Annotated in this window: 123 protein-coding genes and 1 other RNA gene (1 of these 124 running past the window's edge); 55 read left to right on the top strand and 69 right to left on the bottom strand. The window is 69.7% G+C overall.

Translation table 11 applies throughout. The features are described from left to right. Together ASH02_RS23760 and ASH02_RS23755 are read right to left on the bottom strand one after the other, a co-directional pair. On the bottom strand, positions 1-957 hold the 5' portion of the coding sequence (locus ASH02_RS23760) for an ADP-ribosylglycohydrolase family protein (protein ID WP_057295569.1). Its footprint begins 18 nt before the window's first position; the window shows 957 of its 975 coding nt (coding positions 1-957); its start codon is at positions 955-957; its stop codon lies beyond the left edge, outside the window. Between the two features lie 170 nt (positions 958-1,127). Next, complete coding sequence (locus ASH02_RS23755) at positions 1,128-1,529, bottom strand: YjbQ family protein (RefSeq protein WP_057295568.1); 402 nt, start codon at positions 1,527-1,529, stop codon at positions 1,128-1,130. A 203-nt stretch (positions 1,530-1,732) separates the two neighbouring features. Here ASH02_RS23755 and ASH02_RS23750 point away from each other — a divergent pair, with 203 nt between their 5' ends. The 4 genes from ASH02_RS23750 to egtD all read left to right on the top strand — a co-directional run bounded on the left by ASH02_RS23750 (position 1,733) and on the right by egtD (position 5,173). After that, complete coding sequence (locus ASH02_RS23750; protein ID WP_057295567.1) at positions 1,733-2,293, top strand: dihydrofolate reductase family protein; 561 nt, start codon at positions 1,733-1,735, stop codon at positions 2,291-2,293. 142 nt (positions 2,294-2,435) lie between these two features. Next, complete coding sequence (egtB, locus tag ASH02_RS23745; RefSeq protein ID WP_057295566.1) at positions 2,436-3,746, top strand: ergothioneine biosynthesis protein EgtB; 1,311 nt, start codon at positions 2,436-2,438, stop codon at positions 3,744-3,746. Continuing rightward, complete coding sequence (locus ASH02_RS23740; RefSeq protein ID WP_057295565.1) at positions 3,743-4,204, top strand: hypothetical protein; 462 nt, start codon at positions 3,743-3,745, stop codon at positions 4,202-4,204. Before egtB ends, ASH02_RS23740 begins: the two co-directional genes overlap by 4 nt. Positions 4,205-4,213: 9 nt before the next feature. Further along, positions 4,214-5,173, top strand: coding sequence for an L-histidine N(alpha)-methyltransferase (egtD, locus tag ASH02_RS23735; RefSeq protein WP_057295564.1), 960 nt, complete (start codon positions 4,214-4,216; stop codon positions 5,171-5,173). A gap of 48 nt (positions 5,174-5,221) precedes the next feature. Here the strand turns inward: egtD and ASH02_RS23730 are convergent, their stop codons facing one another. Then, complete coding sequence (locus ASH02_RS23730) at positions 5,222-5,902, bottom strand: hypothetical protein (protein ID WP_057295563.1); 681 nt, start codon at positions 5,900-5,902, stop codon at positions 5,222-5,224. A gap of 417 nt (positions 5,903-6,319) precedes the next feature. Here ASH02_RS23730 and ASH02_RS23725 point away from each other — a divergent pair, with 417 nt between their 5' ends. After that, positions 6,320-7,579, top strand: a complete 1,260-nt coding sequence (locus ASH02_RS23725) for an HNH endonuclease (RefSeq protein ID WP_057295562.1) — start codon at positions 6,320-6,322, stop codon at positions 7,577-7,579. Positions 7,580-7,591: 12 nt separating this feature from the next. Here the strand turns inward: ASH02_RS23725 and ASH02_RS23720 are convergent, their stop codons facing one another. Continuing rightward, complete coding sequence (locus tag ASH02_RS23720) at positions 7,592-8,503, bottom strand: excalibur calcium-binding domain-containing protein (RefSeq protein ID WP_235539110.1); 912 nt, start codon at positions 8,501-8,503, stop codon at positions 7,592-7,594. Between the two features lie 162 nt (positions 8,504-8,665). Here ASH02_RS23720 and ASH02_RS23715 point away from each other — a divergent pair, with 162 nt between their 5' ends. From ASH02_RS23715 to ASH02_RS23690, 6 genes are all read left to right on the top strand, one after another. After that, positions 8,666-9,355 carry a hypothetical protein gene (locus tag ASH02_RS23715; RefSeq protein WP_057295560.1) on the top strand — a complete coding sequence of 230 codons (690 nt, stop codon included), beginning with the start codon at positions 8,666-8,668 and terminating at the stop codon, positions 9,353-9,355. 25 nt (positions 9,356-9,380) lie between these two features. Continuing rightward, positions 9,381-9,998, top strand: a complete 618-nt coding sequence (locus ASH02_RS23710) for a TetR/AcrR family transcriptional regulator (RefSeq protein ID WP_057295559.1) — start codon at positions 9,381-9,383, stop codon at positions 9,996-9,998. Between the two features lie 84 nt (positions 9,999-10,082). Then, positions 10,083-11,024 (top strand): alpha/beta hydrolase, encoded by a 942-nt coding sequence (locus ASH02_RS23705; protein WP_057295558.1) that lies wholly within the window; start codon positions 10,083-10,085, stop codon positions 11,022-11,024. Next, positions 11,021-12,628: a flavin-containing monooxygenase gene (locus ASH02_RS23700; protein WP_057295557.1), complete on the top strand. Its 1,608-nt coding sequence runs from the start codon at positions 11,021-11,023 to the stop codon at positions 12,626-12,628. The genes ASH02_RS23705 and ASH02_RS23700 overlap by 4 nt, the downstream gene beginning before the upstream one ends. Before the next feature lie 87 nt (positions 12,629-12,715). Beyond that, positions 12,716-13,738: a PucR family transcriptional regulator gene (locus tag ASH02_RS23695; protein ID WP_156409853.1), complete on the top strand. Its 1,023-nt coding sequence runs from the start codon at positions 12,716-12,718 to the stop codon at positions 13,736-13,738. A 95-nt stretch (positions 13,739-13,833) separates the two neighbouring features. Beyond that, on the top strand, positions 13,834-14,535 hold the full coding sequence (locus tag ASH02_RS23690) for a septum formation family protein (RefSeq protein WP_162262620.1): 702 nt from the start codon (positions 13,834-13,836) through the stop codon (positions 14,533-14,535). 9 nt (positions 14,536-14,544) lie between these two features. Here ASH02_RS23690 and ASH02_RS23685 read toward each other — a convergent pair whose 3' ends face one another. Genes ASH02_RS23685 through ASH02_RS23675 form a run of 3 tightly spaced genes read right to left on the bottom strand, consistent with a single transcriptional unit; the run spans position 14,545 to position 16,637 of the window. Beyond that, complete coding sequence (locus ASH02_RS23685) at positions 14,545-15,681, bottom strand: DUF429 domain-containing protein (protein ID WP_057295554.1); 1,137 nt, start codon at positions 15,679-15,681, stop codon at positions 14,545-14,547. A 10-nt stretch (positions 15,682-15,691) separates the two neighbouring features. Further along, positions 15,692-16,192 carry a PaaI family thioesterase gene (locus ASH02_RS23680; RefSeq protein ID WP_057295553.1) on the bottom strand — a complete coding sequence of 167 codons (501 nt, stop codon included), beginning with the start codon at positions 16,190-16,192 and terminating at the stop codon, positions 15,692-15,694. Between the two features lies 1 nt (position 16,193). Beyond that, positions 16,194-16,637 carry a PaaI family thioesterase gene (locus tag ASH02_RS23675; protein WP_057295552.1) on the bottom strand — a complete coding sequence of 148 codons (444 nt, stop codon included), beginning with the start codon at positions 16,635-16,637 and terminating at the stop codon, positions 16,194-16,196. An 84-nt stretch (positions 16,638-16,721) separates the two neighbouring features. Between ASH02_RS23675 and ASH02_RS23670 the strand changes: the two genes are divergently transcribed. Beyond that, a complete protein-coding gene (locus ASH02_RS23670; RefSeq protein ID WP_057295551.1) occupies positions 16,722-17,198 on the top strand; it encodes a winged helix-turn-helix transcriptional regulator in 477 nt (158 codons plus the stop codon). Here ASH02_RS23670 and ASH02_RS23665 read toward each other — a convergent pair. From ASH02_RS23665 to ASH02_RS23655, 4 genes are all read right to left on the bottom strand, one after another. Continuing rightward, a complete protein-coding gene (locus tag ASH02_RS23665; protein WP_057295550.1) occupies positions 17,182-17,832 on the bottom strand; it encodes a glycerophosphodiester phosphodiesterase in 651 nt (216 codons plus the stop codon). The two genes, ASH02_RS23670 and ASH02_RS23665, sit on opposite strands and share 17 nt — an antisense overlap. Then, positions 17,829-18,554 carry a phosphatase PAP2 family protein gene (locus ASH02_RS23660; protein ID WP_162251040.1) on the bottom strand — a complete coding sequence of 242 codons (726 nt, stop codon included), beginning with the start codon at positions 18,552-18,554 and terminating at the stop codon, positions 17,829-17,831. Before ASH02_RS23660 ends, ASH02_RS23665 begins: the two co-directional genes overlap by 4 nt. A 71-nt stretch (positions 18,555-18,625) precedes the next feature. Further along, on the bottom strand, positions 18,626-19,489 hold the full coding sequence (locus tag ASH02_RS25800) for a lysylphosphatidylglycerol synthase domain-containing protein (protein WP_162262619.1): 864 nt from the start codon (positions 19,487-19,489) through the stop codon (positions 18,626-18,628). A gap of 130 nt (positions 19,490-19,619) precedes the next feature. Next, complete coding sequence (locus ASH02_RS23655) at positions 19,620-20,498, bottom strand: LysR family transcriptional regulator ArgP (RefSeq protein WP_056687745.1); 879 nt, start codon at positions 20,496-20,498, stop codon at positions 19,620-19,622. A 79-nt stretch (positions 20,499-20,577) separates the two neighbouring features. On the opposite strand from ASH02_RS23655, the gene ASH02_RS23650 reads away from it, so the two are divergent. Genes ASH02_RS23650 through ASH02_RS23635 form a run of 4 tightly spaced genes read left to right on the top strand, consistent with a single transcriptional unit; the run spans position 20,578 to position 23,840 of the window. Next, positions 20,578-21,207 (top strand): LysE/ArgO family amino acid transporter, encoded by a 630-nt coding sequence (locus ASH02_RS23650; protein ID WP_056891294.1) that lies wholly within the window; start codon positions 20,578-20,580, stop codon positions 21,205-21,207. A gap of 21 nt (positions 21,208-21,228) precedes the next feature. Next, positions 21,229-21,615 (top strand): DUF1801 domain-containing protein, encoded by a 387-nt coding sequence (locus tag ASH02_RS23645; protein ID WP_056687498.1) that lies wholly within the window; start codon positions 21,229-21,231, stop codon positions 21,613-21,615. A gap of 54 nt (positions 21,616-21,669) precedes the next feature. Then, positions 21,670-22,767, top strand: a complete 1,098-nt coding sequence (locus ASH02_RS23640; RefSeq protein WP_057295549.1) for a hypothetical protein — start codon at positions 21,670-21,672, stop codon at positions 22,765-22,767. After that, positions 22,764-23,840 carry a hypothetical protein gene (locus ASH02_RS23635; RefSeq protein ID WP_056687501.1) on the top strand — a complete coding sequence of 359 codons (1,077 nt, stop codon included), beginning with the start codon at positions 22,764-22,766 and terminating at the stop codon, positions 23,838-23,840. The genes ASH02_RS23640 and ASH02_RS23635 overlap by 4 nt, the downstream gene beginning before the upstream one ends. Before the next feature lie 4 nt (positions 23,841-23,844). On the opposite strand, the gene ASH02_RS23630 is transcribed toward ASH02_RS23635, so the two are convergent. Together ASH02_RS23630 and ASH02_RS23625 are read right to left on the bottom strand one after the other, a co-directional pair. Then, positions 23,845-24,243, bottom strand: a complete 399-nt coding sequence (locus tag ASH02_RS23630; RefSeq protein ID WP_056687503.1) for a type II toxin-antitoxin system VapC family toxin — start codon at positions 24,241-24,243, stop codon at positions 23,845-23,847. Continuing rightward, a complete protein-coding gene (locus tag ASH02_RS23625; RefSeq protein ID WP_056687505.1) occupies positions 24,240-24,473 on the bottom strand; it encodes a FitA-like ribbon-helix-helix domain-containing protein in 234 nt (77 codons plus the stop codon). The genes ASH02_RS23630 and ASH02_RS23625 overlap by 4 nt, the downstream gene beginning before the upstream one ends. A gap of 284 nt (positions 24,474-24,757) precedes the next feature. Here ASH02_RS23625 and ASH02_RS23620 point away from each other — a divergent pair, with 284 nt between their 5' ends. Further along, positions 24,758-26,005, top strand: a complete 1,248-nt coding sequence (locus ASH02_RS23620; protein ID WP_056687507.1) for an HNH endonuclease signature motif containing protein — start codon at positions 24,758-24,760, stop codon at positions 26,003-26,005. A gap of 72 nt (positions 26,006-26,077) precedes the next feature. Here the strand turns inward: ASH02_RS23620 and ASH02_RS23615 are convergent, their stop codons facing one another. Both ASH02_RS23615 and ASH02_RS23610 read right to left on the bottom strand, forming a co-directional pair. Then, a complete protein-coding gene (locus tag ASH02_RS23615; protein WP_056687509.1) occupies positions 26,078-26,821 on the bottom strand; it encodes a dienelactone hydrolase family protein in 744 nt (247 codons plus the stop codon). Next, entirely contained in the window at positions 26,814-27,431 is a 618-nt protein-coding gene (locus tag ASH02_RS23610; RefSeq protein WP_056687511.1) for a TetR/AcrR family transcriptional regulator, read from the bottom strand. Before ASH02_RS23610 ends, ASH02_RS23615 begins: the two co-directional genes overlap by 8 nt. 63 nt (positions 27,432-27,494) lie before the next feature. Here ASH02_RS23610 and ASH02_RS23605 point away from each other — a divergent pair, with 63 nt between their 5' ends. Beyond that, a complete protein-coding gene (locus tag ASH02_RS23605; RefSeq protein WP_056687513.1) occupies positions 27,495-27,974 on the top strand; it encodes a quercetin 2,3-dioxygenase in 480 nt (159 codons plus the stop codon). 10 nt (positions 27,975-27,984) lie between these two features. Here ASH02_RS23605 and ASH02_RS23600 read toward each other — a convergent pair whose 3' ends face one another. The 9 genes from ASH02_RS23600 to ASH02_RS23560 all read right to left on the bottom strand — a co-directional run bounded on the left by ASH02_RS23600 (position 27,985) and on the right by ASH02_RS23560 (position 39,101). Beyond that, positions 27,985-28,827: an aldo/keto reductase gene (locus ASH02_RS23600; protein ID WP_056687515.1), complete on the bottom strand. Its 843-nt coding sequence runs from the start codon at positions 28,825-28,827 to the stop codon at positions 27,985-27,987. A gap of 57 nt (positions 28,828-28,884) precedes the next feature. Continuing rightward, positions 28,885-29,946, bottom strand: a complete 1,062-nt coding sequence (locus ASH02_RS23595; protein ID WP_056687518.1) for a lipase family alpha/beta hydrolase — start codon at positions 29,944-29,946, stop codon at positions 28,885-28,887. A 45-nt stretch (positions 29,947-29,991) separates the two neighbouring features. Continuing rightward, positions 29,992-31,170, bottom strand: coding sequence for an acyl-CoA dehydrogenase family protein (locus ASH02_RS23590; RefSeq protein WP_056687520.1), 1,179 nt, complete (start codon positions 31,168-31,170; stop codon positions 29,992-29,994). A gap of 138 nt (positions 31,171-31,308) precedes the next feature. Further along, entirely contained in the window at positions 31,309-32,502 is a 1,194-nt protein-coding gene (locus tag ASH02_RS23585; RefSeq protein ID WP_056687522.1) for a CaiB/BaiF CoA transferase family protein, read from the bottom strand. After that, positions 32,495-34,219 (bottom strand): acyl-CoA dehydrogenase family protein, encoded by a 1,725-nt coding sequence (locus ASH02_RS23580; RefSeq protein ID WP_056687524.1) that lies wholly within the window; start codon positions 34,217-34,219, stop codon positions 32,495-32,497. The genes ASH02_RS23585 and ASH02_RS23580 overlap by 8 nt, the downstream gene beginning before the upstream one ends. Positions 34,220-34,254: 35 nt before the next feature. Continuing rightward, complete coding sequence (locus ASH02_RS23575) at positions 34,255-35,598, bottom strand: MFS transporter (RefSeq protein ID WP_056687526.1); 1,344 nt, start codon at positions 35,596-35,598, stop codon at positions 34,255-34,257. Between the two features lie 106 nt (positions 35,599-35,704). After that, positions 35,705-36,595 carry a LysR family transcriptional regulator gene (locus ASH02_RS23570; RefSeq protein WP_056687528.1) on the bottom strand — a complete coding sequence of 297 codons (891 nt, stop codon included), beginning with the start codon at positions 36,593-36,595 and terminating at the stop codon, positions 35,705-35,707. Between the two features lie 41 nt (positions 36,596-36,636). Further along, positions 36,637-38,439: a sensor histidine kinase gene (locus tag ASH02_RS23565; protein ID WP_056687530.1), complete on the bottom strand. Its 1,803-nt coding sequence runs from the start codon at positions 38,437-38,439 to the stop codon at positions 36,637-36,639. Next, a complete protein-coding gene (locus ASH02_RS23560) occupies positions 38,436-39,101 on the bottom strand; it encodes a response regulator transcription factor (RefSeq protein ID WP_156393761.1) in 666 nt (221 codons plus the stop codon). Before ASH02_RS23560 ends, ASH02_RS23565 begins: the two co-directional genes overlap by 4 nt. A gap of 182 nt (positions 39,102-39,283) precedes the next feature. On the opposite strand from ASH02_RS23560, the gene ASH02_RS23555 reads away from it, so the two are divergent. Together ASH02_RS23555 and ASH02_RS23550 are read left to right on the top strand one after the other, a co-directional pair. Further along, on the top strand, positions 39,284-39,673 hold the full coding sequence (locus ASH02_RS23555; protein ID WP_056687534.1) for a hypothetical protein: 390 nt from the start codon (positions 39,284-39,286) through the stop codon (positions 39,671-39,673). Further along, entirely contained in the window at positions 39,670-39,966 is a 297-nt protein-coding gene (locus tag ASH02_RS23550; RefSeq protein ID WP_056687536.1) for a hypothetical protein, read from the top strand. The genes ASH02_RS23555 and ASH02_RS23550 overlap by 4 nt, the downstream gene beginning before the upstream one ends. Here ASH02_RS23550 and ASH02_RS23545 read toward each other — a convergent pair. Together ASH02_RS23545 and ASH02_RS23540 are read right to left on the bottom strand one after the other, a co-directional pair. Then, entirely contained in the window at positions 39,963-40,355 is a 393-nt protein-coding gene (locus tag ASH02_RS23545) for a hypothetical protein (protein ID WP_156388686.1), read from the bottom strand. The two genes, ASH02_RS23550 and ASH02_RS23545, sit on opposite strands and share 4 nt — an antisense overlap. A 99-nt stretch (positions 40,356-40,454) precedes the next feature. Then, positions 40,455-40,892: a GNAT family N-acetyltransferase gene (locus tag ASH02_RS23540; protein WP_056687540.1), complete on the bottom strand. Its 438-nt coding sequence runs from the start codon at positions 40,890-40,892 to the stop codon at positions 40,455-40,457. 59 nt (positions 40,893-40,951) lie between these two features. Here ASH02_RS23540 and ASH02_RS23535 point away from each other — a divergent pair, with 59 nt between their 5' ends. The 5 genes from ASH02_RS23535 to ASH02_RS23515 all read left to right on the top strand — a co-directional run bounded on the left by ASH02_RS23535 (position 40,952) and on the right by ASH02_RS23515 (position 46,150). Next, positions 40,952-42,067 carry a hypothetical protein gene (locus tag ASH02_RS23535; RefSeq protein WP_056687542.1) on the top strand — a complete coding sequence of 372 codons (1,116 nt, stop codon included), beginning with the start codon at positions 40,952-40,954 and terminating at the stop codon, positions 42,065-42,067. Further along, a complete protein-coding gene (locus tag ASH02_RS23530) occupies positions 42,064-43,155 on the top strand; it encodes a hypothetical protein (RefSeq protein WP_056687545.1) in 1,092 nt (363 codons plus the stop codon). The genes ASH02_RS23535 and ASH02_RS23530 overlap by 4 nt, the downstream gene beginning before the upstream one ends. Before the next feature lie 221 nt (positions 43,156-43,376). Beyond that, positions 43,377-43,985, top strand: a complete 609-nt coding sequence (locus tag ASH02_RS23525) for a winged helix-turn-helix domain-containing protein (protein WP_056687547.1) — start codon at positions 43,377-43,379, stop codon at positions 43,983-43,985. Positions 43,986-43,987: 2 nt separating this feature from the next. Beyond that, positions 43,988-45,187: an MFS transporter gene (locus ASH02_RS23520; RefSeq protein ID WP_056687549.1), complete on the top strand. Its 1,200-nt coding sequence runs from the start codon at positions 43,988-43,990 to the stop codon at positions 45,185-45,187. Positions 45,188-45,229: 42 nt separating this feature from the next. After that, positions 45,230-46,150, top strand: coding sequence for a 2-hydroxyacid dehydrogenase (locus tag ASH02_RS23515; protein WP_056687551.1), 921 nt, complete (start codon positions 45,230-45,232; stop codon positions 46,148-46,150). 10 nt (positions 46,151-46,160) lie between these two features. Here the strand turns inward: ASH02_RS23515 and ASH02_RS23510 are convergent, their stop codons facing one another. Beyond that, positions 46,161-46,631: a hypothetical protein gene (locus ASH02_RS23510; protein WP_056687553.1), complete on the bottom strand. Its 471-nt coding sequence runs from the start codon at positions 46,629-46,631 to the stop codon at positions 46,161-46,163. Positions 46,632-46,773: 142 nt separating this feature from the next. On the opposite strand from ASH02_RS23510, the gene ASH02_RS23505 reads away from it, so the two are divergent. After that, on the top strand, positions 46,774-47,538 hold the full coding sequence (locus ASH02_RS23505) for a phosphatase PAP2 family protein (protein WP_162251042.1): 765 nt from the start codon (positions 46,774-46,776) through the stop codon (positions 47,536-47,538). A 28-nt stretch (positions 47,539-47,566) separates the two neighbouring features. Here the strand turns inward: ASH02_RS23505 and ASH02_RS23500 are convergent, their stop codons facing one another. From ASH02_RS23500 to ASH02_RS23490, 3 genes are all read right to left on the bottom strand, one after another. Then, complete coding sequence (locus ASH02_RS23500; RefSeq protein WP_056687556.1) at positions 47,567-47,938, bottom strand: VOC family protein; 372 nt, start codon at positions 47,936-47,938, stop codon at positions 47,567-47,569. Positions 47,939-48,030: 92 nt separating this feature from the next. After that, positions 48,031-48,525, bottom strand: a complete 495-nt coding sequence (locus tag ASH02_RS23495) for a pyridoxamine 5'-phosphate oxidase family protein (RefSeq protein ID WP_056687558.1) — start codon at positions 48,523-48,525, stop codon at positions 48,031-48,033. 79 nt (positions 48,526-48,604) lie between these two features. Next, positions 48,605-49,744 carry a carboxylate-amine ligase gene (locus tag ASH02_RS23490; protein ID WP_056687748.1) on the bottom strand — a complete coding sequence of 380 codons (1,140 nt, stop codon included), beginning with the start codon at positions 49,742-49,744 and terminating at the stop codon, positions 48,605-48,607. Between the two features lie 46 nt (positions 49,745-49,790). On the opposite strand from ASH02_RS23490, the gene ASH02_RS23485 reads away from it, so the two are divergent. Next, entirely contained in the window at positions 49,791-50,621 is an 831-nt protein-coding gene (locus ASH02_RS23485) for a class II glutamine amidotransferase (protein ID WP_056687560.1), read from the top strand. A gap of 42 nt (positions 50,622-50,663) precedes the next feature. Here ASH02_RS23485 and ASH02_RS23480 read toward each other — a convergent pair whose 3' ends face one another. From ASH02_RS23480 to ASH02_RS23470, 4 genes are all read right to left on the bottom strand, one after another. Then, positions 50,664-51,275 carry a flavodoxin family protein gene (locus ASH02_RS23480; RefSeq protein ID WP_056687562.1) on the bottom strand — a complete coding sequence of 204 codons (612 nt, stop codon included), beginning with the start codon at positions 51,273-51,275 and terminating at the stop codon, positions 50,664-50,666. 5 nt (positions 51,276-51,280) lie between these two features. Next, on the bottom strand, positions 51,281-51,577 hold the full coding sequence (locus tag ASH02_RS23475) for a DUF4235 domain-containing protein (protein ID WP_056687564.1): 297 nt from the start codon (positions 51,575-51,577) through the stop codon (positions 51,281-51,283). Positions 51,578-51,579: 2 nt separating this feature from the next. Continuing rightward, a complete protein-coding gene (locus ASH02_RS26755) occupies positions 51,580-51,723 on the bottom strand; it encodes a GPGG-motif small membrane protein (protein ID WP_200950045.1) in 144 nt (47 codons plus the stop codon). 98 nt (positions 51,724-51,821) lie between these two features. Next, a complete protein-coding gene (locus ASH02_RS23470) occupies positions 51,822-52,322 on the bottom strand; it encodes a hypothetical protein (protein WP_056687566.1) in 501 nt (166 codons plus the stop codon). 82 nt (positions 52,323-52,404) lie between these two features. Here ASH02_RS23470 and ASH02_RS23465 point away from each other — a divergent pair, with 82 nt between their 5' ends. The 6 genes from ASH02_RS23465 (at position 52,405) to ASH02_RS23440 (ending at position 56,206) form a co-directional block, all read left to right on the top strand. Continuing rightward, a complete protein-coding gene (locus ASH02_RS23465; RefSeq protein ID WP_056687569.1) occupies positions 52,405-52,986 on the top strand; it encodes a cysteine hydrolase family protein in 582 nt (193 codons plus the stop codon). 48 nt (positions 52,987-53,034) lie between these two features. Next, complete coding sequence (locus tag ASH02_RS23460; RefSeq protein WP_056687571.1) at positions 53,035-53,709, top strand: RsmD family RNA methyltransferase; 675 nt, start codon at positions 53,035-53,037, stop codon at positions 53,707-53,709. Positions 53,710-53,761: 52 nt separating this feature from the next. Then, a complete protein-coding gene (locus ASH02_RS23455; protein ID WP_056687573.1) occupies positions 53,762-54,772 on the top strand; it encodes an iron-containing redox enzyme family protein in 1,011 nt (336 codons plus the stop codon). Beyond that, positions 54,769-54,993, top strand: a complete 225-nt coding sequence (locus tag ASH02_RS23450) for a CDGSH iron-sulfur domain-containing protein (RefSeq protein WP_056687575.1) — start codon at positions 54,769-54,771, stop codon at positions 54,991-54,993. Before ASH02_RS23455 ends, ASH02_RS23450 begins: the two co-directional genes overlap by 4 nt. Before the next feature lie 48 nt (positions 54,994-55,041). Then, entirely contained in the window at positions 55,042-55,434 is a 393-nt protein-coding gene (locus ASH02_RS23445; protein WP_056687577.1) for a hypothetical protein, read from the top strand. 97 nt (positions 55,435-55,531) lie between these two features. Next, complete coding sequence (locus tag ASH02_RS23440; protein WP_056687752.1) at positions 55,532-56,206, top strand: DUF6766 family protein; 675 nt, start codon at positions 55,532-55,534, stop codon at positions 56,204-56,206. Positions 56,207-56,215: 9 nt separating this feature from the next. Here ASH02_RS23440 and ASH02_RS23435 read toward each other — a convergent pair whose 3' ends face one another. The 5 genes from ASH02_RS23435 to ctlX form a co-directional block, all read right to left on the bottom strand. Continuing rightward, complete coding sequence (locus tag ASH02_RS23435; protein WP_056687579.1) at positions 56,216-57,208, bottom strand: TIGR03557 family F420-dependent LLM class oxidoreductase; 993 nt, start codon at positions 57,206-57,208, stop codon at positions 56,216-56,218. 10 nt (positions 57,209-57,218) lie between these two features. Then, positions 57,219-57,431: a DUF3618 domain-containing protein gene (locus ASH02_RS23430; protein ID WP_056687581.1), complete on the bottom strand. Its 213-nt coding sequence runs from the start codon at positions 57,429-57,431 to the stop codon at positions 57,219-57,221. Then, the gene (locus tag ASH02_RS23425) at positions 57,421-57,828 is read right to left on the bottom strand and encodes a phage holin family protein (RefSeq protein WP_056687583.1); all 408 of its coding nucleotides are present in this window, start codon (positions 57,826-57,828) and stop codon (positions 57,421-57,423) included. The genes ASH02_RS23430 and ASH02_RS23425 overlap by 11 nt, the downstream gene beginning before the upstream one ends. Before the next feature lie 82 nt (positions 57,829-57,910). After that, complete coding sequence (locus ASH02_RS23420; RefSeq protein WP_056687585.1) at positions 57,911-58,297, bottom strand: DUF5709 domain-containing protein; 387 nt, start codon at positions 58,295-58,297, stop codon at positions 57,911-57,913. Positions 58,298-58,359: 62 nt separating this feature from the next. Beyond that, complete coding sequence (gene ctlX, locus ASH02_RS23415) at positions 58,360-59,391, bottom strand: citrulline utilization hydrolase CtlX (protein WP_056687587.1); 1,032 nt, start codon at positions 59,389-59,391, stop codon at positions 58,360-58,362. A gap of 127 nt (positions 59,392-59,518) precedes the next feature. Here ctlX and ASH02_RS23410 point away from each other — a divergent pair, with 127 nt between their 5' ends. Continuing rightward, positions 59,519-60,592, top strand: coding sequence for a class I SAM-dependent methyltransferase (locus ASH02_RS23410; RefSeq protein WP_056687588.1), 1,074 nt, complete (start codon positions 59,519-59,521; stop codon positions 60,590-60,592). Between the two features lie 41 nt (positions 60,593-60,633). After that, complete coding sequence (locus ASH02_RS23405; RefSeq protein ID WP_056687590.1) at positions 60,634-61,224, top strand: hypothetical protein; 591 nt, start codon at positions 60,634-60,636, stop codon at positions 61,222-61,224. An 80-nt stretch (positions 61,225-61,304) separates the two neighbouring features. Here the strand turns inward: ASH02_RS23405 and ASH02_RS23400 are convergent, their stop codons facing one another. After that, on the bottom strand, positions 61,305-62,336 hold the full coding sequence (locus tag ASH02_RS23400; protein WP_056687592.1) for a hypothetical protein: 1,032 nt from the start codon (positions 62,334-62,336) through the stop codon (positions 61,305-61,307). A gap of 101 nt (positions 62,337-62,437) precedes the next feature. Between ASH02_RS23400 and ASH02_RS23395 the strand changes: the two genes are divergently transcribed. After that, on the top strand, positions 62,438-62,950 hold the full coding sequence (locus tag ASH02_RS23395; protein WP_056687755.1) for an O-acetyl-ADP-ribose deacetylase: 513 nt from the start codon (positions 62,438-62,440) through the stop codon (positions 62,948-62,950). Here the strand turns inward: ASH02_RS23395 and ASH02_RS23390 are convergent. Further along, the gene (locus ASH02_RS23390; RefSeq protein WP_056687594.1) at positions 62,940-63,392 is read right to left on the bottom strand and encodes a hypothetical protein; all 453 of its coding nucleotides are present in this window, start codon (positions 63,390-63,392) and stop codon (positions 62,940-62,942) included. The two genes, ASH02_RS23395 and ASH02_RS23390, sit on opposite strands and share 11 nt — an antisense overlap. A gap of 107 nt (positions 63,393-63,499) precedes the next feature. Between ASH02_RS23390 and ASH02_RS23385 the strand changes: the two genes are divergently transcribed. The 4 genes from ASH02_RS23385 (at position 63,500) to ASH02_RS23370 (ending at position 67,098) form a co-directional block, all read left to right on the top strand. Further along, positions 63,500-64,522 (top strand): 5'-3' exonuclease, encoded by a 1,023-nt coding sequence (locus ASH02_RS23385; RefSeq protein ID WP_082564113.1) that lies wholly within the window; start codon positions 63,500-63,502, stop codon positions 64,520-64,522. Between the two features lie 245 nt (positions 64,523-64,767). Then, positions 64,768-65,388: a DUF6318 family protein gene (locus ASH02_RS23380; RefSeq protein ID WP_056687596.1), complete on the top strand. Its 621-nt coding sequence runs from the start codon at positions 64,768-64,770 to the stop codon at positions 65,386-65,388. A 407-nt stretch (positions 65,389-65,795) separates the two neighbouring features. After that, a complete protein-coding gene (locus ASH02_RS23375; protein ID WP_056687598.1) occupies positions 65,796-66,224 on the top strand; it encodes a hypothetical protein in 429 nt (142 codons plus the stop codon). Between the two features lie 220 nt (positions 66,225-66,444). Next, complete coding sequence (locus ASH02_RS23370; RefSeq protein WP_056687600.1) at positions 66,445-67,098, top strand: hypothetical protein; 654 nt, start codon at positions 66,445-66,447, stop codon at positions 67,096-67,098. A 39-nt stretch (positions 67,099-67,137) separates the two neighbouring features. On the opposite strand, the gene ASH02_RS26500 is transcribed toward ASH02_RS23370, so the two are convergent. The 8 genes from ASH02_RS26500 to ASH02_RS23330 form a co-directional block, all read right to left on the bottom strand. Further along, positions 67,138-67,458: a DUF202 domain-containing protein gene (locus ASH02_RS26500; protein WP_056687602.1), complete on the bottom strand. Its 321-nt coding sequence runs from the start codon at positions 67,456-67,458 to the stop codon at positions 67,138-67,140. After that, positions 67,455-67,823 carry a YidH family protein gene (locus ASH02_RS23360; RefSeq protein WP_056687604.1) on the bottom strand — a complete coding sequence of 123 codons (369 nt, stop codon included), beginning with the start codon at positions 67,821-67,823 and terminating at the stop codon, positions 67,455-67,457. Before ASH02_RS23360 ends, ASH02_RS26500 begins: the two co-directional genes overlap by 4 nt. Then, positions 67,823-69,055: a homogentisate 1,2-dioxygenase gene (locus tag ASH02_RS23355; protein WP_056687606.1), complete on the bottom strand. Its 1,233-nt coding sequence runs from the start codon at positions 69,053-69,055 to the stop codon at positions 67,823-67,825. The genes ASH02_RS23360 and ASH02_RS23355 overlap by 1 nt, the downstream gene beginning before the upstream one ends. A gap of 119 nt (positions 69,056-69,174) precedes the next feature. Next, on the bottom strand, positions 69,175-69,942 hold the full coding sequence (locus ASH02_RS23350; protein WP_056687607.1) for an ABC transporter permease subunit: 768 nt from the start codon (positions 69,940-69,942) through the stop codon (positions 69,175-69,177). Next, positions 69,939-70,865 carry an ABC transporter ATP-binding protein gene (locus ASH02_RS23345; RefSeq protein ID WP_056687609.1) on the bottom strand — a complete coding sequence of 309 codons (927 nt, stop codon included), beginning with the start codon at positions 70,863-70,865 and terminating at the stop codon, positions 69,939-69,941. Before ASH02_RS23345 ends, ASH02_RS23350 begins: the two co-directional genes overlap by 4 nt. A gap of 13 nt (positions 70,866-70,878) precedes the next feature. After that, entirely contained in the window at positions 70,879-71,769 is an 891-nt protein-coding gene (locus tag ASH02_RS23340) for a hypothetical protein (protein WP_056687612.1), read from the bottom strand. After that, the gene (locus ASH02_RS23335) at positions 71,762-72,670 is read right to left on the bottom strand and encodes an ABC transporter ATP-binding protein (RefSeq protein WP_082564114.1); all 909 of its coding nucleotides are present in this window, start codon (positions 72,668-72,670) and stop codon (positions 71,762-71,764) included. Before ASH02_RS23335 ends, ASH02_RS23340 begins: the two co-directional genes overlap by 8 nt. 109 nt (positions 72,671-72,779) lie before the next feature. After that, entirely contained in the window at positions 72,780-74,234 is a 1,455-nt protein-coding gene (locus ASH02_RS23330) for an MFS transporter (RefSeq protein ID WP_056687616.1), read from the bottom strand. Between the two features lie 124 nt (positions 74,235-74,358). Here ASH02_RS23330 and ASH02_RS23325 point away from each other — a divergent pair, with 124 nt between their 5' ends. The 3 genes from ASH02_RS23325 to ASH02_RS23315 all read left to right on the top strand — a co-directional run bounded on the left by ASH02_RS23325 (position 74,359) and on the right by ASH02_RS23315 (position 76,190). Beyond that, entirely contained in the window at positions 74,359-74,811 is a 453-nt protein-coding gene (locus ASH02_RS23325; protein WP_056687618.1) for a MarR family winged helix-turn-helix transcriptional regulator, read from the top strand. 25 nt (positions 74,812-74,836) lie between these two features. After that, positions 74,837-75,652: a pentapeptide repeat-containing protein gene (locus ASH02_RS23320; RefSeq protein ID WP_235532663.1), complete on the top strand. Its 816-nt coding sequence runs from the start codon at positions 74,837-74,839 to the stop codon at positions 75,650-75,652. 76 nt (positions 75,653-75,728) lie between these two features. After that, positions 75,729-76,190 carry a DoxX family protein gene (locus tag ASH02_RS23315; RefSeq protein ID WP_056687622.1) on the top strand — a complete coding sequence of 154 codons (462 nt, stop codon included), beginning with the start codon at positions 75,729-75,731 and terminating at the stop codon, positions 76,188-76,190. 26 nt (positions 76,191-76,216) lie between these two features. On the opposite strand, the gene ASH02_RS23310 is transcribed toward ASH02_RS23315, so the two are convergent. The 13 genes from ASH02_RS23310 to ASH02_RS23250 all read right to left on the bottom strand — a co-directional run bounded on the left by ASH02_RS23310 (position 76,217) and on the right by ASH02_RS23250 (position 92,340). Beyond that, positions 76,217-76,951: a hypothetical protein gene (locus ASH02_RS23310; RefSeq protein ID WP_056687624.1), complete on the bottom strand. Its 735-nt coding sequence runs from the start codon at positions 76,949-76,951 to the stop codon at positions 76,217-76,219. Beyond that, positions 76,948-77,598, bottom strand: a complete 651-nt coding sequence (locus tag ASH02_RS23305) for a SatD family protein (RefSeq protein ID WP_235532664.1) — start codon at positions 77,596-77,598, stop codon at positions 76,948-76,950. The genes ASH02_RS23310 and ASH02_RS23305 overlap by 4 nt, the downstream gene beginning before the upstream one ends. 70 nt (positions 77,599-77,668) lie before the next feature. Next, complete coding sequence (locus ASH02_RS23300; protein WP_056687628.1) at positions 77,669-78,451, bottom strand: isocitrate lyase/PEP mutase family protein; 783 nt, start codon at positions 78,449-78,451, stop codon at positions 77,669-77,671. Positions 78,452-78,493: 42 nt separating this feature from the next. After that, positions 78,494-79,696 (bottom strand): copper resistance CopC family protein, encoded by a 1,203-nt coding sequence (locus ASH02_RS23295; protein ID WP_056687630.1) that lies wholly within the window; start codon positions 79,694-79,696, stop codon positions 78,494-78,496. Then, positions 79,693-80,370 carry a YcnI family copper-binding membrane protein gene (locus tag ASH02_RS23290; protein WP_056687632.1) on the bottom strand — a complete coding sequence of 226 codons (678 nt, stop codon included), beginning with the start codon at positions 80,368-80,370 and terminating at the stop codon, positions 79,693-79,695. The genes ASH02_RS23295 and ASH02_RS23290 overlap by 4 nt, the downstream gene beginning before the upstream one ends. 7 nt (positions 80,371-80,377) lie before the next feature. Further along, positions 80,378-81,817, bottom strand: coding sequence for a PepSY-associated TM helix domain-containing protein (locus ASH02_RS23285; protein ID WP_056687634.1), 1,440 nt, complete (start codon positions 81,815-81,817; stop codon positions 80,378-80,380). A 121-nt stretch (positions 81,818-81,938) separates the two neighbouring features. Beyond that, a complete protein-coding gene (locus tag ASH02_RS23280) occupies positions 81,939-82,637 on the bottom strand; it encodes a hypothetical protein (RefSeq protein ID WP_056687636.1) in 699 nt (232 codons plus the stop codon). A 48-nt stretch (positions 82,638-82,685) separates the two neighbouring features. Next, positions 82,686-84,176: a hypothetical protein gene (locus tag ASH02_RS23275; protein WP_156393763.1), complete on the bottom strand. Its 1,491-nt coding sequence runs from the start codon at positions 84,174-84,176 to the stop codon at positions 82,686-82,688. A gap of 45 nt (positions 84,177-84,221) precedes the next feature. After that, a complete protein-coding gene (locus ASH02_RS23270) occupies positions 84,222-87,212 on the bottom strand; it encodes a bifunctional [glutamine synthetase] adenylyltransferase/[glutamine synthetase]-adenylyl-L-tyrosine phosphorylase (protein ID WP_056687640.1) in 2,991 nt (996 codons plus the stop codon). After that, positions 87,209-87,979: a type 1 glutamine amidotransferase gene (locus tag ASH02_RS23265; RefSeq protein WP_056687642.1), complete on the bottom strand. Its 771-nt coding sequence runs from the start codon at positions 87,977-87,979 to the stop codon at positions 87,209-87,211. The genes ASH02_RS23270 and ASH02_RS23265 overlap by 4 nt, the downstream gene beginning before the upstream one ends. Before the next feature lie 4 nt (positions 87,980-87,983). After that, on the bottom strand, positions 87,984-89,324 hold the full coding sequence (locus tag ASH02_RS23260) for a glutamine synthetase family protein (RefSeq protein ID WP_056687643.1): 1,341 nt from the start codon (positions 89,322-89,324) through the stop codon (positions 87,984-87,986). Between the two features lie 124 nt (positions 89,325-89,448). After that, entirely contained in the window at positions 89,449-90,231 is a 783-nt protein-coding gene (locus ASH02_RS23255) for a MerR family transcriptional regulator (protein ID WP_056687645.1), read from the bottom strand. 36 nt (positions 90,232-90,267) lie between these two features. After that, the gene (locus tag ASH02_RS23250; RefSeq protein WP_056687648.1) at positions 90,268-92,340 is read right to left on the bottom strand and encodes an NAD(+) synthase; all 2,073 of its coding nucleotides are present in this window, start codon (positions 92,338-92,340) and stop codon (positions 90,268-90,270) included. A 109-nt stretch (positions 92,341-92,449) separates the two neighbouring features. On the opposite strand from ASH02_RS23250, the gene ASH02_RS23245 reads away from it, so the two are divergent. Next, complete coding sequence (locus tag ASH02_RS23245; RefSeq protein WP_056687650.1) at positions 92,450-93,892, top strand: FAD-dependent oxidoreductase; 1,443 nt, start codon at positions 92,450-92,452, stop codon at positions 93,890-93,892. An 11-nt stretch (positions 93,893-93,903) separates the two neighbouring features. Here ASH02_RS23245 and ASH02_RS23240 read toward each other — a convergent pair whose 3' ends face one another. Then, positions 93,904-94,542, bottom strand: a complete 639-nt coding sequence (locus tag ASH02_RS23240) for a helix-turn-helix domain-containing protein (protein WP_082564115.1) — start codon at positions 94,540-94,542, stop codon at positions 93,904-93,906. Positions 94,543-94,935: 393 nt separating this feature from the next. Between ASH02_RS23240 and ASH02_RS23235 the strand changes: the two genes are divergently transcribed. After that, positions 94,936-99,255, top strand: a complete 4,320-nt coding sequence (locus tag ASH02_RS23235; RefSeq protein WP_235539109.1) for a S8 family serine peptidase — start codon at positions 94,936-94,938, stop codon at positions 99,253-99,255. A gap of 154 nt (positions 99,256-99,409) precedes the next feature. Here the strand turns inward: ASH02_RS23235 and ASH02_RS23230 are convergent, their stop codons facing one another. Next, on the bottom strand, positions 99,410-99,760 hold the full coding sequence (locus ASH02_RS23230; RefSeq protein WP_200951227.1) for a DUF4345 family protein: 351 nt from the start codon (positions 99,758-99,760) through the stop codon (positions 99,410-99,412). 169 nt (positions 99,761-99,929) lie between these two features. Between ASH02_RS23230 and panB the strand changes: the two genes are divergently transcribed. Further along, the gene (gene panB / locus ASH02_RS23225; protein ID WP_056687656.1) at positions 99,930-100,796 is read left to right on the top strand and encodes a 3-methyl-2-oxobutanoate hydroxymethyltransferase; all 867 of its coding nucleotides are present in this window, start codon (positions 99,930-99,932) and stop codon (positions 100,794-100,796) included. Positions 100,797-101,028: 232 nt separating this feature from the next. After that, a complete protein-coding gene (locus ASH02_RS23220) occupies positions 101,029-101,601 on the top strand; it encodes an AMIN-like domain-containing (lipo)protein (protein WP_056687658.1) in 573 nt (190 codons plus the stop codon). A gap of 4 nt (positions 101,602-101,605) precedes the next feature. On the opposite strand, the gene ASH02_RS23215 is transcribed toward ASH02_RS23220, so the two are convergent. Continuing rightward, positions 101,606-101,869, bottom strand: coding sequence for a hypothetical protein (locus ASH02_RS23215; protein WP_156393764.1), 264 nt, complete (start codon positions 101,867-101,869; stop codon positions 101,606-101,608). A 105-nt stretch (positions 101,870-101,974) separates the two neighbouring features. After that, positions 101,975-102,163, bottom strand: coding sequence for a hypothetical protein (locus ASH02_RS23210; protein ID WP_056687663.1), 189 nt, complete (start codon positions 102,161-102,163; stop codon positions 101,975-101,977). Between the two features lie 24 nt (positions 102,164-102,187). Here ASH02_RS23210 and map point away from each other — a divergent pair, with 24 nt between their 5' ends. Then, positions 102,188-103,036 (top strand): type I methionyl aminopeptidase, encoded by an 849-nt coding sequence (map, locus tag ASH02_RS23205; protein ID WP_082564117.1) that lies wholly within the window; start codon positions 102,188-102,190, stop codon positions 103,034-103,036. A gap of 3 nt (positions 103,037-103,039) precedes the next feature. Here map and ASH02_RS23200 read toward each other — a convergent pair whose 3' ends face one another. Beyond that, positions 103,040-103,510: a tetratricopeptide repeat protein gene (locus tag ASH02_RS23200; protein WP_235530103.1), complete on the bottom strand. Its 471-nt coding sequence runs from the start codon at positions 103,508-103,510 to the stop codon at positions 103,040-103,042. 51 nt (positions 103,511-103,561) lie between these two features. On the opposite strand from ASH02_RS23200, the gene rnpB reads away from it, so the two are divergent. Next, positions 103,562-103,967, top strand: an RNA gene (gene rnpB, locus ASH02_RS23810) — RNase P RNA component class A. A 30-nt stretch (positions 103,968-103,997) separates the two neighbouring features. Here rnpB and ASH02_RS23195 read toward each other — a convergent pair. Both ASH02_RS23195 and ASH02_RS23190 read right to left on the bottom strand, forming a co-directional pair. Further along, positions 103,998-105,140, bottom strand: coding sequence for a tyrosine-type recombinase/integrase (locus tag ASH02_RS23195; RefSeq protein WP_057295546.1), 1,143 nt, complete (start codon positions 105,138-105,140; stop codon positions 103,998-104,000). A gap of 5 nt (positions 105,141-105,145) precedes the next feature. After that, positions 105,146-105,691, bottom strand: a complete 546-nt coding sequence (locus ASH02_RS23190; protein WP_156409849.1) for a hypothetical protein — start codon at positions 105,689-105,691, stop codon at positions 105,146-105,148. A 99-nt stretch (positions 105,692-105,790) separates the two neighbouring features. Between ASH02_RS23190 and ASH02_RS23185 the strand changes: the two genes are divergently transcribed. From ASH02_RS23185 to ASH02_RS23165, 6 genes are all read left to right on the top strand, one after another. Further along, a complete protein-coding gene (locus ASH02_RS23185) occupies positions 105,791-105,973 on the top strand; it encodes a helix-turn-helix domain-containing protein (protein ID WP_057295544.1) in 183 nt (60 codons plus the stop codon). Beyond that, positions 105,973-106,638, top strand: coding sequence for a hypothetical protein (locus tag ASH02_RS23180; RefSeq protein ID WP_057295543.1), 666 nt, complete (start codon positions 105,973-105,975; stop codon positions 106,636-106,638). Before ASH02_RS23185 ends, ASH02_RS23180 begins: the two co-directional genes overlap by 1 nt. Then, positions 106,635-108,404, top strand: a complete 1,770-nt coding sequence (locus ASH02_RS23175) for a DNA primase family protein (protein WP_057295542.1) — start codon at positions 106,635-106,637, stop codon at positions 108,402-108,404. The genes ASH02_RS23180 and ASH02_RS23175 overlap by 4 nt, the downstream gene beginning before the upstream one ends. 70 nt (positions 108,405-108,474) lie before the next feature. After that, a complete protein-coding gene (locus tag ASH02_RS23170) occupies positions 108,475-108,744 on the top strand; it encodes a hypothetical protein (RefSeq protein WP_057295541.1) in 270 nt (89 codons plus the stop codon). Continuing rightward, positions 108,741-108,905 (top strand): hypothetical protein, encoded by a 165-nt coding sequence (locus ASH02_RS26290; RefSeq protein WP_156409848.1) that lies wholly within the window; start codon positions 108,741-108,743, stop codon positions 108,903-108,905. The genes ASH02_RS23170 and ASH02_RS26290 overlap by 4 nt, the downstream gene beginning before the upstream one ends. 31 nt (positions 108,906-108,936) lie before the next feature. Then, positions 108,937-109,944 carry a hypothetical protein gene (locus tag ASH02_RS23165; protein ID WP_057295540.1) on the top strand — a complete coding sequence of 336 codons (1,008 nt, stop codon included), beginning with the start codon at positions 108,937-108,939 and terminating at the stop codon, positions 109,942-109,944. Positions 109,945-109,973 lie beyond the last annotated feature (29 nt).

Raw genomic sequence — 109,973 nt, 5'->3', positions numbered from 1 at the left:
CTCAACGATGCTCGTAGCCAGCCGAATCAGCTCGGGAGCACCCGCGCCGTAGACGCCCCAGCCGTGCAGGAGCGCGGTCCACTCCTGAGGGATGGCACTCGATCCCCAGCGCGCTCCCAACAGCCCGCCGGCGATGGCGGCGACCGTGTCGGTGTCGTTCCCGATGCCGATCGCCGTGGCCAGTGCGTCCTGCAGATGCCGGTTGGGCATCTCGTCAGCCACGGGCGTCCGTGTGATGGAAGACCACGCCGCCTGCATCGCACCGACCACCCAGCCGTTGGTCACAAACGTGCCGGGCTCGGAGGTCTCAGCCACGGCGAGCACGTCGGCCCAGTAGGCAGCGTTCGGCAGGTGCGGCAGCACGTCGTCGGCCTTGGGGAACTCACCCGTCAGGACCGAGTGCCGGATCATCAGGCACCACAAAGCTGCACCCTCACCGGCAAGCGGGTCGTGATGGGTCAGGGCCGAGACCTTCATCGCAGCATCGACCAGCTCGGCCGCCGGCTTGTCCAAGTAGGCCAACGCCACCGGCGCGGTTCGCATCAGCGAACCGTTGCCGGCCGACTTGCCCGTCTGATCGTGGACCGCATGGGCTGCTGCGGTCATCTGCTCCGCGGTCGCGTCGCGTCCGGCCTGGCGCAGGACCGCCGAGGTCTGAATGCCGACGTCGGGCGGCCCCTCGGCGTACCACCGCGCGAAGCCGGAGGCGACGAGGCCGAGGCCTTCGGTCGAGGTCAAGTCGACGCCGGTTGCCGCCGCAAGTGCGATCGCCATTGCCTGCGCCGTGTCGTCGGTCCACTCCCCCGGCGCGAAGTTGCCCAGCCCACCGCCGATCATCGCCGGCCACCCGTCGTACGGCGCGCTGCCGAACTCGTAACCGGCACCCAGGGCGTCACCGGTCGCTGTCCCCAGCAGCACGCCGCACGCGCGGTCCAACTGCTCATTCGTCAGGTTCATGCGGTCAGCCTGCCATCACGGGTGTGGTCTCGACGGACGCCCTCGTTCCCTTCGATACACCCGCTCCTCCCTCGCGGGCACTCAGGACATCGCCTCGGGCTGCTCGACCACCGGGTTACTCATGCCTCGGGGTGCTCGACCACCAGGTGGGTCGCACGTCGCCAGCGTGGTCACGCGAGGAAACTGAACCGCACGTCTCGCTCGGTGTTGTCGACGTTGAGGTCGACCAGACAGATGCTCTGCCACGTCCCGAGCGCCAGCTGCCCGCCCAGCACCGGCACCGTCGCGTATGGCGGGATCAGCGCCGGCATCACGTGCGAGCGGCCGTGGCCGCGGCTGCCGTGCCGGTGCTTCCACCGGTCGTCGGCAGGGAGCAGGTCGGCCAGTGCGGCCAGCAGGTCCTCGTCACTGCCGGCACCGGTCTCGAGGATCGCCAACCCTGCTGTGGCATGAGGCACGAACAGGTTCAGCAGCCCGTCACCGCGCCCAGCGACGAAGTCGGCGCAGTCGCCGGTCAGGTCGAGCACGACCTCACGGTCGCCGGTGACGTAGGTCCGGGTCTGGGTATGCATGTCTTGATGGTTGCAGGTGGTCTCGACGGANGATACACCCGCTCGTCCCTCGCGGGCACTCAGGACATCGCCTCGGGCTGCTCGACCACCGAAGAAGGTCTGCTCGACCACCAAAGAAAGCCCGCTGCTCGAGTACCCGGGCCGATGACTTCCGCGCCTACGGCTGGTCTGTACGGGTGTCATCAGACACTCAAGGAGGAGTGATGGGCAAGGTTGCATGGGGATTCACCTGCTCGATCGACGGGTTCATCGCGGGGCCGGGCCACGACATGTCTTGGCTGTCCGCCTCTGAGCCCCATGCGGAGGGAACCACCCAGGCGATGGCCTCGAAGGTGGCCGTCATCATCGCCGGCCGTGAGGGGTACGACGCGGCGAAGGCACAGGCCGACGAACGTGACGAGATGACCGCCGAGGCGTACGGCGGTGCGTGGTCCGGGACCGAGTTCATCCTCACCCACCGACCGGAAGAACTCGCGGACGACCCGTCCGTCATCGCACTGAACTGCTCCATCACCGAGGCGATCGCACGTGCCCAGGAGATAGCCGGCAACAGGGACGTCCAGATCATCAGCGCCGACATCGCCAGGCAGGCGCTCGAGCACGATCTCATCGACGAACTGCAGGTCTATGTCGCGCCCGTCTTCCTCGGCGACGGGGTCAGGATCTTCGACGTGCCTGGCGGACGCCGCGTCGACTGGGAGCTCGTGGAGATCGACGAAGCGAACCGACGCAGCTTCGGTCGGACCTACCAGCCCAAGCGGTGACCCTGCGTGGCGGAGTGGTCTCGACGGGNGATACACCCGCTCGTCCCTCGCGGGCACTCAGGACATCGCCTCGGGCTGCTCGACCACCGAAGGTGGCAAAAGTGCGTGACTTGGCTTGGGGCGGCCTGCAAGAGTTGGGGCCATGAGCGACGCCGCGAGCATCGACGTGACCTCACTGCCCGCCCGGTACGACGACGTCCGGGCCCACACCGAAAGACTCGCGGCCCCACTCTCGCCGGAGGACCAGACGGTCCAGTCGATGCCCGACACCTCGCCGACCAAGTGGCACCGGGCCCACGTAACCTGGTTCTTCGAGACCTTCGTGCTCGCCGACAACGAGCCGCGTTTCGCGTCGTACCAGGACACCTACTGGTTCCTCTTCAACAGCTACTACGAAGCCGTCGGACCGCGCTGGTCCCGGCCGATGCGTGGTGTGATCAGCCGGCCGGGTGCCCACGACGTCGGCCTCTATCGCGGCAACGTCGACGACCGGATGCGCGACCTGATGGCCACCCTCGACGAGGGCACGCTGACCAAGCTGGCGCCGACGATCGAGCTCGGCTTCCACCACGAGCAGCAGCACCAGGAGCTGTTGCTGATGGACATCAAGCACGTCCTCTCGCTCAACCCGCTCGATCCGTCGTACGCCGGCAACCCGAGCAGCGGCGGCGTCTCGGGCACGCTCGGGTGGCGCGACTTCGACGGTGGGTTGGTCGAGATCGGCCATGAGACGGGCCTGGACGGAGGCTTCTGCTTCGACAACGAGCTCCCCCGCCACCAGCAGTGGCTCGAGCCCTACCGCCTCGCCGACCGGCTCGTCACCAACGACGAGTGGCTGGCCTTCATGGCCGACGGTGGCTACCGACGGCCCGAGCTGTGGCTCAGCGACGGCTGGGCTCGGGTGCAGGCCGAGGAGTGGGCGGCTCCGGCGTACTGGTCCGAGCGCGACGGCGTGTGGTTCGAGCACACGCTCACCGGCACCCGGCCGGTCGACCCCGAGCTGCCGGCCTGCCACGTGAGCCACTACGAGGCCGACGCCTACGCGACCTGGGCCGGCAAGCGGCTGCCCACCGAGGCGGAGTGGGAGCACGCCGCCCGACTGCAGGAGCTGGCCGGTGCCGACAAAACTGCCAACCTCGCCGACACCCAGTCGTGGCATCCCCGTGCCGCTGGAGAACCGGTCGACGGGCTGCGCCAGCTCTTCGGCGACTGCTGGGAGTGGACCTCGTCGGCGTACCTGCCCTTCCCCGGCTTCCACCCCACGGCCGGCGCCCTCGGCGAATACAACGGCAAGTTCATGTCCGGCCAGATGGTGCTGCGCGGCGGCTGCGCGCTGACGCCACCCGGTCACGCGCGAGCGTCGTACCGCAACTTCTTCCCACCAGGTGCGCGCTGGCCGCTGACCGGCGTACGCCTCGCCGACGGCGGCGCGCCGCGGGAGCCGCGACGGTGACCTGGACCAGCGCGGTGGCCTGTCGGCACCGCGGCGCCCTCGGTCATGCCCAGACCGTCGCGACCTGGGCCGCACACCCCGACTGTGAGGGAGCCGCCCAGCTCGACGGCTGGCAGGTGGGCATCGACGCGGCCACGGCCGACGAGCGTACGGCGGTCATCGAGGCGTTGGCCCCCATCCGCAAGGCAGGACTTCCACTGTCCAGCGCACTGGTGCGCCTGGTCACCCGCAACGACGTGCCGCCCTGCTCGGTGCTGCTCGCCGACGGCGAGCAACTCGCCGCGCTCGCCTGGGGCCGGGGGCTGGCACTGCTCGAGCTGGGTAACTGGGAGTACGCCGTGGGCTCGCCGGCCGACGACGACCAGGCCTGGTCGCCCTTGTCGGTCGGCACCGTCGTCGACCTCGACCAGTGCGGCCCCACCCGCTTCACACTCCCCTGTCCACATGCGAACACCTGAGGAGGCACCGTGACCCTCGACGAGCTGCTCACCCCGGCCGACCTGCGCGCCGCGCTCGAGGCCGACGCCCGCACCGGCCTGACCGCGACACCGAAGTGGCTACCGCCGAAGTACTTCTACGACGACCGCGGCAGCCGGCTCTTCGAGGAGATCACCCGGCTCCCTGAGTACTACCCGACCCGCACCGAACACTCGATCCTGGTCGAGCACGCCGAAGAGATCGCCTCGGTGGCTGATGCGGAGGCGCTCCTCGAGCTGGGCTCGGGGTCGAGCGAGAAGACCCGGATGCTGCTCGATGCGATGGCGCGTGGCGGACGGTTGTCGGCGTACGTGCCGGTGGATGTCAGTGCCGGCGCACTGCGCGACGCCATGGACGGGCTGCGCCGCGACTACCCCGACCTGGTGCTGCACGGCGCGGTCGCCGACTTCGACCACCACCTCGACCAGCTGCCCGCCCCCGGACGCCGTCTGGTCGCCCTGCTCGGCGGGACCCTCGGCAACTACCCGCCCGGTCAGCGCCAGACCTTCCTCTCGTCACTCGCCGCGGCGATGCGCCCGGGCGAGGCGTTCCTGCTCGGGGTCGACCTGGTCAAGGACGCCGACCGGCTGGTGGCGGCGTACGACGACTCGGCGGGCGTCACCGCGGAGTTCAACCGCAACGTGATCGCCGTGCTCAACCGCGAGCTCGATGGCGACCTCGACCCGGACGACTTCGAGCACGTCGCGCTGTGGGACCCGCAGAACGAGTGGATCGAGATGCGCCTGCGGGCGCGCCGTCCGATCGTCGCGCAGCTCGCAGCCCTCGACCTGAAGGTGACCTTCGACGCCGGGGAAGAGATCCGCACCGAGATCTCGGCGAAGTTCCGCCGGTCGCTGCTCGAGCCCGAGCTCACCGCCGCCGGGCTGCACCCCGAGCGCTGGTGGAGCGATCCTGCCGGCGACTTCGCCTTGGTGCTTGCTCGTCGTTGAGGTCGCTGCTGGGCTCGGGCAGGGCCTCATCGATCAGTTGGCCTCGAATCACGAGTCCGGATGCCGAGCGAGCCGACGCCTTCGTGCCCGCAGGACTTCGGCCACGACGATGCCTGACGACACCACGATCAAGGTGAGGGCCGACCAGGCCAGGCCCTCCAGCCCGGCGAGATCGCACTCCCCGTCGAAGCCGGGGTCGCTGCACTGGGTCGCCTCGAAGTGCGCGGCCCCCATCATGAATGCCAGACAGATCGCGAGCAGGAGTCCCGTCGCATAGGCCGACACGCGCACCCATGGCGACACCTGCGTCGTCACCTGCGGGGCGGGCGATCGGCCGTCGCGCATCGGATCAGGGCGCCGGACCTCGAAGGTCGGGGTGAGCACCCACAGGGCGACGAGACCGAGTGCCACCTCGAACAGGAACAGCTCGCCCTCGGTGCCGTGCCAGATGAATCGGAACCCTTCGAGGGTGAAGGTGAGTACGACGAGGGCCGCATCGATGACGGCCAGGGCCGCACCGAACGTACGACGTGACGCGGTGTGCCTGCAGGCCACCCAGAGTGCGACGACGGCGAGGACCGCGGCCACTGCGCCCAGCGGCATGATCCACCGCTCGGAGCCGAACCCGGACACGTCGTCGAGCTGGACGAACCCGCCCAAGGCCAGCACAGCCAGGCTGGCGACCAACATCGCCAGGGACAGCACGGTCGACCTGCGCTGCTCACCCATCGCCACTCCCCCCGCCATTCGCAGACCGGCACGCACCCAGGTCTGCGGCAAGTGTGAGGCTTGCGCCGAGTCGCCGTACGGGCTTCGGCGAAATCAGACGCCGGCCCACGGACGACTGTCGGTGCCTCCGGCCAGAATGTTCTGCAGAAGACCTGTGAATTGGGGCTTGTGCCTCTTTTCGAGCAGGCGTACACTGATCTCAAGCTCGATCGAATACACCGACACTGACCGGTCGGGCCCGACTCCTCACCGAGGAGTCCCCGGACTCTCCGGGACCTGTGTGCCGGGCTCCGCTCGCTTCCTCGAGCTGGCAGCGCTTCTCCCTTCTGGAGTACGCCGATCGCGGCGGGGACTCGAAGGCATCCGTTGAACTGTCGACCCTCCCCTGGGGTCTGCCGGTCGAGAGGAGCCGAGGCCATGACCAGCACGCCGTCCCACGCCGATGACGCTCGGCCCGACACCGATGGGCTGCGCGACCTCGTCGAACGGATCGCCCGCACCAAGCCCCCTGCAACCGACGTCGAGCTGATCGACCAGATCGACGCACTCGAGCGCACGAAGTCGGCGGCCGCAGCCCTGCAGGCCACTCTCACCGCCGAGCTCGCCAAGGCGCGCACGACCAAGACGGGCCGACCCTCGGCGTCGGTGCCCAACGAGGTCGCCGCGGCCCGCCGCGAGTCGCCCCATGTCGGCCAGCGCCTGACCAAGCTGGGGCTCGCACTCGCCCACGACCTGCCCTGCACCCACCTGGCCCTGGCCTGCGGCGACCTCAACGAGCGACGCGCGATGATCATCGCCGAAGAGACCGCCCACCTGACCCGCGAAGACCGGTTGAAGGCCGACGCCGAGATCACGCTCGATCTCGAGGGCAAGGGCGACAAGGCGCTGACCATGGACATCCGCCGCATCGTGCTGAAGCTCGACGAGAGCGCAGCCCTGAAGCGCCGCGCCAAGGCCTGGGGCAATCGCCGCATCGTCGGTCGCGACCTGGGCGACGGCACCGCCCGCGTCACCGCGATTGTCGCGGACACGATGCTCCCGGCCATCATGGGCTCCCTCGACAAGGCCGCCGCGTCCGTTCGCGCGGCAGGCGACGAGCGCACGTGCTCGCAGATCACCGCCGATCTCGCTGCCGCCCGACTGGCCGGCTTGGACTCCGACACCAAGCAGCCACCGGTCGCGGTCCAGCTCCTGGTCTCGGCCGAGACGCTGCTCGGTGGCGACAGCACCCCCGGGCACCTGCCCGGTCACGGCCCCGTCCCGGCCTCCGTCGCGCGCCAGATGGTGGCCGCGTCCGATGAGCAGCGCTCAACCCTGCGGCGCGTGTTCGCGATGCCCGACGGGTCGTTGATGTCGCTCGAGTCCGCCCAACGGCTCTTCCCGCCCGACCTGCGCGACTTCATCAAGCTGCGCGACGACATCTGCCGCAATCCCTACTGCAATGCGCCCGTGCGCCACATCGACCATCCCGTCCCGGTCTCCCGAGGTGGCGAGACGAGCGTCGACAACGGTCAAGGGCTGTGCGAGTGGTGCAACTACACCAAGGAGCAGCCCGGTTGGGAGCATCAACCGGGGCCACCCGACCGACCACACGAGGTCACCGTCACCACTCCCACCGGCCATCGACACGTCAGTCGAGAGCCCGGAGCCCCCATGCCACCACCGCGGGCCGCCTGAACGTGGAGTGGGCTACTCGCACCCGACTCCGTCTCCGTCGCGGTCGAGGTGCGAGCCGTAGCCGGAGTCTCCCCTGCGCACCGGTGCCACACCAGCAGCCCGAGCCGCGTCACAGTTCTTGAAGTAGGTGCTCGTGAAGCTCTTCACCGCTGGCAACACGCCGGGGTCGGTGATGTCGTGGTCGACGCGGGTGGATGCCGCCCAACGGTCCTCCGGCAGCGCTTGGTCAGGGCAGGTCGCGAGGATCCTGACCACCGCGGCCTTCTCGGGCGCGGTCACCCACAACCGGTACTTCGTCTTCACCGCGACCTGCCGGGCGACGTACTCACACCGGAACGGCTTGTTCGGCGGCAGCCAGGTCGCGGCGTCGCCGTCACCCTTCTGCCGGTTGGCACTCGCGTCGGCCGGCAGCAGGTTGAGCGGGTCGTTGGCGAAGGCCGCGCGCTTCTTGATGTCCCACCGGAAGGCGCCGGTGGCCCACGAGTTGCCGAGGGCGACCACGTGGTCGATGTCGATCAGGGTGCCGTCGCCATGTCGGTAGTCGATGGTGCTGCCGGTGTACGGGTCGTCGTACTCGCCCGTGGCGACCACGCACCCGTTGGACTCCCGGACGACGGCCGCGAGCTGCTCGGCGAGCACGTCGTTGCGGGTGTCGCAGCCGTTTCGATCGGCATCGAGCCACGCCTGTCCGTACCGCGCGCGGTCGTAGCCGGTCATCGGCGCCCGCCCCTTCACTGCGAGCAGGGGCAGAGCAGCGACGGCCGTGTCGTTGGCCGAGGTCCGTTCAGCGTCGGTGGCCGTGACCGTGTCTGACGACGACGATTCGCTCATCGCGGGCTCGGCCGGGGTGGCCAGCGTGCTGGTGTCAGGACCTTCGGCGCCGCTGGGTGCACACGCCGACAGCACCAGGGCAGCGACGAGCACTCCCCCTACACACCGCACGTGACTCCCCCTCGGTTCAACCCCACGCCCAAGGATGCCCGCCGTACGTCCGCGCCGGTGGCGAATCGACCCAAAACCCGGCGGCAGGGGCCGGATTCTGCGAGCATTCGGCTCACTCGGCGAAGAACGTGGAAGGGGGAGCCGATGAGCCTTCACAGCAGCCTGATCGCGCAAGGCAGGTGGTACTACACCGTCACCGTCGCGACCGCTGGGATCGGAGCCTGGATCCCCTTCGTGCATGCATCGTCACGACTGAACGAGCCCGGGCTGCGCCGCAATGCCGTGGCGTACGGCGCGGGCGCACTCGTGCTCCTGGGCCTGAGCGCGGTGACCCCGACCGACGCCAACGGTGACCCGCAGGGCACCTTCGGCGGAGTCCTCTCGACCGTGATGGCCATCCTGGCGATCGTGATGATCGTGATGGCCTGCCTGCAGCTGCGGGCACCGCGACAAGCCGTCTACCCCGCCCCCTACCACCCACACCAGGGCTTCGTGGATCCGGCGGTGGGCAACGCCCTGGCGGCGCGCAACCGCCGCGACGAGGCGCGCCGGCTGGTCGCCTCCGATCCGTCGCTGGCCCGGGAGCTGATCATCGGTCGCCCCGACTACAAGCGGACCTACCACGACGGCGGACTGATCGACCTGAACAACGCTCCCCGGGGAACCCTGACCTCGTTCCTCGGCATCACCGACGAGGCCGCCGGACGCATCGTCGCCCAGCGCGAGCTGCTGTCGCGTGGATTCTCGAGCATCGAGGAGGCCATCGTGTTCAGCGACCAGACCGGAGCCGACGCCGACATCCTGCGCGACCGAGGCGTGCTGCTCCCTCGTTGATGCCGGCCCGCGTAGCATGCGCGGAATGGGGCGCAGCAGACGGCTTGAAGCAACGCAGACATCCGTCCCGAGCCAGCGGGAGGAGCAGAAGGCGCTCACCCGGGCACGGCTCATCGACGCGGCCGTCGCGGTCTTCCTCGCCAAGGGGTACGCCACCACGACCATCGATGACATCGTCACGAAGGCTGGCGTCTCCCGGGCGACGTTCTACCTGCACTTCGCCTCGAAGCTGGATCTGGTCGACGCGATCAGGGAGCCCATCCTGCAGGACACCAGCGAGCTGTGGGAGTTGCTTCCGGGCGCCGTGGCCCGCGGCCGGACCGGGATGTCGGACTGGTTGGACGTGGCGCTGGACCACTGGGAGACCTTCGCCCCGGCGTTCTCGGCCATCCAGCAGGCCGATCAGATCGAGGCGAACCTTCCCGCAGATCTCGCGACGCTTCGAGGCGATGCCGTGCGCAGCATCGTCCAAGGGCTCGGGTCCCGGTCACGCCTGAGCGAGTGCGAACAGCAGGTGCGAGCCCGGGCGGCGTGGGGGCTGCTCCACGACCTATTCGACCACTATGCGGCCGAGGGGTGGGCGCACGGGCGAGCGACCGTGCACGAGGCCCTTCTCGATGCCTGGGTCGCCCTGCTGACCTGAGCGAGCCAGTTGGCTAGGTGGCGCGTCGGATCGACGCCACGTGGAGGGTGACCCGGGTCACGTTGCGCCGCGAGGCTGGGACGCATGACCTACAACTTCGACATCGAGCTGCAGCCCTGGGTCTCGATGCTCCCCACCCTGGACGTCTCGGACCCGGTCGCCGCGCGGGCGATGCTCGTGCAGATGAGTGCCAGCATCCCGCCGTTCGAGGCTCCCGAGGGGATCACCATCACGAGCGGAGAGGCTCCCGGCCCCGACGGGGAGCCCGACGTGCCGGTGTTGATCTTCTCCCCCAACGACCAGGAGACGGACCGGCCGGTGGTGGTCTACGCGCACGGCGGCGGCTTCGTCACCGGCAGCGCCGACGGCGACCTTGCCCTTCCTGCGCAGATGGCAGCGGAGGCGGGCGCGGTCGTGATTTCGGTCAACTACCGGCTGGCCCCCGAGACTCCGTTCCCCGGTCCGGTGGAGGACTGCTACGCCGTCCTGCTCTGGGTGGAGAAGAACAGCGAGTCCCTGGGCATCGACCCCGCGCGGATCGCCGTGGCCGGGGTCAGCGCCGGTGCGTGCTTCGCGGCCGCGATGACCCTGATGGCACGGGACCGCAACGGTCCTGAGATCTGCTTCCAGATGCTCGACATCCCGGTCCTCGACGACCGCTGCAGCACGCCGTCGATGCTCGCCTACCCGGACGCCCCGATCTGGACCGTGAAGAGCGCTCGCGACAGCTGGCGGCACTACCTCGGCCCCGACGCCAGCGGTGACGTTCCGGCGTACGCCGCCCCCGCCCGGGCGCACGACCTCACCGGCCTGCCGCCGGCGTACGTCGTGGTCTCGGAGTACGACCCACTGCGCGACGAGGGCATCGACTACGCACGACGGCTCCTGGGAGCCGGCGTGCCCACCGAGCTCCACCTGTTCCCGGGGACCTTCCACGGCTCGGGTGGCGCGATTCCGGCCGCCGCCGTCTCCCAGCGGATGCGTGCCGAGGCACTGACCGCACTGAAGAAGGGCCTCCAGTCGTGAATGAACTCGTCACCGGGCACTACAAGGTGGTCGTGATCGGCGCCGGCTTCGGCGGGATGTACGCCCTGCACCGGCTGCGCAGCGAGGGCACCGAGACGATCTGCTTCGAGGCCGGCGGTGGCGTCGGCGGCACCTGGTACTGGAACCGCTACCCGGGTGCCCGCGTCGACATCGAGAGCATGCAGTACTCCTACAGCTTCGACGAGGAGCTCCAGCAGGAGTGGAGCTGGCCGGAGAACTTCTCCGCCCAGCCCGACATCGAGAGGTACGCCAACCACGTGGCCGACCGCTTCGGTCTGCGGGAGGACATCGTCTTCGACGCCCGGGTCAACTCGATGCGGTTCGACGAAGGGGCAAACATCTGGCACCTGACCACGGAGCGCGGTGACGAGGTGACGGCGCACTACGTCATCTCCGCGACCGGCAGCCTCGACGCCACCAACGTCCCTGGCTTCCCGGGACTGGACTCGTTCGAGGGCGACTGGCACCACACGTCGCAGTGGCCGAAGGAGGGCGTGTCGTTCGACGGCCTGCGGGTCGGCGTGATCGGCACCGGCTCCTCCGGGGTCCAGGCCATCCCCGAGATCGCCAAGACGGCCAGCCACCTCCACGTCTTCCAGCGGACCCCGGCGTTCACGATGCCCAACAACAACCAGCCGCTGGATCCGGACTACGAGCGCGAATGGAAGGACACCTACGCGGAACGGCGCGAGGCGATGCGCACCGACCAGGGCCTCAGCATGTTTCCTCCGAAGTACGGCGCCATCCTCGACATGGAGCCCGCTGTCCGCGAGGCGATCATGGAGGACCTGTACGCGTCCCGATCGGGGTTCAACCTGCTCGTGGCCTTCAACGACACCATGGTGAACGCGGAGGCGAACGAGCTCCTGGCGGAGTTCATGCGCAACAAGATCCGCTCGATCGTCACCGACCCCGTGGTCGCCGAGAAGCTCTGCCCTCGCTACGCGATCGGCACCAAGCGGGTGTGTCTCGACAGCGGCTACCACGCGACGTACAACCGCGAGAACGTGACGCTCGTCGACGTACGCGAGTCGCCGATCGAGGAGATCACCCCGCGTGGCGTCCGCACCGCCGACGGCGAGTACGAGCTCGACATCCTCGTCCTGGCGACGGGTTTCGACGCGGTGAGTGGCTCGCTGACCCGGCTCAACGTCACCGGCGTCGACGGCCTGGACCTGCGCGACAAGTGGAAGGACGGGGCGACCAACTACCTCGGCATGTTCGTCGCCGGATTCCCGAACCTCTTCATGATCCACGGGCCCGGCAGCCCCGGCGTCCTGGCGCAGATGATCGCCGGGGCCGAGTGGCAGGTGCAGTACGTGCTCGACGTCATCCACGACCTGGACACGCGACGCGTCCAGCGGATCGACACCACCGCGGAGTGGGAGAACAAGTGGGACGCCGAGGTGCAGACCGCCGCGTCGTACACGCTGTTCGGCGGCACCGACTCCTGGTACAAGGGCGCCAACATCGAGGGGAAGCCGAAGTCCTTCATGGTGTACGTCGGCGGGTACGACAACTACTCACGCCGTTGCCGGGAGCAGGTCGAAGCCGACTACGAGGGATTCGTCCTCAGTCCCTGATGGACACCCCTTGCGAACTCAGTAGACACGGTGTCTACTGGGCACCCTGGACTCGTGAGAGAGCGCGGTGCCCGTATGCAAGGGTTGTTGCTGAGGTTTTCGTCCCTGGACGCCAGGGCCGAGAACGCCATGCGTGTGGTGGGCTTCTTCGACGCCCTGATCGAGCAACGCTCTGACATCCAGACCGTGCTCTCCCAGGCCGGCCGGTTCGCCGAGGGCTCGGTCGGAATCGCCGAGCCCGGCGAACGCTGCCCCGAGCACGCCTCGACCCGCCTGCTCGTCACCGGGCACACGGTGTGGATCTCGCGCAGCCCGCAGGAGGCCTTCCCCCTCGACGACGTGCTGCTCGAGAGGTTCGGCCTGGCCTGCATCGCGGCGCTGGGCAACCCGGGGTCGTCCACCCTGCGCATGGACGACCCCGCGCTCCTCGAGCTGATCCTCGGGCGAGTGGCCTCGAGCGCCGACCGCTCCCGTGCGATCCAGCTCCTCGGGATCACCCCCTCGACCCCGGTCACGATGCTGGCGGTGCACGGCGACCGCGCGGCCGCGGCGCACGTCGTCGCGCACCTGCCGACCCATGCCTGGCGTCGGATCGCCCAGCTGGACGGCATCACGGCGATCGCGACCGCGGCTCCGCCGGAGCGCGACGCGGCGGCGCCTCCGGGAACCCACGTGGGCGTGAGCCGTCCGTTCCGGGCGACCGAGGTGCAGGAAGCCTGGCAGGGCGCGATCAACGCGCTGCGCTACGCGTCGGACGGACCCGCGAGTCGCAACCTGATGTTCCAGGCGGACCTCGGGCCCTACGAGCTCCTCGCCGCCAAGCTCCGCCCCGAGGACGTCGCAGGCGTGGCCGACGTCCAGGCGCTGGAGCGGCTGGGCAAGACCTCGTCCGGCCAGGACGTCCTGCGCACGGTGGAGGTGCTGCTGTGCGTCGGCTCGTTGCGCGAAGCGGCTCGACAGCTGCACATCCACCACAACTCCGTCGCGACGCGGGTCGCCCGCGCCGAGGCCGAGCTGGGCTACTCGATCACGACTGCCCCGGGGTTGACCCGGGTGACTCTCGCCCTCGTGCTGCACCGGCTCGGGCAGAACGACTACCTCGCGCACTGAAGACGGCTTCCAATTCGGCGATTCGCGGACGAAGTCGGCATCCGACCTCTAGATTGCTCGCAGTCTTCAGTGAAGGGAAGCCCATGCTTCGATCCGTGCGCAACGTTGCCGTCACCGTCACCCTGATGGTGCTCGCCGCGCTCCCGGCCACGGCAGCCGCCGACCCGCTGGCCGGTGCGCCGCGGGTGAACCAGTGCTTCAACGTGCAGCTGTCGGCCGCGAACAGCTCGGCGTCACTGCCGAGGGGCCCGGTCTCGTGCGCCACCAAGCACACCCTGAAGGTCGTCGCCCGCGCCGCGGTGCCATCGGACATCCCGCTGGACGGCTCCAACGCCCGGTTCCGCAACTTCGTCAGCTCGAAGTGCCGGCCGGCGATCAAGCTGGTCCTCGGCAACAACACGATCAGGTACGCCGAGTCGGCGTACGACAACTGGATCTTCATCCCGACCGCCGCCCAGCGCGCCGCGGGCTCGCACTGGGTGATCTGCACCCTCGGTGTCCAGGGCGGCGTGACCACCCTCGCGACGTCGACCACCGGGCGCCTCACGAAGGTGACCACCACCCTTCCGCAGCGCCTCCGCATGTGTGGCACGCACTACGCGCAGCGCGTGAACTGCGCGCAGCCGCACATGTTCCACGTGGCCAAGAGCAAGCTCGTCTACTCGGCGTACAGCTACACGCGCGCCAGCCGGATCTCCTCCAGCTTCTGCCCGAGGTACGTCGGCACGGGCTCCTACATGTGGCTCGGCCGCGGGCTCGGTCCGAACTCGTTCGTGCTGACCTGCCTGAGGCGGTAGCAGCGGCGGCTATCTGGGCGGCAGCTCGCGGACGACGATGTGTGCGCCGGGCTCACCGGTGGCGGGCTGCTTGGAGGCCATGATCCGGTCCACCCGTACGTCGTCCGCGGCGATGCGCGAGCCGGTGCCCGGCAGGCGCCCGAGCACCTCGTCGAGTGCGTCGATCGTGGGTGTGACGAGGTTGTCGAGATCGGGTTCGTTGAGTCCGGTCTGGTGTGGCGCGAGCATGAACGCGAGCTCGATCGCCACCCGACAGTCCTTCGGCAGCGCGCAACCCCTGAACGCGGTGCGGACGGCCTGCTTCCACGCGCGCTCGCGTTCCTCGCCGCCGTACCCCGCGGGGCGGCCGATGACGGTGCGCCCGAAGGTGGCGACGAGCCGGTGGTCGTGAGTGGCCGGCGAGCCGTCTCTCTCGGGTGGTGGCGGCGCCACGATGTAGCCCTCGGCGAGACTCCCGTAGACCCTGAGCTCACCCGGCCGGTGGTGCCACAGCCACGCGAGGTGAGCGCACAGGATCGCGTCGATCTCGTCCTCGATCACTTCCAGGTGCACGTGCCGGGTCGCCTGGTCCACGGCCGTGCGGATCTCCTGCCACCGGCGCACGCTCGACAGCTGCAGCTCATGGACCGCCTCGAGGTGATCCATCAGCTCGCCGAAGGTCTCGCGCCGCGCGTCCGACGTACGACCCCGACCCGACTTGTAGGGCAGCACCTTGCTCAGGCCGAACAGGCTCACCATCGCCGGGTGCGGATACACCTCGATGCACACCGGGCTCTCCGCGCTGCCCCGCTCGTCGGGATCCACCGACCAGCCGAACCGGTGCGCCAGGGACTCGGCGCGCGGCGGATCGAACATCGGGTTCGCCCGGTTCGAGGGGTACGGCGACGCGTGGTAGCTCGCGAACGCCCTGGCCACGAGGTTCTCCCCGACGCGCTGACCGGTCGCGTTGGGCACGACCAGCGGCGCGTCCACCGCCACGACGACAGGCTTCGCCGCATGCATGGCCAGCCAGTCGGCGATCTCGTCATCGCTCCGCACGACTCCCGACGTACGCAGCCGACCGGACTCGTCGACTACCGCGATGCCCGTGCGGTTGGCCGGCTTCCACGCCAGGTCGATGCCCACGAAATGTTGCCCGACCTCCATACGTTCGACTCTAGTCCGGGCCACTCAGGGGAAACACCAGCAAGGTGCCGGAGGCGGTGGCGACGGTGCGGCCGTCCTTGTCGACGACCTCTCCCTCTGCGAACGTGACCCGGCGACCGGGCTTGGTGACACGGCCGGTGCAGGTGAGCGGTCCACTGTCGGAGGTCACCGGGCGCAGGTAGCTCACCTTGAGCTCGATGGACGTGTAGCCCGTGCCCGCGGGCAGGGTGGTCTGGGCCGCGCAACCGAGCGCCGAGTCGAGCAGCGTGCAGACCAGCCCGCCGTGCACCATGCCGATCGGGTTGTAGTGCGACTCGTCGGGGTGGCAGCGGAACGTCACCGTCCCGGGCTCGGCCTCGACCAGCTCCATGCGCATGTGCCCGGCGATCGGTGCCGGCGGCAGCTCGCCGGCCATCATCCGCTTGAGGAAGTCGAGCCCGTCGAGCTTCGGCAGGGCAGCAAGGGCCTCTGAGTTGTCGCTCCAGGTGACGACAGTCGAACGCTCGGACATGTCAGTTGCCGCCCTTCTCGTCGTACGACGGCAGCGGCAGGTTCTGCAGTCTCAGCTGTCCGCGCGCCAGCACCTTGCCGGTCGAGTCGTCGGTGATGACGACGTCCCACAGCTGCTGGCTGCGGCCCTGGTGGAGGGCGTCGGCGACGACGGTGGCGCGGCCGCCGGTGGTCGAGCGGAGGAAGTCGGTGCCGTTGTGCACGCCGACCGCGAACTGTCCGCGCTCACCCACGGCATGGCTGGCGCCGATGCTGCCGGCACTCTCGACGATCGTCGCGTAGACGCCCCCGTGGACGACTCCCCAGGGCGTGTGGTGCGACTCGTCGAGGTCGACGTGACCCCGCACGTGCGTGGGCGTGACCTCGTCGACGACGAAACCGGACGCCGCGACGAACGCGCTGGCGGCCGGCAGCGAGACGTCGGGGCCCTGCGTGTGGGTGGTCATGGGCGACTCCGTTCGTAGGCTGACTGTGTTTCTCGAAGTTAGACTACACTGGCCGCGCCGACACAACGAGAGACAGGTGACGCCGTGCAGTGGCTCGACTACGACACCGACAACTGCTCGATCCAGCGCACCCTCGACGTGATCGGCGAGAAGTGGACGATCCTCGTGCTGCGCGAGGCCGTCAACGGCGTACGGCGCTTCGACCAGATGCGCGACCACATGGGCGTCTCGGACCCGGTGCTCGCCGACCGCCTGCGCAAGCTGGTCGCCGCGGGCGTGCTCGAGGCGCTCCCCTACCGGGAGCCCGGACGCCGCACGCGCCACGAGTACAAGCTGACCGAGAAGGGTCTCGACCTCTATCCGGTGCTGATCTCGCTGCTGAACTGGGGCGACCGCCACCGCGCGGACGACGCGGGGCCTGCTGTGGTGGTCACGCACCGCGACTGCGGCGAACCCGTCTCGGTTGCGGTGGAGTGCGCCGCCGGGCATCGGCTCGAGTCGGCGCGGGAGTCGCGGAGTGCTCCCGGTCCCGGTGCGCGGCAGGTCAGTCCCGGCGCCTGACCACCTCGGCCAGCACCTCCAGCTCGTCGCTGATGATGCCGTTGACCCCGATGTCGACCATCAGGTCCAACATCGTCAGGTCGTTGATCGGCCAGGTCATCACGACCTCGACATGACGCCGGAGCTCGGCCACGACCGCCCCGTCGAGCAGCGAGTTGTGGACCGAGACGCCATGGATGCGGCCGCCGCCCACCTTCTCCCACAAGCCGCCGAGCTCCCGTGCATTGCGGGCGGAGAGCACCGGCTGCACGTGCTCGAGCACGGCCACCTCCTCGACCGCGCGCCAGTTGCGACCGCAGACGAGGACCGGCCGGCGGTGTCCGCGGGTGCCCAGCAACCGGGCCACGGCGGCACCGACACCGGTGCCGATGCCCTTGAGGTCGAGCATGAACGTGGTGCCGTGCCGATCGGCCTCGAGCAGCTCGCGAAGGCCGAGCCGCGGCGCCGTCACCGGGACCAGCTCCCAGCGGTCCCAGAGGAACGGGAACGGGCCGGCGCTCTTGAGGTGGGTTGCCTCGAGGCGGTTGCGGTGCCGGTGGATGTCGCACTCGATCACGTCGACGCCGAGCCGGTTTGCCTCGTGCAGCCCGGTGAGCGAGTTGCCGGCCCGGTGCGCGATCGCGAGCAGGCTCACGACGCCACCCGGAGGACGCGGCCGGGCGACCGACGTACCCGTCGATGCTCGAGCGCGACGCTCGCCGCGTGGCCGATGAGCGCCAGGAGCAGCCCGGCCGCGACGTCGAGGATGAAGTGGTTGCCGGTCACCACCACTGCCACCGCCATCAGCACCGGCATGGCGAGGCCGAAGGCTCGGAGCGCCACCGAGGAGGAGGCGCTGATGATCGCGATGCCGATCAGCAGGTCCCATCCGGCGTGCAGGCTCGGCATGGCGGCGTACTGGTCGACGAAGGCAGGCGGCTGGAGCACGCGGTAGGACAGCGACCGCTCGCTCACACTGTCCATGAACCCGAGGCCGGCCAGCCGGGGCGGCGCCACCGGGTAGAACACGAAGATGGTCATGCCCAGCAGCCCGGAGACCAGCATGGCGTCACGGAGCCGGAGGAACACGGCGCGGTGCCAGATGCCGGTCCAGAGCATCGTCGCACCGATGACCGGCCAGTGCCCCCAGATGTAGACCCAGTTGGCCAGGGTGGCCAGGAGGGCGGACTCGGTGAACGGCGCCTGGAGGGTCTTCTCGACGTAGATGCCGAGGGCCTGCTCCCACTCGACGATCAGGTGGGCGTGCTGGATCGCGGCGTCGACCGAGCCCTCGGTGGCTCCCCGGACACCGAAGTAGGCCCCGACGCCACTGACGACGAGGATGGCCTGTTTGAAGATCCACAACCAGCGAACCACTGACCCTCCCTGCCCCCAGTGTGCGCGAAGGCGCGCCAGGTTTCCTCCCGAATAAGAGGGAGGACTGCAGGTCAGGCAGCTGCCGTGTGGCGGATCATCCGTCGGGTCGCGATCAGGCTGGCGCCGCCGAGGGCCAGGGCGGGCAGCCAGGCGACGGCCGCCTTGAGGGTGACCGCAGCCGCGGCCGCGGTCCACGGGACGCCGAGGGCGACCAGACCGACCACGAGCGCGCCGTCCCGGGGACTCGCACCGTTGGGACCCGGTACGGCGCCCGCGACCTGGCTGGCGCCGAACGCACCGAGCAGCTCCAGCGGCGAGAGCGTGTAGCCAGTCGCGCCCAGGGTGCCGAGCAGCAGCATGGCGATCGACGCCTGGTAGGCGGCCGAGAGGGCCAGCGCGTGCGCGAACTTCTTCGGCGGCGGCAGCGGCCCGAGCGGGAGCAGCTTCGGGCGGACGCGCCTGACCACGAGGAAGCCCACGACGAACGCCAGCCCGATGCCCAACGCGGTGAGCATCATGCGCCACGGGAGTGCCGACCCGGCGAACACCACGAACATCGCCAGCCCCACCGCCCCCACGGTCCGGTCGACCGCGACACTGGCCACCGCGTCACCGCGTGGGACGTCGGCGTGGGTGAGCCTGCGGATCCGCCAGAGGTCCGCCCCGACGTGGCCGGGTGTGAGAAGTCCGAGCAGCTCGGACTCGGCGTACGCACGGAGGAACCAGCGGCGACCGAAGTCGGCGTTCGTCAGGGCGCGCCACCTCAGCGGACACAGGACGTACTTGCCGATCATCCAAGGCAGCAGGCCGAGCAGGATCGGCCAGGGCGAGACCGACGGCAGGCGCGGCAGCGTGACGGCCGGCACGGCGAGCGCGACAGCGACGCCGAGGAGCAGGACCGTCTTGGAGTGGACAATGGTGCGCAGATGCTTCAAATCTCTTCGAGCTCGCCTTCCAGCACAAAGCCGGGCGAAACTGCGTTGGTCCAACCCGTGGTGTGATCCCCGTCCCTTCGAAGGTAACTCCGCCACCGGGCCCGAAACCACAGAGTGTGACGTACTCCCGTCAGCGCAGGCGGTGCAGTGCGCCGGCCGCGGCTCGTCGTACGGCGTCGGTGAGCGCGTCGAGGGCGGGGCTGTCGAGTCGCCAGCGCTGCCAGTGGAGTGGCACGCCGACCGCCTTCGCACCGGGCAGGCGGACCAGGTCGCCCGCCGCCAGCGCCGGCTCGAGCTGTGGCTCGGGGACCGCTCCCCATCCCAGACCGCAGAGCACGGCCTCGTGGAAGTCCGCCGAGCTCGGCACCCGGTGCACCACGGCCGGACGAGTCGCCCCGTGGGCGGCGAGCACACCGTCCTGGAGCCGGTCCTTGGCGTTGAAGACCACGACCGGAGCCCTCGACCAGTCGAAGCTCCTCCCCCGCCGGTGCCGCTCCACGAACGCGGGCGCCGCGGCGGGGACGTATCGAAGCGTGCCGAGCGGCTCGACCGAGCAGCCCTGGACCGGTTGGGGTTCGCCGGTGACGGCCGCCAGCACCTCGCCCCGACGGAGCAGGTCGTGCGACAACGACTCGTCCTCCACGAAGAGTCGCAGGGCCGTCGTCGGCAGCTCGGCCACGGTCGCGAGCACCGGCCGGAACCAGGTCGCCAGGGAGTCGGCGTTCACCGCGACCGCGAGGTCCACGACGGCGTCGTTGCCCATCGACGCGGCGGCCTCGGCGGCGAGGAGGCGCATCTGCCGACCGAGTCGCATCAGGGGTGCCCCCGCGTCGGTGATCTCCGCCGGCGACGTACGCCGCACCAACACCTGCCCGGCAGCCCGCTCCGCCGCGCGCACCCGCTGACTGACCGCACTGGGCGTCACGTGCAGCCGCCGGGCCGCGGCGTCGAACGATCCCTCCTCGGCGATGGCGAGGAGCGTCTCGAGCTGGGCGGGGTCGAAGTGCATCTGACCAGTGAAGCACTTCTTCATCAGGTGAAGAAACATTCGCTGTTCTACATTGCGTTCGGCGCCTACGGTCGAGGGCATGTCTGCTTCCGCCCTCGCCGGCTTCATCACCGGTGGATCCCTCATCGTCGCCATCGGCGCCCAGAACGCCTACGTGCTGCGACAGGGGCTGATCCGCCACCACATCACTGCCGTGGTGGCGATCTGCGCGGTCTCGGACGCCGTCCTCATCATCGCCGGAGTCAGCGGCATCGGAACCATCGTCGACCGCGCCGAGTGGCTCATCGACGTCGTCCGCTGGCTCGGCGTGGCCTTCCTCCTCTGGTACGCCGCAGGCTCGTTGCGCCGCGCCTTCCACACCGAGTCCCTGCACACCGACGGACTCGCCCAGGCCCGCGGCGAGGCCCGCCGTACCGTCGTCGGCCGTGCCGTCGCACTGACCTGGCTCAACCCGCACGTCTACCTCGACACGGTGCTCCTGATCGGCTCGATCGCGGCCACCCACAGCACCCACGGCTCAGGTGTCGTCGATGGCCGCTGGTGGTTCGCACTGGGGGCGGTGGTCGCGAGCGTCGTGTGGTTCAGCGGCCTCGGGTTCGGCGCTCGCCTGGTCGCACCGGTCCTCGAGCGCCCGCGGGCGTGGCAGGTCCTCGAGGTGCTGATCGCCGCGACGATGCTGCTCGTGGCCGCGCGACTGGCCCTCGGCTAGCAGCCCGTTAGTCTGGCCAACATGGCGGCCACTGCTCATCCCGGAGTCGACAGCTACATCGATGGTCTGCCTGCATGGCAGCAGGAGATCTGCAGGAGCCTGCGCGCGATCATCCACGAGGCCGAGCCCGCGATCGAGGAAACGATCAAGCGCACGGTGCAGCCCTACTTCGTGCTCGACGGCAACGTCTGCGCCCTGCTGGCCACCAAGGACCACATCAACCTCTTCGTCTACGACCCGACGATTCCCGACCCCGACGGCATCATCAACCAGGGGCACGACAACGCGACCGCGCGGGCGATCCAGATCTATGAGGGCGACCCGATCAACCGGCCGGCGCTGATCACGTACCTGCGGGCCATCGTGTCCAACAACCGGGCCGGCGGGTGGCGCAAGCTCAGCCGTTGAACCAGGTCGTCCCGGATTCCGTTTGCGCGTCGCTGCCCGGGGAATAGAGCGTCCGTGCAGGATGCCATCAAGCAGCGGCTGGGCCGCACGCTCCCATTTGTTCCTCTGGTCCTCGGGCTCGTCGTCCTCGCACTCGCCGTCGCGGTGGTGGTCGTGAAGAAGTCCGACGACCGACCGCGCGCGGAGGTCGGCGATGTGTTCGCCAACCCCGGCGGCGGTGCGGTGAAGCACCGGGGAGAGGTCTTCCTGCCCTGGATCCGGCTGGAGGTCGGGGCCGGCGAGCCACGGGACGAACTGCCCGACCTGCTCGGTGCCGACGCCAACGTGCGAGCCCCGAAGGGTGGAAGCTTCGTGCAGGTCCAGGCGAGGAACACAGGAGGCGTCCTGCTCTCCACCGTCACCTGGCCCTACACGGCCGACGTCGAGCTGCTGCTCCGGGCCGACGGCACGGACTACTCCTTGTCGGGGCCGGGCGGGCTCAACTACACGGCCGCCGATCCCAACAGCACGAGCGAGGAGCGATGGGTCGCCGTCAAGGGGCACCCGAAGGACCTCGCGGTCGTCGTACGCATCGGCGACGAGGAGCAGGTCGTCGACGCATCCGACGGGTCTGTCGAGCTGGGCCGCGCCGCCGAGCTGGCGGCCCTGCCCAGCGTCCAGGAGCACTTCCAGGACCGCAAGGACATCGGGTGCGGCAGGTTCCGTCGTACGGACGACTCCCCCGTCCAGATCGACTACCCGAAGTCCGTGGAGTGCAAGGTGCAGCAGACCCTGCGCACGCCGTACGTCGACGGCATCGGCTGGGCCGAACCGGGGCACGAGTTCCTGGTCGTCCAGATCGATCCGCCGGACTACGTGGACGTGTCGGTTCCCGACGGTGCGCCGACGGCCACGAGCTTCCAGGACACGCTCCGGCACTCCGCCGAGCTCGGTGGCAGCGCAAGCCTCTCCGAGCCTGCTGACACGAAGGCACTCGGGCAGTACGTCCTCGGGCCGACCGCCGTCCAGTTCGTCTTCGACGTCGCCAAGGACAAGCCGGCCGGCGACCTGACCATCACCACGCGCATCCGCGCCCGGGGCCAGCGCGGCTTCGCGTTCCGGACCGAGCACGCACGTATCGAGTGGACCGTCCCGGGAAGGAATCTCGCATGAGCGCCCGGACGCGTCCCACCTGGGTGCCTGTGGTCTTGCTGGTGCTCAGCGTCGCACTCGTCATCGCGGCAGTCAGGCTCGGCACGCGCCTGGCCGGCGAGCTGCGCGACGACCCCGTCGACGTCCTGTCCGCGGGCGAGACGCTGCGCCTGGACTCACCGCCGTACGCCGAGACCCACACGGTGATCGTGCCCCTCAACAAGGTCGACGTCGCGGTCGGTCGGCCACTCGACTCGCTCGACCACGAGTTCGTCGCCTACGACAAGGACGACTCGAGGCGCAACTCGCAGCGCGCACTGCACGCCCCCGAGGGCGGCCGTCTCGTTCCGGTGTCATGGAGCATTCGTCCCACGGGCGGGCTGGCCTCCGGGCTCGCCATTGCGACAGAGATCCGGCTGGTCGCCGAGGGGGAGAAGGTGACCATCGGCTCCGTCAGGCTCGGCGACCCGTCGACCGGCCAGACGTCCTACGAGCAGCACGACGTGGTGGTCGCACTGCCCGGAGACCTGGACACCGACGACCTCAAGGTCGAGGTGGAGTTCGGCGGCCAGACCCAGGTGCTCGACGTGGCGTCCGGCGAGATCGACGCCGGGGTGGCGCAGGCGCTCTATGAACCGGAGCCCAACTTCGATGCCGGCTGCCACGCGGTGGAGGACAACTGCCAATACGTCCCGGCCAGCGCCGACCAGCAGTTTCACCCGATGCAGGGGCGCTTCACCGCCAGCCAGGTGACGCTCTACCCCTGGGACGCCGAGCTGGGCTGGGCCGACGAGGGCACCCTGTGGGCCGGAGTGCGGATCTCCTCGTTCAGCGCGCTCGGCACGGACGCCGCAGGCAACGTGGTGATCGACCGACGTCAGGCACCCCCGCGAGTCACCCTCGACGGCCGGCCGCCGGTTGGCCGTGAGGGGCTCAAGGGCGGCGAGGGCAGCACCTCCGGTCGAGCGATCCTGCGCGTGGAGGCGGACGACGAGCCGAAGGTCCTGCGCATCCAGACGGTCATCACCTTGGGCAACGGCGTCAAGATGCCGATCGAGGCGCGACTCCCCCTGCAGCCGGTCACCGCAGGCTGAACGCTCACCGGCCGCCGATCACCTCGACGACGCAGCGGGCACCCGCACCCTTGGCGAGCCGTCGGTCGCCGGTGACCAGGGTTGCGCCCAGGGAGACGGCCAACGCGACATAGGTGGCGTCGTACGCCGTCAGGGTCTCGCGCAGGCTCCAGATGCCGGGGAGCAGTCGGGCATGCGGAACCCGCTCGAGGGGGAATGCAGCGAGTGCGGCGACGGCCCGATCGGCCTGCTGGTCCGTCAGCCTGCCGGAGCGGACGAAGCCGCGGAGCAGACTCGCTGCCTCCACGTCGATCAGGTCGGGAGCGACCACCTGCTCGACAGCGAGGCGCTGCCGGATGGCGGAACTGAGTGGGTCGGGTCCAACCAGCGCGGCCACCAGCACGGAGTTGTCGATGACGATCATCGGCGGCGGTCAGCGCGCTGCGCCTCGACGATGTCGGCCATCGGTGGGACGTCGGTCCACGCGAGGTCGGCGCGGGCCGCGGCCAGTGCCTCCTCGACGGTCGGTTCCGCGGCCTGTCGCTCGAGGGTGAGCCGCAGGAACTCCTGGAGGGAGCGTCCGGAGGCGGCTGCCCGCCGCTTGAGCACGGCATAGGCGTCGTCGTCGAGGTTGCGGATCTGCACGGTGGCCATGCATGCAGATTAGCGCAGATTCTCCGCTGAATCTGTTGCATGTCGCTTCGAACAGGCGTACGATGAATCTTGAGCTCGAGTCAATAGTCCGGCACTGAGGACGATGAGCTCGACCCGCCCAGGCGGGTCGCCCTTCACGGGTCTGCGTGTGCCGGGCTCGTCAGTTGCCAGGGCGGAGCGCAGTTCCCTCCGGGGGTACGCCGTCAGCGGCGAGGACTCGGCGGCATCCATTCACCGTGCACAGCCCTTGTCGGGTGGTGCGTCCTGATCGGAGCCCCGAGGCCATGACGACCAGCTCCTCCTTCGCGGACGAGTTGGTGGCGCGCCTCCACGACGACCTCACCGATCTCGCCACCATGGCGCTCTCCCCCTTGGACGACGCGCAGATCGCCCAGCTGCTGGAGACCCTGACCGCCTTCGGCGACCGGCTCACCCACGCCACCTCCCGGGTCATCGTCGAAGCCCACCAGCGAAGCCTGGCCGACAAGACCGGCGCTCGCCACACCGCCAACTGGTGGGCCAAGCGCGACCTGCTCACCAAGTCTGACGCGATGAAAAGGGTCAACCTGGCCCTCGGCCTCGACAAGCCCGAGCACGAACCCATCGCCACCGCACTGGCCGACGGCGACCTGCACACCGATCAGGCCCGCGTCATCCTCGAAAGCCTCCATGACCTTCCCAAGGACCTCGAGTCGGCCCTCTACGACAAGGCCCGCGACATGCTCCTCGGCTTCGCCCGCCAGTTCGACGCCTCGGACCTCGCCGAACTCGGCAAAGGGATCCTGGAGAAGCTCGACCCCCAACGTTTCGAGGACGACGAGGCCAAGCGTCTCCAGAAGGAAGAAGACGAGGCCAACGCCAAGGCCCGGATCACCTTCAGCAACGACGGACACGGCCGCATCCACGGCCGCTTCAGCCTCCCCGTCGTCCAGGGCCAGCTCCTGCGCAACCAGCTCCTCGCCCTGGCCGACCCGCGCCGTCAGCTTCCCGGCGACCCCGACACTGGTGGCGCGTCAATCACCCCCGAACGCATGGGGCAGGCGTTCATGGAGCTCATCGAGATGTTCCCCGCCGACAAGCTGCCCACCCACGCCGCCAGCAGCGTCGCGCTGGTCATCACGATCGACATCAACGACCTGCTCAAGAAGCACGGCTACGCCACCCTGGTCAACGGCGGCAAGATCACCGCCGGCGAGTTCCGACGCCTCTCGTGCCGCACCGGTTTCCTGCCGGCCATGCTCGACGGCCCCAGCGAAGTCCTCGACCTCGGCCGACTCCGCCGCTTCTACTCCGCGGGGCAGTACCGGGCGCTGGTCATTCGCGACAAGGGCTGCACCGCCCTGGGCTGCGGCATGCCCGCCTCGGTCTGCCATGCCCACCACGACGACCCCTGGTCGCAGGGCGGACCCACCGACCTGGCCAAGGGCCGGCTCCTGTGTCCGCACCACCACCGGCTGATCCACCACCCCGACTACGACCACTCCGTCGGCGGCGACAACTCGGTCAGGTTCCGACGAATCCAGGCGCACTAGCCGCCCGCCTCCGCCACCAAGAAGCCGCGACCGCCACGCCTCCAAGCGTCGCGGTGCACCGGCATGCCTTCCTCAGCGGGCGAGCGTTCCGTCCAGGGCTTTCTTGAGCTCGGCGAAGTGTCGTTCGGCTCCGGCCTCTTGGTACATCGAGGTGTCGGCCATCGTGTAGCCGTGCGCGGCACCGGGATAGACGGCCGTCTGGTGTCGTACGCCGTGGGCACGCAGGGCCTGGTCGAAGGCGGCGATCTGCTCGGGCGTGTTGGACGCGTCACCGTCGGCGTGCCCGGCGACGACCCTGGCCGCGATGTCGGGCACGAGGAGATGCGGGCTGTCCGGAGCGTCCGTCACGATGCCGCCGGTGTGGAACATGCCGACCACCGCGACGTCGTCGGGTCGGTGCGCGGCGGTGACAAGGGCCAGCCGCCCACCGAAGCAGTAGCCGGTGGCAGCGATCGGACCTTCGGCGACACCGGGACGGGAGCGCAGGGTCTCGATCCAGACGTCGGCATCGGCGCGGATCAACTCGGGCGTCAACGAACGCACCCGGTCCATCACGCCGGTCGCGAAGAACGCCTCGCGACTGCCCGGCGCCGTCAGGTCACCGGCCGGGGCGAGGTCGACGGCCAGTCCGTCGCGCCAGAAGACGTGCGGCGCGAGGACGACGTACCCCCAGGAAGCGATGCGGTCCGCCATCCGTTCGATCTGCGGGCGCAGGCCGATGGCGTCCATGTAGAGAAGCACTCCCGGGCCGTGGTCGCCCGTCGCGTAGGCCTCGGCCGTCTCTCCCTGCATCGCACAGGAAATGCGCTCACCCATTCGCTCCACCTCTCGTCGTCACCATTGCCTGCTGCAGGATCGCGCGGGCGTTCGACCGGAGCACGTCGGTCGCCTCGGCCGGCGCGAGCCCGGCGACGTCGATCAACCAGACCCTCGCCTCGATGCCGACGGCACTGCGAATCGCCACCGCGAGCCGTCGTACGCCGTCCTCACCGAGATCGTCGACGAGCACCGACAGCGCCTCGGCGAACCACCCGACCGCACGCCCCTGGCGCAGCGGCAGCTCGGAGGTGTCGGTGGCCGACTCCAGTGAGAGCCGGAGCATGGTGCGCTGCTGCGTCTCGGTCTCGGCGATCATCTCCGTGAACTCGGCGACGGCCGCGTCGAGACGCTCGACCGGGTCGTTCCCAATGCCGTCGGGCAGCAGGGAGCTCGCGGCGACCTCGGGGTGCGCCGCCACGAGGAGGTCCCGCTGGGTCGGGAAGTAGCGGTAGGCCGTCGTGCGGGAGATCGAGGCTTCGTTGGCAGCCTCCTCGATGGTGGGCGCATCGCCCCCGCGGGCGATCAGGTCCCTGGCGGCCCGCACCAGCGCGTCGCGCGTGCGCTGCTTCTGGTTGGTCCTCCCGGAACCGACGTAGCCCGTTGACATGACGGACACGGTACCTTAGTTTCGTTATGGGACTCTTGTCCCATGTAGCCCGAGGGGGCACCCATGAAGACCTCCACCTCCACCGTTCGCGCACCGGGCACCGGCGAACGCCGCTGGTTCTGCGGCGGCGGCATGCACACCTGGTTGGCGACCTCCGCCGAGACCGACGGCAGCTTCCTGCTCTTCGAGGACAGCCTCGACCTGGGCAAGGTCACTCCCCTGCACCGGCACCCTGATGCCGACGAGACGTTCTACGTGCTCGACGGCGAGATCTCCGTCCACATCGACGGAGAGCTGCACCCGCTGGGAGCCGGCGGGATCGCCGTCGTTCCGCGCGGTGTTCCGCACGCGTTCATGGTCACCTCACCGCGGGCCAGGATGCTGTGCCTGCAGACCCCGGGAAGTGGGGAGGCGTTCTACCGGCTCGCCAGCGACCCGGTCGTGGAGGGAGCCGACCCGACCGGTCTCGACATGGCGCGGGTGGGTGCTGCGGCCGCGCAGACCCACGCGATCGAGATCCTGGGGCCGCCGCCCTTCTCCTGAACCAGCCTGGTCAGGACCTGCGGCCGCCGAGGCGCTCGACCCATGCGGGGTCGCGGTGGTCGAAGAACGCGGACTCGCCCCGGTCGAGCGTGCTGATCTGCTCCTGCTGCTCGGGGGTGAGCTCGAAGCCGAAGACGTCGAAGTTCTCGGCCATCCGCTCGCGGCGTACGGACTTGGGGATCACCACGACCTCGCGCTGGATCAGCCAGCGCAGCACGACCTGCGCGACGGACTTGCCGTGCGCGGCGCCGATCTCGCTCAACAGCGGGTCGGTGAACAGGTTGTGGCGGCCCTCGGCGAACGGGCCCCACGACTCGATCTGCACGCCGTTGGCCCGCATCAGGTCCTGGTCGGCCCTGCGCTGGAAGAACGGGTGCGTCTCGATCTGGTTGACCGCCGGGGTGATCTCGTTGTGGTTCAGCAGGTCGAGCAGCCGGTCGGAGTGGAAGTTCGAGACACCGATCGCCCGCGCGGCGCCGTCCTTGTTCAGCTGCTCCATGGCCCGCCACGAACTGTAGTAGTCGCCGAACGGCTGGTGGATGAGGTAGAGGTCGACGTACTCCAGGCCGAGCTTGGCCCGGGACTCCTCGAAGAGCGCCGTCGCGTTCTCCTCGCCCTGGTCGTTGACCCACATCTTGGTGGTGACGAAGAGCTCGTCCCGCGCGATGCCACTGGAGGCGATGGCCCGGCCGACGGCTTCCTCGTTGCCGTACGCCGCTGCGGTGTCGAGGTGGCGGTAGCCGACCTCGAGGGCGGTGGCGACTGCCTGCTCGGTCTCCTCCGGCGGGATCTGGTAGACGCCGAAGCCGAGGATCGGCATCTCGACGCCGTTGTTCAGGGTCACGCTCTGCATGGAATGTCCTCTCGACGAGTCATTCCCGAGCGTAGCCACCGGTGGTCGTCCAGGGCTTCAGCAGCGACCGGTGAACACGTAACAGCGCAGCCGCGGCTCGGCCTTCACCATCGGCGCACCTGCCGTGTTGACGTAGGGCAACAGCGTGCTGGCCAGGTTCGGCAGTGCCACCAGCATGGGCACGTAGTCGAGCTCGGCGGGGTCGACGTACGGCATGTGGAGCTGGCCGCAGACCACGCGGTCGATGCGCGCCGGATCAGCCGGGCCCCTGTGGTTGAGCGCGTCCATCACCAGGGCGTACGCCGTCGGGTCGATCGTGCCGACCAGGTTGTGCTCGTAGACGTCGAGCGGGCAGATGTCCTGGACCGGAACGTTCGTGATCCGGCCTGCGCCGGTGTGCAGGAAGGACGATGACATCGGCGTGACGACCTCGTCCGTGCGGCTGGTGATGTTGGTGTAGCTGATCCCGCGGAAGGTCTCGGCGCGACTGTTCAGCGCCCGGATGAAGCGGGCTCCGGCCTGCTGCTGCCAGACCGCCGGCGTGCACGTGGTCACCCCGGGGATGCAGGACGGGATCGACTCGGTGCCGTGGTTCGAGGGCGCCATCCCGATCATGTCGTCGACCATCGCACGGGTGTCGGGCCAGAAGCGGAGTGCCCAGCGGGGGTTCATGCCCCCTTGGCTGTGCCCGACGATCGAAATCCGTTTACCGGTGCGTCGGAACATCGTGCGGATCGCGTGGACGTGGTACTCCCCCGCCACCTGGATGTCACCGAACGTGTGGTGCGGCATGGTCACCGCGCACCAGTAGCGGCCCTGGGCGGTGAACGCCTTCATGTAGTTCCAGGCGTAGTTCTCCCGCGGCGTCACGCTGGTGGCCGGGCTGAGCAGCACTGGCCGCTTCGTCGACGCAGGCGATCCGTGGCACTCCAGGGACTCACGCAGCCTCGCCGCCGGCACCGAGAGCTTCGGTCCCGGTCGGTCGAGAGGGGCGTACGACGGCACCGAGGTTGCAGCCTGGACAGGACCGACCGGCGCCAGACCGACCAGACCCAGATCCAGGCCGACGAGACCCAGACTGACCAGCGCGGGCATCAGGACGTGCGCGATTCTCTTCACGCGCGTCACAACGACCAGCCTTCGCACGGGTTACTTCGCGACCCGTCAGCGGAAGGCGGCCTCACCGGTGAGCGAGCGGCCGATGACCAGCTGGTGCACCTCGGAGGTGCCCTCGTAGGTCAGCACCGACTCGAGGTTGTTGGCGTGCCGCATGATCGGGTACTCCAGCGTGATGCCGGCGGCACCGAGGATGGTGCGCGACTCACGGGCGATCGCGATCGCCTCGCGGACGTTGTTGAGCTTGCCGAGCGAGACCTGCTCGGGGGCGAGCCTGCCCTCGTCCTTGAGCCTGCCCAGGTGCAGGGCGAGCAGCATGCCCTTGCCCAGCTCGAGCGACATGTCGGCGAGCTTGGCCTGGGTGAGCTGGTAGGCGGCCAGCGGCTTGTCGAAGATGTCGCGCTCCTGCGAGTAGGCGATGGCCGTCTCGAGGCAGTCGCGCGCCGCACCCAGGGCACCGAACACGATGCCGTAGCGGGCCTCGTTGAGGCACGACAGCGGACCCTTGAGGCCGACGACCTCGGGCAGCACCGCGTCGGCGGGGAGGCGCACGTTGTCGAGCACGAGCTCGGAGGTGACCGAGGCGCGCAGCGACATCTTCTTCTTGATCTCCGGCGCGGAGAAGCCGGGGGTGTCCGTCGGTACGACGAACCCGCGGACGCCCTCGTCGGTCTGCGCCCACACCACGGCGACGTCGGCGACCGAGCCGTTCGTGATCCACATCTTGTTGCCGTTCAGGATCCAGTCGGTGCCGTCCTGCTTCGCGCGGGTGACCATCCCGGCCGGGTTGGAGCCGAAGCCCGGCTCGGTCAGGCCGAAGCACCCGATCGCCTCGCCGGCGGCCATCCGGGGCAGCCATTCCTGCTTCTGCGCCTCGGAGCCGTGCTTCCAGATCGCAAACATCGCGAGGGAGCCCTGCACGGACACCAGCGAGCGCAGGCCGGAGTCGCCGGCCTCCAGCTCCATGCAGGCCAGGCCGTACGCCGTCGCCGACGTACCGGCGCAGCCGTAGCCCTCGAGGTGCATGCCGAGCACGCCCAGCGAGCCGAGCTCACGCGCCAGCTCACGGGCGGGGATGGTCGCGGACTCGTACCAGTCGGCCAGCTGCGGCTTGACCTTCTCCTCGACGTACTTGCGGACGGTGTCGCGGATCGCGCGGTCCTCCTCGCCGATCAGGGCGTCGGTGTCGAAGAGGGCCAGGGGCGTCTTGGGCGTCGGGCTGGACATGGTGTGGTTCCTAACGTGAGAGGGACGACGGTGAGGAGGGTCGACTGTGAGTGGCCAGGGGTACGTCGTGGGCTCGTCGCCGCTCTCGCCGTCGTACCTTCGAACGGGTACATACTCCGTCATCGAGGAGTGCCACGGTCATGAAGCACCCCCGATGAGCTTGTCGATCTCGGCGTCGTCGTACCCGATCTCGGACAGGATTTCGCGGCTGTGCTGGCCCAGCGTGGGAGGAGCGCTGCGCAGGGCCGGGCGCTCGCCGCGGAAGTTGACCGGGAAGCGGATCTGCTCGAGCGGTCCGACGACCGGGTGGTCGACGGTGTCGATCATGCCGAGCACCTTCGTCTGCTCGGACTCGTAGATCTCGTCGAGGGAACGGATCGGGGTGACCGGCACCCCGACCTTGCCGAGCAGCTCGCACCACTCGTCCACCGTGCGACCGGCGAGGGCGGCCTCGATCTCGACGTTGAGCGCCTTGCGGTTGGTCACCCGGTCGGCGTTCCGCGCGAAGCGGGGGTCCTCGAGCAGGTCGGGGCGGTCGATGTTGTGGCACAGCTTCTGCCACATGCTCTCGTTGCCGACCGCGATCACGAAGTAGCCGTCGGAGGCCGGGTAGGCCTGGTAGGGCACGAGGTTGGGGTGGCCCGAGCCCAGTCGCTTGGGCCGTTCGCCGGTGGCGAAGTAGCCGGTCGACCAGTTGATGTGCAGCGCCAGCTGGGTCTCGAACAGCGACGTGGTCACGTACTGCCCACGACCCGTGCGACCCCGCTCGACCAGGGCCGCGAGGAGGCCGATCGTTCCGAACAGCGCGGCGCTGAGGTCGGCCATCGCGAAGCCGGCCTTGAGCGGCGGGCCGTCGGGCTCACCGGTCAGCGACATCAGTCCGGCCGAGGCCTGGGCGACCATGTCGTAGCCGGGCTCGAGCTTCATCGGGCCGGTCTCGCCGAAGGCCGAGATGTTCAGCACCACGAGCTTCGGGTACTGCTCGGAGAGGCGCTCGAAGCTGAAGTCGTCGGCCAGCGAGCTGCCGGGACGGAAGTTCTCGACCACCACGTCGGCGTCCTCGATGAGCCGGTGCACGGCCGCCTGGCCCTCCGGCGACTTCAGGTCGAGCGTCACCGACCGCTTGTTGCGGTTCGCGGCCAGGTAGTAGGTGGCGTCGGGGCCGTTGAACGGAGGGCCCCACTTGCGGGTCGGGTCACCACCGTCGGGGTGCTCGACCTTGATCACGTCGGCGCCCATGTCGGCCAGGGACATCGTCACGTAGGGACCGGCCAGGATCTTGGAGAGGTCGACGACGCGTACGCCGGAGAGCGGTCCGGTGGACTCAGGCACGGGTGCTCACCTCGGTGGTCGACGGGATGGCGTCGTACGCCGCGCGGGCCAGGTCGGCGGCGACCTCGCCGCCGTCCGCGATCTGCTCGAGCGCGGTGAGGGCGGGGGTCTCGACAAGGCGTCCGGCGACGATGCGGTGCAGGGCGGTGTGGGCCAGCAGCAGCTTGCGGTGGCCCAGCCCGACCACGATCTCGCGCTGCGCCTGCTCGAGCAGCAGGGTGGCCACCACGGTGTGGCACAGGTCGTCGACGTACGCCGCGATGCCGACCTGCTGGCTGTCGGCGTCGGCCGCGAGCAGCGCGTCACCACGGGCCTGCAAGGCCCGGAACCGCAGCGTCAGGTCGTCAGCCATCGGCTTGACGGCCGGCTCGTCGAGCGCGGCGAGGCGGTCGAGGTAGGTGCCGGTGACGACCTGGTGGCCCTGCTCCTTGCGCATGCAGCGGAGCACGTCGAGGGCGATGACGTTGGAGGAGCCCTCCCAGATCGAGCCGAGGTGGGCGTCGCGCACGAGGCGGGGGTTGACCCAGTCCTCGATGTAGCCGTTGCCGCCGCGGATCTCCATCGCCTCACCGGTCACGGTGCGGGCCCGCTTGCACACGGTGTGCTTGGCCAGCGGGGTGAGGATGCGGATGAGTGCGGCGGCCCGCTCGTCGCCCGCGTCCGCGGCGTCGAGTCGCTCGGAGGCCTCGAGCACCAGGCCCAGCGAGGCCTCGGCGTCGAGCATCAGCGGCAGCAGGGTGGCCCGCATCAGCGGCTGGTCGAAGAGGGTCCTGCCGAAGACGACCCGCTGGCGGGTGTGGTCGATCGACTCGCGGACCGCGCGGCGCATCAGGGCGCTGGCGCGCATCGCGTTCGAGAGCCTGGAGACGTTGAGCATCTCGGCCATCTGGAGGAAGCCACGGGTCAGGTCACCGACCGGGCGGGCGTAGGCACTTTCGAGAGAGACCTCGCCGCTGGCCATCGACCTGGTGCCGAGCTTGTCCTTGAGCCGCTCGATGCGGAAGGTGTTGCGGGTGCCGTCGGGACGGAACTTCGGCACCATGAACATGCCGACCCCGCGCGTGCCGGTCCCCTGCCCCGGGACCTGGGCGAGGGTCAGGATGACGTCGGCGGAGACGTTCGAGCAGAACCACTTGTGGCCGGTCAGGGTCCAGTGGTCGCCGTGGTCGGTGGCCACGGTCTCGGTCTGGCCGATGTCGGTGCCGGCCTGCTTCTCGGTCATGAACATGGCGCCGGTGGCGAGCGTGTCCATGTCGGTCGAGCTCAGCGCGTCGATCTCGTCGGCGAAGCTCTCCGGGTCGAAGAGCCGCAGCACCCGGGCCGCGGAGTCGGTCATCGAGACCGGGCAGGCCAGGCCGAACTCCGACTGCACGAACAGGTAGGACACGGCGTACTTCACAAGGTGCGGGGTCCTCGTGGGCCACCCGAAGACCCCGGAGCGGTGTGACATCGCAGCCAGGCCGAAGGTCTCGAAGGCGATCTCGCTCATCCGCCGGTACGCCGGGTGGTACTCCACCTCGTCGACGCGGGTGCCGTCGGCGGCGAACTGGCGCAGGGTCGGCGGGTTGCGGTCGGCGGTGGCGGCCAGCGCGTCGAGCTCGGTGCCGGCCAGCTCGCCGAGGTCGTCGAGGACGGTCTCGAGGCGGGCGCGGTCGTCGGCGGGCATGAGCGCGTCGAGCAGCGGGCGGAGGGCGGGGTCGCGGTCAGCGAGGTTCATCGGGATGCCTTCTTCTGGGAAAGGGTGGTCGGCGGTCAGGCGGTGTGCGCGCCGGCGGTCACCGGCACCGGCGTACGACGCCAGGAGGTGCGGGCGATCAGGGCGAGCACGCAGACCACGGAGATGAGCACGTAGCCGAGGCCGAGGACGATCACGCTGATGATGGAGCCGGTCTCGTTGAGGAGGAACTGCGAGACCAGGGGCGCCGTACCGGCGAAGATCGTCGTGCAGAGCTGGTAGCTCACCGAGATGCCGGTGTAGCGGATCTCGGCCGGGAAGACCTCGGACAGGATGCCGGCCAGCGCCGAGTAGTACATCGCGTGCGGGGCCGTGGCGAGGGCCATGCCGACGATGGCCCACATCATCGACCCGGTGTTGATCAGCACGAACATCAGCGGCAGCAGGACCAGCTCGGGCACCAGCATCAGCAGGATGGCTCGCTTGAGGTCGATCCTCGTGGCGAGTACGGCGCCGAAGGGCTGCACGAGCACCTGCACGACCAGCGAGATGGCCACGACGACCAGGAAGTCGGAGCGGTTGAAGTCCAGCTCGGTGGTGGCCCACGACAGCGCGAAGGTGGTCTTGACGTAGGTGACGGCCACACCCGCGGTGACGGCGCCGACGCCGAGGAGGACGATCCCCATGTGGTTGCGGAGCAGCTCCATGATGGGCATACGGGCCGTGCGCTTGCTGTCGAGGAGCTTGGTCATCTCGGGCGTCTCGCTGAGCCTGAGCCGGATGAACAGGCCCACGAAGACGAGCAGTGCCGAGAACAGGAACGGCAGGCGCCAGCCCCACGAGCCGAAGGCCTCGTCGGAGAGCTGGGTGACGGCCAGGAAGGCCAGGGTGGCCAACAGGTTGCCGACCGGCGAGCCCTGCTGCGCGAAGGCGCCGTACAGGATCTTCTTGCCGGGCGGTGCGTACTCCGTGGCGATCAGGACCGCTCCGCCCCACTCGCCACCGACCGCGACGCCCTGGAGCATGCGCAGCAGGACAAGCAGGATCGGGGCGGCCACGCCGATGGCGCCGTAGCTGGGCAGGAAACCGATCGCCAGGGTGGCGAAGCCCATGATCATCAGGGTCGCGATCAGCGACTTCTTGCGGCCGTACCTGTCCCCGAAGTGGCCGAAGACGACGCCACCGAGCGGGCGGGCCAGGAAGCCCACCCAGAAGGTGCCGAAGGCCGCGAGCGTGCCGACGGCCGACGAGGTGTTCGGGAAGAACACGTCACCGAGCACGAGCGCAGCGGCCGAGCCGTAGATGTAGAAGTCGAACCATTCGACGGTGGTGCCGACGAAGGCGGCGATGCCGGCCTTGCGAGCGCCGGCTCGCTGGGCGCGGTCGTCGTGGTCGACGCTCGCTGTCGTGCTCGATGCCATGAGGAGCTCCTCGTTGCGGGGGCGGTCACGTGGGGCTACCTACGATGGCGATGAAATTGATACGCGTCCAACACTAAATTGGACACTTGGTATGACGGATTCCGTCTTACCCAACGGTAGGCAGAACCTCTTCCGCCACCCGCAGCACCTCCCGCAGGGCACCGGAGTTGTTGCTGGCCCGCCAGGCCAACGCGATCGGCAGGGCGGCCGACTTCTTGCGCAACGGCCGGAAGGCCACGTGCTCGAGCTGGATGTGCTGCGAGGAGCCCACCACCAACGCCACGCCAACACCGGCGCCGACCAAGGTCAGCAGGTTGTAGGCGTCGGGCGCCTCCTGGGCCACCATCGGCGTGAAGCCGGCGTCAAGGCACAGCCGCGTCGTGGCGTCATGGATCGCCGAGCCGTGCGAAGCCGGGAAGGTCACGAACGGCTCGGTGGCGAGGGCGTTGAGGTCGACGGTCTTGCGGCGGGCGAGCGGATGCGCCTTCGGGAGCGCGACGACGATCTCCTCGTTGCTGATCACCCGCATCTCCAGGTCGGGCCTGGTCGTCAGGGCGACGAAGCCGAGGTCGAGGTCGCCCGACGCGATCTGGCCGAGCGCCTCCCCGGAGTAGATCTGGCTTCTCAGCACCAGCTGGATGCCGGGCAGCTGGGCGTTCACCTCCTGCGCGAGGCGCGGCAACGCGTCATAGCTGCTGGCGCCGGCGAAGCCGATGCTCACGCGTCCGACCTCGCCGAGTGACGACGCCCGCACGGCGCGACGCGCGACCGCCGCGGCGGCCAGGACGTCGCGAGCGGGGCCCAGCAGTGACTCCCCCGCCGGGGTGAGCCGGACGGTGCGCGTGCTGCGTTCGAACAGGGTCGCGCCGAGGTCGCGCTCGAGCAGGCGGATCTGCTGGCTCAGCGGTGGCTGCGCCATGTGCAGTCGTGCCGCGGCCCGACCGAAGTGGAGTTCCTCGGCGACCGCGACGAACCCCTCGAGATGACGTAGCTCCATGGGCACAGCCTCGCAGAAGGGCCTCCTGCCCGGGCTTCGCCCTACCCGCCGCCGGGCAGGGGCAGGACCGCGTGAACCCTGCCTCCCGAGGGCCCCGGACCGGCCGTGACCGTGCCGCCCAGCTCGGCGGCCCGCTCGCGCATGGACGCCATGCCCACCCCCGGTGTCCAGGCGCAGGCCCGGTCTGCGGCAAGGCCTTCGCCGAGGACGTCGATCTCCAGCTGCCGACCGTCCGAGGCCAGACGCACGTGGGCGCGGTGGTGGCCGCTGTGGCGGGCCACGTTGGTCAGGGCTTCCGCGACGATGCGGTACGCCGCCACCTCGACGGCAGCCGACAGCGGAGGGAGCCCGGCCGCCTCGATCCTCACCTGGACCGGTCCGCCCTCGGGAGTGCGCATTGCGGTGGCCGCCTGCCGCAGGGCACCGACCAGGCCGAGCTCGTCGAGCGCGGGAGGCCGCATGGCGTACACCAATTGACGGATCTCCGTGATCGCCGCGACCGTCTCGGTCCGCAGGGTGGTGAGCAGCTCCTCGGCCCGGTCGGGTTGGGACCGCAACGTGTTGCGCACGGCGTCCGAGGTGAACGCGATCCCGGAGAGCCGCGGGCCCAGGCCGTCGTGGAGGTCACGGCGCAGCCTCCGTCGCTCCTCTGCGAGGGCGGTGACCGTGCCCTCCCGCGAGAGCCGCAGCTCGTCGGCCAGCGCCCGCACGTGCAACGTCTGCGACAGCAGTGCCGCAACCAGCTCGAGGACGTGCGCGTCACCGCGACCCAGGGCCAGGTCCCCGGGGCGCAGACCGACGGCCAGCACCGCAGTGCTCCCACTGAACGCGAGGGGCAAGGCGTGCACGTGGGTGACCGGCGTACCCGAGACCGCGACGTCGACGCCGTCCACCCGGATCGCGGCGTACGGCAACACCATCGCCTCGCGCACGGCCTGCAGCGCCACCACCGGATCGTCGCCCAGACGGCCGGCGACCTGCGACGCGGCGTCCAACGGGTCCGGCCGGCGACCGAAGAGCAGCTCGTCCACGACGCCGCGCAGGACCACCTGCAGTGGATGGACGGTCAACGCAGCGAGGGCGCCGATGACACCGAGCACTCCCGGGGACGGGGACGAAGGCAGGCCCGGGCCACCGAGGAGGTCGAGGAACGACACCGTGCCGACGAACACGCACAGGTAGCAGACCACCGCGACCGCGACGACGGCCACCCGGACCACGAGGGCACGCACGTCCATGAACTCCGGCCGGGCGACACCGACGTACATCGCCGGCGCGACGATGGCCCACAGAGCCACGCCGACGGCCACCACGACGTCGCTCGCGGAGCCTTGGCCGCCGTCGGCGGTGAAGACGAGGACGCCGCACCCGAGACCCGCGACGCCCAGCGCGAGCGCCATCCACACCAGGGGGCGTCGCGCGGCCGCGTCCGCACGCTCGATGCGCCACCACGTGTGCGCGATCAGGATGCAGCCGGCGGTGAACTCCAGGACGCCCTGCGCGTCGGACGCCCCGGGCTGGACCGTGATCAGGAGCCCTGCGCCCGCCACTCCCACGAGTGCGGCGAAGTCGACCGGGTGACGCCACTCGACCCGGGGATAGGTGATGATCGCCAAGGGCAGCAACAGCCCTGCGGCCGCCGCGAAAAGGAGCTCGGCCAGCTGCTCTGCGGGACGGGCGTCTCCGGTGCCGGAGACGAGCGTGGCCGCGGCCAACGTCACGCCACCGAGCACGAGGAGGCCCGCGGCGAGTCTGCTGCGCCGGGTGGCGAGGAGCGCCAGACCACTGCCCACGCAGCTGACTGCCGTCACGACCAGCGCGACCAGGACGGGGTACACCGTCACGTGCGGCCCATGCCTTCCTCCCGGGCGCGGATGATCGCCGCGGCACGGTCGGCCACCTGGAGCTTGGCGAAGATGGTGGTCAGGTGGTTGCTGACCGTCTTGGGCGAGAGGAACAGCTCCCGGGCGATCACCGCCGTACGGCGCCCCGCGGCGAGCCGGTCGAGGATCTCGCGCTCCCGGGCGGTCAGCTCGGGGAACGCCGCCTCCCCGGATGCCCCCGCCATCGACCCGGGCGACGGTGCCGCGAAGAAGTCGAGCACCCTTCCGGCCACCCCGGGCCCGAAGATGACCTGACCCCCGACGACGGCGCGGATCGCGGCAAGGATCTCCTCCTGCTCCGCACCCTTGAGCAGGTAGCCACGGGCACCGGCACGCATCGCGGTGAGCACGGTCGCGTCGTCGTCGTACATCGTCAGCACCAGGACCGCCGTCCCGGGAACCGTCTCGTGCAGCCGGGCGGTGGCCGCGACGCCGTCGAGCCCCGGCATCCGCACGTCCATGAGCACGACGTCGGGCCGCAGCAGCTGCACCTCTCGCACGGCGGCCTCCCCGTCGGCGGCCTCGGCGACCACCTCGAACCCGGGGCTGGTCTCCAGCAGCGCACGCAACCCGCCCCGCACCACGGGGTGGTCGTCGGCGATCACCACGCGCAGCGTGTCCACCACCCCATGATGGACGCACCGGGGACCGGGCGCATGGGTAATCCTTCCCTCCTTCGCACCAGGCGGGCCCGAGAAGGTGGAAGATGTCGGGAAGGGACGCCCTGTCGCCGGGAAGCCCGGTGGGACGAGCGTGGTGCCAACCAGCCGGCAACCCGCCGGCCAGCCTCCCCAGGAGCCAGCAGATGTCCATCAAATCCACCCGCCAGAGAGTCGGCCTCGTGCTCGCCGGACTCCTCAGCGTCGTCAGCATTCCCAGCGCGTTCACCCCTACGCCCGACGGCGAGACCGGTCCGCCGTACGTCGTGCTCCTGCTCGGCACCGTGCTCGGCATCATCGGACTCGTCGCGGTGATCGTCGCCTGGCGCTCGGACAGCCCGGCGGCGCTTCGCGTCGCTTCGGGCGCGCTGATCGTCAACGCCCTCACGTCACTTCCCGCGTTCTTCGTCGACGTCCCGTCGTGGTTGAAGCTGCTGGTCGCGCTCAACGTGCTGGTGACCACCGCCGCAATCGTCCTGATGCTCTCCGGCGTGCGGCGTCCCGTCGCCCACGTGGACGTCGAGGTGCCCTCATGATCGCCGCAGTCGCCATCCTCGTCGCCTTCCCGGCGGGCTACTTCCTGCGCTCCACGCTGGCCGCCAACACGACGTACGCCGTCGCGTACCTGTGGGCGTTCACGTTCCAGACGCTGTACCTGATGCTGGACTCACTGGACGGTGGTGCGGACCCGGCCTTCACCACCGACGAGTTCCCGCTCAGCTACGGCCTCGTCGCGCTCGCGATCTTCGCCGTCGGGTTCGGCCTCGTGCGGCTCGGTGTCGTCCTGCGGCACCGGCGTACGTCGACCGTCCTGGCCGGCCGAGCCTAGGGCAGTCGCAACCAGGAGTCGAGGGTGTCGAGCCACTCGGCCAGCGTCGGCACGACACCGTCACCGAACGCGGTGTCGTAGCCGGCGTACCCCATGCCGACCATGACCAGCGAGGCCAGGGCGAGGAACAGGCCGGCCGGCACGAGTGCCCGGCCGGCGACGTTCGCCCGACTGGTCGCGGCCATGCCGAACAGGACGAAGACCAGCGCCACCACACCGGCGATGACCGAGACCGCGCGAACCGCCGTGAAAGGTGCGGTGAAGATCGCGACCAGGCCGGCAAGGAACGCCAGCTCCGCGGCCGCGGACGTGCGGACCCCTCGGTCCGGTGATGCATCGAACAGGCCGTTCAGCCCGTCCTCCCCAGGTGCTGCCCCCATTGTCGTCATGCTCCAATTCTAGGAGCGGGTACGACGCAACACCGACCGCCACTCAGGCGCATTCACGACGAGTTTCACGCCGCGTTTCCGACCGGCCGAGTGGGGCGATCAGTCGAGCGACTTCCGGAAGTGCACGTCGGCCGATCCGGCCGTCGGAATGCCCTCGGTGCGGGCGAACTCGACGTACCCGCGGCTCTCGTAGAAGCCCGGCGCCTGGAAGGTGAACGACGAGACCAGCATCTGCACGCAGCCGCGGTCACGGGCGACCTGCTCGGCCTCGTCGAGGAGACGACCACCCCACCCGTCGCGACGTACGTCGTCACGGACCCACGTCATGCCGATGCCGGCGGCGGTGCCCCAGGTCCAGCCACTGACACCCGCAGCCAGCTCGCCGTCCGCGTCCTTGACGGCCACCGTGAACTCCTCCGCGTCGGGGACTCCCGGGGTGGCCGCGCGGTTGAACTCGGTCAGGCCCGCGTCGAGCCGCTCGTCGAGGGAACCGTCGGCGCCGCCTCTGTGCAGGGTGAACGTGGCTGGATCAGTCATGGACCCGAGTCTGCCGTACCCCCCGTTTGCGGTGGTGCGCGCTCGGGAAAGAACAGTCCGTGAACGACGACGAATCCGGCGCGGACCGCCCTCCTGTGCGGCGGCGCCTCCTGCCCCTGCTGGCCGCAGTGATGGCAGTCGTCGTCGCGGCGCTGGCCCTCACCCTGGTCGTGGTCAAGAAGGACGACCGCCGTCCGCGTGCCGAGGTCGGCGACGTGTTCCGGGCGCCGTCGCCCGCGAAGGACCTGCCCGACCAGGCGACCGTGTGGATCCCGTGGGCCCGGCTGCACGTGGCCGCAGGAGAGCCGAAGGACACGTTGCCCGACCTGTCCGGCGCACCGGCCAACCTGCAGGCACCCGACGGCGGCAGTTTCGTCCGCGTCCAGGCCACCATCGAGGACAGGATCCCGGTGGCCACGATCGCCACGCCCTTCGTGATGGAGATCGAGGTCGTGCTGCGTGCGGACGGGAAGGACTATCCGTTGAGTGGCCCCGGCGGCCTCGGCCTCGATCCCAACGGCCCCCTCGATCAGGGCGGCGAGAGGTGGGTCGCAGTCGAGGGCCACCCGAAGGACATCGAGGTCCGCATCACCGTCGACGACGAGACCCAGGTGGTCGACGCCTCCGACGGCTCGGTCGACAACGGGAGGGCCGCCGCACTGGCGGACATCCCCAGCGCAGAGGAGCTCGCGGACCTCGACGACTTCGGCTGCGGGCGCTTCCGCCAACGACCCGCGCTTCGCGGTGACGACTCCCCCTTGCGGATCAGCTATCCGGAGTACGTGACGTGCACGGTGACGGTGAGCCTGCGCACGCCGTACGTCGACGGGATCGGGTGGGCCGAACCCGGTCGCGAGTTCATGGTCGTCCAGGTCGAGCCGCCGCACGACGTGAGCGTGCGCACCGAGGCCATTGCCTTGTGGCGTTCCAGCTTCACCCTGTCGGCGAGTCTCGAGGGACGACCCAGCGTCAGGAGCAGTGACCTGAGCTCATTCGACAACGGCTACCTGAGCAGTCCCGACGGAGACCAGTTCGTCTTCGACGTGGCCGCCGGCGAACCTGCCGGAGACCTCGCCCTCTCCGCCCATGTCCGGGCCCACGTGGGCGACGCGATCGTGACCGAGCGCAAGCGCACCGTGATCGCCTGGACCGTCCCGGGAAGGAAACTGGCATGAGCGAGACGGAGATCCGGACCCGCCCCAACCACCTGCGCACGGCCCTCGTGATCGTGACGGCGGCCCTGATGGTCGAGGCCGTCGTACTGTCCGTGCGACTGGCGGGCGAGCTCCGCGACGACCCGGTGGACGTGCTCGAAGTCGGGAAGACCCTCCCGTTGGATGCGTCGCCGTACGGCACCGAGCAGACCGTGCTGCTGCCGGGAAGCGAGGTCACGGTCAGCGTCGCGGACCCCACCGATGCGCTGGACCACGACCTGGTCAGCTACGACTTCGACGATCCACGCAGCAGCAGGTACCGGGACCTGCACGCCCCGAAGGGCGGCAGCCTCGTGCCGGTGACGTGGAGGATCCGCGCGATCGGCGGCTTCGGTCGCGAGAACGACCCGAACCCGATCGAGATCCGTCTCGCCGCCGGTGACCAGCGCGTGACCGTGGACTCGGTGAAGCTCGAGGATCCCAGTGACACCCTCGACGCCCTCGACCCCCAGTTCGTGGTGATCGCGCTCCGCGGCAAGCTGGCGCCCGACGACCTGCGCATCGAGGTCGAGTACGACGGCCTCACGCAGGTCGTCGACGTGGCCTCCGGCACCATCGATGCCGGAGCGGCACAGGCACTCTACGAACCGCAACGGCACTATGACGCCGGTTGCGCCGAGGTCGAGGACGACTGCAACGTCGTCGCGGCGAGGCCCGGTCAGGCCCTGCTCCCCGCCGGCGCCGGGTTCACCGCGAGCTACCTCACCCTCTACCCCTACGACAGCGATCTCGGTTGGGCCGACGAGGGAAGCCTGTGGGCCGGCGTACTCCTGCAGATGTTCGGCGGCTATGCCGAGGACCGGGCCGGCAACTCCTTCTACATCACTCGCCAGAGCGGCCCACTCTTCACTCTGGATGGGCGTCGGGCCGTGCACCGGCAGAGGCTGAACGGCGGGCGGAGCACCACGTCCGGGCGGGTGGTGTTCCGCGTGGACGTCGACGCCGCGCCACGCGAGCTCGCCTTCCGACAGGTCTTCACGCTGGCGGAGGGGGCAGGCACCTTGTCGGTCCGGGCCCGCCTGCCGCTGCGGCCGGTCGACGGCAACTAGCGCAACGCGCCGACAACCACCAGGCCGACCGCCTCGAGGTCTCCGATCATCAACAGCAGGCCGAGCGTGACGAAGAGCCCGGCAATCACGGTGAACGTCAGGCCGGTCCATGAGCCCTGTTCCTATCACGGTTCGCACCGCAAGAATCCACGGTTCGGGGCGCAAGAATCCACGGTTCGCGATGTATTGCAAGAAGTGTTTCGAAAGAGTAGTTTCGACGCATGCGACAGGAGACGAGGCGACTGACCGACGCCGGGGCGCTGCGGGCGCTGGCCCACCCGGTGCGCCAGGAGATCTACGAGCACATCGTGCTGCGTGGTGCGCTCACCGCCACCGAGCTGGGCGACCTCCTCGACGAGACGCCGGCGAACTGCTCCTGGCACCTGCGCAAGCTCGCCGAGCACGGGTTCGTCGAGCCGGCCGAGGGCGGCAAGGGACGGCAGCGCCCGTGGCAGGCCACCTCGCGCGGACTCAGCTGGGGCGGGGCGGAGGACGACGACGAGACCCGACGTACCGGCACCGCGATGACCCGCATGATGGTCGACCGCGAACGCACCCGCCTCGACCACGCCCTCGAACGCCTCCGCACGGACGACCCCGTCTGGGACGAGGCGGCGAACGTCAACCAGTCGCTGCTGTGGCTGACCGCCGACGAGCTCGCCGAGATCAACGAGACGCTCAAGGAGATCGCCACCCGCTCCCTCGACCGGCACGACGACCCCTCGCTGCGGCCACCCGGTTCACGGCTGTGCGCGTTCCTGGCCTGGGCCGTGCCGACGTACGACGTGATCGAGCCGACGCCCGACGGCGACGCACCTCACGCGGACTAGCCATGCGCGCAGCGTTCCGCTCCCCCGGCTTCGGCTGGCTGTTCGCCGGCACGACGACCTCGATGCTCGGCGACTCGATCATGCTGCTCGTCTTCAGCCTCTGGGTGAAGACGCTGACTGACTCCAACGGCCTTGCCGGACTGACCTTCCTCTTCATGCTCCTGCCGACGCTGATCGCTCCCCTGCTCGGCGCGACGATCGACCGGATGCGGCGAAAGCCCTTGCTGGTCTGGGGAAACGTCGCCTCCGCGGTCATGCTAACTCCCCTGCTCTTCGTGCACGACGCGAGCCACGTCTGGATCATCTGGAGCGTCGCGTTCCTCTACGGAGTCTCGATGGTGGTGCTGCCGGCCGGCCTCAACGGGCTCCTCAAGGAGCTGCTCCCCGACGAACTCCTGGTCGACGCCAACGCCTCGTTGCAGACGGTCAAGGAGGGCTACCGGCTCTTCGGCCCCCTGGTCGGCGCCGCCCTCTTCGCACTCACCCACGGGTGGGGCGTCGTGGTGGTCGACATGGTCTCGTTCCTGGTCGCGGCGGTCTGCATCGCGCGGATCAAGCTCACCGAGGACCTGCCCGAGCGCGAGGATGCCGACTTCTGGTCGGAGATGACGGCCGGCGCCCGCCACCTCGCCCATGAGCCGGTGCTGCGCCAGGTGGTGATCTCGTTCGCCATCCTGCTGCTGGTGCTCGGCTACGCGGAGGCGTCGATCTATGCGATCACCGACGCGTTCCACAAGCCGGCCGAGTACGTCGGGGTGCTGGTCAGCGTGCAGGGCCTCGGCGCGATCGTCGGAGGGCTCTGCGCCAGCCGGCTGGTGCGCTCGCTCGGCGAGCCGGCCTCGATCGCGCTCGGCCTCTTCCTGATGGGCACGTCGTTCCTCGGCGTCTCCCTCGCCCCCACGCTGACCCTGTTGTTCGCGCCGATCATGCTGATGGGCTTCACGCTGCCGCTCACCTTCGTCGCGTTCACCACGCTGGTCCAACGACGTACGCCGCAACGCCTGATGGGCCGGGTGTCTACCGCCATCGAGGTGCTGCTCGGCACGCCGCAGGCCCTCTCGCTCATCGTCGGTGCCGCGCTGGTGACGCTGCTGAGCTATCAGGTGATCTGGGCGTTGATGGGCGCCCTGACGCTGGTCGCGGCGGCCTACCTGGCGGCGCAGCTGCGGCGTCCGTCGATGCGCGAGGCGCTCGCCCTGTAGGACACCTAGGCTGGACCGACCGCCGTCGTACTGGAGGACTCCTTGCCGTCACCACCCACCACCACCACCGCCGTCGTGACCCTGCCGTTCCCGGTCAGCCGGCTGCAGGATCCGCCGGCCGGACTGACCTACAACGAGTTCCGTGAGGGCATGGATCCCGAGGTGCTGAGGACCACCACGTTCTGGGTCACGCCGTACACGGCGAAGCTCGACTACCAGCACCTGATCCCGCGCATGGAGCACCTCCAGGTCATCCAGTCGCAGAGCGCCGGCGTCGACGACATCGCCCCGTGGGTGCCGGCGGGTACGACGCTCTGCAATGCCCGAGGGGTGCACGACCCGGCGACGGCAGAGATGGGCGTGGCGCTGATCCTCGCGTCGATCCGCCAGCTCCCGCGCTTCGTGAAGGCCCAGACGGAGCGCGTGTGGGACAGCGACAACGCCGGCCCGTCGCTGGCCGACAGGCATGTGGTGATCGTCGGTTTCGGCAGCATCGGCCAGGCACTGGCGCGTCGACTCGAGGGCTTCGAGTGCACGGTGACCGGGGTGACGCGCAGCGGACGCGACGGCTCCGCGCCGATGACCGAGCTCCCGCAGCTGCTCCCCAGCGCCGACGTGGTCGTCCTGCTGACTCCGCTGAACGACGAGACCCACCACCTCGTCGATGCCGCGTTCCTCGCCCGGATGCACGACGGCGCGCTGCTGGTGAACCTCTCGCGCGGTCCGGTCGTCGACACCGACGCACTGCTCGCCGAGGCGGGCCGCATCTCGGCGGCCCTCGACGTCACCGACCCCGAACCGCTCCCGGCCGACCACCCGCTGTGGGCCGCCCCGTCGGTGCTGATCACTCCGCACTCGGCCGGAGGGACCACCGCGATGCTGTCGCGGGTCGACCGGCTGGTCGAGGCCCAGCTGGCGCGGTACGTCGCCGGAGAGCCGCAGCTCAACGTGATCCAGCGCTGACTCGGGCCACTCAGCCGAGGTCAGCCAGCCACCCGATCAGCGAGACCAGGAAAGGGATCACCCCGAGCACGAAGGCGACTGCGGAGACCCGCAACGCGACGCGCGACACCGGGTCCGGGTGCGTGACCGCGATCCGCGGGTAGTGCCACCACCGGGCCCGCCGGAACTCGAGCGCGAGGCCGGCTCCGGTGTCCTCGGCGTAGTCCGTCAGCACCAGCCAGCCCGCCCAGTCGATGACGAGGTCGCCCTGTGCGCCGCCGTAGGACAGCGTCGGGTCGAAGGTGAGCACCCGGAAGATCGAGCCGCCGGACTCCTCCGCCGAGATGCGGTACCACCGGCCGGTCGACCTGCGCCGCCCCTTCTTCTCCGCCACCCACCGGTGCGAGATCGCGATCGAACCGGCGGTCGCACCGGCCGCGTGCTCGCGCGTGGGCAGCCGCTCGAACCGGCCCCGGATGCTCTCCACCTGCTGCGTCGGCATAGAGCGACTCTAGGGCGTGGTGGCCGGGCAGGCCGGGCACACACGCGCCACCGGCCCTGACCGAACCCCGACCCCGGCCTCGGGGTGCAGTCCGGGGCTCGCCCCGATGTGGCCGGCCCACCACGCGTGGTCCGGTGGACAGGTGACACTTCTCGACCGACCCACTGCCGTTCCGGACCAGGCCACCACGCCGCCACCGCGCACCCTCGTCGGTTTCGTGCTCCGGCAGCTCGTGCTGCTGGCGGTCGCGGCGGCCACGTACTTCGGCGTACGCAGTCTCACGGTGGGCGACGCCGCCACGGCGACGTCGAACGCGCACGACCTCGTCGCGCTCGAGCGCAGCCTCGGCATCTTCGTCGAGCAGCAGGCCCAGTCCTTCGCGATGGACCTGCCCGGCCTGATGACCGTGGTCAACGCCATCTACATCTACGGCCACTGGCCGGTGATCGGGACGGTCTTCGTCTGGCTGGCGTGGCGCCGCCCCGACGCCTACCCGGTCTACCGCAACGCACTGCTGATCTCGGGCCTGGTGGGGATGGCGATCGTCGCCTTCTACCCGGTCGCCCCGCCGCGCCTGATGGACCTCGGCTTCCTCGACACGGTGACCACCCAGACCAACGCCTACCGCGTGTTGCAACCACCGGCGTTCACCAACCCGTACGCCGCGATGCCGAGCTTCCACGTCGGCTGGGACCTGCTGGTCGGCATCGCCCTGGTCCGCGAGTCCGGACATGCCTGGGTTCGGATGGCCGGCAGAGTGCTTCCGCTGCTGATGGTGGTCGCCGTCGTGCTGACCGGCAACCACTACTTCCTCGACGCGGTGGCCGGCGACACGATCGTGCTCGCCTCGCTTGCCGTGGCGACCTGGTGGTCGATGAGGCGCCAGCCCGAGCTTCCACGTCGATGAGTTCGTACGACGACCAGATGCCCCGCCGTCAGGACGGGATCACGATCTGCTGGAACGCCCAGCGGTTGCCGTCCGGGTCGGTGAGGTAGACGAAGCGGCCCCACGGCTGGTCGTCGACGCCCTCGCACTCGATGCCACGCTCGCGCAGGTAGGCCAACGCCTCGTCCGCATCCGAGACGACGACCTGGATGAACTGCGAGGAACCCTCCGGCATCATCTGGAGTCCGACCCCGAAGCAGAACGAGCAGGCCGAACCGGGCGGTGTCACCTGCACGAAGCGCAGCTCGGGCGAGACGGTCTGGTCGTGGTCGATGCTCCAGCCCAGGCCCTTGCCGTAGAACTCGATCGAGCGGTCGACGTCGGCCACCGCGAGCGGAATGAGTTCGATTTTGAAGTCCATGACTCTCCTCGGGATCCAGCCCCGAGCTCTCCCGAGGCGACAGACTTCAGGCTATGACCGCATCAGGCCAGGTGTTGACCGCAATTCCGATCTCAGTCATCGAGGTCGACGAGCGCCCGGTGGTCCGCCGCGACGCCGTGCAACGGGCACGGCTGGCCGGGCGGGCGCGGGCACAGCACCCACACCTCGTCGGCGACCACGCGATAGAGCCGGTACAGCGAGGGCTCGGTCATCTCGTCGCGCGACGAGGCAGCGTGCAGGCGCTCGGCCGCCCGCGGGTAGGCCTCCAACGCCTCGTCGAGGTCGGGCCCGGAGAGCGGAGCGGCCTGGCCGACGGCGTACACCGCCCGGCCGTGGTACGGCGCGACCGTCGAGTCGAAGACGGTCAGGCTGACCCGCGGATGTCGCTCGAGATTGCGCGAGTGGACGGAGTCGGTGGCCGACTGCCAGAAGAACTCACGCACCCCGCGCGACGAGAAGTAGACCGGCGACGTCCACGGATGGCCCGCGTCGTCGACCGTGCCGAGCACCAGATAGCGCGTCGCGTCGACGATGTTGAGCGCATGCACCCGAAGGTGGTGGTTCATCAATGCCTCCTCGTCCGGTCATCACCGATCATGCTGCGCCGATCCACCCGCGTCCACCTTCGGGTCGGCATCAGTGGAGTCAGGTGAGCCGGGCCAGCCGCACCACTGCGCGGTCGAGGCGTCCCTCCTCCGCGACGATCGCGCGCTGCCGGGCGGCGCCGGTGCCCCGGGAGAACACCCGGTCGACGCCTTCCTGGACCCGTGCGGTGTCACCCGTCGCCTCCAGCGCCGACGCCACATGGGCGACCAGTGACTCCACCACCTCACGGGCCGGCTTCGGCCGGTGGGTGACCGGGTCGAGGAGGTCACCGGAGGTGCCGCGCTTGCCTGCCTGCCACATGGCCAGCCGCAACAGGGCGACGGAGGCGGAGTCCGGCTCGACACCCCGGCGCCAGTCGGCGGCCGCCGTCGAGACCAGCCCCCGGGCCAGCGCTGCGACGAGCACGGCGTCGCGCGGGTCCAGGCACACGTCGGCCACCCGCACCTCGAGCGTGGGGTACCTGCGTGACGGCCGGGCGTCGAAGTAGGCCATTCCCTCGTCGAGCGGCACTCCGGTGTCGGTGAGCCTGCGCAGGTGCTCGTCGTACGCCCGACCGCTGCCGAAGACCTCGGTCGGCCCGTTGGTCGGCCACCGGGTCAATGCCTGCGACCGGTAGCTGTCGTAGCCGGAGTCGGTTCCCTGCCAGTACGGCGAGTTGGCGCTCACCGCGAGCAGCACCGGCAGCCACACCCTGATCCGGTCCAGTGCGCCGACCGCCTCGTCGTCGGAGGAGACCGAGACATGCACGTGGCAGCCGCAGGTGAGCTGCTCGCTCGCGGTCAGTCCGAAGCGGTCCGCCATCTCGGAGTAACGCTCGTCGTCGAAGGTCTGGGGTCGCACCGGCAGCGGGGTGGTGCCACTGGCCAGCACCAGCGTCCCGGACTCGGCCGCGGCCGCACGTGCCTTCTCACGCCACGTGCCCAGCTGGATCTCGAGCAGGCCGAGGTCCTCCTCGGGAGGCGTGTCCGTCTCGACCTGCTGCTCCTGGAGCTCCGGTCCGACGGAACCACCGACGTCGTCCGCGTCGGCCTCACCGTCGCCGTGCCGGGCCGCCACGCGCAGCACGTGGCTGGCCGTCGACCGTGGTGCGCCGGTCTCGGCGTCCACGAGCAGGAGCTCCTCCTCGACCCCGACTGTCCTGAACAGATCCGGGGTACCTGTCCTGGAGCGTTCGTTCATCGCGCTTCGCACCTGCCCTTCGTCGGCCGGAAGGTCTCCCACCGCCATGTGTCGCCTCTTCGGATACGTCACCCAGTCCCCGTGCTCGGTCGCCGACCTGCTCGGCCAGGAGGGCCTCGCCGCGTTCACGTCGTTGACCTCGGTCCACTCCGACGGTTGGGGCATGGCGTGGCACGCAAAGGACGGCACCACCCGCACGTCCAGCTCGCCGCGCTCGGCCGACATCGACGAGACCTACGGAATTCTCGTGCGCGAGCCTCTCTCCGGTGCGGGTCTGGTGCACCTGCGCTGGGCGACCGGAGGCCTCGAGGTCCGGCCCGAGAACACACATCCGTTCTTCGCCCACGACGCCGCGTTCGCGCACAACGGCCACATCCACCCGATCGCCGAGCTCGAGGCCCTGTTGACCCCCAGGACGCGGTCGATGCTGCGTGGCGACACCGACAGTGAGCGCTACTTCCGCTTCGTCCACCAGAGCGTCGAGGAGCACGACGACGAGGCGGTGGGCGTGACCACTGCCCTCAGCACGCTGATCAAGAAGTTCCCCCGGTGCAGCCTGAACGCGCTGATGCTGACACCGACCCACATGTTCGCCATCCACATCAACTCGCGCGCCGACTCGCCACTGCGGGCACTGCGCGAGCTCTTCGACGACGAGGGCGAGATCCCGCCGCGGCACACGACGGAGTACTTCGCGATGGACTACCGCGAGCACGACGGCCGGCTCGAGATCGTCTCCAGCGGCCTGGGCCAGGCCGGATGGACACCGGTGCCGGCGGACACCGCCGTCATGGTCGACCTCGCCACCCGGGAGGTCACCCGCCTGGATCCGATCGCCATTCTCGATGTGGATGGCCTCGACGTCGACGGCTCCTGAGCCCCCGTCGTACGACGGCCTGCCGTTCATGGTGCTACCCGGTCAACTCGTGGCCGGGTACGGCGACTTCGCCAGCAGCCCGGCAAGGTGAGACGCATTGAGTGCCAGCGTCCTGGTGGTCTCGACGGTCTTCTCCGGGGTGGGCTGCTTGTCCTTGTAGTCGACGCCCTGCATCGCTTCCCCCACCCAGTAGGTCACCGCATTGGCGGGCAGGCTGAACCCGACATCGCTGAGCGCCTGGCACAGCTCGGCGGTCACGTGGTGGGCGCCGTCCTCGTTGCCGACCACGCCGATGCCGGCGACCTTGTCATAGGTCAGCATGCGGCCGTCGTCGTCCGTCTCCGAGAGCTCGGCATCGAGGCGTTCGAGCACCATCTTGCACACCGACGACGGCTGTCCCAGCCAGATCGGGGTGACCAGCACGAGGATGTCGGCGGCCAGCACCTTCTCGCGCAGCACCGGCCATTCGTCTCCGTCACCCTCGTCGGTGCTCACCCCGAAACGCACGTCGTGGTCCACGACGCGCTGCATCTCGCCGGTCACCCCGTGGTCCAGCAGCGCAGCGAGGACCTGTGATCCGAGGAGCTCGGAACTGGACTCGGCCGGCGAGGACTTGAGCGTGCAGTTGAGGATGAGGCAGCTGAGGGAAGTCATGGAGGTCAGCTCCCCGGCCAGTCCCCGGTGACCCTCTCGAAGGCCCGCGCTCCCCCGCGCTCGGTCAGGGCACGCACCACTGCGTAGATCGCGCCCTGGACCACGGCGGCAGCGAGGATCTCCTTGAGCGCGTACTCGCTCTCGAGGGGCTTCGGGGGATCTGCACGATCGCCATGGGCGGCGCGCTTCCACACCCACCGGAAGACCGAGCTCGCCAGGAGGCCGGCCACGACGGACGTGACCAGCCCCACTGGGCGGTAGAGCACCTTCGCGGAGGTGCTGCCCCTGCGTTCCGCGGCCATCTCTACGTGAAGAGGCTGACGCCGCCGGGTCCGACGAGCAGTCCGACGATGATCAGGACTGCCCCCCAGAGGATCTGTCCTCGCACCAGCGAGACGATTCCGCTGACCACCAGAATGACGGCCAAGATCCACAAGACGAGTGCCATGTGACCCTCCCAAGTCTGCGACCGGCCGGATGCCGGGTCGCGTGGCCGTCCCGGTACCCCGAACCGACGGTTTCACCCGCCCGCTTGCCGAACGAGCCCTAGTCGCCACCGGGTTCAGGCTCCAGCAACCGCTCGAGCCCGACCCTCACGTGCATCTTCTCCAGGCGGGTCAGCTCGTCCTCCGCGCGGCGCAGGAGCTCGTCCAGTGCACGTTCGTCGAGCCGGGAGTCATGCGGTGCCAGTGCACGCAGCAGCTGCCAGCCGCTCCGCTTGCCGGAGACCGCCGTACGCAACATCTCCAGCTCGAGCACGTCGGTGAGCGGGGAGCGCCGGACGATCCGCCCGTTCGGCTTGAGGCGACCCAGCAGCTCGGCGACACGAGCACCGGTGGCCGCGACGGATGACGGTTTCCCGCCGACCTTGAGGATGATCTGTCGCAGCGCTTCACGATCGTCGTTGACCGCGGCCGCCATGAGCCGGATCTCCGCGGCCACCTCCGGATCGCCGTGCGTGCGTCCGACGCGCTCGAACAAGGCGACGCCGGCGCTCGAGCCGGCCCAGTGGTGCTGGAGCTGTCCGAGCAGCAGGTCGTCGTCCATGGGTGTCCTCGATTCGTAGGGGAACCTGCACTCCGGTACCCGTTCGCGGGAAAGGGACCCCCGGCAACGGTAGTTTGGCGCCGTGAACGGATCCACGCCCGCCGTCGTCGTCATCGACATGCAGGACGCCTTCTTCTCCTCCGGCCCGCTCGCACCCCGGGCACGCGATCTCGCCGCACGGTGCAGCGAGCTGCACCACTGGGCCGGACGCAGAGGTGTCCCGGTCTTCCAGGTGCGCACCGAGCACCTCCCTGACCGGTCGACCTGGACCCTCAACATGCTGGAGGACGACATGGGCTTCCTCATCGCCGGGGACAGTGACGCACAGGCGCTCCCCGGGCTGGCCTCCGACGGCGCGATCGAGGTCGTGAAGACACGCGACAGTGCGTTTCACGGGACCGACTTCGAGAACCAGCTGCGCGCACGCGGCATCGACCTGCTCATCGTCGCCGGGGTGTCGACGCACACCTGTGTGGCGGCCACTGCAGCGGACGCCTACGCCCACGACTTCCACGTCGTGCTGGTCGAGGACGCAATCGCCTCGCACCGACCGGAGCTGCATGAGCCGACGCTGGAGATGCTGTGCGACGAGTTCAGGTTCCGAAGGCTCTGCACCTCCGACCTGCTCAACGGTCCGGACAGCCTGATCTCACGCACTGGCTGACCTCGACCACAGGGCATACGGGGCCACGCGGCGGGTACCGCGCGGCACATGCGCACCTCCCAGGCCCCGGCCGCCCGGCAGCTCACCTTCGGCGATCTCACGATCGTGTACGACGAGCGCGTGCTCGAGCCACGTCCGTGGACCGCGGCGCAGTCGGCGTGGGCCGCGGAGCTGGCCCTCGCCGTACCGCCGGGGAGACTGCTCGAGCTCTGCACAGGTGCCGGTCACATCGGCCTGTTGGCGATCGCGAGCACCGGACGCGACGGCGTGCTGGTCGACATCGACGCCGTGGCCTGCGACTTCGCGGCCGGCAACGCGGCCGTGGCCGGCCTGGCCGAGCGGGTGGAGGTTCGCCGACGGCCGGTGGACGACTGCCTCGACGCGGACGAGGTCTTCCCGCTGGTGATCGCCGACCCGCCCTGGGTCCCGGCAGCCCACACCGATCGCTTCCCGGAAGACCCGCTGGTCGCGATCGACGGTGGGGATGACGGGCTGGCACTGGCCCGGGCCTGCCTGCTCACCATCGACCGTTGCCTCCACAGCGATGGTCTCGCGGTGCTCCAGCTGGGAAGCGTCGCCCAGGCCGACGACCTCGGGGACTGGATGGTCGGCGAGGTCGACCTCGTCGCATCGGAGGTCCGCGCCTTCGGGAAGCGCGGTGTCCTGGTGCTGCTCCGTCGACCCGGTCACCGTGCGAAGCGGAAGCCCGCGACGAACGTCTGAAACCGGTCCCGGCGGGTACCGCAGCGGCCCGCTCATCCCATGGAGGTCACCCATGCAGCTGCCCGCACCGCGCGGTCCACTGAGCCAGCAGGTGAGGCTGGTCCTGTCCGGACGGGCCACGCAAGGCTCCATGGACTGGTCTTCGGTGACCTCACTGCCGCGCCCTGCCGACCGGATCCTCCACGACGAGGACTTCCAGCTGGCGTTGTGGATGCTCTTCGAGCTGCACTACCGCGGTTTCGACTCGGTCGACCCCGATCTCGAGTGGGACCCGCTGCTGATCCACTCGCGCGGCATGCTCGAGGCCTCCCTGGAGAGCCTGCTCCGCGACCTCACCGCGGACGACGTACGACGGGCCAACCGCGCCGGTGGCTGCTTCACGAACCGACTGAGCGGCCTCATCGACGAGCTCGACGGCGGCTCGCTGGCCACGTTCCTGCAGCGGCGCGCCACCTCGGAGCAGTTCGCCGACTTCATGCGCCGGCGCAGCATCTACCACCTCAAGGAGTCGGATCCGCAGAGCTTCGTGCTCCCCCGCATCGACGGCCCTGCCAAGGTCGCCCTGGCCGAGCTCCAGTACGACGAGTACGGGGCCGGCCGTGCCGACCGACTGCACGCCGGGCTCTTCGCCGACGCGCTCGACGCGCTGGGTCTCGACAGCACGTACGGCGCCTACATCGAGGAGGCGGATGCCACCACGCTCGCGGTCAACAACGTGATGTCGTTGTTCGCGCTGCGCCGTCGGCTCCGCGGTGCCTCCCTCGGTCATCTCGCGGCCTTCGAGGCAACCAGCTCGGCACCGTGTCGACGTATCCTCTCCGGCATCGAGCGCCTCGGCCTGCCTGCCGCGACGGCGCGCTACTTCGACGAGCACGTCGAGGCCGACGCCGTGCACGAGCAGCTCGCGATCCGCTCGATCTGCGCGGCCATGGTCGAGGGTGAACCCGGCCTCGCCGACGACGTCCTCTTCGGCGCCGCGACCTGTCTCCGGGTCGAGGCGATCGCCTCCGAGACGCTGGTGGAGACCTGGGAGTCGCACCAGCTCGTCGAGGCGCCGGCATGAGCGAAGTCCCCACGGCCGACGCGCAGGACGTGCGCACGCAGGCATGCCCTGGTGGGCCCCTCCTGGTGCGGGGAGCAGCCACCTGGGTCGACAGCGACGGGATCGAGCATCCGGTCACCAGGCCGGTGGTGGCGGTGTGCCGCTGCGAGAGGTCGCAGCGCCTGCCGTGGTGCGACGGCACCCACAAGTTCGTGACACGGACCGCCCCCTCGGTCGCGTGACACCACCGGCTGACGGCATGGACTTCGGCGGGCGGGGTACGGAAGGACATGCTCCGTCTTGTCTCGCTGACGCTGTCCGGGCTGCTCCTGTGCAGCGCGTGCAGCTCCGGCCACGAGGACGACGTACGACGAACGGCCCGCGAGTTCGAGCAGGCGGTCGAGGCCGGTGACTGGGCGCGGGCCTGCGCCCAGCTCGCGCCGACCACCCGCGACGACCTCGTGCAGTCTGCCGGTGCGCCGTGTGACGAGGCACTGGCCGACGAGCGGCTGCCACCACCGGGCAGCGCAGGAGAGGTCGCCGTGTTCGGGACCACCGGCCAGGTGCGCTACGACCACGACACCCTGTTCCTCTCGCGCCACGACGGCGACTGGCGGGTCGACGCTGCCGGCTGCACGGTCCGGCACTCCAAGCCCTACGACTGCCAACTCCAGGGAGGCTGAGATGCGTGTCGTCTTCGTGGCATACCTGGCCATGATCGCCGCAGGGCTCGCCTACAGCCTTGCCATCGCCCTGCGGCACCAGTGAGGTGAGATGACGATGCGTCGTTTCGTCAGGGAGAACTCACTCAGCATCTTCTTCGCCGTCCTGTTCCTGGCGGCGTTGGTCGGCCAGGCGTTCGCCGGCTGGCACCAGGTCAACGACCAGCAGCTGGGCGAGGGCGCGGACCGGATCCCGATCGGCACGTACCTGACGTCGGCCGACTTCGCGGTGGACGTGATGGAGAACTGGCAGAGCGAGTACCTCCAGTTCCTGCTCTACATCCTGGCCACGGTCTGGTTCCTGCAGAAGGGGTCGCCCGAGTCGAAGGTGCTGCACAAGGCGGGGCTCGAGTCCGACGAGGACCAGAAGGTCGGCCCGTACGCCACGGAGGACTCGCCACTGTGGGCGCGGGTCGGCGGCCTGCGCACGACGATCTACTCGTGGTCGCTGGCCCTCGTCATGTCCGCGATCTTCTTCCTGTCCTGGTTGGGCCAGTCGATCGGCGGCTGGGCGGCGTACAACGAGACCCGGCTCGGCCAACGCCGTGACCCGATCTCCTGGCACGCCTACCTGGCGAATGCGGACTTCTGGGCACGCACCCTGCAGAACTGGCAGTCGGAGTTCCTGGCGGTCGGTTCGATGGCCGTCCTGGCGATCTACCTGCGGCAGCGGGGGTCACCGGAGAGCAAGCCGGTGGGCTCGGCGCACACCGCCACCGGCATCGAGGGCTGACCCTGCTGGTCAGCCCGCCGCCTCGCGCAGCGCGTCCAGCAACGGCCGGGCCGCCTCGTCGAGGAAGCGGTCGTTCGTGGACCCGTCGACCTGTACGACGGCCACGTCGGTGAAGCCGGCCTCCCAGAACGGTCGGACCGAGTCGACGATCGCGTCGAGGTCGGGGCCGCACACGATCGAGGAGGCGACGTCCTCCGGCCGCACGAACTTCGAGGCCCCCGCGAACCCGGACGTCGTCGGCAGGTCGCTGTTGACCGCCCACCCACCGCCGAACCAGCGGAACTGCGCGTGCGCCCGTGCCGTCGCGGCGTCCGCGTCGGTGGGGTCCCAGCTGATCGGGAGCTGCCCGATGCCGCGGGTGCCGTCGGTGCCGATCTGCGCGGCTCCTTTCGTACGGTTCCACGCCGCGACCAGCTCCGCGTCGGGCTCGACGCCGATCAGGTGGTCGGCCAGGGGTGCGCAACGCTCCGTGACCTGCGCACCACCGACCGCCAGCCCGATCGGCACCCGCTGGTCGGGCAGGTCCCAGAGCCGTGCCGCATCCACCTGGAAGTGCATGCCGCGGTAGTCCACGAGGCCGCCGTCGAACAGGTCGGAGATGATCTCCATCGCCTCGGCCAGCATCTCGTGACGCGTGTCGACCGCAGGCCACCCTGCGCCGACGACGTGTTCGTTGAGGTTCTCCCCGCTGCCGACCCCCAGCGTGAACCGCCCACCCGAGAGCAGCTGCATCGTCGCTGCCTTCTGGGCCACCACGGCCGGGTGGTAGCGCATCGTCGGGCAGGTCACGTAGGTCATCAACGGGATCCGGGTGGTCGCCTGGGCGACCGCGCCCAGCACGCTCCAGGCGTACGGCGCGTGGCCCTGCTCCACGAGCCACGGCGAGTAGTGGTCGCTCATCACCAGGAAGTCGAAGCCGGCCTCCTCTGCCGCCACCGCGTGGCGCACCAGGTCCACGGGGCCGGCCTGCTCGGTCATCAGCGTGTAGCCGAACTCCACCATCGCTCGACCCTCAGCGCCTACGGCGCCAGATGACCAGTGCGGTGAGGGTGGCGGCCACGGCCGCGGCCACTGCCAGCTGCGGGACGTGCGAGCGCGCCTGCTTCTTCACGTCGAACTTCTCGCCCAGCTGCTCCAGGGTCTGGCCGAGGCGCTCTCGGGTCTCCTCGATGTCGCGCTCGAACTCAGCTTCTCCGACGGGTCCACGGGTCTCGTCAGTTGCCATGGCCGGCTCCCTTCAGCTCGTTGATGTCCTGCTTGACGCTGGCCACCGCCTTGTCCGGCGTCGGCGGCGTCCCCTCGGCGACCTGCTTCTTGCCCACGACCGCGGCCACGCCGGTGGCCGCGAACAGCACGAGCGTCACCACCAGGGCGGCCAACCAGGCGTCCATGGCCAGCGCCAGGGCGAGGATCACGGTGGTGATCAGGGTGCCGAGACCGAACAGGCCGAGAATTCCGGCGGCCCCGAAGAGCCCGGCGCCGATGCCGGCACTCCTCGCCTTGCCGGTCATCTCCGCCTTGGCCAGGCCGATCTCGTCGCGCACAAGGCGACGGGTGTCGTCGGAGAGCTGGCGCAGGAGTTCGGCGGTCGACGGCGTCGCCGCCGGATCAGGATCAGTCATCGGAGCCTCCCGAGGATTGCGTGAGGACGTGCCGGGTCACCCACGCGGTACCCACCGTGGCGAGGGCCAGACCCCGGCCGACCTACTCCTCGAAGACGTGCATCGCAGCCTCCTCGGCGGAGGCACCGGCTCCGTCGATACCCTCGTCGTGGCCGACCAACGTCGACTCGTCGTCCTCGCCCATGCCCTCGTCGGGACTGGTCAGCCGTCCGGCGCGCTCCTCACCCACCTCACCGGTGACCGGGCCGTCGAGGATGTCCGCGTCGACCTCGGCCTGCACGCCGTCCCAGACCTCGGGTTCCTCCTGGGCGAGTCGCTCGTCGATGGACTCGCCCTCGAGCTCCTCGCGGGCGGTGACGCCCTTGGCCGTCACGCCACGTGGTCGCTCGGGGGGCGAGATGCCCTCGTCGAGGATGTCGTCCACGCCCCTGTCGTCGAGCGTGTCCTCTGGCTGCAGTTGATCGCTCATGTCCCGACGTTAACCCGCTACCCCGGAGAACCCCAGCGCCAGCGGTTCGGCGACGTACGCCGTCAGTCGGCGATGGCGACGAAGCGGCCGTCGGGCGTGACCGGGTGGTCCTCGTTGATCGCCTCGACCGCCTCGGTGAGCTCGGGCGGGGCCTCGAGCGGACGACGGTCGAGGTGCACGCCGGCGATCATGCAGCGCACCGATCCGCCGGCGAGCTCGATCGTCGGGATCTCGACGTCGACGATCTCGCACGACTCCTCGATCGCCTCGACCTGCTCGGGGGTCAGGCTGCGCCGGGCCCGCGCGGACATCGCCATGATGTAGCGGCGCTTGCCCTCCGGCGTACGACCGCACAGCTCGACGGCGTTGCCGGCGAACTCACGCACCTGGTGCTCGGTGATCTCGACGACCCTGCGACCGTTGACGGAGAGCCGTTCACGAACCTCTTCGCGGCGGCGGAGGTCGGGGATCATCCCGAGGGCGAAGAGCGCCACGTCCGTGCCCACACAGCCGATCACGTTGGTGTGGTAGACCGGCACGCCGTCGGAGTCGACCGCGTCGAAGGCCATCGGCTCGTAGCCGAAGTCGGTGCAGAACCGCTCGAGGACATGGGTGTCGGCACGGTGGCTGCGCGCGGTGTAGGCGACCCGCGAGACGTGGTCGAGCACCATCGCACCGGTGCCCTCGAGGAAGATGCCGTCGGGCTCGAGGCCGGAGTAGTCGATGATCGTCTGCACCCGGTACGACGACTTCAGCATCTCGAGCACGTCGGCCCGTCGCTCGTGGCGGCGGTTGGAGGCGTACATCGGATAGACCGCGATGTTGCCGCCGGCGTGGGTCGAGAGCCAGTTGTTCGGGAAGACGCTGTCGGGGCGGGTGTGGTCCTCGTCCTCGAAGACGTGCACCCGCACGCCGGCATCCTTGAGTGCATTCGCCAGGGCGTCCATCTCGGCCAGCGCGCGGGTGGCGGTGGCGTCTTCGGACTGCCCTGCGGGTGCATCGGACTGGAAGGCGTTGTCGGCCGCGGTCGCCGGGTTCGGCGTGAAGCGCTTGGCTCGGATCAGGATCACTGCGGAAGGGGCTTGGGCACTCACCCAGCGGAATCTAGACCATGCGCCGCACGTGCGCCGAAACCACCCGTTTCGGTGATGCCACCGGCGCCTTTGCCGATCTACGTTGGAGGGGCGGGGGTCATGCCCCGATGCGGAAGAAGGACCCGCGATGAGCACCACGACACGTGCGCTCGACGAACAACTGCTTGAAGCACTGGCGGGCCAGGCGATCACCGACATCGGCGCCGCCCTGAACGGCGCGCTGGTGATGATCGGCGACCACCTCGGCCTGTGGCAGGCGATGACGGACGGTACGCCGACCAACCCCACGATGCTCGCCGAGCGAACCGGCGTCCCCTCGGCGTACCTGCACGAGTGGATGGCCGCCCAGGCCGCCAGCGGCTACCTGGAGTACGACGAGGCATCCGACATGTTCACCCTCTCCCCCGAGCAGGCGATGGTGTTCGCCGACGCCAACAGCCCGGCGTACATGGTCGGCGGCTACCACATCGTGTCGTCGGTCTACCGCGACTACCCGCGGATCGCCACAGCCATGAAGGAGGGCCACGGCTTCGGCTGGCACGAGCACGACCCGGAGCTCTTCCTGGGCACGGAGCAGTTCTTCCGACCGGGCTACCGCACCAGCCTCACCACGGAGTGGATCCCGGCCATGGACGGCATGGAGGAGAAGCTGCGCCACGGCGCGAAGGTGGCCGACGTCGGCTGCGGGCACGGCGCGTCGAGCACCCTGATGGCCAGCGCCTACCCGGCGTCGACGTTCCACGGTTTCGACTACCACGAGAGCTCGATCATCCGCGCGGTCCAGGCCGCCGAGGAGGAGGGAGTCAGCGGCAACACCGAGTTCGCGGTTGCCAGGGCGAAGGACTTCCCGGGCACCGACTACGACCTGATCTGCTTCTTCGACTGCCTGCACGACATGGGCGACCCGCTCGGCGCACTCGAGCACGCGCGCGCGGCACTCGCCGACGATGGCGCAGTGCTGCTGGTCGAGCCGTTCGCGAAGGACCGTCTGGCCGAGAACATGAACCCGATCGGCCGGGTCTTCTACGCCGCCTCGACCGTGATCTGCACCCCCTCGAGCCTCTCCCAGGAGGTGGCCACCGGCTTGGGCGCCCAGGCCGGTGAAGCCAGGCTGCACGAGATCGCCACCGCCGCCGGGTTCACCCGGTTCCGCAGGGCCACCGAGACGCCGGTCAATCTCATCCTCGAGCTGCGCCCCTGATCAACAACACCCACATCCCCACCACTGCAAGGAGGCATCACATGTTCATCCAGATCATCCAGGGCAAGTGCACGAGACAGGACGAGCTGCACGCCATGGCGGACTCGTGGCGCGAGGAGCTCGGCCCGACGGCCCGTGGGTTCCTCGGCGGCACCTACGGCTTCACCGACGACGACATGTTCATCGGCGTCGTCCGGTTCGAGTCGAGAGAGGCCGCGATGGAGAACTCGGCCAGGCCCGAGCAGGACGCGTGGGCCGGTCGGATGATGGAGCTGATGGACGGGCCCGTGGAGTTCCACGACTGCGACGACGTGACCCTGATGATGGACGGCGGATCCGACACCGCCGGCTTCGTCCAGGTGATCCGCGGCAAGGTCGAGGACCCGAGCCGACTCAAGGCGATGATGGCCGACACCGAGATGCTGCACCAGATGCGGCCGGACATCCTCGGCGCCACCCTCGCCCTCGAGGACGACGGCACGTTCACGGAGACGATCGCGTTCACCGACGAGGCCAGCGCCCGCGAGGGAGAGAAGATCGAACCGCCGGCCGACGTACGCGAGGCGCTCGACTCCGTCATGCAGGGAGCCACGTTCTACGACCTGCACCACCCCTGGTTCGAGTCAGCCTGAGCGATCCAACCTGAGCAGTCCAACCCGTGGGGCCCGTCGACCGGTCGGCAACGGCCGGTCGACGGCGGGCGCCCCACCCTCTATCCCAGCAGTGACCGGACCTCGTCGGAGGCGTAGAACGGTTCGAGCCGCGCCCGGATGATCCGCTCGAGCTCGCCGGACTCCTGCATCGCGTCGACGACGGCGGGCGCGATGCGGACCAGGTCCGCGACCAGGTCGTCGCGGGTCAGGTCGAGCTCGTCGAGCAGCTCGGTCGGCGTGAACCCGCCGAACCGGTCGAAGAACGCGTCGACGACGACCTCACCGAGGCGTACGACGTGCGCGTCGCCGACCGTCGTGATGACCAGGTCATGGGCGGCGTCCACGATCCCCGAGATCTCCTCGCGGGTCGCGTGCCGCTCCACGCCGGCGACGGGTTCGGCGGCCACGAGGTCCCAGACCTGAAGCACGGCCTCGCGGGTCGTCGGGTCCTGCAGGGTCTCGATGATGATCCGGTTGAGGCGGCGTACGGCGAACGTGCCGCTCTTGCCCACCGCGTCCCCGATCAGCCCCTCGAACTGCTTGTCGGCAGCGCCCATCACCTTCGAGGCGGCGCTGGTGCCGAACGACATCAGCGACCCGAGCCCGGGCACCTTGTCGGCGACCGCCTTGTTGGCCTGCAGCACCTCGCCGACGATGCGTCCCATGAACCGTGACGCGACCGTGCCCACCTGCGGGCTGTCGGTCAGGCGCTCCAGTGCCCGCTCGAGGACCGGGGTCAGCCCGAGCACCTCGTCGAGCAGCGCCTCCACGCGCTCACGGGCGACCACGTCTCCGACGGGGAACGGCTCGGCCGGGCCGTCGTACGCCACGGAGACGGCCAGCTCGACGATGCCACTGACGGCGGCGCTGCCCGGAACCGTGACCAGGGCGCGCGCCACGATGGCCTTGACCGCCTCGCGGTCGACGAGGTCGGCCAGCTGGTGCTGGCCCGCCGCGGTGAAGAGGTCGTCGGCAAGCCCCGAGACCGTCTCCGCGAGCCGGTCACCGGTCAGCTGGTCGAGGTGGAAGCGGACCTGCGCGTCGAGGAGCTTCCCGGCGAGCTCGGCCGGCCCGGATTCATTGGTGGTCACGGGCAGAACATACGGCGCCGTCCTGCCGGTGGTGTGGGCAGGTGGCGTGCAGCAGTCCGTCCCCGATGACGCCGCCGATGTCACCCGGCACAATCGACGACATGGGCACACCGCAGATCACTCCGGTCCGGGGCGACATCACCACGCTCGACGTCGATGCCGTGGTCAACGCGGCGAACAACCGCATGCGCGGTGGCGGCGGCGTCGACGGTGCGATCCACCGGGCCGGCGGGCCACGGGTCCTCGCGGACTGTGTCGCCAGGTTCCCGGACGGCCTGGCCACGGGCGACGCGGGATGGACGACCGGGGGCGACCTGCCGGCGCGCTGGGTCATCCACACCGTCGGGCCCAACCTCACCGCCGGCCAGAGCGACCGGAGTCTGCTCACGTCGTGCTACCGGCGATCCCTCGAGGTCGCCGACGAGCTGGGTGCGCGCAGCGTGGCGTTCCCCCTGATCAGCGCCGGGGTCTACGGCTGGCCGCGGCGCGACTCGATCGCCGCCGCGCTCGAGGTGTTCGAGTCGACCCCCACGTCCGTGCAGGTCGTGCACCTGGTCGCGTTCGACAAGGGTGCGTACGACGACGTCGAGGCCGAGCTGGGGCTCAGTCGTTGAGCTGCCAGACTCCCGGCTGGTCAGCGCTCAGCAGGCCAGTGTTCACCAGCTCGAGGCGGGCCTTGCGGGCCGCCGTACGCCACCGCAGCTCGCCCTGAGGAGACCTCTCGAGGTCGCCGGGACGAAGCTGGTCGGCCATCCGCTCCTCGATCCTGGCCAACGCGTCCTCGGTGGACAGCGCCTGGCCGGCCTCGTCGAGCACGGCCACGATGTGCGGCATGAAGTCGGCGGGTGCGGTCCAGCGTCGCGCTGCGCGCGGCGTACTCGTGGTGACCCGCGCCGGAGAAACCTTGTCCGCTTCGGGCTTCTCAGGCTTGGCGACCCGGGGCTTGCGCACCGCCTTCGGCGGCTCCGCAGGCGCCACCGGCTTCGGCATTCCGTGGACGCAGTTGCTGAACTTCAGGTCGCAGAGTTCGCAGTAGTCGTCTTCCCTGTCAGACATCTGATCCTCCGGTTACCTGGTGCACGACCCCATCCTTCCACCCCGTGCGTTGCCGCTGCACACCCGAGGGTCCCTGAGGAGTCCGACCGTAGGATGCGGACCACACCATGAGCCCTTCCAAGATCCCCACTGAGCCGGGCGGCCGCCGGCTGTTGCTGGCCGTCGACGCGCCGTCGTTGCTGCACCGCAACCACCACGCCCGCGCCGAGACCGGCCTGGTCGACCGCGGCGGGCGGCCGGCGTGGGCGCTGCACGGCATGCTGCGCCAGATCATCGAGGCGATCGAGCAGTTCGCCCCCGATGCCGTGATCTTCGGCATCGACGACCGGGTCTCGTCGGTGCGTGAGTCGTTCTACCCGGAGTACAAAGCGGGCCGCGCACCGAAGGACGCTGCGCTCGTCGACCAGCTCGAGCGGGCCGGCGCCCTGCTCGACGCCCTCGGACTGGCCACCCTCACTCCGCCGGGCCTCGAGGCTGACGACGTCAACGCGTCGGCCGCCACCTGGGCGCGCGACAACGACTGGAACTGCGTGATCGTCACCAGTGACCGCGACTCGTTCGCGCACATCAGCGACCACACGCAGGTGCTCCGGTTGATCAACGGCGGCATGGCCAACTCGCCCCTGCTGAACCCGACCCGCCTGCGCGCGCTCTACGGTGTCGACGCCTCGAACTACCTCGACTTCGCCGCCCTGCGCGGAGACGCCAGCGACAACCTGCCCGGGGTACCAGGCATCGGGGAGAAGACCGCCCCGATCCTGCTCGACGCGATGGGGTCGATGGACGCGGTGTGGGCCGACATCGACCACTGCGAGGGAGCCACGATGGTCGCAGCACTGGACTCGTGGGCCGAGGAGCACGGCGTACGGCGTCTCGGCGCCACGTTGCTCAAGCGGCTGACCGCGCCCGGTGCCCGGGAGCGCTACGACTTCAACGTGAAGATCATGGGCGGCCAGGACGACCTCGACCTCGGGCTCACTCCCGAAGTACCCGGCACTCCGGGGTTGCTGCCCCTCGACGTCGAACGGGTGGCGCGGGTGCTGGGGCACCTGAACGTTCCGGCGACCACGACGATGGCGATGCGCGTGCTGACCGGCGCGCCTGCATCGTCCGCCGCGCACTGGACCTGACCGGCCGTTTCACCTGCGGTTCCCGGGGCCGGCGTCCCGTGCGACAGGCAACCAGCAGCTCCACGCCCACCGGTCACGCTCGTCACCGCATCGTCCGCGTCCACTTACCTGTCGGACGGGACGCCGCGGCTCTGCGGGACGGGGCACGCTCGCCTCGGCGGGTTCTCCACAGGCCGCGGCCATGGGCTTCCGGAGAGCGACAGCAGTGCATAGGCTGCCGGTGGTTCTCTCGGGAAGGACGCCACATGACCGTTTCGCTCGCTTCTTCTGCTCGGCGGGTGCTCGCGCTGGTCCTGGCGCTTGCGCTGGTCCTGTTCGCCGCAAGTTGCTCGGACGACGACCCCGACTCCAACGCGGACCCCACGTCGACGCCGAGCGACACGACGACGCCTTCCCCCACCACGAGTACGACGGCCGATGCCGAGCCCACCGAGCCTCCCGAGCCAGACGGAATGGGCGAGGACAGCAAGCGCGGCGCCGAGTTGCTGGTCCGCTACTACTGGCAGCTCGTCGACTACGCCCAGCTCACCGGTGACGTCAAGAAGCTCGAGACACTCGCTCGACCCAACTGCGGGCCGTGCAACGACGGCGTAACAGCGCTGAGGACCATCCACGAGAACGGTGGCTTCATCCGCGGGGGGCAGCACACACTGCGCAGCCTGCACGTTGCCCGGATCGGAACTAGCGAACCTGCCGCCTATCGCGTTGAGATCGGGCTGCACAGTTCCCGCCAGCGCAGTCGACAAGCCTCAGGCGCCAAGCTGGACAAGGTCCCGAGCCGAACCGAACAAATCGCGTTCATCGTGAGCGGCGGAAGTGACGGGAGTTTCAAGATCGACTTGTGGGAAGTCGAGGCCGAATCATGAAATTCATGATCGGTCTCATGCTTCTCGGAATGCTCTCCGTCGCCGTCGTTCTCCAGACCGATGGCATCGGTTTCGCTCAGGACTGCACCAATGCGGGGACACGATCGGTGTCTCAGCACACTGATGCGAAGGCCTCCGGCTCCGGGTTCACCGCGTTGGGCACCAAAGCCGAAACTCTCGCACCGGTTTCCTCCAACTGCCCAACTGGCACGTACCGATATGAGCCGCTGTGCGGGCCGGCTCAGACTGGCGGTGTTTGCGAGACGGCCTCACAATGTGGCGAAGACGGAACCGTCGTGCGGGAGTTCTACACGCCATCGGGCGGAACTGAACAAGAGATCGGGTTGAAGTGCCTTGGCGATGGGACGGTCACAGAGCCGATCACCCAGACACTCATCCTGCGGGCGATGAAGCGGATCCAGCTGCCCAAGCCCAGGATGATCGTGCAGCCGCCGGGCGGCAGGACGCTGGTCAACTTCGACACCCTGTTCCGCACCGAGGCCGAGCCGATCCACCGCACCATCGGACTCCTCGGCCGCCGCGTCGAGCTCGTGATCACGCCGTCCTCCTTCACCTGGCACCACGGCGACGGCACCACCCAGACCAGCACTTCCCCCGGCCTGAAGTACCAACCCAGCATCCCGATGGATTCCTACATCTCCCACCAGTACGTCGACGCCCACGTCACCGTGCAGCCCAGCGTGGACGTCGACTACTCGGCCCGCTACCGCGTCGACCGCGGGCCCTGGCTGACCGTCACCGGCACCGTGACCATGCCCGGCAACGGCGTCGACCTGCGCATCGTCGAAGGCCGCCCCACCCTCGTCGACAACTGACTGCACCCGCGGAGCACGTCGCACCGGACCGCTGACCGTGCGCGGCATCGTGGCTCGACCGGACGACCTGTTCACTTGGACATGCAGTTCGCGGGCGGAAGGGGCACGCCACGCTCAAGGAGAGCCGGCGTACGACGAACTGCCTGTTCAAATGAGCATCGCGGCGGCGCCCGGACGAGCCGACTGTTTGAACCAGACCCCACAGGCCATGCTTGGGCACATGAGACGCCCCGCAACGCTGATCGCGCTGCTACCGATCGCACTCGCCGGCCTGGTCGCCTGCGACTCCGAGGCCGCCGGAGACCAGCCGAGCATCGCGGTCGCTGACATCCGCCGGATCGCCGAGACAGCGGGCGACAGTGCGAAGACCTGTCCTCTCGACCTCAACCTGTCCGAGGCGCTCGACGGTGCGGGCGCCGAGGGCGAGATCACCACGACGAGGGTCGACGTCAACCACTCGAGCACCGAGGAGCCCGCTGAGGACCCGATGGCGGCGCAGCTCGAGGACGGGCTGAGCCCGCTCGACGCCGCGGCCGGAGTCTTCATCGAGTGCGCGTTCACCGTGGGCGACGAGGACCTCGTGGTGACGCTGATCGCCACGAAGGCCGGCGAACAGGCAGCGTTCAACGTGATGCTCCCAGGTCTCGGCCGGGCCGCCGAGCTGGACGAGGAAGCCCTCATGGACTACGCCGAGTCGGGCCCGTCCGTCGGCGAGGTCGAGCTGGCGGGCGAGGACGTCACGGTGCTCCGCATGGATGTCACCGGCACCGGCGACGCCGCGCTGATGGTCGCGGGCAAGGCTGTGTCCGGACTGTCCGACGGCGAGCGCCGTACGACGACAAGGAACCTGGCCCGCCAGGTCAGCGAGTCCTGATTCGAGACGACCAGGCCCGGGTGCGACCCGCACGACCCGTCAGCCCGGCAGCGCGATCAGCAGCTCGACGACCAGCAGCGCGGCCGTGACCGCGGCCAGCACGGCGAGGAGCCCGCCGTGCGCGATCATCCGGTCGTACGCCGGCTCGTCCGCATGCGCCACGGCCGAGGTGTGCCGCCATTCGCGCACGACAGCGAAGCCGACGACCAGCCCACCGGCCAACGCCACCGTTGCGCCCGACCACAGGCCGTCGTACGACGCATGGACGGTGACGAAGATGCCAGCCACGGCGACGCTGAGGCCGGTGCGTGACCAGGCGAGCTGGGTGCGCTCCTGCTGGAGGCCGGAGTCGCGACTCACCGGGTGAGCTCCGCGAACACCGAGCCCACCCCGACCAGCACGGCGACGATGCCGACCCCGAGCATCAGCACGAGGTGGGCCCGACCGCCCGGCAACGGGGCGCGCAGCCGCAGGGCGCGTTCGACGTTGGCCCAGCCCAGCCAGGCGAAGAGCACGCAGGCCAGCCCGGTGAGAGCGAGGATCGCCGCGGCCATTCCGGAGAGCCACTGCGGCCAGTCGAGGTCGATCGCGTTGATCGCACCAGCGCCGGCCAGCAGCGCGAGCGCCGTCCGGATCCATGCGAGGAACGTGCGTTCGTTGGCCAGGGTGAACCGCGGGTCCGGCTCGTCGCCGACACCGAAGACGCGGGAGGGGAAGCGGGCCATCAGGAGTTGCTGAAGATCGCCGAGCCGTCGGCATCGGGCCCGCGCTGTGCCCAGGTCCAGGCGTAGGCGTCGTCCTCGACGGCGACCCCACCCTCACCGAGCTCGAGCGGGGCGAAGGTGTCGACCATGACCGCGGACTCGTCGAAGAACTCCGCACCGAGGGAGGCCTCGATCGCCGAGGGCTGCGGACCGTGGGCGTAGCCGCCCGGGTGCAGCGAGATCGAGCCCAGGTTGATGCCGGAGCCCTTGCGGGCCTCGTAGTCACCGCCGACGTAGAACATGACCTCGTCGGAATCCACGTTGGAATGGTAGTACGGCACCGGCACGGACAGCTCGTGGTAGTCGACCTTGCGCGGCAGGAAGTTGCAGATCACGAAGTTGTGCCCCTCGAAGACCTGGTGCACCGGCGGCGGCTGGTGGATCTTGCCGGTGATCGGCATGAAGTCGTCGATGTTGAACGTGTAGGGATAGAGGCAGCCATCCCAGCCGACCACGTCGAACGGGTGCGTCGCGTAGCGCATGCGGGTACCGACGACCCGTCCACTGACGCGATGTTTCACGAGCACGTCGACCTCCACCTCGTCGCGATGTGCCCCCACGAGCTCGGTGAGGGAGGTCGGGCCGTGCAGGTCGCGCTCGCAGTACGGCGCGTGCTCGAGCAGCTGGCCGAACCGGGACAGGTAGCGCTTGGGCGGGTGGATGTGGCTGTTCGCCTCGATCGCGTAGAGCCGGCTGCTCTGGTTGGGCACCCACCGGTGCGTGGTCGCCCGCGGGATGACGACGTAGTCACCCGATCGGTAGCGCAGGCTCCCGAAGACGGTCTCGACGACGCCCCCGCCCGACTCGACGTAGACGCATTCGTCGCCGATCGCGTTGCGGTAGTACGGCGACGCATCCTCCCCGGTGACCACGTAGGAGATGCGGACGTCACTGTTGCCCAGCACCAGGCGTCGCCCGGTCACCGCGTCGCCGTTCTCACCGGCCACGAACAGCGTGTGCAGGCGCAGGTGCCGCGCCTTGAGCGGGTGGTTCGGAGTGGTGGAGAGGTCGGGCAGCTCCCAGATCTGGGAGTCGACGAGCGCCGACGGCACACCGCGGTGGTAGAGCAACGACGAGTCGGAGCTGAAGCCTTCCTCCCCCATCAGCTCCTCGTAGAAGAGGTTCCCGGCAGCGTCACGATGCTGGGTGTGCCGCTTCGAGGGGATCTCGCCGAGGCTCCGGTAGTAGGCCATGCTGAACTCCGAATGGTCGATATTCGGACGTTTGCGTCCGAATATGAATCTTCCTCCGGCACGCTGCGACCTGTCAACGCTGGCGCACGGCGCTGTCGGGAAAACGTCGTCGCAGACCCTCAGGTCTCGTCGTTGAGCCGCAGGGTCTGCAGCCGACGCCCGGCGTACACCGTCGCGGCGACGGTGACGACCACGAGCAGGGTCAGGCCGGTGCCGAGGCCGACGGCAGCGTCGACGCCCAGCCGGGACGCGTCGTCGCCGAGAAGGCGCTCCACCACCGCGAGGGACCACTGCTGGATGCTCAGCGCCTGCGCGCCGGGCACCAACCCACCGACCAGTGACTCCCAGATCAAGGCGTAGATGAGGCCGAGCACGACCGCGTTCCGGCTGGCCACCGCGAGCAGCAGGAACACCGCCGCATAGGCCACACCCGCGGCGAGCGCGCCCACGGTGAAGGCCACTGTGACCGCGCCGACCTCACCGGTCAGGACGACCCCGGCCACCGCCACCGGCAGCACGCCGAAGCCGACCACCACCCCGACGGCCACGACCAGCTTGGTCACGATGATCGAGTAGCGGTTCAGCGGCTTGGCCAGGAGGTAGACGATCGAGCCCTCGTCGATCTCGGGACCGATCGCGCCGGTGCCGGCGATCAGGCCGAGCAGCGGCATCAGGATGGCGATCCCGAACGCGGCCAGCAGGTCCGGCGCCAGGCGTCCGGAGAGCTCACGCTCGATGCCGGAGTCGATCCCGCCCAGCACACGCGCGAAGATGCACAGCGCCAGGAGCGCCAGCGGCAGCAGGGCGAGCACGAGGGTCCGCTTGCGGCCGAGCAGGCTTCGCCGGGTCAGGGAGGCGACGGTGCCGTTGAACGCGAGCCCGCTCATCGCGACACCAGGTAGGAGAAGACGCTCTCCAGGGACTCGTCGGCCGGGTGCACCTCGAGCAGCCGGATGCCGTGGCGAGAGGCGAGCCGCGGCAGCGCGTGCACGAAGGCCGAGTAGTCGGTGGCCTGCACCTGTACGGCGCTGACGCCGTGCGGGTCGACGGACAGCTCGACCCCCGACGTGCACGGTTCGGCGATCATCGCCGACGCCAGGGCGCGGTCGTCGCTGGAGCGGATCGTGTATTGATGCGGCCGCTGGGTCATCAGCCGCCTGATCTCACGGAAGTCACCCGACGCGGCATGCCTCCCCGACACCATCACCTCGATCCGGGCCGCGATCTGCTCGACCTCCTCGAGGATGTGCGAGCTGAAGAGGATGGTGCGGCCCTGGTCGCCCAGCTCGTGCAGCAGCTCCATCAGGTGCATGCGCTGGCGCGGGTCCATGCCGTTGAACGGCTCGTCGAGCAGCAGCACCGTGGGCTCGTGCACGATCGCGGTCGCCATCTTGATCCGCTGCTTCATGCCCTTGGAGTAGGTGCGGATGTCACGGTCCTGTGCGTCGGCCATCTCCACGGTCGCGATCGCCTGCCGCGCGGCGGACTCGGGGTCGGGCAGCTGGTGCAGCTTGGCGTTGGCCAGCACGAAGTTCCAGCCGCTCACCGCGTCGTACATCTCCTCGCGCTCGGGCACGAGGCCGACCTCGCGGTAGATCTCCGGGTCACGGTAGAGCGGGCGCCCGTCGAGGGTGACCGTGCCGGCCGAGGGCGCCAGGAAGCCGGCCATCATGTTGATCAGCGTCGACTTGCCTGCCCCGTTGGGGCCCAGCAGTCCGGTCACGCCGGTGTCGAGCCGCATCGTGACGTCGTTGACCGCGACCACGTTGCCGAACCAGCGGGAGACCTTGTCGAGCTCGACGACACTCACGACCCAACCCCTCTCATGACAGGGCCTTCCGGTAGCGGGCCAGCAGCACGACGTAGCAGACCACGACCAAGAGCACGGCGACCGCGGTGAAGACCAGCGCACCGAGAGCGCCGGGCGGGCCCTCCCCGAACGACGAGTCCGCACCGAAGACGCCCGCGGTCACGCCGTCGACCAGCGGGTACGGCGACAGCAGCCCGGCGTACCCGGTGAACGTGTCGTTGCCCAGCTCGCCCGCCAGGGCACGGACGGTGGCCTGGATGCCGGACAGGACCAGGAGTACGCCGACCACCGCGGCGACCCCGACCCCGCGTCGTGGCGTCAGCGCGGCGATCACGAGGCCGATGCCGGCCAGCACGAACGCGAAGACCAGCACGCCGGCCATCGCCCGCAGGTAGTCGGGCAGCTGCTCGTCGAGGGGCAGCTTGGAGAGCAACGCACCGGCCAGCAGCAACGTGAGGGGCAGGCCCATCAGCACGACCAGCGCGGCGACCATGCCGGCGTACTTCGCCTGGACGTACTGGCTGCGGCTCAGCGGGCGCGAGAAGTAGAGCGGCGCCACCCGGAACCGCAGGTCGCGCGACATCACCACCGGCGACTGGGCGCCGAGGAACACCGTGACGACGACCTGCAGCGTGACGACGTACTCGGTGTAGCCGAGCGGCAGGGTGTCGAAGCCGATGTAGCTGGTCACCACCGTGACCACCAGCGCCGGCAGCACCATCACGGCAAGCAGCAGCAGCGGCATCACCTTCGAGCGCGCGGACCGGCCCAGGCCGAAGGCGCCGCGCAGGGTCTCGAGGAAGAGCGCGCGACGGATGTACGCCGGGCCGAGCCGCGGGCCGTCGTAGTGCCGGTAGCCGATGTCGTGGATCGCGCCGGCCGGGCCCCTCTGCTGGTCAGTCATCGCGCGGGCCGGGGCTCGAAAAGATCTCGGTCATGTGATGGCGCTGGCGCTCGAGCCGGACCAGGCCCAGGTCGAGCTCGGCCACGACGTCGCGCACCAGGTCGTAGGCGGTGTCGTCGCCGACGTCCACGGTGAGCAGCTTCCCGTCGACCCGGGCGGCCACTCCCGCGTCGGCCAGCCGGGCCTGCAGGGCGGTCGGCTCGCCGTCGACCTCGACGGTCACCATCGGTGTCTGGGCGGTGACCGACGCGGTGGTCGAGTGCCGCAGCAGGCGGCCGCCGTCGATCACGACCAGCCCGTCACAGACCCGTTCGAGCTCACCGAGCAGGTGGGAGGTGACGATCACGGAGATGCCGAACTCGGTGCCGATGCGCTGGATCAGCGCGAGCATGTCGTCGCGTCCGGCCGGGTCGAGGCCGTTGGTCGGTTCGTCGAGCAACACCAGACTCGGGTCGTGCACCAGTGCCTGTGCGAGCTTGACCCGCTGCCGCATGCCGGTGGAGTAGCCGCCCATCGGCCGGTAGCGCTCCTCGTAGAGCCCGACGTGGCGCAGGATGTCGGCAGCCCTCTCACGCGCTGCCGTGGTGGGCAGGCCCGACATGCGGCCCATGTGCACGACGAACTCCGTGGCCGACACGTCGGGTGGCAGGCAGTCGTGCTCGGGCATGTAGCCGACCAGCTCGCGGATCGCGGGCCCGTCCGTCGTCACGTCGAGACCGAGCACGTGCGCCGAACCCTTGGTCGCTGGCAGCAGTCCGAGCAGGATCTTGAGCAGCGTGGACTTTCCGGCACCGTTGGCCCCGACCAGCCCGGTCACGCCGGTCGACACGTCGATGCTCAGGGCGCTGACCGCCGTGACCTGTCCGAACTGCATGGTCAGGTCGTGGGTCTGGATCAGCATCACGATGCCCCCTCCGGTCCCGGCTCGCGCCGCCCCTTACACCTTAGGGGCCGGAGGAAATCAGGCCTCGCCAGTTCTGGGGAACTCTCGCCGTTCGACACCAGCTCGGTCAGGCCGCGGCGTGCTCGATGCTCTCCTCAGCCCGGCGGCTGGCGCCAGTGGGGATGGACAGGGCGATCAGCGCGGCCACGAGCGCCACACCGGCACCCATCAGCAACCCAACCCGGAGGCCGTTCTCGGTGGGCAGCGACACGGGTCCGAAGTCCGTGCTCATCTGGGCGAGCACGACGCCGACGACGGCCGCGCTCACCGACGTACCGACCGAGCGCATCAGCGTGTTGAAGCTGTTCGCCGAGCCCGTCTCCGACAACGGGACCGAGCCCATGATCAGGGCGGGCATCGCGCCGTACGCCAGGCCGACGCCGGTGCTGCAGATGCAGACCGCGACCATCACGCCCCACGTCGACCCCATCAGGAGTACGGCGGAGAAGTAGCCGACCGAGACGATGAACGCACCCAGCGCGAGAGTCACCTTCGGACCGCGCAGATGGGAGAGCTTGGCGCCCATCGGCGAGACCAGCATCATCACCAGTCCGCCGGGCATCATCCAGAGGCCCATCTCGAACATCGACTGGCCGAGGCCGTAGCCGGTCTCGGTCGGAATCTGCAGCAGCTGCGGCAGGATCAGCATCTGCGAGTACATCGCGAAGCCGATGACCAGCGACGCCGCGTTGGTGAGCAGCACGACCGGGCGCGCGGTGACCCGGAGGTCGACCAGCGGGTCGGTGGTGCGCAGCTCGAACCAGCCCCAGGCCAGGAAGGCCACCACCGAGACCACGAGCAGGCCGACGGTGAGGCCGCTGCCCCAGCCCCAGTCGGCGCCCTTGGAGACGCCGAGCAGCAGGCAGACCAGGCCGATGCCGAGCCCGACGGCGCCGACGTAGTCGAAGCGGGCACCGATCGCGGTGATCGGGGTGTGCGGCACGAGCGTGACGATCAGCACCGAGATCAGCGCGGCGAGGGCGGCCGAACCCCAGAAGAGGACCCGCCAGCTGGTGTGCTCCGCGACGCCGGCGGCGATCGGCAGGCCGAGGGCGCCGCCGACACCGAGGGAGGCGCTCATCAGGGCGATCGCGGTGCCGAGGCGCTCGGGCGGCAGGACGTCGCGCATCGCGCTGATGCCGAGCGGGATCAGTCCCATGCCGGCCCCTTGCAGGCAGCGGCCGATGATCATCGGCGCCACCGAGGAGGCGAGCGCACACACGACCGAACCGACGATCAGGGCGAAGGAGCAGAGCAGCATCATCCGCCGCTTGCCGAAGAGGTCGCCCAGTCGGCCGCTGACCGGCGTCAGCACGGACGCGGTCAGCAGCGTCGCGGTGATCACCCAGGACGCGTTGGAAGCCGACGTGTCCAGCAACCTGGGCAGGTCACCGATCAGTGGCACGACGAGGGTCTGCATGAGGGCGGCGGTGATGCCAGCCACCGACAGCACGAAGACGATGGCGCCGGAGTGGACCGGTGGTGTGGAGGTCTGCTCGTCGGCAGCAAGGGTCGTGGACATGACTTGTATCCTACACACGATGTGCATGATGCACATGTTGTGTGCGTTACACTTTCGACGGAGGCTCCACTGCCCCTTGGGTGGACCGGACGTCTCGGAGGATCAGTTCCGCCAAGGAGGACACGTGGGCGATCGGCTCAAGGACATCGAGCGCGAGGCACTGCTGCTCGGCAGGTACCTCTCCCCCGTGCGTCACGACGAGACCGGCCGCAAGCGGCTCGACCGCAGCGCCTACACGTTGCTGACCCGGCTGCACGCCCAGGGACCGATGTCGATCGGCCAGCTCACCGAGGCGTTCAGCCTCGACGCCTCCACCCTGAACCGGCAGACCGCCGCGATGATGCGCAACGGCCTCGTCGAGCGGATCCCCGACCCCGACGGCGGCCTGGCCCGCAAGTTCCTGGTCACCAAGGCGGGGCGCGACCAGCTCCTCGCCGACCGGCGCGCCAACATCCGCGGCCTGCGCCGGGTGCTCGAGGACTGGCCGGAGGAGGACGTCGCCACGTTGGCCGACCTGCTGCGCCGCTTCAACGGGGAGATCGAGGCGCGCGACGGTCGGCCCTGGCCGCGCCGCTGATCACTCCCCCTGTTGAATGGTCCGCATGGTCGAACTCGTCGCGGACTGCGGCAGCTGCGCGGGGCTGTGCTGCGTGGCCCTGCCATTCACCCGCTCGGCGGACTTCGCTTTCAGCAAGGAGGGCGGCGAGCCCTGCCGTAACCTCGACTCCGGCTTCGGCTGCTCGGTCCATGACCGGTTGCGGCCGCTGGGCATGGTCGGCTGCACGACGTACGACTGCTTCGGCGCGGGCCAGGCCGTCACCCAGCGCCTGTACGACGGGCAGACCTGGCGGTCCCACCCCGAGCAGTCCCGCGACATGTTCGAGGTGTTCGGCAGCATGCGCCGGCTGCACGAGATGTTGTTCTACCTGGGCGATGCGCTCGGCGCACTGTCCGACGACACCGCCACCACCGACCTGCGCGCACGACTGACCGCGATGGTGGCGACCACCGAGGCGCTCACCCACGGCACGCCGTACGACGTCCTCGGGGTGGACGTCGACGCGCACCGGCTCGAGGTCGCTCCCCTGCTCCGGGAGGCCAGCGACTCGGCCCGCGGGCAGCATGCCCGGGGTGCCGACCACGCCCGGGTGCGTCGGGACGACCTGGCCGGTCAGGACCTGGCCGGCCTCGACCTCCGGGCCACAGACCTGCGCGGCAAGCTGATGATCGGAGCCGACCTGCGCGGGTCCGACCTACGTGGAGCCGACCTGCTCGGCGCCGACCTGCGTGGCACCGACGTGGCCGGTGCCGACCTGAGAGACGCCCTGTTCCTCACGCAGATGCAGGTCAACGCCGCACGCGGCGACGCCGCCACGCGATTCAGCGAAGCGCTCACCCGACCGTCGCACTGGTCCTGACCGGGCTCTCAGGAACCTCTCAATTCGGCTCCGTACGGTGATCGTTCAATTGTCAATCACCTCGGAGGTAGACCGCATGAAGTTCCCACTCGGGACCCGTTCCACCACTCCCGGCCAGGACGCCGTCCTGCTGCTCGTGAGATTCGTCCTGGGGACGGTGATGGTCGCGCACGGCTGGCAGAAGCTCGACCAGCAAGGGCTCGCCGGCACGGCCGACGGCTTCGCGGCGATGGGGATTCCCTTCGCGAGTGCGGCGGCAGCCTTCGCCATCGCCCTCGAGATCGGCGGCGGTGTCCTGATTGCCCTGGGGGCACTCACCCCGGTGATCGGCGCGCTGTGGGCGCTTCACATGGCCGGCGCCTGGTGGTTCGTGCACCGGGACGCCTTCTTCGCGGCCGAGGGCGGCTACGAGCTGGTGCTGGTGCTCGGCGTGCTGGGGCTCCTGCTGGCCGGAATGGGAGCCGGACGCCTGTCGGTCGACGGCCTGCTCACGCGTCGACGGCCGGTCGACCGCCAGCCGGAGCTGCGCGCGAGCTGAGCCGTCACCGGTGCACCGTCGGCGGGTCACCGGGCCAGCAGCACCAGAGCGGCCAGCGCCACCAGCCAGCTCGCGAAGCTGCCGACCAGGAAGTACTCGGTGAGCTGGTGGATGCGCACCTGGTCCTTGCGGGAGGAGAGCTCGGGGAAGCGCAGCAGCCCCTTCGCGGCCACCACGATGCTGGCCGCGGTGACCTGCCCGGCCAGACCGAGGGAGAGGATGAACACCCTCTCCATCGGGCCGAGCAGGCGGCCACCCTTGAGCTGCACCTCCGGGTCGGACGCGGTGCCGTGCTTGGCCGGGTTCAGGGTGCCGGTCACCGCGAGGACGAGGCGGACCAGCACGTTGCCGGTGCTCAGCTGCACGCCCAGGGCGCCGAGCAGCAGCAGCGCCCGGTCGGCGTCCATGCCGGCCAGCAACGGCAGGCGTACGTCGTCCAGCCAGCGCTGCAGCAGCCCGCCGGCCTCACCGGCCAGGCCGGAGAAGAGGATCGCGGCGGCCAGCGCACCACCGAGCACGAGCAGCGGCACCGCTGGTCGGCCGCGACCGAAGCCGAGGGTGACCGTGCGGCCCCAGGCCAGCACGACTCCCGCGATGACCACCAGCGCGACCAGGTCGAGTGCTGAGGTGAGCCCGGCGACGAGTCCGAGGACGACCACCGCGAGGGCGCCGAGGCCTTCGGGCAGCCAGGCCCGCGGGCGGATCGAGAAGGACAGGTCCGTGAGCGCCACTCCGATGAGCAGCAGTCCCAACCAGCTCACTCGATTCCTCTCAACTGTTCGTCGATGGCCACCACCAGTGCGATGCCGTCGTGGCGCACCCGCTGGGAGACTGCCGAGGCGGAGACGCCCTCCGTCTCGGCGACCTCTCGTTGGGTCTGTCCGGACAGCAGACCACGCAGCACCGACAACGACCTGGCCGACATCGCACCGACCAGGCCGTCGCGCCCCAGCAGGGCTGCGTTGATCGCCGCCGCGTCAGGACGGGCGGCGTCGTCGGCCACCTCGAACGCCGTACGCACGCGACCCAGCGAGGCCCGGCCCGCGTCGGTCGACACCCGCACGATCGCCTTGCGTGCCGCCCACCAGCCCGGGCCGTCCTCGATCCGCGGGGACGTGCCGAGCACCGTGACCGCACCCCAGCCGAGTCCGTGGCGCACGTCGAGGTCGGGCAGCAGGGCCAGGCGCAGCCGCAGCGTGGCGGCGAGCGCGTCACCCAGGCGGGCGAAGGTCGCCTGGTACTCGTCGCCGGCCGTGATCCACAGCGGCACGGCGGGCGACAGTTCCGTGTTGACGTCGGCCAGGGCCTCCTCGAGCCGGGCGTGCACGACCGCCCGGTCGTCGGGGACCCGCGAACCGACCACGTCCCCGATCAGCGTGACGGTGGCGTCCTGCTTCATTCCGGCCATATGAAGAAGATACCTTCTTTTTCATGGAATGCAGCATATTGCTTCACTGTCGAGGTGGGGCGCCCGGGACTCAGTTGAGGGTGCGCATCGTCGGCGGTACGCCGCCTCCGGCGTGGACCGCCTCGACCAGCTCCTGGAGAGCCGTCAACGCCACCCGCTGCGACATCGGGCCGTAGGACACCCGGGCCACGCCCAGCTGCTCGAGTCGCGCCAGCGCCGGACCGCCCGGGATGCCGATCAGGGTGAGGCGCTGCGGGCCGAACGCGTCGACCAGTGCCGAGACCTGCTCCTCGTCGAGCTTGCCGGGCACGAACACCACCGGCGCACCGGCGTCGAGGTAGGCGCGGCCCCGTTCGATCGCGTCGGCCAGCACCTCACCCTTGTCGCGGTCACCGGCCTTGACGAACGCGTCGGTGCGGGCATTGAGCACGAAGTCGACACCCTCGTCGGAGGCCACCTTCATGATCGCCTCGACGTTGGCCACGGCCTCCGCGAGCGGTCGCATCTGGTCCTCGATGTTGGCGCCCACGACACCGACACCGATCGCCTTGCGGACCGTCTCCGCCGGGTCGCCGTACCCACCCTCGAGGTCGGCCGAGACCGGCAAGGACGTCGCCGCGACGATGCGGCGGCACTCCTCGACCATCTCGTCGACGGGAATGTTCTCGCCGTCCTCGTAGCCGCGGGAGGCCGCGATCGAGTGGCTCGCGGTGGCGAGCGCGGTGGTGCCCTCCACGCCGGCGACGGCCTTCGCACTGATCACGTCCCAGACGTTCACGACGGTGAGCAGCTTGGTGTCCTGGTGGAGGCGCAGCAGCTCGGCGCCCCGGTCAATTGTGGTTTGGTCAGCCATGGCGCCGACGCTACTCCGACGCACCCAAGCTTGGCTCGCGGCTCAGTGGGTTCCACCACCTCCTGTCGCGGGCGTGCCGATCCGGAACGGCAACACCAGCACCGGGTTCTCGAACTCCGACAACCGCACGCTCACCTCGACCTTCCACTCCCCCGGCTTCGGCAGGGTGACGGTGCCTCTCCACCGGCCGGGGCCGTCCGGTGTCAGGTCGAGGACCAGGTCCAGCCCGTCCGTCGTGGCGCGCACCCGCGGGTCGGCGTACGGCGTGACCGGCGTGCCGGCCTCGTCGAGGACCTCCAGCCGGAATCCGGTCGTGCCGGTGACCACGCTGTCCAGCGTCATCCGCAGCGTGTGCTCCGACGCCGACGCCTCGGCCACCGGACTGCCGCCCGGTTGACCGGTCGCCTCGGACGCCGCCGGGCCCGGCACGGCGAACGCGGCCGGCGTCGCCAGGGCCAGCACCAGTGCGGCGACGAGTGCGGGCCACCGGTTCGGGCGGCGTACCGCCGAGACCGCACCGGCGGCCGCCACCACCGCCAGGGCCACCAGCAGTCCGCGCCAGGTGAGCCAGCCGTCGACCCAGTGCGTCCAGTCACGCAGGCCGACCCAACCGGCACCCTCACGCACGGCAGCGAGGGGTACGACGAGCACCGCGGCGGCCAGTGCGACCAGCCAGCAGGCCTCGAGCCACCGGCCGGCGCGACCCAGCAGGAGGAGCGCGACCAACCCGAGCACCGCGAGCGCACCGGCTGCGAGGGTCAGGCCGTGGGCGAACGACAGCCCGGTCGTCACCGGTGCGGCGAACGCGTCGTTCGCCGTGCTCCCCGGGGTCGGCGCGCCCACCGCGAAGGTGAGCGAGCCGTTGACCTCGTGGCCGTCGGCCGAGGTGACCGCCCAGGCCACCACCACCGTGCCTTCGGGAAGCTGACCGGTGGGAGTGATCTCGACGTCGCGGTCGACCGTGTCCACGTCGACCGCGACCTCCTCGCCGGTGCCGGTGAAGACGTGCGTCTCGGCGGCACGCGCCACCACGCGCTCGTTGAACTCGAGGGTGATCCTCGCGGGGGCCTGCGCCACGACCGCGCCGGACCCGGGCGTGCTGGCGACCAGCTGGGCATGGGCCGAGGCCGGCCCGGCCCCGAGCGCCACGGTGGCCAGCGCGAACGCTGCGGTCAGCAGTAGCCGGACCACCCGGCCACGCCCACCGCGGCCGGCGGGCGTGGACCGGTCGAGTCGTGTGTTCACGCCTTGCGGCTGCGGGACAGGGCGGTGCCACCGGCGAGCAGGCCGAGCAGCCCGACCACCAGTCCGGCGATGGCCAGTCGGCTGACCCCGTCGTCGGATTCCCGGTCCGACGCGTTGCCGGAGTCGGCGTGCGACTCCGCGTCGGTGATCACGACGTTGGGTGCCGGCGCCTCGAGCTCCTCGGCGTCCTGGCCGTCCGCGGGGACCTCGGTCCAGGCGGTCTCGCCCTTCACGCAGGTCTGGATGGTCGGGAAGTCCAGGGTCGCGCCTGCGGCGTCGGGCAGCTGCACCGAGACCTCGAAGGTGTCGCGCTGGCCGTCGGGCAGTGGCGTCTTGGCGGTGTAGACGATCTGGCCGACCCGCTCGGTGATCTCGTTGCCGTGCGCGTCCTTGATCGGGGCGTCCAGGTTCTCCATCACCTTCTCCACGTCGTAGAACGGTTGGCGGGTCGGGGTGGCGGCCACGATCTCCTCGGGCAGCTGGATCGCGACCTTCTTCGTCGGTGATCCGTCGCAGCCGTGCGGAACGCTGAAGGTGAGCACCGTGTAGGCGCCGGCGGCAGTCTCCGAGGCGGTGACGCTGACGTGCGCCGAGGCCGCGCCGGCCCCGAGCAGGAGGGTCGCCCCCACGGCGGGCAGCAGGGCGAGTCGGGCAATCGTGCGTGAGAGGTTCATGTGCTTCCTATCGGGGAGTTGAAGAGGGGGTGGGGGTGGGCGCCGTGTCGAAGAAGCGGGACAGCGCGGGCACCCGGCGTACGAGCAGGTGGTCGAAGGCGAGCACCACCAGCAGGGACAGGCCGAACAGCGGCAGCAACAGGCCGAGTACGACGACCGCGACCAGCAGGAACGGCGAGGCCCGTAGTGGCATCCGGCCGCGCGGGGCTCCGACCGATCCGCCCGGACGACGTCGCCACCACATCAGGGGTCCGGTGATGCAGGACGCGATGATCGCCAGGCACATCAGGGCCGAGCCCCAGAACGACCAGAGGCCAAGGCTGCGGCCCTCGTGCAGGCCGATGCCCTGGGCGACGACCTTGGCCAGCGCCGGGTAGTCGTCGTAGCCGTAGGTCGACTCGACCTCTCCCCCGAAGCGCCCGACGTGCACGGTCCTCTCGTCCGACGGGGCGTCGAAGGCGTAGCCGATCACCGAGTAGACACCGTCCTCGGAGGCAGGGAGCGCCACGGTCATGGGGTGCCGCAGACCCTGCTCCGAGGCGATCTCGACGGCGGTGTCGAGGTTGGCCCGGCTCGAGCCCTCGTGGCCACTCGACCTCGGGACCTCGGTCTTGCCGCTGCCCCACGGCACCTCCTGTGCGTGCGAGTGCGGCAGCGACTCGTCGAGCGTCGAGGTGGGGTCCGAGACCGCGCCGGGGTCGGTGCTCCACATGGAGGTGCCCCGGTCGGTGGCCAGCTCCTGCACCTTGGCGCCGAAGATGCCGGTCCAGGGCAGCCCGGAGGCCAGCAGGAGCAGCAGTCCCACCCCGGCGACCAGGCCGATCCGGCCGTGCCGGGAGCGCAACGAGCGGGGTCGTCGGCGCCGCGCGGCCCGGCCCTTCGAGTAGAGGTAGTAGCCGGTCAGGGCCATCACGAACGCCCAGCTCGCGGCGAGCTCGATCAGGTGGTCGCCCCACTTGCCGACCATCAGGTCACGGTGGATGCGGACGGCGTAGCCGCTCAGCGTGGTGTCGGGGTTGATCGCGCCGAGCACCTCCGCACCCCATGGGTTCACGTAGAGGTCGCGCGCCTCGCCGGAGCCGGTGACGATGGAGAACCGCGTGCTGCTGCCCTCGTCGTCGGGCTCGGTCATCGAGATGATCGTGGCGTCCGGGTAGGCGCGTTCGACGGCCGCCTCCTGCGCGGAGTACGGCTGGGTGAAGTCCATGTCGGCCGGCTGCTCGACCGTCATCACATCGGCGTGCAACAACGGTTCGAGCTGGAAGCGGAACAGGTAGATCAGTCCGGTGCTGGCCAGCACCAGCAGGATCGGCGCGACCAGGAGGCTGGCGTAGAGGTGCCACCTCCAGAACGCCCGGAACCATCCGGGCGAGGCAGCGCGCGCGGGTCGCCCCCGTGGGGGGTCGCCGTCGGGGCGCGCTGCAGGTGGATCGATCTGCAGGGTCATGTCTCTCCTCAGGGACACGTGCGTACGCCGCGGCGGCACCGGGTCGTCGTACGACGACATGGCGGTGCGCGGGCGCGCGGGTGCGCAGGAAAGGCGCATCCGTTGGATGCGCAGGGTCGGGTCAGGCCGGGAGGAGAGCCGGCGGACCGCGGCGTACGACGCTGCGCGCCAGCGTCGTCAGGTGAGGAGGAGCCGACCGCTCGAACGCGGCCGGAGCGGCAGCGAGCGGTGCCGGCAGGGCCAGCCCGGCCAGCAGCTGGCGCAGGGACGGTACGACGACCGCCGCGGCAAGTGCGAGAAGGGTCCAGATCGCACGTTCACCGACGGCCAGCCACAGGCCGACGAGGGCCGCGGCGCACAGGTGGAGCACCATCATCGGGGCGTGCGCGCCGGTCATGTCGGCGATCAGGTGGTGCATGGCGTGGGGCAGGGCGAAGTCGGACTGCACCTGCGGGCGAGCGGCGGCGTACTGCTCCATCGGCGACCCGGAGCCGACCAGCGACTCGGGCCGGGCCGGCGCGACCGGGGCCGTGCCGACGGTGTGCGCAGCGTCGCCGGCGTGACCGGAGGTCATCGTCAGCATCGCGTGCACGACGGTCTGGCCGCCGACGGTCAGCGCGACGATGCGCAGCGTGGTGGCGGGTCGACGCAGGAACCAACCGAGCCCCACGGCTGCCAAGAGATAGAACGCGACCAGGGTCGGCACCGAGGGCAGCAGGCCGTTCGCAGCCACGTGCGCCACGACGCCGGTGCTGAGGGCGACGAAGGCCAGCACGGCGCCACGCACCCGCCGCAGCAGCGGCCCCGCGGTCCCGTTCACGTCGCGTATCCTCCCACAGCCCGAAAGTCCCTGACGTGTCCGCGGGTGTCAGCAGGTGGGCGGCGAGGCGAGGTCACGGTCGACCGACTTGAGCAGGAAGACCCGCACGTGGCAGTCGTCGTAGACCAGGTCGTAGCGGTCGAGGATCACACCCCCGATGCGTTCGGCGGGGTCCAGGCCCCAGGCGTGCAACGGGAAGACCTGCATCAGCCAGGTCGGCGGGTGGTCGCCCTGCAGCACCCCGATCAGCTCGTCGAGGTCGGGGTCGAGCACCCGGATCGGCAGGCTCCACAGGTGTTCGTACGGCGAGCGCAGCCCGCTGGCACGTTGGGCATCGGCGCGACCGTAGAGCGTCGTCGCGGTGTCACCGGGCTCGGCCGAAGCCGCCACGAACTCGCCGAGCACGGTCAGCCGCGGCGTGCCGTAGTCGGCCATCTCCCTGGCCTCGGTCGGCGTCACCCAGAGCGCCGAGCCGATCACGTAGACGACCACCGGGAGCACCAGCCAGCGCCTGCGCGCGAGCGGCATCGTCAACCCGACCGCCAGCGCGAGACCGGGCGCGAGGCCGAGCAGGTAGTGCGTCCAGAAGTTGCCGCCGACCAGGATCCCGACAGCCTCCACCGCGATCATCGCGGCGACCGCCCACCCGAGCGCACTGCCCCGGAACCGACCGACCAGCGCCACGACGACGAGCACGATCAGCATCGGGATGATGCCGGAGAGCCAGGCGTCCTCCACGATCGCCGCGGTGCGGTTCTCGATGCCGGTGCGGTGGCCCGCGCGGATCAGCGACGACGCGTCACCGCGGAAGCTGATCGCGGCCACCCACAGCCCGTTCACGCCCGTGGGGGCGCTGAACGCCCAGCCGACCATCATCCCCACGCCGCCCGCGATCCCGGCCAGGCCGGCCAGCAGTCGGCGTGCGACGTCGGGCCAGGTGCGTTCCTTGCGGAGACCGGCGACGACCAGCACCACGAACGCGAAGACGAGGCCCTCGGCGAAGTTCTGCTTGACCGCCATCGCGAGCAGGCCGACCAGCCCGGCGGCGGCCGACCAGGCCAGCGCCCGACCGCCCTCGTGGCGTGCGGCGATCGCCGCGCAGAGCACGCAGCCCATCACGAACGGGATCGCGAACGCCTCGCCGTTGGCGACCGGGGCCCCGACGGCGGGCGTGATCGAGAACGCCGCGGCGACCAGGGCGGCCCAGCCTGCGGCACCGCCGAGTCGGCGTACGGCGCAATAGGTGAGCACCACGAAAGCCATGAAGAACGCGGCCACCATCCAGCGGATCGCCTCCACCGTCCCGATCGCGGCCGCCACCATGAACAGCCAGATCAGCATCGGTGGCCGGTCGACCCAGTAGTGGCCGTAGAGGCCGTCACCGCCGCGGTGCAGCAGGTCGTCGGCGACGAGGTAGAAGCCGGACTCGTCGGGGGTGATCGGCCAGTCCCACAACACGATGCGGCCCGCGACGACCACCAGCAGGGCAAGCCACAGCGGCCAGTGGCAGCGCAGCGCACCCACACTCGATGTCAACACGTGTCCCCCGTCTTGGTCCCGGTGCAGGCCTCGTCAGCGGTGAGGTCAGCCCCAGAAGATCCGCTCGACCACACTCCGTGCACGGCGTGTGGTGCGCAGGTAGTCGTTCACCATGGCGTCGGATTCACCCGCAGAGTAGCCGAGGACCGAAGCCACCGCCGCACGCTCCCGCGGGTCGCGCGGGATCTGGTCGGAGGCCTTGCCCCGCACCAGGGTGACCGCGTTGCGCATCGAGCTGACCAGGCGCCAGGCCGCGTTGAGCGCCTCGGAGTCGTCGGCGTCGAGGAGCTCGGCCTCGGTGGCGGCCCGCAACGCGTCCAGGGTGCGCGGGGTCTGCAGGCCCTCGTGCCGTCCGGCATGCAGCATCTGCAGCAGCTGGACGGTCCACTCGATGTCGGCCAGTCCCCCGCGGCCCAGCTTGAGGTGCGTGTTCGGGTCGGCCCCGCGGGGCAGGCGTTCGTCGTCGACGCGGGCCTTGATGCGGCGCACCTCGATGACGTCGTCCTCGGTGATCCCGTCGACCGGGAAGCGCAGCGGGTTGATCAGCTCGGTGAAGCGCCGGCGCAGGTCCTCGTCGCCGACGACCGCGTCCGCACGCAGCAGGGCCTGGAACTCCCACACCCGCGACCACTTGGCGTAGTAGCCCCGGTAGGACTCCAGGGTGCGCACCAGCGGCCCCTGCTTGCCCTCGGGTCGCAGGCCGGCGTCGACCTCGAGCGGCGGGTCGGAGGCCGGGACGGCGAGCATGCGGGTCAGCTCGATGACCACCGCCTGGGCGTACGACGCCGCGACCTGGGGCTCGACGCCCGGCGCCGCCTCGTGCACGAACATGACGTCGGCGTCGCTGCCGTAGGACAGCTCGAAGCCGCCGTACCGCCCCATGCCGATGACCGCGATGGCGCTGGCCGGCGCGTCGAGGCCACGCTGCGCCACGACCGCGCGATGTGCTGCGGAGAGGGTCGCCTCGAGGGTGGCGTCGGTGAGGTTGGAGAGGCCCGCGCCGACCGCGACCACGTCGAGGTTGCCGACGAGCTCACCGGCGGCGATGCGCAGCAGCTCACGGCGCCGGATCGCCCGGATCGCCAACGCGGCCTGGTCGGGGCTGTCCTTGCGTCCGGCCGAGGCCAGCATCTCGGTGGTCAGCGCCTCGGCGCTGAGCGGGGTGAGGTCCGTGCCCAGCAGCTTGACGCCGGTGGGCTCGCGTTCGAGCAGGTCGGTGGCGAAGCGCGAGGTGGCCAGCAGCTGCGCCAGCCGCTGGGCGACCTCACCCTCGTCGCGCAGCGTGGCGAGGAACCAGTGCGTCGCGCCCAGGGTCTCGCTGATCCGCCGGAAGCCGAACAGCCCGGCGTCCGGGTCGGGGGCGTCGGCGAACCACTCGAGCATCGCCGGCAGCAGGGTGCGCTGGATCGCGGCCGTCCGGGAGACACCGTTGGTGAGGTACTCCAGGTGCCGCAGCGCAGCCTTCGGGTCGAGATATCCCAGTGCAGACAGGCGTTGCTCGGCCGCGTCGGCAGAGAGCCGGATCTCCTCGCCGGGGATCCGGGCCACCGCGCTGAGCAACGGCCGGTAGAAGAGCTTCTCGTGCAGGCGCCGCACCTCTCGGCGGTGGTGGCGCCACTCCTTGTCGAGCTCCACGACCGGGTCCCGCAGGTAGCCGATCGAACGTCCCAGCCGTCGCAGCGAGGGTTCGTCGTCGGGCAGCACGTGGGTACGCCGCAGCTGGTGCAGCTGGATGCGGTGCTCGAGCTTGCGCAGGAACGCATAGGCCTCGTGCATCGACTGGCCGTCCTCGCGCCCCACGTACCCGCCGCGGGTCAGCTGCGCCAGCGCGCTCAGCGTGGTCGGCGCGCGGACACCCTCGTTGGTGCGGCCGTGCACCATCTGCAGCAGCTGGACGGCGAACTCGACGTCGCGCAGACCCCCGGAGCCGAGCTTGAGCTGGCGTTCGGCCTCGTGGCTCGGAATGTGGTCGAGCACCCGGCGACGCATCGACTGGACGTCCGTGACGAAGCCGTCTCGGCTGGCAGCGGACCACACCATCGGGGCGATCATCTGCATGTACTCGCGACCCAGCGCGAGGTCACCGGCGACCGGTCGCGCCTTGAGCAGGGCCTGGAACTCCCACGTCTTGGCCCAGCGCTCGTAATAGCCGCGGTGGCTGGCCAGGGTGCGCACGAGCGGACCCGACTTGCCCTCGGGGCGGAGGTTCGCGTCCACCGGCCAGATGGTGCCCTCGGCGGTGTGGTCGGAGCAGACCTGGATCAGCTGGGCGGCGAGCTGGGTGGCCGCCCGGTTGGCCACGCCCTCGTCGGCTCCCTCGGCCGGCTCGAAGACGAAGATCACGTCGACGTCGGAGACGTAGTTGAGCTCGTGGCCCCCGCACTTGCCCATGGCGATGACCGAGAGCCGGGCGGTGGCCGCGGTCTCGCCGACCCGGGCGCGGGCGATGGACAGTCCGGCGTCGAGGGTGCCGGCGGCCAGGTCGGACAGCTCGGCGGCGATGTCGTCGACGCCGACGCCGTGGGCGAGGTCGCGGGCGGCCATTCGCAACAGCACCCGGCGGTACTCCACCCGCAGTGCGTCGACCGCCTCGGTGTCGTCCATCGCCGAGACCGGTTCCGCGTCGGCAGGGTCGGCACCCACGGCGCGCAGCAGGGCCTCCCTCACGGCGTACGCCGCCGGGCGGGTGTTGCCCAGGGTCGGGTCGGTCAGCTCACGCCAGTGGTGGGGATGGGTCACCAAGTGGTCGGCCAGTGCGCTGCTCGCGCCGAGCACGCTGAGCAACCGCATCGCGGTTCCCTCGTCGTCCACCAGCTCCTCCAGGAAGTCCTGGCGGCTCTCGCCCGCGTCGCGCTCGACGGCGTCGGCCAGGTCGACCAGGGCGTCGAGTGCCGCGTCGGGATCGGCGGTGCGGTTCAGGATCGCCAGCAGCGGCGGGCCCTGCTCCCCCAGCTCGGCCAGTCGCGCCGCTGAGGTCTCGGGGTCGCTGAATCCCTGCCGGATCAGCTCGCCGCGTCCGACTGCCCGCGGCGTCATCCCGCCGACCCGTCGCCAGTTCTTGCCGACCCGTCGCCAGTTTGGCGTCGATCCATCCGCTCGCGCGCCAGCTGCGTGAAGTGCTCGGCCATCGGGCGCCAGGCCGCGTCCAGCTCGGCCCGGGCATCGGCGATGGAGCCGATCAGTGCCGTCTGGTCGAGGCCACGCGCCAGATGCGCCTCACGGTCGCCGTCCGCCCAGGCCGCCACGATCTGCTCGTCGGCCTCGGGGTGCAGTTGCACGCCCCAGACGGAGTCGGCGAACCGCACGACCTGCACCTCGTCGTCCGGGGTCGCCGCCAGCAGCACGGCGCCGTCGGGCAGCTCCGAGACGATGTCGTTGTTCCACTGGATGCCGCGCAGCCCGTGGGGTCGGCCGAAGACCCGGTCCTGCGCCGCGGCAGGCAGCCATCCGACCGGCAGCACGCCGACCTGCTGTCCACGCGGGTTCACCTCGACGCCTCCGCCGAGGGCGACCGCGACCAGCTGATGGCCCAGGCAGATGCCGAGGGTCGGCACCCCCGTGTCGGCTGCGTCGCGCACCAGGTGCTTGAGCGGCGGGAGCCACCAGTACGCCGCATCGTCGTCGGCTCCCATCGTGCCGCCGAGCACCACGAGTGCGTCGTACGCCGCGAGGTCGGGCAGTGCGTCACCGACGTACGGCCGCCACACCTCGACCCGGGCACCGGCCTCCTCCAGCCAGTCGCCGAGGTGGCCAGGCGGGCACTTCGCCTCGTGCTCGACGACGAGGACCAGCGGCTGCGTCACGGGCTCAGATCACCGGCAGCATCTGGTCCCGCTCCCAGGCCGAGACCTGGCCGCGGTAGGCCTCCCACTCGGATCGCTTGTTGCGCAGGAAGTAGTCGTAGACGTGCTCGCCCAGCGTCTCGGCCAGCAGCTCGGAGTTCTCCGCGACCTTGATCGCCTCGGCCAGCGTCTTCGGCAGCGGCTCGATGCCGAGGCTGTTGCGCTCGCGCTCGTTGAGCGACCACACGTCGTCCTCGGTCTCGCGAGGCAGCTCGTAGCCCTCCTCGATCCCCTTCATGCCGGCGGCCAGGATCACCGCGAACGCCAGGTAGGGGTTGCAGGCGGGGTCGATGGTGCGCAGCTCGATGCGGGTGGACTGGCCCTTGTTGGGCTTGTACATCGGCACCCGGACCATCGCCGAACGGTTGTTGTGTCCCCAGGTGATGTACGACGGCGCCTCGCCGCCGCCGATCAGCCGCTTGTAGCTGTTGACCCACTGGTTGGTGACACAGGTGATCTCGCTGGCATGGCGGAGCATCCCGGCGATGAACTGCCGGCCGGTCTTGCTGAGCTGGTATTCGGAGCCGGCCTCGAAGAACGCGTTGCGGTCACCCTCGAACAGCGACACGTGCGTGTGCATGCCCGAGCCCGGGTGCGTGGTGAACGGCTTCGGCATGAAGCTGGCCCAGATGCCCTGGCTCAGTGCCACCTCACGGATCACCGTGCGGAAGGTCAGGATGTTGTCGGCGGTGCTCAGCGCGTCGGCGTACCGCAGGTCGATCTCCTGCTGGCCGGGCCCACCCTCGTGGTGGCTGAACTCGACGGAGATGCCCATCGACTCGAGCATCGTGATCGCCTCGCGACGGAAGTCGGAGCCGTGCGACTGCGCGGTGTGGTCGAAGAACCCGCTGCGGTCGACCGGGATCGGGTCGTCACCGGAGTTGGGGGTGTCCTTGAAGAGGTAGAACTCGATCTCGGGGTGGGTGTAGAACGTGAACCCCTTCTCGGCCGCGGCGCTCAGGGTGCGCTTGAGCACGTAGCGCGGGTCGGCGTACGACGGGCTGCCGTCGGGCATCATGATGTCGCAGAACATGCGCGCCGTCGCGGGCCCCTCGCCGCCACGCCACGGCAGGATCTGGAACGTCGACGGGTCGGGCAGCAGCAGCATGTCTGCCTCGTAGACGCGGGCGAATCCCTCGATGGCCGAGCCGTCGAACCCGATGCCCTCGCTGAAGGCGCCCTCGAGCTCGGCCGGAGCCACCGCCACGGACTTGAGGAAACCGAGGACGTCGGTGAACCAGAGGCGGACGAACCGGACGTCGCGTTCTTCGAGTGCGCGCAGCACGAAGTCTTCCTGCTTACCCATGGACCCAACTATGGACCATCGCCTGTTACACGCGTGTGACACGCCACCAGTTGGTGCACGCGGAACATCCCCGTCACCTGATGACTGGGATGTTCCGCGTAGAGGTCGGGCGCGGGGGTCAGCGTCAGCGCACGGGCTGCTGGAGCTCGATCACCCAGTCGGCGGAGGGATCGGCCGGCGACGAGAGGTAGAGCTCCCGGCAGGTGCCGGAGGCGTGCAGGCCCTGCTCGGTCAGGTGCGCGCCCAGGGCCTGCCAGCCTTCGGCGATGCGGTCGATCGGCCCCGTGTACGTCGCCACGACGGCACGCGGCACCGCAGGCAGCGTGGCCGGCTCGGCACCCTCGACGTCGAGGCCCGCCGGGCCGCAGGCCGCGAACCGGATGCCCTCGTCGCCCACGTCGTACCAGGCGACGCTCGGGTCGAAGCCGGTCCCCTGCCCTGCAGCCGCCGACGCGAGTCGCGCGAAGAGCGGTCCGATGACCGGTCCGATCTGGGGCTGCTCCGCCACCGAGGCGGTCAGCTGGGTGACCTCCAGCTCGGGCAGGTTCTTCTCCGTGTAGTTCATCTCCATGATGTGTCCTTCCATCAGTCGGAGACGCCGCTCCACCTCGTCGAGGCGGGTCCGGTTGGCGGTGATCTCGTCGGCCAGCTCGGTCCGGCGCTGTTCCAGTCGCTGCTGGAGCAGGTCGGGCGGGCCGTCGAGCATCTCTCCCACCACCTCGAGACTGAAGCCCAGCTCCTTGAGGGCCACCAGCTGGTGCGCGCGCCGCAGCAGCGACTCGTCGTACCGCCGGTAGCCCGAGAAGGGGTCGACCTCGGACGGGGCGAGCAGTCCGACCGCGTCGTAGTGACGCAGCATCCGCACTGACACCCCGGCGAAGCGGGCGAAGTCTCCGATGTTCAACATGACGGGATCACTCCACGGCCTGACACGGTGTCAGGGTCAAGAGCCGTCGCGCGGAACGTTCTCCAGCTCGGCCAACCAGGCAGTCGGCGACGCGTCCGACGGCATCCGCCAGTCACCGCGCGGCGACATCGTGCCGCCCGCGGAGACCTTCGGGCCGTTGGGCAGCGCCGACCGCTTGAACTGCGACGCGAAGAACCGCGTGATGAACACCTCGAGCCACTTGCGTACGACGGGCAGGTCGTAGGCCGCACGACGGTCGGGCGGGAATCCCGGCGGCCACTCGCCGACCTCGGCGTCCTGCCAGGCATGCCAGGCCAGGAACGCGATCTTGCTCGGTCGGGCGCCGCCGCGCAGCGTGTGGAACAGCGAGAAGTCCTGCAGCGCATAGGGGCCCACGGAGTCCTCGGTGGCCTGGGGCTTCTCGCCCTCCTCGGTCGGGATCAGCTCGGGAGTGATCTCCTGCTCGAGGATCTCGCGGAGCACGTCGTTGATCTCGCCGCTGGAGTCGTCGGCGGCGAACTGGCCGCTGTCGATCACCCAGCGGATCAGGTGCTGGATCAGGGTCTTCGGGACCCCGGAGTTCACCGTGTAGTGGGACATCTGGTCGCCCACGCCGTACGTGCACCAGCCCAGCGCGAGCTCGGAGAGGTCGCCGGTGCCGAGCACGATGCCGCCACGGTGGTTGGCCAGCCGGAAGAGGTAGTCGGTGCGGAGGCCGGCCTGCACGTTCTCGAACGTGACGTCGTAGACCGACTCGCCGTCGGAGTACGGATGGTCGAGGTCGTCGAGCATCTGCGTGGCCGCGGGCTTGATGTCGAGCACCTCGAAGGTGACGCCGAGCGAGGTGGAGAGCCGCGTGGCGTAGGACTTCGTGGTGTCGCCGGTCGCGAAGCCCGGCATGGTGAACGCGTGGATGTCGGTGCGCGGCCGGCCCAGCCGGTCCATCGCCTTGGCCGCCACGATCAGCGCGTGCGTGGAGTCGAGCCCGCCGGACACGCCAATGACGACCTTCGGCTGCCACGAGTCGCCGCCGATCGCGCGCAACCGTTGCTCGAGGCCGGAGACCTGGATGTTGTAGGCCTCGTAGCAGTCCTGGGCGAGCCGTTCTGCGTCGTCGGGCACGAACGGGAACCGGTCGACCTTGCGCCGCAGGCCGATGTCACCGGTCGGCGGCTCGAGGGTGAACTCGACGGTGCGGAACGACGAGAGCCGGTCCTCGTGCGTGCGCCGGTTGTCGTCGAACGTGCCCTGCCGCAGCCGGTCCTGGCGGATCCGGCCGAGGTCGACGTCCGCGACGCTGCGCCGCGCGCCCTCGGGGAACCGCTCGGTCTCCTCGAGCAGCTCGCCGAGCTCGTAGACCATCGTCTGGCCGTCCCAGCTGAGGTCCGTGGTCGACTCCCCCTCACCCGCCGCCGCATAGAGGTACGCCGCCAGGCAGCGCGCGCTCGCCGAGCGCACCAGCAGCCGGCGGTCCTCGGCCCGGGCAACGGTGATCGGCGAACCCGACAGGTTGGCCAGCACCGTCGCGCCGGCCAACGCGGCCTCGGCACTGGGCGGGACCGGCACCCACATGTCCTCACAGACCTCGACGTGCAGCTTGAGGTCAGGCAGGTCGGCAGCGCTGAAGATCAGGTCGGGACCGAACGGCACCTCGTCGCCACCGAGCGTGATCCACTCGTCGCGGCGGTCGTCACCCGGCGCGAAGTGGCGGCGCTCGTAGAACTCCCGGTAGGTCGGCAGGTAGGACTTCGGGCTGACCCCGAGCACCGATCCACGGTGGATCACCACGGCACAGTTGAGCACCCGCGTGCCCTGCACGAGCGGGGCGCCGACCACGATCACCGGCAGCAGGTCCTGCGAGGCCTCGACGATGTCGTCGATCGCGGACAGCGTCGAGGCGAGCAACGTGTCCTGCAGCAGCAGGTCGTCGATGGCGTAGCCGGTCAGGCACAGCTCGGGGAACAGCGCGACCGCGACACCCTCCTCGTGGCACTCCGTGGCCTGCGCGATGACGGTCGCCGCGTTGGCCGCCGGGTCCGCGATCGAGACGGGCACGGCGCAGGCGGCGACGCGGGCGAAACCCTGGGCATAGGCAGAGTAGAAGTCCACGTCCGTGAGTCTATGGGGTGGCTGCCGCTTCCCGGCGACACCTCAGACGGGCCCGAAGTTCCCGCATTTCGGTGTCGCCACCGAGCATCAGCGGTCCTAGCGTCGGGACATGCGAACGGTCGCCGTACTCGGAGGGTCCGCCGTCGGCTCCGTGACGGCACTGCTGTTGGCGCGCACCGGCTGGCAGGTCACCCTGGTCGACGACGAGTTCGACCTGTTCTCCACGCCGTCACCGCAACTTCGGGCACGTCCGGGAGCACCTCACACCGTGCAGGCACACGGGTTCATGGCCCGCACCCTCCACGAGCTGACCACCCGGCTGCCCGACGTACGACAGGCCCTGCTGGATGCCGGCGCCCCGCTGATCACCTTCGCCTCGATGGTGCCGCCGCACTGGGTCGACGGCGGGCGGCCGGGTGACGAGCAGCTGGACTGCCTGCGGGTACGCCGACTCACGCTGGACCGGGTGCTCGGTGAAGCCGTGGCCGGTCAGTCCGGGATCAGGCGGGTCGACAGCCGGGCCACCGGCCTTCTGCTCGACGAGTCCGGACCGGTGCCCACCGCGACCGGCCTCGGGCTGGAGGACGGGAGCTCTGTCACCGCCGGCCTCGTCATCGACGCCGGCGGACGCCGCTCGCCGATCAGCCGGTGGCTGGCCGATGCCGGCATCGTCCAGCCCCAGCGGGTCGACCCGTGCGAGGTCATCTACTACACGCGTCACCACCGCGTCGTCGGCGATGCACCGAGGCTCAACGCAGGCTTCGCCCAGATCCACCAGTTCCCCAGCTTCATCTCGCTGCTGTTCCTGGGCGACAACGACACCGGCATGCTGGCGATGTCGACACACGGCAAGGACCCACTGCTCAAACGGCTGCGCCACGATGCCGCGTTCTCCGCGGTGATGGCGGCGATGCCCGGCTTCGAGGAGTGGGCCGTCGCCCTCGACCCGATCGGCTCGGTGTTCTGCCTGGGCGCACTCGACAACCGGATGCGCTTCCTGGTCCGCGACGGTCGGCCCGTGGTCCGGGGGCTGCACCAGGTCGGCGACGCGCTGTGCATGACCAACCCCACCCGTGGCCGAGGTCTCTCGATGGGGCTGGCGGCAGCCGGTGCGCTCTGCGACCTGCTCGGCGACGAATCACTCGACCCCGACGACCTGGCCCTGGCGTACGACGCGTGGCAGCAGCGCGTGCTGGCGATCTACTACCGGGAGACCGCCGCGAGTGACGTCACCCTCGACCGTCAGCTGCGGGCCGGGCTGGCCGGTCAGGCGATCCCCCGCAACGCTCCGGGGATCGAGCTGCCCGAGGGACATCCGGTGACCTCGGAGGACCTTGACCGCGCGGCGGACGCCGATCCGGACCTGCTGAGAGCCACGTTCCGGGCGACCATGTTGCTCGATGACGAGCGCGTCATCGCCTCGGAGAGGGTGGCGGCCCGCACCCGGGCGGTCCTCGACGCGCTCCCTCCCTCGCCCGGGAGGCCGTCCCCGCCGACGGACGGCTTGCACGACCGGTCAGTGCTGGAGGCCGTGCTCGCCCCCTACGCCTGACGACCGCGCCCTCAGGAAAGCGACGTACCGGTGGGCGCCCGCGGGCCCGGCACCACGGCCGCCTCCGGCGTCCGGTGCTGGCGTACGTCGATCAGCCGCAGCCCCACGCCGCGCACCGCGTCGATCTGGAGCGGACTGTCGAGCTCGTGCAGCTTGCGGCGCAACCGCTTGACCACCGACTGCACGTGTGACCGGTCGCCCAGGTGGTCGTTCCCCCAGACCCGTCGCTGCAGGTCGGCGAACGGCTGCACGTGCCCGACCTCCTCGAGCAGGCAGAGCAGGAGGTCGTGCTCGAGGGGTGAGAGACCGACCTCGCGGTCCTGCCAGGACGCGACCCTCCAGTCCGAGTCGACCTCGAGCCCGAACAGGGCCGGTGCCGGACGCGCCGGGCGCATGGGCAGGGCCTGCGGAGGAACCGGCGGCACCGACCGCAGGGCCGGCTCGACCGCCGGGAGGCCACCGAGGATCTCGAGGGCCTCGGCCCGGGTGGCGACCATGACGACGGCGGCGCTGGTGCCGATCGCCTCGGCGATGCGGAGGCGGTCCTGGGCGGATGCGGCGATCGCGAGCACGACGGGCGCAGCATCAACTGGCGACGGGTCGTCCTGACCCACCACCCGGATCGGCCCTTCTCCCCGAGAGAGAGGCATCCCCAGCCTTTCGTCAGTTGCATGACGCTGCTGCTTCACCTTCACCGAACGTCTCGCTGAAAGTCAAGGAAGCACGAGGTTCTTCCGATAAACGGGCGCTGTTCCGGAAATGCCCACGTGCTGCCCACATCCGACCCTGACCTGCCCGGATCCACGCGTTGTGGCCGTCCCGGTGCGTCCCTAGCGTCTGATTGCACCGGCCAACTTCTCACGGGTCCCATTTTTCGGGGTTCCGTCTGGCCGGTGCACACGAGCTCATCCGGGGACGTGCTCGCGCCCCCGGCCAACTTCTCGGAGGGACGCACCATGTCATCGACAAGACGTCGGTCCCTGCTCCGGATTCGGAGCGGACCGGCACGTGCCCTGGCCACAGGGCTGGCGACCATCGCAGTGGTGGCCGCGTCACTGAGCCTGATCGGCACGGCCGCCTCGGCCACACCGGCGGCTCCTGACTCGGACAAGATCAAGCCCAAGCTGAGCAAGCAGCTGGACGAGAAGGGCGAGGCCACCTTCTGGGTGCGCTTCGAGATGCCCGACCTCAGCGCTGCCCAGAAGATCAAGGGCTGGGACAAGCGCGGGCAGGCGGTCTACGACACCCTGACCGCCGCGGCCGAGTCCAGCCAGAAGGACGCCCGCGCGATCCTCGACAAGGACGGCGCCGACTACAAGTCCTTCTGGGCCACCAACGCGATCCGCGTGCAGGCCGGCAGCGAGGACCTTGCCGCCGAGCTCGCCGCGATCAAGCAGGTCGACGGCCTCTACCCGACCTTCGACTACCGCCTCGAGAAGCCCACGAAGGGTGAGCGGATCCACGCGGCCCAGGCGGTCGAGTGGGGCGTGGCCAACATCAACGCCGACGACGTCTGGAACGAGTACGGCGTGCACGGCGAGGGCATGGTCATCGCCAACATCGACACCGGCGTCCAGTTCGACCACCCGGCGCTGGTCAACCAGTACCGCGGCAACAACGGCGACGGCACGTTCGACCACAACTACAACTGGTTCGACGCGCAGGGCACCTGCGACGGCGCACCCTGTGACGTCGACCAGCACGGCACCCACACGATGGGCACGATGATCGGCAGCGACGGGGCCGACAACCAGATCGGTGTCGCACCCGGTGCGAAGTGGATCGCGGCCAACGGCTGCTGCCCGTCCGACGCGGCGCTCATCGAGTCCGGCCAGTGGATGCTCGCACCGACCAACCTCGAGGGCGAGAACGCCGACGTCACCAAGCGTCCCAACATCGTCAACAACTCGTGGGGCACGCAGGTGCCGAGCAACGACCCCTTCATGGAGGACGTGCTCGAGGCCTGGGCGGCGTCCGGCATCTTCGGGACGTGGTCCAACGGCAACAACGGGAACGGGTGCCAGACCAGCGGTTCGCCGGGAAGTCGCACCTTGAACTACTCCGTCGGCGCCTACGACGTGAACAACACCATCGCGGGCTTCTCCAGCCGCGGCGTCGGCCAGGACGGCGAGATCAAGCCGAACATCTCGGCCCCGGGCGTGAACGTGCGCTCGAGCCTGCCGGGCGGCAACTACGGCGCCTTCAACGGTACGTCGATGGCGGCACCGCACCTCGCGGGTTCCATCGCACTGTTGTGGTCGGCGGCTCCCTCACTGGTCGGTGACATCGACGCCACCCGCGCCCTGCTCGACGGTTCCGCCGTCGACAAGGCCGACTCCCAGTGCGGCGGCACCGACGACGACAACAACGTCTACGGCGAGGGTCGTCTCGACGCCCTGGCCCTGGTGCAGGGCGCTCCGGTCGGCGAGACCGGAACGGCGACCGGCACCGTGACCGACGAGGCCACCGGCGACCCGATCCAGGGTGCCGACGTCACGCTCGAGGGGGCGACCAGCAGGTCGCTCACGACCGGCGCCGACGGCACCTACTCGGCCCGCCTCACCGCGGGCGACTACACCGCGACGGTGGCCAAGTTCGGCTACCAGACGGCCACCGCCGACCTCACCGTCACTCCAGACACCACGACCACGCAGGACTTCGCGCTGGTCTCGGCGGCAGCAGTGACCCTGAGCGGAACCGTCACCGACGGCAGCGGCCACGGTTGGCCGCTCTACGCCAAGGTCACCGTTCCCGGGGCCGACCCGGTCTTCACCGACCCGGCGACCGGCGAGTACTCGATCGAGGTGCCCGGCAACGCGTCGTACGACGTGTCGGTCGCCGCGCAGTACCCGGGCTATGTGGCGGCCACGCAGACCGTCGAGGTCGGTGGCGATGACACCACCGCCGACATCGCGGTCGAGGTCGACTCCTCCACGTGTGCCGCCAAGGGCTACGCGTTCAACACCGACGGTGTGACCCAGGACTTCAACACCGGAGAGCTCCCCGACGGCTGGACCGTCGAGGACGCCGCCGGCACGGGTCAGGTCTGGGAGTTCGACGACCCGGGCGGCCACGGCAACCTCACCGGTGGTGACGGCGCGTTCGCGATCATCGACAGCGACAACTACGGCAGCGGCGGCACGCAGGACACGTCGCTGGTCAGCCCGGTCGTCGACATGAGCGACGTGACCTCACCGGTGGTCGGCTTCAAGCAGGACTACTACAACCTGGGTGACACCGCCGACGTCGACGTCAGCATCGACGGTGGCGAGAGCTGGACGAACGTGCTCAGCCAGTCCGACTCCGCCCGGGGACCGCGTGAGGACGTGATCCAGCTGCCGACGGCCGCCGGACAGTCCGCGGTCCAGGTCCGGTTCCACTACTACGAGGGCAGCTACGACTGGTGGTGGCAGGTTGACGACGTGTTCGTCGGCAGCCGCACCTGTGACCCGGTCGAGGGTGGGCTCGTGGTCGGCAACGTCTCCAACTCCAACGACGGCGCGGCCATCAACGGCGCATCGGTCACGAGCCAGGACAACGCCGACGTCAAGGCGACCACCAGGCCGACGCCGGACGACGAGAGCCTCGCCGACGGCTTCTACTGGTTGTTCTCCCCCGAGACCGGCAGCCACAAGTTCGACGCCACGTCGAGTGGCTACGAGGTCGTCACCAAGACGGTCGACGTGGCCGCGGACGGCGCCGTACGCCAGGACTTCGAGCTCGGCTCCGGTCACCTGACCGTCACCCCGGGCAAGGTCCAGATCGAGAAGCAGCTGGGCAAGCCGGCGGTCACCAAGCAGGTCGAGGTGACCAACGACGGATCCATCCCGGTGCACCTGGAGTTCAACGAGCTCAAGGGCGGCTTCGTGATGCTCGGCGCCGACGGCAGTCGCACCAAGGCTGCCGACCTGATGAAGGCGGACGGCGCCCCGCTCCAGCGGATCAAGGCTCCGGTCTCCTTCGGCAGGACGGCGTCGAAGAAGATGTCCACGAACTCGGTGGCACCGCAGGCCGTCGCTCCGCACGACGACCCGTGGACCGACATCGCCGACTACCCGTCCAACGTGATGGACAACCGGGTGGTCCACGTCGACGGCATCGCCTACTCGATCGCCGGTGGCGACGGGTCTGCGTCGTCCTCGTCGACGTACGCCTACGACCCGGCTGCCCTGGCATGGACCGCCAAGGCCGACCTGCCGGGGGCCCGCAACGCGGTGTCCGCCGGCGTGGTCGACGGCCAGATCGTGGTCACCGGCGGGTGGGCGGACGGCGGTCCTTCGGCCTCGACGTGGGCCTACGACCCGGGTGCCGACTCGTGGACCGCGAAGGCCGATGCCCCGGTCGAGCTGTCTGCCTCCGGTCAGGCGGTCGTCGACGGCAAGCTGTACGTCGTCGGTGGCTGCACCACCGACAGCTGTACGCCGATGTCGAACGACGTGGCGGCGTACGACCTGGCCAGCGACACGTGGCAGACCCTGGCCGACTACCCCTCGGCAGTGGCGTTCGCGTCCTGCGGTGGTGTGGACGGCAAGGTCTACTGCACCGGTGGCAACGGCGGGGCTGCCGGCACGGCCGACAGCTACGTCTACGACCCGGCCGCGGACGCGTGGACCGAGCTCGCGGATGCCCCCGTCGACACGTGGGCCAGCCAGTACACCGTCGCGAACGGGATGCTGGTCGTCAACGGCGGAGTGCAGGCGGGCGCGATCAGCAACCGCACGTTCGCGTACGACGTCGCCGGCGAGGCCTGGGTGGACCTGCCGAACTCCAACACCCCGCGCTACCGCGGTGGCGCGTCGTGCGGCGTCTACAAGATCGGTGGCTCCTCGGGCAGCTTCAACGCCGAGGTGGACAGCGAGATGCTGCCCGGCATGGAGGACTGTGGCGCCAGTGCCGCGGACGTCGAGTGGCTGTCCGTCTCCCCGGCCGTCGCGATCCTGGCTCCCGGCCAGTCGGTCAACCTGAAGGTCACCATGGACCCGAACGTCGCCCAGCCGGGCACGTACACCGCGGGTGTGGCGATCAAGGAGGACACCCCCTTCAAGGTGGAGCCGGTCGACGTGACCATGGTCGTCAGCCCGCCCCGCTCGTGGGGCAAGCTGGCCGGTCGCGTGACGGGCAGCTCCTGTGCAGGTGAAGGCGCACCACTGGCCGGAGCCACCGTGCAGGTGAACTCGGGTGAGTCCGCGTGGACGTTCGAGAGCGCCAGCGACGGCACGTACGCCTACTGGTTCAACTCGATCTACAGCCCGCTGCAGCTGATCGCCGCCAAGGACGGCTACCAGCCGCAGGTCCGCAAGGTGAGGATCCGGGGCGGGCAGACCACCGCCGCCGACTTCACCCTGAAGAAGGCGGGCTGCTAGTCATCCATCAGTAGACAGTTGGACAGTTCGACAGGCCCGTGCACGCGCCAGCGTGGGCGGGCCTGTCGCGAGCCTGCAATTGTTGATGCGCGAACCGTGGGTTCTTGCGCTTCGAACCGTGGGTTCTTGCGGTCGTACGCCGGTCGCACGCCGGTCAGCTGGTCGCGCGGCCGCGTTGCCGGGCAGCCAGCAGGTAGGCCGCGGCCAGGCCGAGCTCGAGCCCGACGAAGACCCTGGTCAGCGGCCCGGTCTCCGGTTCGATCACGGCCGACACCGCCCGGCCCGAGGCCATCCCGGCGCTGAGTACGCCGATCGCGGCCGGCGACTTCAACCCGACCGCAGCGATGGCCAGCGTGAGGCCGCCGTACACCGCCCGGATCTCGTTGCGGGAGTCGGCCGTGGGCGCCGTACCGCCGAAGAGCTCGGGAACCATGGACGGGCGGGCGAGCGCCACGACGCCGATCGCCGCGTAGCTTGCAGTGCCGAGGGCAAGGAGTCGATTCACGACGCCCAGTCTGGCGCGGTCGGGCACGGATCGCCACCACCGCGTACGTCGCATCGAGTGCGGGCCCGAGGGTGACCACGGCCACAGTGCGAAGTGCCCGCGGAGGTCTAGCCTTGTCGTGGTCCGGGGACTCAATCGGGAGCCTCGAGAGCACAAGGAGTCTCACCTCATGAGCGAGCAGAACGTAGAAGTGGCCGCGCCGTACGGCGGAGGCGCAGCAGACGCCAAGGCGGCCGCGCCGGTCAAGCGGATCCGCACCCATCACCTGCGCGAGATGAAGGAACGGGGCGAGAAGATCTCGATGCTCACCGCCTACGACATGTACACCGCGCAGACCTTCGACGAGGCCGGCTGCGAGCTGCTGCTGGTCGGCGACTCGGCCTCCAACAACGTCCTCGGCAACGAGACCTCGCTGCCGATCACGGTCGACGAGCTCCTCCCCCTGACTCGTGCGGTCAGCCGCTCGGTCAAGCGCGCACTGGTGGTCGGCGACCTGCCGTTCGGCTCCTACCAGGCCTCGCCCGAGCAGGGTTACCTGACCGCCGTACGTTTCATGAAGGAGGCCGGCGCGCACGCCGTGAAGCTCGAGGGCGGTGCCGAGATGGCGCCGGTCATCGAGAAGCTCACCCATGGCGGCATCCCGGTGATGGCGCACATCGGCTTCACCCCGCAGAGTGAGCACACGCTGGGCGGCTACCGCGTGCAGGGCCGCGGCGAGAGCTCCGACCGGGTGATCGCCGACGCGCACGCCGTGCAGGAGGCCGGCGCGTTCGCCGTCGTCATGGAGATGGTGCCTGGTGACGTGGCCGGCCAGATCAGCAAGGAGCTGGTGATCCCGACGATCGGCATCGGCGCCGGCAACCAGTGCGACGGCCAGGTCCTGGTCTGGCAGGACGCGTTCGGCCTGCGCACCGGCCGCATGGCGAAGTTCGTCAAGCAGTACGCCGACCTGCACGGCGTGCTGCTCTCGGCTGCCGAGGAGTACGTCGCCGACGTCCGCGCCACGACCTTCCCCGGCCCCGACCACACCTTCTGACCCACCCCTCCTGCGCGAACCGTGGGTTCCTGCTGCGCGAACCGCGCGTGATTGACGCGCGAACCGTGGATCCTTGATCCGAGCACGACAAGGATCCACGGTTCGGCGCGCAAGAATCCACGGTTCGCGACAGGTACGTGGTGGTCAGGTGCGTGCTCCTGACGGGTGAGCGGACAACCGGGCGCAGCACTCGGGCGTCCAACGAGTGTCACCTCACCCACGGGAGCCCACCATGAACGCCATCCGCCGTACCCGACCCGCCTCGGGCCGCCCAGCCCGCCGCTCGACCCGACGCGGCGCCCGACTGATCGCCGTCCTCGCCTCGATGCTGGCCCTGGTGTTCACCACCGTGAGCACGCCCTCCGCCACCGCACTGCCGGCCTGGCGCGACACGGGCGCGTCGTGGAACAACCCGGTGGACGGTACGACGAGGGTCGTCGGCCTGCGCTACGCCACACATCCCCACTTCGACCGTGTCGTGATCGACCTCCGCGGCATCATCCCGGACTGGAGCACCAACTACCAGCGCATCTTCCGCTACGAGGGCAGTGGCGCACTGGTGCCGATCAGGGGCGCGTCGGGCCTGAACCTGACCATGATGGCGGCCGGCCACACCTACTCGGGCCGCAACGTCTACACCGGTCCCCGGATCGCCCGACCAGGCTTCGTCACCCTCAAGGCACTCGCCCTCACCGGTGACTTCGAGGGCTACGTCAACTTCGGGTTCGCCCTGCGGCACCGGGCGTCGTACCGCATCTTCGCCCTGCACAGCCCTCAACGACTGGTGATCGACTTCCGCCACTGAGGCGTCAGGACCAGTCGAAGAGGATGCTGCCGCCGAGGAGGGCCACGAACCAGAAGGCGATCGCCACCACGGCCAGTGCCGGCAGGCGCTTGGGGTGCGGGGTCCACCACACGCAGGCGGTGACCAGGAACCCGACCCAGACCAGGAGCAGCACGACCACGGCCCACCACGGCGCGACCAACCCGCTGGCGCCGTACAGGAACAGGGCGCACGCGAGTCCGCCCATGCCGACGAAGGGCCAGGGCGATGCGGGAACGTTGCGACTCACGGCGCCGAACCTACCGTGCTGCCCGGGCGGTCGACGTGACCACCATGGCCTGCCGTCGGTCGATCAGCACCCGGCCCGGCGAGCTCGCGACCAGTGGTGACGAGGTCAGTCCTCCACGGCGTCGTCGTTCCACTTCGGGTCGTTGTCCCACGACTCGTTGCGCTCCTCGACCTTCTCCAGGGCCCGCGAGGCCTCGGCCGAAGTCGCATAGGGACCGAGGCGGTCGGCGTTGCGGCAACCGTCCTCACCCTCGACGGTGTGGTGCTTCAGGCAGAACCAGTACTCGTCGCTCATGTCCCTGAAACTACACTCGCCGCCATGGCCGCAGTAACCCCCGGAGTGATTTCTCCCCGTCGTCCCGTCCCTGCCTCGATCCCGCGGCCCGAGTACGTCGACCGCCCCTCGCCGTCCCCGTTCACCGGCGAGGAGGTGAAGGACGCCGAGACCATCGAGAAGATGCGCGTCGCCGGAAAGCTGGCCGCGCAGGCCCGCGAGCTGGTCGGCGCGGCGGTGGCTCCAGGAGTCACCACCGACGAGCTCGACCGCATCGGGCACGAGTTCCTCTGCGACCACGGTGCCTACCCCTCGACCCTGGGCTACCGCGGCTTCCCGAAGTCACTCTGCTCGAGCGTCAACGAGGTCATCTGCCACGGCATCCCCGACAGCACCGTCGTGCAGGACGGCGACATCGTCAACATCGACATCACCGCGTTCCTCGACGGCGTGCACGGCGACACCAACGCCACCTTCTTCGCCGGCGAGCCGGACGAGGAGACCCGGCTCCTGGTCGAGCGCACGAAGACCGCCCTCGACCGCGGCATCAAGGCGGTGAAGCCCGGCCGGCGGATCAACATCATCGGTCGCGTCATCGAGGCCTACGCGAACCGGTTCGGGTACGGCGTGGTCCGCGAGTTCACCGGCCACGGCATCGGCACCCACTTCCACAGCGGGCTGGTGGTGCCGCACTACGACGACCCCAACTACGACGACGAGATCCGCGTCGGCATGACCTTCACGATCGAGCCGATGCTCAACCTCGGCACCCACGAGTGGGACATGTGGGAGGACGACTGGACGGTCGTCACCAAGGACCTGCGTCGCAGCGCCCAGTTCGAGCACACCCTGCTGGTCACCGCCGACGGCGCCGAGGTGCTGACCAACCCCTGACCCTCAGGTGAGGTCGTCGTACGAGATGACGCCCGCCTCGGCGAGCTCCCGCTCCACCCGGAGTACGGCGGTCTCGTGCTCGGGGTCGGCGCTCATCGCGGCGGCGAGGCGCAGGTGTGGCAGCGCGTCGGCAGGTCGTGACTGTCGCTCGAGCGCACGCCCGAGCGTGTGCCGCGCCCAGACGTCGGAGGGGTCTCGCTCGACGAGGACTCGCAGGTCGGCCTCGGCCTTCTGCAGCTGGACCCGCATGTAGTAGGCCCAGGCCCGCAGCGTCAGCAGCGAGTTGGCCTCCGGCTCGGCCTCGATGGCGGGCTCGAGGATCTCGAGGGCCTCGCGGGGAGCGCGCTGCTCGAGCAGCTCCCAGGCCCGGTGGTAGGCGTCGGAGGGATGCGAGGCCTGTCCCGGGAACATGATCAGCGGGATGGGGATCTCCTGGTCGTCCACTGCTGCTCCTTCGTCGTCGCTGTGGCTCACCCACCCAACATCGCCCATCCGGCCCGCATTCCTCTACCCTTGAGGCGCGGATGGGCTGGCCGGGCGACCGCGTTCGTCTCCTCACGGAGGCGGCCGAGGAAGGTCCGGGCTCCACAGAGCAAGGTGGTGGGCAACACCCACCCGGGGTGACCCGCGGGAAAGTGCCACAGAAAACAGACCGCCCGCTCTCACGAGCGGGTAAGGGTGAAACGGTGGTGTAAGAGACCACCAGCGTGCCGGGTGACCGGTGCGGCTAGGTAAACCCCACCTGGAGCAAGATCAAGAAGCCACTCCCCTTCGGAGGAATGGTGCGCACACGTTCGAGGGCTGCTCGCCCGAGTGTGCGGGTAGATCGCCCGAGGCTGTCGGCAACGGCAGCCCTAGATGGATGGTCGCCAACCGGGGCCACGCAAGGAACCCCGGCGAACAGAACCCGGCCTATGAGCCAGCCCGTCCGCCCCACCCCCTCTGGCCTGCGAAAACGCAATCAACTGGGGGCCACAGTCCGCAAAGAGTCCGCAAGACCGCCAAGCGCCGACTGGATCACGGCCCGTGAGCGATCGTCCTCGTCACCCATCAGGTGCCCGTAGGTGTCCCACGTCTCCGTCGCGGACTTGTGGCCGAGCAACGCTTGCAACGCCTTGATCGACGTCCCTCCCGCGATCTGCACCGACGCAAAGTAGTGCCGCAGATCGTGCATGGTGGCGTCCGTCCCCACCTGCCGGGCTGCGAGCGACCAAGCCCGCTGCAAGGTGGAGGGGCGCAGCGCCGATCCGAGCGTGGACGTGAACAGCAGCCCGGTGTCGTGCACTCCGTACGACGCGATGTGTTCCTCGATGGCGTCGAGCACGACCTGGGCAACCGCAATGTTGCGCACCGACGCGGGGGTCTTCGTGTCTGCGAACGCCACCTGCTCGCTGGTGGAACGCCTTGCGGCCTGCCGGTCCACCCGAATCACGCCGAAGTCCAGCGCGATTCGGTCGGTCGTGAGTCCGAGCAACTCGCCGCGACGCATGCCCGTCCCAGCGGCAACCGTGACGAGCGCCTTGTAGCGCCCCGGCAGGGCCTCGCGCAGTGCCACCACGGTCTCGGTGCTGATGGGCACAAGGGTGGACCTCGGTGGCAAGGCCGGGAGTTTGATGTCCACGCAGGGCGACTCCGGCAGCGCCCGCTCTTTGACTGCTGCCTTGAGGACGATCGACAGGACCGTGTAGCGGCCTTCCACGGTCGTGGGCGCGGCTTTCGTGTCCACCCAGTGCCTCACCAGCGACTGCACATCGGCCTGGGAGATGCGTGCGAGCCGCGTGCCCCCAATCGTGGGGTACACGTGCAGTCGCAGGATCGACTCGAAGGACTCCCCCGTGTTCTCGGTGTGCACCTGCCGCTGCCGCCAACGTTCGGCGTACTCCTTGAACGTCTCACGGCCAGCGCGGGGGTCCACGTACCTCCCGGTGACGACGGAGGCGGTCACCTCGTCCAGCCAGCGTCGGGCGTCGGCCTTCTTGACGAAGTGCCTTGCGTGCTCGCGCCCGTTCGCGTCCCGGTAGCGGGCGCGCCACCGCTCGGTGGTGATCGTCTTGCCCGTGCGCTTGTCTGCGCGGGTCTTGCTGAACTTCGCGATGCTCGCCATGACCGTTACTTGTCCTTCTTCGGGAGGTGGCCCTCATCACGGGCAAGTTGGATGTAGCGAAACGCCGTCCGTGGGCTGACCTGGAACGCACGCTTGACCGCATTTGCGGGCCTCGCCGGGTCCGACTTGTAGGTCTCGGCAACCCTGCGCAGGAGATCGTCGTTGATGCTCCGACGGTCAGCACGGCGAACTTCGCGGAGCCTTTTCACTTCCTCCGCCACCTTCGCCTCATCCTTGGCGTTGATCGTGAAGCCCCCTGGCGTGGCCTCGTGCAGGAAGGCAGGCACGATTGCCTCGATCCAGTCCTGCACCTGCACCGCACGAATATCTGTCGTGCGCACCTCACGCCCCCCATCCACTGCGGCGATCGCCAACCGGGTGCATCTGGGCACGCCGGTGCTGGCGTCGATGGTCATGGACAGGGCTGGCTGGCCCTCGCTGCTGGGGAAGTTGACGTCGATGACGCGACTCACCCACTGGTCGCCAATCTGCACCATGTCGGTGAGGTCGGCCTCGGCCCAGCCCGACCACAGATCAACTCGGTATTTCATGGTGCTCTCCTTTGCGCCGATCAACTGCACACTGCTGTCACTCCATACTGTGCCATTTCTATGCCACTGTAGTCAACGTTACTACCGGAAGGAGCAGCAATGAGTGAGTACATGACCACGCAGGAGGTGGCGGCGACGCTGCGCACCTCCCCCGAGACGATCCGGTACTGGCGACACACCGGCAAGGGGCCGCGTTCGTTCAAGGTCGGTCGCCGAGTGCTGTACGCGAAGGAGGACATTGACGCGTTTATCGCGGCAGCCATGGCCGAGAGCGAGGCGTGATGTCGCTCATCGGAAACAGCACCGCCCCCGACCCGAAGGCCGAGGGCGGGACGCTGCTGGAGAGCAACAACTCACCCACCATCGTACCCACCGACGACCTGCACCACGGCGTACACGGGTGCCCCGGCTGCGGTCGGCAGTGGGACGCGATCTGGTTCCGCACCACCACCTGCACCTGCGGCACCACGGGCGTACCCACACCGGCACCGCCTGAGCGCGCCGCCAGCGACGACCCGCCGAGGCATCCCCGCGACATTCTGTTCGCGGCACGCGAGGCCAGGCGCGCGAAGGCGGCTACGGGGTGCCCCAGCGACGGCCCGCCTAGGCATCCTGGCGTCCTCCTGTTTGGGATGCGTGACGCCGAGCGTGCCGCCAAGGCTGGACCGCCGCGCCCCCGCAAGGCTGGGAGCAAGATCGGTCGCCTGCGTGGCCTGTCGTTGAAGGTCCGCAACGCACCCACGGGAGAGCGCAACACCGTGCTCCACTGGGCTGCCTGCCGTGCCGGGGAGATGGTCGCGGCTGGTGAAGTGGACGAGGCCACCGTGGTCGGCATCCTGCACGATGCCGGAATCGCCGCAGGGCTCACGCCCAACGAAGTCGGCGACTCCACCTGGGGCACCATCGGCTCAGGGCTGCGCACCGGCATGGGCGAAGGTGCCGAATGACCACCGCCTGGCACCCCGAAGACGAGCCCGCCGAGCAGGAAGACAACGAGCGCGAGGACACCGACGAGGCCGGGTCACCGATGCACGACCCCTCCCGACTGGAAGACGCCCACATCGCCGAAACAGTGGCACGCCGCGCCCTACGCGACTTCTGCTGGGCTGGCCGTGGCCTGGGGTGGATGCACTACAGCAAGGGCCGGTGGACCGAGGTCACAGAGGCCAAGGTCGTTGAGCAGGTACGCCAAGACGTCATCGCCCAGTACGGCAAGGAGGCAACCGACGGGGCCGACACCGACCGCCTCAAGCGGGTCACCGGACTGCTGTTCCGGCCCCGCATCGTCGGCATCACCAAGTTGTGCGAAGGCATCACCGAACGCGACCCCGCCGACTTCGATCAGCACCCCGACCTGCTCAACGTCGGCAACGGCGTAGTGGACCTGCGCACCGGCACCCTGCACCCCCACGACCCCAACCTGCTGCTCACCAAAATCACCCGCGTCCACTACCGCCCCGACGCCCACGCCGAGGACTGGCAGCACGCCCTGGAGGCCCTGCCCGCCAGCGTGCGGGACTGGGTGCAGGTGCGGGTCGGGCAGGCCGCCACCGGCCACCCCACGCCGGACGACGTGCTGCCCATCCTCCAGGGTGGTGGTGCCAACGGGAAGACCACCATCACCGGCTCCATCAGCCGCGCCCTGGGCGACCACGCGATCATGGTGCCGGAACGTGTGCTGCTGGCGAACAAGTCGGACCACCCCACCGAACTGATGACATTGCGCGGTGCACGCCTTGCGCTGATCGAGGAAACACCCGAGGCACGGCACCTCAACGTTAAGCGGCTCAAGGACACCGTGGGCACCCCCACCATGACGGCGCGCAAGATCAGCCGGGACAACGTGACGTGGGAGACCAGCCACAGCCTCTTCATCACCACCAACTACGTGCCGCGCGTAGACGAGACCGACCACGGCACCTGGCGTCGCCTGGCCCTGGTCCGCTTCCCCTACCGCTACGTCACCGACCAGCCCACCGGACCATGCGACCGCAAGGCCGTCGCCGGGCTGCGGGAACGACTGCGCGATGGACGCCACGGCGAGCATGAGGCGATCCTCGCCTGGGTCGTGGCAGGTGCACGCCGCTGGTACGACGCCGACCAGGTAATGCCCCCGGCACCCACCATTGTCGCCAGCGACACCTGGGCATGGCGTACGGAGGCTGACCTGATCCTGGGCTACGTCCATGACCGCCTGGTCTTCGAAGCCACCCGGCACGTGCCGTCCCGCGACCTGCACGAGGACTTCAACCAGTGGCTGCACAGCCGGGGCAACCGCGAAGTCTCCGAGGTCGTCTTCGCGTCCAGGTTCGGGGAGCACACCACCGTGACCCAGCACAGCGTGACCAAGCGCCGCTTGCGCCGCTCCGAGGGGCTGGACCGGCCCCATGGAGTGGTGAGCCACCTGGGGCAGCAATACACCGCCTGGGAGGGCGTGAGGATGCGGCGACCCGATGACCCGGCCCCAAACGAGTCCGGCACAGATGCCGACGCTGACCTGGGAAAAGAGAACTGTGTGCAGCCTGTGCAGGGGCAGTTGGTCGGTTCTCGTAAAGAGAGCTCTTTTGAAACTGACCAAACCACCCTGCACAGCATGCACACGGACCCCCTGGCGACCCTGGGCAGCCTGCCGGGTCGCTGCCCCTCCTGCCACCAGCACATCGCATCCCAGGGCCACACCCGCGACTGCCGCAAGGCCAAGCAGGCGTCGTAGACCCCCGCTGGTGCCCGGTGCCCCCGTGGTGCCCGGCCCCACGGGCACCACCCCTCGAAAGGAAGAAACCATGACCACCGCCAACCTCCGCACCATCGACCAGCAACGCGCCGGACGCCTCCTGCTCGGCTGGCTGCGCAGCGACAAACTCGCCATCGACGCAGCCGTCAACGACGCCGCAACCGACCCCCACGGCGGCACCCCCGGCATCCTGTTCGCCATGACCACCCTGGCCGCCGAACTCACCAACCTGGTCGCCCCCGACGACGCCGAACAGCAGATCGAAAGGGCACTGATGCGCATTGCCCAGGACCACCCCGAGGGTGGTGGCACGGCATGAGCGACCAGGAGCCCAGCCCCGACAACCGCTGGCAGTGGGACGACAGCCAGTGGAGCGCTAGCACCAGCGCACCGGCCAGCCCTGAGCAGGTGCCCGACCACCACGACCGTGACGGCCTTACCGCCAGCCTGCGGCGGCTGCTGCGGTGGGCACACCGCTGATCGCCTGCGCATGTCCACAAGGCAAGGCAAGATGCTGCGCATGGAGGAAGAGCAAGTGCCAGCACCGGAACTCGACGGCAGGCCATTCAAGGCATGGCTGGTTGCGCAGCCCGAGGTCGACGCACCCGTCTTCGTCCGCCGTGAGGGCACTAGCGTCATCGTGCGCAAGAAGGACCCGTGCGACCCCGACCCGCCCCGCATCCCCTGCTATGAAGGTGACGAGGTGAAGTGCATGACCGCTGTCTCCCACACCGCGCTCATGGGTCCCTCAGGGAACGGCGACGCATCGGGCCTAATCACCTCGATTCGCATCGTCCCCACCCGCCGCGAACCCGGCCACGTCTACGCCCGAACGCTGCGGTACGGCGAGGAAGACGACGGGCGACGCGTCCATTTCGAACCCGGTGAAGCGGTCACGCTGGAGGAATGCGCGGTAGCGCTGGACCACCTCGACGCCGAGCAGGAGGCAACCGAATCCGGCTACGTGCCACTCACCCCAGTGCTGTGGTCATGGCTGTCCATCGGCGTACGCGATGAGGAGCAGTTCCGGTACCTGCTGGCTGCGGCACGTCGGCTGGACCAAGCCAATGAACTCCTCATCCAGATCGAGCGCCACACCGCCGAGGCCAAGGAGACAGCGAGCCACGGCCCCACCTTCCGCCGTCATGTCTTCGCCGTGCTTGGCGGTGTGGAGACCACGGTAGTCACTCTGCACCGCGCCATCGACATGGCAAAGAAGGCCAGTTCCAGCATCGGTACGACAATTGCACTCCCCGAGTCCATCACGCGGTTGTGGGCTGCACTGTCGGCGATCAGGAACGCCTATGAACACATCGAAGACCGGGCACTCGGCAACGTGTGGGGCAAGCCCGATCCGGCAGCCCTCACTATCTTCGACAACACCGCACTACTGCACGACGACACCATCGTCTACGGGGGCCACCGGCTGACGTTGGACGGCGACGTACCAACACTGCTCACCGACACTCGACAGTTCCTCAAGGACGCCGCACGAGGTCAGGCCTCCCCGGAGGGGTAGGGGGTCGCAGCCACGGGCGTCCGTCACCG

Origin of the sequence: Nocardioides sp. Soil796 (genome assembly GCF_001429525.1) — a bacterium.
Classification (GTDB): Bacteria; Actinomycetota; Actinomycetes; order Propionibacteriales; family Nocardioidaceae; genus Nocardioides.
The sequence above is the reverse complement of the archived record's forward strand: the minus strand, read 5'-3'. Positions and strand labels throughout refer to the sequence as shown.

Excerpts from the sequence above, each read along its gene's own strand:
- ASH02_RS23755 (WP_057295568.1), bottom strand. The coding sequence starts at position 1,529 with ATGCATACCCAGACCCGGACCTACGTCACCGGCGACCGTGAGGTCGTG.
- ASH02_RS23750 (WP_057295567.1), top strand. The coding sequence starts at position 1,733 with ATGGGCAAGGTTGCATGGGGATTCACCTGCTCGATCGACGGGTTCATC.
- egtB (WP_057295566.1), top strand. The coding sequence starts at position 2,436 with ATGAGCGACGCCGCGAGCATCGACGTGACCTCACTGCCCGCCCGGTAC.
- ASH02_RS23730 (WP_057295563.1), bottom strand. The coding sequence starts at position 5,902 with ATGGGTGAGCAGCGCAGGTCGACCGTGCTGTCCCTGGCGATGTTGGTC.
- ASH02_RS23725 (WP_057295562.1), top strand. The coding sequence starts at position 6,320 with ATGACCAGCACGCCGTCCCACGCCGATGACGCTCGGCCCGACACCGAT.
- ASH02_RS23715 (WP_057295560.1), top strand. The coding sequence starts at position 8,666 with ATGAGCCTTCACAGCAGCCTGATCGCGCAAGGCAGGTGGTACTACACC.
- ASH02_RS23710 (WP_057295559.1), top strand. The coding sequence starts at position 9,381 with ATGGGGCGCAGCAGACGGCTTGAAGCAACGCAGACATCCGTCCCGAGC.
- ASH02_RS23705 (WP_057295558.1), top strand. The coding sequence starts at position 10,083 with ATGACCTACAACTTCGACATCGAGCTGCAGCCCTGGGTCTCGATGCTC.
- ASH02_RS23685 (WP_057295554.1), bottom strand. The coding sequence starts at position 15,681 with ATGGAGGTCGGGCAACATTTCGTGGGCATCGACCTGGCGTGGAAGCCG.
- ASH02_RS23680 (WP_057295553.1), bottom strand. The coding sequence starts at position 16,192 with ATGTCCGAGCGTTCGACTGTCGTCACCTGGAGCGACAACTCAGAGGCC.
- ASH02_RS23675 (WP_057295552.1), bottom strand. The coding sequence starts at position 16,637 with ATGACCACCCACACGCAGGGCCCCGACGTCTCGCTGCCGGCCGCCAGC.
- ASH02_RS23655 (WP_056687745.1), bottom strand. The coding sequence starts at position 20,498 with ATGCACTTCGACCCCGCCCAGCTCGAGACGCTCCTCGCCATCGCCGAG.
- ASH02_RS23650 (WP_056891294.1), top strand. The coding sequence starts at position 20,578 with ATGTCTGCTTCCGCCCTCGCCGGCTTCATCACCGGTGGATCCCTCATC.
- ASH02_RS23645 (WP_056687498.1), top strand. The coding sequence starts at position 21,229 with ATGGCGGCCACTGCTCATCCCGGAGTCGACAGCTACATCGATGGTCTG.
- ASH02_RS23635 (WP_056687501.1), top strand. The coding sequence starts at position 22,764 with ATGAGCGCCCGGACGCGTCCCACCTGGGTGCCTGTGGTCTTGCTGGTG.
- ASH02_RS23630 (WP_056687503.1), bottom strand. The coding sequence starts at position 24,243 with ATGATCGTCATCGACAACTCCGTGCTGGTGGCCGCGCTGGTTGGACCC.
- ASH02_RS23625 (WP_056687505.1), bottom strand. The coding sequence starts at position 24,473 with ATGGCCACCGTGCAGATCCGCAACCTCGACGACGACGCCTATGCCGTG.
- ASH02_RS23620 (WP_056687507.1), top strand. The coding sequence starts at position 24,758 with ATGACGACCAGCTCCTCCTTCGCGGACGAGTTGGTGGCGCGCCTCCAC.
- ASH02_RS23615 (WP_056687509.1), bottom strand. The coding sequence starts at position 26,821 with ATGGGTGAGCGCATTTCCTGTGCGATGCAGGGAGAGACGGCCGAGGCC.
- ASH02_RS23610 (WP_056687511.1), bottom strand. The coding sequence starts at position 27,431 with ATGTCAACGGGCTACGTCGGTTCCGGGAGGACCAACCAGAAGCAGCGC.
- ASH02_RS23605 (WP_056687513.1), top strand. The coding sequence starts at position 27,495 with ATGAAGACCTCCACCTCCACCGTTCGCGCACCGGGCACCGGCGAACGC.
- ASH02_RS23600 (WP_056687515.1), bottom strand. The coding sequence starts at position 28,827 with ATGCAGAGCGTGACCCTGAACAACGGCGTCGAGATGCCGATCCTCGGC.
- ASH02_RS23590 (WP_056687520.1), bottom strand. The coding sequence starts at position 31,170 with ATGTCCAGCCCGACGCCCAAGACGCCCCTGGCCCTCTTCGACACCGAC.
- ASH02_RS23580 (WP_056687524.1), bottom strand. The coding sequence starts at position 34,219 with ATGAACCTCGCTGACCGCGACCCCGCCCTCCGCCCGCTGCTCGACGCG.
- ASH02_RS23575 (WP_056687526.1), bottom strand. The coding sequence starts at position 35,598 with ATGGCATCGAGCACGACAGCGAGCGTCGACCACGACGACCGCGCCCAG.
- ASH02_RS23570 (WP_056687528.1), bottom strand. The coding sequence starts at position 36,595 with ATGGAGCTACGTCATCTCGAGGGGTTCGTCGCGGTCGCCGAGGAACTC.
- ASH02_RS23555 (WP_056687534.1), top strand. The coding sequence starts at position 39,284 with ATGTCCATCAAATCCACCCGCCAGAGAGTCGGCCTCGTGCTCGCCGGA.
- ASH02_RS23550 (WP_056687536.1), top strand. The coding sequence starts at position 39,670 with ATGATCGCCGCAGTCGCCATCCTCGTCGCCTTCCCGGCGGGCTACTTC.
- ASH02_RS23545 (WP_156388686.1), bottom strand. The coding sequence starts at position 40,355 with ATGACGACAATGGGGGCAGCACCTGGGGAGGACGGGCTGAACGGCCTG.
- ASH02_RS23540 (WP_056687540.1), bottom strand. The coding sequence starts at position 40,892 with ATGACTGATCCAGCCACGTTCACCCTGCACAGAGGCGGCGCCGACGGT.
- ASH02_RS23530 (WP_056687545.1), top strand. The coding sequence starts at position 42,064 with ATGAGCGAGACGGAGATCCGGACCCGCCCCAACCACCTGCGCACGGCC.
- ASH02_RS23525 (WP_056687547.1), top strand. The coding sequence starts at position 43,377 with ATGCGACAGGAGACGAGGCGACTGACCGACGCCGGGGCGCTGCGGGCG.
- ASH02_RS23520 (WP_056687549.1), top strand. The coding sequence starts at position 43,988 with ATGCGCGCAGCGTTCCGCTCCCCCGGCTTCGGCTGGCTGTTCGCCGGC.
- ASH02_RS23510 (WP_056687553.1), bottom strand. The coding sequence starts at position 46,631 with ATGCCGACGCAGCAGGTGGAGAGCATCCGGGGCCGGTTCGAGCGGCTG.
- ASH02_RS23500 (WP_056687556.1), bottom strand. The coding sequence starts at position 47,938 with ATGGACTTCAAAATCGAACTCATTCCGCTCGCGGTGGCCGACGTCGAC.
- ASH02_RS23495 (WP_056687558.1), bottom strand. The coding sequence starts at position 48,525 with ATGAACCACCACCTTCGGGTGCATGCGCTCAACATCGTCGACGCGACG.
- ASH02_RS23490 (WP_056687748.1), bottom strand. The coding sequence starts at position 49,744 with ATGAACGAACGCTCCAGGACAGGTACCCCGGATCTGTTCAGGACAGTC.
- ASH02_RS23485 (WP_056687560.1), top strand. The coding sequence starts at position 49,791 with ATGTGTCGCCTCTTCGGATACGTCACCCAGTCCCCGTGCTCGGTCGCC.
- ASH02_RS23480 (WP_056687562.1), bottom strand. The coding sequence starts at position 51,275 with ATGACTTCCCTCAGCTGCCTCATCCTCAACTGCACGCTCAAGTCCTCG.
- ASH02_RS23475 (WP_056687564.1), bottom strand. The coding sequence starts at position 51,577 with ATGGCCGCGGAACGCAGGGGCAGCACCTCCGCGAAGGTGCTCTACCGC.
- ASH02_RS26755 (WP_200950045.1), bottom strand. The coding sequence starts at position 51,723 with ATGGCACTCGTCTTGTGGATCTTGGCCGTCATTCTGGTGGTCAGCGGA.
- ASH02_RS23470 (WP_056687566.1), bottom strand. The coding sequence starts at position 52,322 with ATGGACGACGACCTGCTGCTCGGACAGCTCCAGCACCACTGGGCCGGC.
- ASH02_RS23460 (WP_056687571.1), top strand. The coding sequence starts at position 53,035 with ATGCGCACCTCCCAGGCCCCGGCCGCCCGGCAGCTCACCTTCGGCGAT.
- ASH02_RS23455 (WP_056687573.1), top strand. The coding sequence starts at position 53,762 with ATGCAGCTGCCCGCACCGCGCGGTCCACTGAGCCAGCAGGTGAGGCTG.
- ASH02_RS23450 (WP_056687575.1), top strand. The coding sequence starts at position 54,769 with ATGAGCGAAGTCCCCACGGCCGACGCGCAGGACGTGCGCACGCAGGCA.
- ASH02_RS23445 (WP_056687577.1), top strand. The coding sequence starts at position 55,042 with ATGCTCCGTCTTGTCTCGCTGACGCTGTCCGGGCTGCTCCTGTGCAGC.
- ASH02_RS23440 (WP_056687752.1), top strand. The coding sequence starts at position 55,532 with ATGCGTCGTTTCGTCAGGGAGAACTCACTCAGCATCTTCTTCGCCGTC.
- ASH02_RS23435 (WP_056687579.1), bottom strand. The coding sequence starts at position 57,208 with ATGGTGGAGTTCGGCTACACGCTGATGACCGAGCAGGCCGGCCCCGTG.
- ASH02_RS23430 (WP_056687581.1), bottom strand. The coding sequence starts at position 57,431 with ATGGCAACTGACGAGACCCGTGGACCCGTCGGAGAAGCTGAGTTCGAG.
- ASH02_RS23425 (WP_056687583.1), bottom strand. The coding sequence starts at position 57,828 with ATGACTGATCCTGATCCGGCGGCGACGCCGTCGACCGCCGAACTCCTG.
- ASH02_RS23420 (WP_056687585.1), bottom strand. The coding sequence starts at position 58,297 with ATGAGCGATCAACTGCAGCCAGAGGACACGCTCGACGACAGGGGCGTG.
- ASH02_RS23410 (WP_056687588.1), top strand. The coding sequence starts at position 59,519 with ATGAGCACCACGACACGTGCGCTCGACGAACAACTGCTTGAAGCACTG.
- ASH02_RS23405 (WP_056687590.1), top strand. The coding sequence starts at position 60,634 with ATGTTCATCCAGATCATCCAGGGCAAGTGCACGAGACAGGACGAGCTG.
- ASH02_RS23395 (WP_056687755.1), top strand. The coding sequence starts at position 62,438 with ATGGGCACACCGCAGATCACTCCGGTCCGGGGCGACATCACCACGCTC.
- ASH02_RS23390 (WP_056687594.1), bottom strand. The coding sequence starts at position 63,392 with ATGTCTGACAGGGAAGACGACTACTGCGAACTCTGCGACCTGAAGTTC.
- ASH02_RS23385 (WP_082564113.1), top strand. The coding sequence starts at position 63,500 with ATGAGCCCTTCCAAGATCCCCACTGAGCCGGGCGGCCGCCGGCTGTTG.
- ASH02_RS23380 (WP_056687596.1), top strand. The coding sequence starts at position 64,768 with ATGACCGTTTCGCTCGCTTCTTCTGCTCGGCGGGTGCTCGCGCTGGTC.
- ASH02_RS23375 (WP_056687598.1), top strand. The coding sequence starts at position 65,796 with ATGAAGCGGATCCAGCTGCCCAAGCCCAGGATGATCGTGCAGCCGCCG.
- ASH02_RS23370 (WP_056687600.1), top strand. The coding sequence starts at position 66,445 with ATGAGACGCCCCGCAACGCTGATCGCGCTGCTACCGATCGCACTCGCC.
- ASH02_RS23360 (WP_056687604.1), bottom strand. The coding sequence starts at position 67,823 with ATGGCCCGCTTCCCCTCCCGCGTCTTCGGTGTCGGCGACGAGCCGGAC.
- ASH02_RS23355 (WP_056687606.1), bottom strand. The coding sequence starts at position 69,055 with ATGGCCTACTACCGGAGCCTCGGCGAGATCCCCTCGAAGCGGCACACC.
- ASH02_RS23350 (WP_056687607.1), bottom strand. The coding sequence starts at position 69,942 with ATGAGCGGGCTCGCGTTCAACGGCACCGTCGCCTCCCTGACCCGGCGA.
- ASH02_RS23340 (WP_056687612.1), bottom strand. The coding sequence starts at position 71,769 with ATGACTGACCAGCAGAGGGGCCCGGCCGGCGCGATCCACGACATCGGC.
- ASH02_RS23335 (WP_082564114.1), bottom strand. The coding sequence starts at position 72,670 with ATGCTGATCCAGACCCACGACCTGACCATGCAGTTCGGACAGGTCACG.
- ASH02_RS23330 (WP_056687616.1), bottom strand. The coding sequence starts at position 74,234 with ATGTCCACGACCCTTGCTGCCGACGAGCAGACCTCCACACCACCGGTC.
- ASH02_RS23320 (WP_235532663.1), top strand. The coding sequence starts at position 74,837 with ATGGTCGAACTCGTCGCGGACTGCGGCAGCTGCGCGGGGCTGTGCTGC.
- ASH02_RS23315 (WP_056687622.1), top strand. The coding sequence starts at position 75,729 with ATGAAGTTCCCACTCGGGACCCGTTCCACCACTCCCGGCCAGGACGCC.
- ASH02_RS23305 (WP_235532664.1), bottom strand. The coding sequence starts at position 77,598 with ATGGCCGGAATGAAGCAGGACGCCACCGTCACGCTGATCGGGGACGTG.
- ASH02_RS23300 (WP_056687628.1), bottom strand. The coding sequence starts at position 78,451 with ATGGCTGACCAAACCACAATTGACCGGGGCGCCGAGCTGCTGCGCCTC.
- ASH02_RS23290 (WP_056687632.1), bottom strand. The coding sequence starts at position 80,370 with ATGAACCTCTCACGCACGATTGCCCGACTCGCCCTGCTGCCCGCCGTG.
- ASH02_RS23285 (WP_056687634.1), bottom strand. The coding sequence starts at position 81,817 with ATGACCCTGCAGATCGATCCACCTGCAGCGCGCCCCGACGGCGACCCC.
- ASH02_RS23270 (WP_056687640.1), bottom strand. The coding sequence starts at position 87,212 with ATGACGCCGCGGGCAGTCGGACGCGGCGAGCTGATCCGGCAGGGATTC.
- ASH02_RS23260 (WP_056687643.1), bottom strand. The coding sequence starts at position 89,324 with ATGGGTAAGCAGGAAGACTTCGTGCTGCGCGCACTCGAAGAACGCGAC.
- ASH02_RS23255 (WP_056687645.1), bottom strand. The coding sequence starts at position 90,231 with ATGTTGAACATCGGAGACTTCGCCCGCTTCGCCGGGGTGTCAGTGCGG.
- ASH02_RS23245 (WP_056687650.1), top strand. The coding sequence starts at position 92,450 with ATGCGAACGGTCGCCGTACTCGGAGGGTCCGCCGTCGGCTCCGTGACG.
- ASH02_RS23240 (WP_082564115.1), bottom strand. The coding sequence starts at position 94,542 with ATGCCTCTCTCTCGGGGAGAAGGGCCGATCCGGGTGGTGGGTCAGGAC.
- panB (WP_056687656.1), top strand. The coding sequence starts at position 99,930 with ATGAGCGAGCAGAACGTAGAAGTGGCCGCGCCGTACGGCGGAGGCGCA.
- ASH02_RS23220 (WP_056687658.1), top strand. The coding sequence starts at position 101,029 with ATGAACGCCATCCGCCGTACCCGACCCGCCTCGGGCCGCCCAGCCCGC.
- ASH02_RS23210 (WP_056687663.1), bottom strand. The coding sequence starts at position 102,163 with ATGAGCGACGAGTACTGGTTCTGCCTGAAGCACCACACCGTCGAGGGT.
- map (WP_082564117.1), top strand. The coding sequence starts at position 102,188 with ATGGCCGCAGTAACCCCCGGAGTGATTTCTCCCCGTCGTCCCGTCCCT.
- ASH02_RS23195 (WP_057295546.1), bottom strand. The coding sequence starts at position 105,140 with ATGGCGAGCATCGCGAAGTTCAGCAAGACCCGCGCAGACAAGCGCACG.
- ASH02_RS23190 (WP_156409849.1), bottom strand. The coding sequence starts at position 105,691 with ATGAAATACCGAGTTGATCTGTGGTCGGGCTGGGCCGAGGCCGACCTC.
- ASH02_RS23185 (WP_057295544.1), top strand. The coding sequence starts at position 105,791 with ATGAGTGAGTACATGACCACGCAGGAGGTGGCGGCGACGCTGCGCACC.
- ASH02_RS23180 (WP_057295543.1), top strand. The coding sequence starts at position 105,973 with ATGTCGCTCATCGGAAACAGCACCGCCCCCGACCCGAAGGCCGAGGGC.
- ASH02_RS23175 (WP_057295542.1), top strand. The coding sequence starts at position 106,635 with ATGACCACCGCCTGGCACCCCGAAGACGAGCCCGCCGAGCAGGAAGAC.
- ASH02_RS23170 (WP_057295541.1), top strand. The coding sequence starts at position 108,475 with ATGACCACCGCCAACCTCCGCACCATCGACCAGCAACGCGCCGGACGC.
- ASH02_RS26290 (WP_156409848.1), top strand. The coding sequence starts at position 108,741 with ATGAGCGACCAGGAGCCCAGCCCCGACAACCGCTGGCAGTGGGACGAC.
- ASH02_RS23165 (WP_057295540.1), top strand. The coding sequence starts at position 108,937 with ATGCTGCGCATGGAGGAAGAGCAAGTGCCAGCACCGGAACTCGACGGC.